The organism is Streptomyces asoensis (genome assembly GCF_016860545.1).
Classification (GTDB): Bacteria; Actinomycetota; Actinomycetes; order Streptomycetales; family Streptomycetaceae; genus Streptomyces; species Streptomyces asoensis.
Window position 1 is genome coordinate 1 of the sequence record NZ_BNEB01000006.1, and the last position, 115,343, is coordinate 115,343.

77 protein-coding genes and 4 pseudogenes (1 of these 81 running past the window's edge) are annotated in these 115,343 nt (G+C 69.0%); 62 read left to right on the top strand and 19 right to left on the bottom strand.

What is annotated here, in order from left to right; all coding sequences use genetic code 11:
• The 8 genes from Saso_RS36450 to Saso_RS36485 all read left to right on the top strand — a co-directional run.
• The coding region (locus Saso_RS36450) for an acyl-CoA dehydrogenase family protein (protein WP_203833584.1) at positions 1-565 on the top strand (565 nt) is incomplete at its 5' end.
• A 233-nt stretch (positions 566-798) separates the two neighbouring features.
• Entirely contained in the window at positions 799-1,464 is a 666-nt protein-coding gene (locus Saso_RS36455; RefSeq protein ID WP_189927985.1) for a hypothetical protein, read from the top strand.
• Positions 1,465-1,745: 281 nt separating this feature from the next.
• On the top strand, positions 1,746-1,922 hold the full coding sequence (locus tag Saso_RS36460; RefSeq protein ID WP_189927986.1) for an FxLD family lanthipeptide: 177 nt from the start codon (positions 1,746-1,748) through the stop codon (positions 1,920-1,922).
• A gap of 252 nt (positions 1,923-2,174) precedes the next feature.
• Positions 2,175-5,114 carry a lantibiotic dehydratase gene (locus tag Saso_RS36465; RefSeq protein ID WP_229901576.1) on the top strand — a complete coding sequence of 980 codons (2,940 nt, stop codon included), beginning with the start codon at positions 2,175-2,177 and terminating at the stop codon, positions 5,112-5,114.
• A complete protein-coding gene (locus Saso_RS36470; RefSeq protein WP_189927987.1) occupies positions 5,111-6,379 on the top strand; it encodes a lanthionine synthetase C family protein in 1,269 nt (422 codons plus the stop codon). The genes Saso_RS36465 and Saso_RS36470 overlap by 4 nt, the downstream gene beginning before the upstream one ends.
• A 16-nt stretch (positions 6,380-6,395) precedes the next feature.
• The gene (gene fxlM, locus Saso_RS36475; protein ID WP_189927988.1) at positions 6,396-8,477 is read left to right on the top strand and encodes a methyltransferase, FxLD system; all 2,082 of its coding nucleotides are present in this window, start codon (positions 6,396-6,398) and stop codon (positions 8,475-8,477) included.
• Positions 8,478-8,555: 78 nt separating this feature from the next.
• Positions 8,556-9,707, top strand: coding sequence for a hypothetical protein (locus Saso_RS36480; RefSeq protein ID WP_189927989.1), 1,152 nt, complete (start codon positions 8,556-8,558; stop codon positions 9,705-9,707).
• A 96-nt stretch (positions 9,708-9,803) separates the two neighbouring features.
• Positions 9,804-10,055: a hypothetical protein gene (locus tag Saso_RS36485; protein ID WP_189927990.1), complete on the top strand. Its 252-nt coding sequence runs from the start codon at positions 9,804-9,806 to the stop codon at positions 10,053-10,055.
• A 22-nt stretch (positions 10,056-10,077) separates the two neighbouring features.
• On the opposite strand, the gene Saso_RS36490 is transcribed toward Saso_RS36485, so the two are convergent.
• Both Saso_RS36490 and Saso_RS36495 read right to left on the bottom strand, forming a co-directional pair.
• The gene (locus Saso_RS36490) at positions 10,078-10,530 is read right to left on the bottom strand and encodes a DUF5959 family protein (RefSeq protein WP_189927991.1); all 453 of its coding nucleotides are present in this window, start codon (positions 10,528-10,530) and stop codon (positions 10,078-10,080) included.
• Between the two features lie 84 nt (positions 10,531-10,614).
• Positions 10,615-11,549, bottom strand: a pseudogene (locus Saso_RS36495) (IS630 family transposase); the annotation flags it as partial.
• 3 nt (positions 11,550-11,552) lie between these two features.
• Between Saso_RS36495 and Saso_RS36505 the strand changes: the two are divergent.
• The 3 genes and pseudogenes from Saso_RS36505 to Saso_RS36515 form a co-directional block, all read left to right on the top strand.
• Positions 11,553-11,768 (top strand): annotated as a pseudogene (locus Saso_RS36505) (transposase); the annotation flags it as partial.
• Between the two features lie 10 nt (positions 11,769-11,778).
• The gene (locus Saso_RS36510) at positions 11,779-12,318 is read left to right on the top strand and encodes a hypothetical protein (RefSeq protein WP_189927994.1); all 540 of its coding nucleotides are present in this window, start codon (positions 11,779-11,781) and stop codon (positions 12,316-12,318) included.
• Positions 12,319-12,370: 52 nt separating this feature from the next.
• Positions 12,371-13,188 (top strand): IS5 family transposase gene (locus Saso_RS36515; protein WP_189927995.1). Its coding sequence is split into 2 segments (ribosomal slippage): positions 12,371-12,719 and positions 12,719-13,188, totalling 819 coding nucleotides; the frame shifts between segments, so codons are not numbered across the junction.
• Between the two features lie 154 nt (positions 13,189-13,342).
• Here Saso_RS36515 and Saso_RS36520 read toward each other — a convergent pair.
• The gene (locus Saso_RS36520; RefSeq protein WP_189927996.1) at positions 13,343-13,957 is read right to left on the bottom strand and encodes an SMI1/KNR4 family protein; all 615 of its coding nucleotides are present in this window, start codon (positions 13,955-13,957) and stop codon (positions 13,343-13,345) included.
• 44 nt (positions 13,958-14,001) lie between these two features.
• Positions 14,002-24,624 carry a LamG-like jellyroll fold domain-containing protein gene (locus tag Saso_RS36525; RefSeq protein WP_189927997.1) on the bottom strand — a complete coding sequence of 3,541 codons (10,623 nt, stop codon included), beginning with the start codon at positions 24,622-24,624 and terminating at the stop codon, positions 14,002-14,004.
• Between the two features lie 340 nt (positions 24,625-24,964).
• On the opposite strand from Saso_RS36525, the pseudogene Saso_RS36530 reads away from it, so the two are divergent.
• Positions 24,965-25,706 (top strand): annotated as a pseudogene (locus tag Saso_RS36530) (transposase); the annotation flags it as partial.
• 15 nt (positions 25,707-25,721) lie between these two features.
• Here the strand turns inward: Saso_RS36530 and Saso_RS36535 are convergent.
• A complete protein-coding gene (locus Saso_RS36535; RefSeq protein ID WP_189927998.1) occupies positions 25,722-26,048 on the bottom strand; it encodes an ankyrin repeat domain-containing protein in 327 nt (108 codons plus the stop codon).
• A gap of 479 nt (positions 26,049-26,527) precedes the next feature.
• Here Saso_RS36535 and Saso_RS36540 point away from each other — a divergent pair, with 479 nt between their 5' ends.
• Positions 26,528-31,579 carry a hypothetical protein gene (locus Saso_RS36540; RefSeq protein ID WP_189927999.1) on the top strand — a complete coding sequence of 1,684 codons (5,052 nt, stop codon included), beginning with the start codon at positions 26,528-26,530 and terminating at the stop codon, positions 31,577-31,579.
• 4 nt (positions 31,580-31,583) lie between these two features.
• Here the strand turns inward: Saso_RS36540 and Saso_RS36545 are convergent, their stop codons facing one another.
• A complete protein-coding gene (locus tag Saso_RS36545; RefSeq protein ID WP_189928000.1) occupies positions 31,584-32,009 on the bottom strand; it encodes a hypothetical protein in 426 nt (141 codons plus the stop codon).
• Positions 32,010-32,256: 247 nt separating this feature from the next.
• Between Saso_RS36545 and Saso_RS36550 the strand changes: the two genes are divergently transcribed.
• From Saso_RS36550 to Saso_RS36575, 6 genes are all read left to right on the top strand, one after another.
• Positions 32,257-33,657, top strand: a complete 1,401-nt coding sequence (locus Saso_RS36550; protein WP_189928001.1) for a VMAP-C domain-containing protein — start codon at positions 32,257-32,259, stop codon at positions 33,655-33,657.
• Positions 33,654-35,066: an SAV_2336 N-terminal domain-related protein gene (locus Saso_RS36555; protein WP_189928002.1), complete on the top strand. Its 1,413-nt coding sequence runs from the start codon at positions 33,654-33,656 to the stop codon at positions 35,064-35,066. The genes Saso_RS36550 and Saso_RS36555 overlap by 4 nt, the downstream gene beginning before the upstream one ends.
• 522 nt (positions 35,067-35,588) lie before the next feature.
• Positions 35,589-37,490, top strand: coding sequence for a CYTH domain-containing protein (locus Saso_RS36560; protein WP_189928003.1), 1,902 nt, complete (start codon positions 35,589-35,591; stop codon positions 37,488-37,490).
• A gap of 362 nt (positions 37,491-37,852) precedes the next feature.
• Positions 37,853-38,059, top strand: coding sequence for a DUF3761 domain-containing protein (locus Saso_RS36565; protein ID WP_229901585.1), 207 nt, complete (start codon positions 37,853-37,855; stop codon positions 38,057-38,059).
• Between the two features lie 630 nt (positions 38,060-38,689).
• On the top strand, positions 38,690-39,259 hold the full coding sequence (locus tag Saso_RS36570) for a hypothetical protein (protein ID WP_189928005.1): 570 nt from the start codon (positions 38,690-38,692) through the stop codon (positions 39,257-39,259).
• Between the two features lies 1 nt (position 39,260).
• The gene (locus tag Saso_RS36575; RefSeq protein ID WP_189928006.1) at positions 39,261-41,456 is read left to right on the top strand and encodes a M48 family metalloprotease; all 2,196 of its coding nucleotides are present in this window, start codon (positions 39,261-39,263) and stop codon (positions 41,454-41,456) included.
• Between the two features lie 33 nt (positions 41,457-41,489).
• Here Saso_RS36575 and Saso_RS36580 read toward each other — a convergent pair whose 3' ends face one another.
• Entirely contained in the window at positions 41,490-42,503 is a 1,014-nt protein-coding gene (locus Saso_RS36580; RefSeq protein ID WP_189928007.1) for a DNA polymerase Y family protein, read from the bottom strand.
• Between the two features lie 86 nt (positions 42,504-42,589).
• On the opposite strand from Saso_RS36580, the gene Saso_RS36585 reads away from it, so the two are divergent.
• Entirely contained in the window at positions 42,590-43,033 is a 444-nt protein-coding gene (locus tag Saso_RS36585; RefSeq protein WP_229901577.1) for a DUF6233 domain-containing protein, read from the top strand.
• The gene (locus tag Saso_RS36590; RefSeq protein WP_189928008.1) at positions 42,982-43,185 is read left to right on the top strand and encodes a hypothetical protein; all 204 of its coding nucleotides are present in this window, start codon (positions 42,982-42,984) and stop codon (positions 43,183-43,185) included. Before Saso_RS36585 ends, Saso_RS36590 begins: the two co-directional genes overlap by 52 nt.
• Before the next feature lie 32 nt (positions 43,186-43,217).
• On the opposite strand, the gene Saso_RS36595 is transcribed toward Saso_RS36590, so the two are convergent.
• Together Saso_RS36595 and Saso_RS36600 are read right to left on the bottom strand one after the other, a co-directional pair.
• Positions 43,218-43,424, bottom strand: a complete 207-nt coding sequence (locus Saso_RS36595) for a DUF6417 family protein (RefSeq protein ID WP_189928009.1) — start codon at positions 43,422-43,424, stop codon at positions 43,218-43,220.
• 728 nt (positions 43,425-44,152) lie between these two features.
• Entirely contained in the window at positions 44,153-44,770 is a 618-nt protein-coding gene (locus Saso_RS36600) for a lamin tail domain-containing protein (RefSeq protein WP_189928010.1), read from the bottom strand.
• Between the two features lie 2,320 nt (positions 44,771-47,090).
• Between Saso_RS36600 and Saso_RS36605 the strand changes: the two genes are divergently transcribed.
• Positions 47,091-49,214, top strand: coding sequence for a tetratricopeptide repeat protein (locus Saso_RS36605; RefSeq protein WP_229901578.1), 2,124 nt, complete (start codon positions 47,091-47,093; stop codon positions 49,212-49,214).
• Here Saso_RS36605 and Saso_RS36610 read toward each other — a convergent pair.
• Positions 49,178-51,052, bottom strand: a complete 1,875-nt coding sequence (locus Saso_RS36610; protein WP_189928012.1) for a helix-turn-helix domain-containing protein — start codon at positions 51,050-51,052, stop codon at positions 49,178-49,180. The two genes, Saso_RS36605 and Saso_RS36610, sit on opposite strands and share 37 nt — an antisense overlap.
• 2,194 nt (positions 51,053-53,246) lie before the next feature.
• Here Saso_RS36610 and Saso_RS36615 point away from each other — a divergent pair.
• Positions 53,247-53,447 carry a DUF397 domain-containing protein gene (locus Saso_RS36615; RefSeq protein WP_189928039.1) on the top strand — a complete coding sequence of 67 codons (201 nt, stop codon included), beginning with the start codon at positions 53,247-53,249 and terminating at the stop codon, positions 53,445-53,447.
• On the opposite strand, the gene Saso_RS36620 is transcribed toward Saso_RS36615, so the two are convergent.
• Entirely contained in the window at positions 53,444-54,322 is an 879-nt protein-coding gene (locus Saso_RS36620; protein ID WP_189928013.1) for a helix-turn-helix domain-containing protein, read from the bottom strand. The genes Saso_RS36615 and Saso_RS36620 overlap by 4 nt on opposite strands.
• Positions 54,323-55,237: 915 nt before the next feature.
• Here Saso_RS36620 and Saso_RS36625 point away from each other — a divergent pair.
• A complete protein-coding gene (locus Saso_RS36625; protein ID WP_189928014.1) occupies positions 55,238-55,942 on the top strand; it encodes an HNH endonuclease family protein in 705 nt (234 codons plus the stop codon).
• Between the two features lie 892 nt (positions 55,943-56,834).
• Here Saso_RS36625 and Saso_RS36630 read toward each other — a convergent pair.
• A complete protein-coding gene (locus Saso_RS36630; protein ID WP_229901579.1) occupies positions 56,835-57,323 on the bottom strand; it encodes a lamin tail domain-containing protein in 489 nt (162 codons plus the stop codon).
• A gap of 609 nt (positions 57,324-57,932) precedes the next feature.
• Between Saso_RS36630 and Saso_RS36635 the strand changes: the two genes are divergently transcribed.
• Complete coding sequence (locus Saso_RS36635; protein WP_229901580.1) at positions 57,933-58,994, top strand: hypothetical protein; 1,062 nt, start codon at positions 57,933-57,935, stop codon at positions 58,992-58,994.
• A 44-nt stretch (positions 58,995-59,038) separates the two neighbouring features.
• Here the strand turns inward: Saso_RS36635 and Saso_RS36640 are convergent, their stop codons facing one another.
• Both Saso_RS36640 and Saso_RS36645 read right to left on the bottom strand, forming a co-directional pair.
• The gene (locus Saso_RS36640; RefSeq protein WP_189928016.1) at positions 59,039-59,614 is read right to left on the bottom strand and encodes a hypothetical protein; all 576 of its coding nucleotides are present in this window, start codon (positions 59,612-59,614) and stop codon (positions 59,039-59,041) included.
• A gap of 289 nt (positions 59,615-59,903) precedes the next feature.
• Complete coding sequence (locus tag Saso_RS36645) at positions 59,904-61,355, bottom strand: hypothetical protein (RefSeq protein WP_189928041.1); 1,452 nt, start codon at positions 61,353-61,355, stop codon at positions 59,904-59,906.
• Positions 61,356-62,057: 702 nt separating this feature from the next.
• Between Saso_RS36645 and Saso_RS36650 the strand changes: the two genes are divergently transcribed.
• From Saso_RS36650 to Saso_RS38600, 20 genes are all read left to right on the top strand, one after another.
• Positions 62,058-62,993 (top strand): conjugal transfer protein, encoded by a 936-nt coding sequence (locus tag Saso_RS36650; RefSeq protein ID WP_189928017.1) that lies wholly within the window; start codon positions 62,058-62,060, stop codon positions 62,991-62,993.
• Positions 62,990-63,331, top strand: coding sequence for a hypothetical protein (locus tag Saso_RS36655; protein ID WP_189928018.1), 342 nt, complete (start codon positions 62,990-62,992; stop codon positions 63,329-63,331). The genes Saso_RS36650 and Saso_RS36655 overlap by 4 nt, the downstream gene beginning before the upstream one ends.
• Positions 63,328-63,903, top strand: a complete 576-nt coding sequence (locus Saso_RS36660; RefSeq protein WP_189928019.1) for a hypothetical protein — start codon at positions 63,328-63,330, stop codon at positions 63,901-63,903. The genes Saso_RS36655 and Saso_RS36660 overlap by 4 nt, the downstream gene beginning before the upstream one ends.
• A complete protein-coding gene (locus Saso_RS36665; RefSeq protein WP_189928020.1) occupies positions 63,900-66,578 on the top strand; it encodes an ATP-binding protein in 2,679 nt (892 codons plus the stop codon). Before Saso_RS36660 ends, Saso_RS36665 begins: the two co-directional genes overlap by 4 nt.
• Positions 66,578-66,928: a hypothetical protein gene (locus Saso_RS36670; RefSeq protein ID WP_189928021.1), complete on the top strand. Its 351-nt coding sequence runs from the start codon at positions 66,578-66,580 to the stop codon at positions 66,926-66,928. The genes Saso_RS36665 and Saso_RS36670 overlap by 1 nt, the downstream gene beginning before the upstream one ends.
• A gap of 1 nt (position 66,929) precedes the next feature.
• On the top strand, positions 66,930-69,608 hold the full coding sequence (locus tag Saso_RS36675; RefSeq protein WP_189928022.1) for a hypothetical protein: 2,679 nt from the start codon (positions 66,930-66,932) through the stop codon (positions 69,606-69,608).
• Positions 69,609-69,646: 38 nt separating this feature from the next.
• Positions 69,647-70,753: a C40 family peptidase gene (locus Saso_RS36680; protein WP_189928042.1), complete on the top strand. Its 1,107-nt coding sequence runs from the start codon at positions 69,647-69,649 to the stop codon at positions 70,751-70,753.
• A gap of 606 nt (positions 70,754-71,359) precedes the next feature.
• On the top strand, positions 71,360-73,975 hold the full coding sequence (locus Saso_RS36685) for an ATP/GTP-binding protein (protein ID WP_189928023.1): 2,616 nt from the start codon (positions 71,360-71,362) through the stop codon (positions 73,973-73,975).
• The gene (locus Saso_RS36690; protein WP_229901581.1) at positions 73,972-74,883 is read left to right on the top strand and encodes a replication-relaxation family protein; all 912 of its coding nucleotides are present in this window, start codon (positions 73,972-73,974) and stop codon (positions 74,881-74,883) included. The genes Saso_RS36685 and Saso_RS36690 overlap by 4 nt, the downstream gene beginning before the upstream one ends.
• A 1,081-nt stretch (positions 74,884-75,964) precedes the next feature.
• Positions 75,965-76,582: an SAF domain-containing protein gene (locus Saso_RS36695; RefSeq protein ID WP_229901582.1), complete on the top strand. Its 618-nt coding sequence runs from the start codon at positions 75,965-75,967 to the stop codon at positions 76,580-76,582.
• On the top strand, positions 76,582-77,409 hold the full coding sequence (locus Saso_RS36700) for a hypothetical protein (protein ID WP_189928025.1): 828 nt from the start codon (positions 76,582-76,584) through the stop codon (positions 77,407-77,409). Before Saso_RS36695 ends, Saso_RS36700 begins: the two co-directional genes overlap by 1 nt.
• Positions 77,399-78,907: a CpaF family protein gene (locus Saso_RS36705; protein ID WP_372442550.1), complete on the top strand. Its 1,509-nt coding sequence runs from the start codon at positions 77,399-77,401 to the stop codon at positions 78,905-78,907. The genes Saso_RS36700 and Saso_RS36705 overlap by 11 nt, the downstream gene beginning before the upstream one ends.
• Positions 78,904-79,854, top strand: coding sequence for a type II secretion system F family protein (locus tag Saso_RS36710; protein ID WP_189928026.1), 951 nt, complete (start codon positions 78,904-78,906; stop codon positions 79,852-79,854). The genes Saso_RS36705 and Saso_RS36710 overlap by 4 nt, the downstream gene beginning before the upstream one ends.
• Positions 79,851-80,738, top strand: coding sequence for a type II secretion system F family protein (locus Saso_RS36715; protein WP_189928027.1), 888 nt, complete (start codon positions 79,851-79,853; stop codon positions 80,736-80,738). Before Saso_RS36710 ends, Saso_RS36715 begins: the two co-directional genes overlap by 4 nt.
• A gap of 46 nt (positions 80,739-80,784) precedes the next feature.
• Positions 80,785-81,012, top strand: a complete 228-nt coding sequence (locus Saso_RS36720; RefSeq protein WP_189928028.1) for a hypothetical protein — start codon at positions 80,785-80,787, stop codon at positions 81,010-81,012.
• The gene (locus Saso_RS36725) at positions 81,012-81,425 is read left to right on the top strand and encodes a TadE/TadG family type IV pilus assembly protein (RefSeq protein ID WP_268253266.1); all 414 of its coding nucleotides are present in this window, start codon (positions 81,012-81,014) and stop codon (positions 81,423-81,425) included. Before Saso_RS36720 ends, Saso_RS36725 begins: the two co-directional genes overlap by 1 nt.
• A complete protein-coding gene (locus tag Saso_RS36730; protein ID WP_189928029.1) occupies positions 81,422-81,883 on the top strand; it encodes a TadE/TadG family type IV pilus assembly protein in 462 nt (153 codons plus the stop codon). The genes Saso_RS36725 and Saso_RS36730 overlap by 4 nt, the downstream gene beginning before the upstream one ends.
• Complete coding sequence (locus Saso_RS36735) at positions 81,883-82,338, top strand: pilus assembly protein TadG-related protein (protein WP_189928030.1); 456 nt, start codon at positions 81,883-81,885, stop codon at positions 82,336-82,338. The genes Saso_RS36730 and Saso_RS36735 overlap by 1 nt, the downstream gene beginning before the upstream one ends.
• The gene (locus tag Saso_RS36740; protein WP_189928031.1) at positions 82,338-85,649 is read left to right on the top strand and encodes a LysM peptidoglycan-binding domain-containing protein; all 3,312 of its coding nucleotides are present in this window, start codon (positions 82,338-82,340) and stop codon (positions 85,647-85,649) included. The genes Saso_RS36735 and Saso_RS36740 overlap by 1 nt, the downstream gene beginning before the upstream one ends.
• A 170-nt stretch (positions 85,650-85,819) precedes the next feature.
• Complete coding sequence (locus Saso_RS38600; RefSeq protein ID WP_372442554.1) at positions 85,820-87,346, top strand: DUF2637 domain-containing protein; 1,527 nt, start codon at positions 85,820-85,822, stop codon at positions 87,344-87,346.
• A 63-nt stretch (positions 87,347-87,409) separates the two neighbouring features.
• Here the strand turns inward: Saso_RS38600 and Saso_RS38605 are convergent, their stop codons facing one another.
• Positions 87,410-88,183 carry a DUF6417 family protein gene (locus Saso_RS38605; RefSeq protein WP_307822368.1) on the bottom strand — a complete coding sequence of 258 codons (774 nt, stop codon included), beginning with the start codon at positions 88,181-88,183 and terminating at the stop codon, positions 87,410-87,412.
• A 335-nt stretch (positions 88,184-88,518) separates the two neighbouring features.
• Between Saso_RS38605 and Saso_RS36750 the strand changes: the two genes are divergently transcribed.
• Entirely contained in the window at positions 88,519-89,136 is a 618-nt protein-coding gene (locus Saso_RS36750; RefSeq protein ID WP_189927120.1) for a hypothetical protein, read from the top strand.
• A 273-nt stretch (positions 89,137-89,409) separates the two neighbouring features.
• On the top strand, positions 89,410-91,785 hold the full coding sequence (locus Saso_RS36755; RefSeq protein WP_189927121.1) for a DEAD/DEAH box helicase: 2,376 nt from the start codon (positions 89,410-89,412) through the stop codon (positions 91,783-91,785).
• A gap of 11 nt (positions 91,786-91,796) precedes the next feature.
• On the opposite strand, the gene Saso_RS36760 is transcribed toward Saso_RS36755, so the two are convergent.
• Positions 91,797-92,045, bottom strand: a complete 249-nt coding sequence (locus Saso_RS36760) for a hypothetical protein (RefSeq protein WP_189927122.1) — start codon at positions 92,043-92,045, stop codon at positions 91,797-91,799.
• A 177-nt stretch (positions 92,046-92,222) separates the two neighbouring features.
• Positions 92,223-92,463, bottom strand: a pseudogene (locus tag Saso_RS36765) (hypothetical protein); the annotation flags it as partial.
• A gap of 366 nt (positions 92,464-92,829) precedes the next feature.
• Here Saso_RS36765 and Saso_RS36770 point away from each other — a divergent pair.
• The 5 genes from Saso_RS36770 to Saso_RS36790 all read left to right on the top strand — a co-directional run bounded on the left by Saso_RS36770 (position 92,830) and on the right by Saso_RS36790 (position 98,024).
• Entirely contained in the window at positions 92,830-93,834 is a 1,005-nt protein-coding gene (locus Saso_RS36770; protein ID WP_189927123.1) for a sugar ABC transporter substrate-binding protein, read from the top strand.
• On the top strand, positions 93,834-94,913 hold the full coding sequence (locus Saso_RS36775; protein WP_189927124.1) for an ABC transporter permease: 1,080 nt from the start codon (positions 93,834-93,836) through the stop codon (positions 94,911-94,913). The genes Saso_RS36770 and Saso_RS36775 overlap by 1 nt, the downstream gene beginning before the upstream one ends.
• A 29-nt stretch (positions 94,914-94,942) precedes the next feature.
• A complete protein-coding gene (locus Saso_RS36780) occupies positions 94,943-95,833 on the top strand; it encodes an ATP-binding cassette domain-containing protein (protein ID WP_189927307.1) in 891 nt (296 codons plus the stop codon).
• Positions 95,834-95,985: 152 nt separating this feature from the next.
• Positions 95,986-96,984, top strand: a complete 999-nt coding sequence (locus tag Saso_RS36785) for a Gfo/Idh/MocA family oxidoreductase (protein WP_189927125.1) — start codon at positions 95,986-95,988, stop codon at positions 96,982-96,984.
• A 2-nt stretch (positions 96,985-96,986) separates the two neighbouring features.
• Positions 96,987-98,024, top strand: a complete 1,038-nt coding sequence (locus tag Saso_RS36790; RefSeq protein WP_189927126.1) for a Gfo/Idh/MocA family protein — start codon at positions 96,987-96,989, stop codon at positions 98,022-98,024.
• Positions 98,025-98,052: 28 nt separating this feature from the next.
• Here Saso_RS36790 and Saso_RS36795 read toward each other — a convergent pair whose 3' ends face one another.
• Positions 98,053-99,045, bottom strand: a complete 993-nt coding sequence (locus Saso_RS36795) for a LacI family DNA-binding transcriptional regulator (RefSeq protein WP_189927127.1) — start codon at positions 99,043-99,045, stop codon at positions 98,053-98,055.
• 212 nt (positions 99,046-99,257) lie between these two features.
• On the opposite strand from Saso_RS36795, the gene iolC reads away from it, so the two are divergent.
• Genes iolC through Saso_RS36840 form a run of 9 tightly spaced genes read left to right on the top strand, consistent with a single transcriptional unit; the run spans position 99,258 to position 109,684 of the window.
• A complete protein-coding gene (iolC, locus tag Saso_RS36800; RefSeq protein ID WP_189927308.1) occupies positions 99,258-100,247 on the top strand; it encodes a 5-dehydro-2-deoxygluconokinase in 990 nt (329 codons plus the stop codon).
• 7 nt (positions 100,248-100,254) lie between these two features.
• On the top strand, positions 100,255-101,124 hold the full coding sequence (locus Saso_RS36805; RefSeq protein ID WP_189927128.1) for a Cgl0159 family (beta/alpha)8-fold protein: 870 nt from the start codon (positions 100,255-100,257) through the stop codon (positions 101,122-101,124).
• The gene (gene iolB, locus Saso_RS36810; protein ID WP_189927129.1) at positions 101,121-101,996 is read left to right on the top strand and encodes a 5-deoxy-glucuronate isomerase; all 876 of its coding nucleotides are present in this window, start codon (positions 101,121-101,123) and stop codon (positions 101,994-101,996) included. Before Saso_RS36805 ends, iolB begins: the two co-directional genes overlap by 4 nt.
• Positions 101,993-103,876 carry a 3D-(3,5/4)-trihydroxycyclohexane-1,2-dione acylhydrolase (decyclizing) gene (gene iolD, locus Saso_RS36815; protein ID WP_189927130.1) on the top strand — a complete coding sequence of 628 codons (1,884 nt, stop codon included), beginning with the start codon at positions 101,993-101,995 and terminating at the stop codon, positions 103,874-103,876. Before iolB ends, iolD begins: the two co-directional genes overlap by 4 nt.
• A gap of 13 nt (positions 103,877-103,889) precedes the next feature.
• A complete protein-coding gene (locus Saso_RS36820) occupies positions 103,890-105,386 on the top strand; it encodes a CoA-acylating methylmalonate-semialdehyde dehydrogenase (protein WP_189927131.1) in 1,497 nt (498 codons plus the stop codon).
• Between the two features lie 24 nt (positions 105,387-105,410).
• Positions 105,411-106,358, top strand: coding sequence for a TIM barrel protein (locus tag Saso_RS36825; protein ID WP_189927132.1), 948 nt, complete (start codon positions 105,411-105,413; stop codon positions 106,356-106,358).
• A gap of 8 nt (positions 106,359-106,366) precedes the next feature.
• Positions 106,367-107,782 carry a sugar porter family MFS transporter gene (locus Saso_RS36830; RefSeq protein ID WP_189927133.1) on the top strand — a complete coding sequence of 472 codons (1,416 nt, stop codon included), beginning with the start codon at positions 106,367-106,369 and terminating at the stop codon, positions 107,780-107,782.
• Positions 107,783-107,804: 22 nt separating this feature from the next.
• Positions 107,805-108,821 carry a Gfo/Idh/MocA family protein gene (locus Saso_RS36835; RefSeq protein WP_189927134.1) on the top strand — a complete coding sequence of 339 codons (1,017 nt, stop codon included), beginning with the start codon at positions 107,805-107,807 and terminating at the stop codon, positions 108,819-108,821.
• Complete coding sequence (locus Saso_RS36840; RefSeq protein WP_189927135.1) at positions 108,818-109,684, top strand: sugar phosphate isomerase/epimerase family protein; 867 nt, start codon at positions 108,818-108,820, stop codon at positions 109,682-109,684. The genes Saso_RS36835 and Saso_RS36840 overlap by 4 nt, the downstream gene beginning before the upstream one ends.
• 624 nt (positions 109,685-110,308) lie before the next feature.
• On the opposite strand, the gene Saso_RS36845 is transcribed toward Saso_RS36840, so the two are convergent.
• Positions 110,309-113,980: a family 78 glycoside hydrolase catalytic domain gene (locus Saso_RS36845; RefSeq protein WP_229901504.1), complete on the bottom strand. Its 3,672-nt coding sequence runs from the start codon at positions 113,978-113,980 to the stop codon at positions 110,309-110,311.
• A 403-nt stretch (positions 113,981-114,383) separates the two neighbouring features.
• Here Saso_RS36845 and Saso_RS36850 point away from each other — a divergent pair, with 403 nt between their 5' ends.
• Positions 114,384-115,343 carry the 5' portion of an MFS transporter gene (locus Saso_RS36850; RefSeq protein WP_229901505.1) on the top strand. 27 nt of this gene lie beyond the right edge of the window, so 960 of the gene's 987 nt are visible here — the first part of the coding sequence; it begins with the start codon at positions 114,384-114,386; its stop codon lies off the right edge, out of view.

A 115,343-nucleotide genomic window follows, 5' to 3' on the forward strand; every position in this document is an offset into this window, starting at 1 on the left:
CATCCTCGGCGAGGTGGGACAAGGCTTCGACGTCGCCCAGTCCAGCAGCATCCTCTACGGCAGACCCAACCTCGCCGCCGTCAGCCTCGGCCTGCACGAAGCAGCCCTCACCCTCACCACCCAGTACGTCAGCAGCCGCCCCCGCCACGGCAAAACCGTCGCCGACCTCGCAGTGATCCGTAACCGGCTCGGACAGATGAACGCCCGCCTGCTCATGGCCCAGATCCTCGCCTACCACGCCGCCGACATGCTCGACCACGGCCTGCCCTGCGACGCCGAACTCTGCGCAGCCAAAGGCCTCGGCCACGAACTCGCCGCCGAAACCGGCCGCGACGCCATGGAACTGCACGGCGCAAACGCCCTCACCGAAGGCCGCCCTCTCGAGCGGGTCTGGCGCGACATGCAGACCACCTACGCCCCCGCCGGCACCGGCGAAGTCCAACGCATCCGCCTCGCCCAAGCCCTCCTCCACGAACACGGACACCCCGACCACCACACCCCACACACGCAGTGGTCCGCCCGCCACGCCCACCACCCCCGAGCAGACCCCGCAACCACCCCATAGACCCCCGCGCACGGCACCCCCCGTGCATCCGCAGTGCCGTGCGCGGGCCCCCACCCCGCTGCCGGGCCCACACCCCACCCGTCCCGGCCCGGCAGCGGGGCCCCCGGACCACGACACGGCCCGCGGCGCCGGCTGCGAGGACGTCCCGACCGAACAGCACCACGAGGCGCCGCACGCCCCACCGCCAGCACAACGCCACCCAACCCGCCCCGACACCGAGGAAGCAGCGCACCATGACCACGTCAGCCGACCCCGGCGGCCTCGTGCCGTTCATCACCCACCGGGAAGGCGAAGACGCAGCCCCCGACAACCTGATCCTCCTCCCCCACTCAGACGGCCGCCTCCACCTGCACTACCTCGACGAAGACCCCCGCGACCGCGACATCCACGGCGTGCTGTGGGCACGCTGCTCCTTCAACCCCATCGACCCGCACGGCCAGCCCACCGGCCGCCCCCTGTTCAAACTCATGCACCCCTACCGGCAGCTGATGACCATGCAGATGCTGCACTGCCAGGTCTGCACCGCACCCGCCCGCACCCCACTCGGCCTGATCTTCCTCGCCGGCCCCCACGACCACACCGGCGCCCCACAGGTCCTGACCAACCAGCCGCCCGTGTGCGCCCGGCACGTACGCACCGCCGCACGCCTGTGCCCCCACCTCGACGGCACGCCGACCGTCTACCTCGCGCAGAGCGCACCGCTGTACGGAGCCACCGGCACCCTCTACGGACTCGGCACCCACGGCACTCAGCCCATCGCGCAGCCAGGCCCACCCCTGCCCTACAGCCACCCCGACATGTCCTGCTTCCTCGCCTCTCAGCAGATCCGCCGCCTCGCCTCCTTCCGCTCCGTCGGCCTCGAGGAACTCTTGGAAGCACTCAGACCAGAATCCGCATAGCCCTCTGTCCGACTACAGGGCCGCCTCGAGCGCGCACGAGGGGCCCGACCCTGCCCGCCCGGTCCCCATGACGCCCCTGCGTCTGGGCGCCCAGGCAACGGCGAGCTCTCAACGTCCCCACAGGCAGCCCGCTTGCACCCCACAGCTTCCCGGAGCGCTCCTCGCGCCGGGTTGGCCAGAACCTGCGCGACGCGATCGCCGGCCTGCCGGATCCGCGTCGTTCGCCAGGTCACTGGCAGCGCCATCACATCCGCGACATTGACCGATCACCGGGAGTTGTTATGACGCGCAACGTCACCCACGGCACCACCCAGATCCAGGAGCCGGCCGTACCTGAGCCGGACGGGTTCGACCTGAACGTCAGCTTGCTGGAGGTCGCCGACGCCGCCGGGCTGACCAACCTGACCGACGACGGTTGCGGCAGCACCTGCGGCGCCTGCACCACCAACGTCGCCTGACCTGCACCATCTTGCCCTGGCTGGGCTCGGGGTGCCGTAACGCTGACGGCGGGCGGCACCCCGGGCTCACGCACCCCCAACCGGCTCAAGGAGGTATCCGTGGCTGACCCATCAGCGTTCCGGGCTGGTGCGACCGCCCTCGTACGCGCCGTCGCCCGGCCGAGCCTGGCCCAACTCCCTTTTCCTGATTTCGACGACCGCTCCTTCGCTGCCGGGGATCTTGCGGAAGTCACCGCCGGGCGCCTTGCCTGGGTGCGCTCCGTCTGGGGCGACGCTGCTCTCACTGAAGCCGTAAGGCACGCCAGTCCGGTCCTCGCAGCCCAGTGTGAAGCGCTGTGCAGGTCCGCTGCTCCCGACGGCCGCGACGTGCGCCGGGTCGGACTCTCGCTGGCTCGCTATCTCCTGCGCGCGGGACACCGGCCCACGCCTTTCGGCCTCTTCGCAGGTGTCGTCACCGCGGCTTTCGGCACCGCGACCACAGCTGTCTGGGGCGAGGCTCATGTGCCCGTTGCACGGGCCAGCGCAGAGTGGCTGTCCCTGCTGGTGGAGCAGTTAGAGAAGAGCGGGGAACTGCTCCCGCTGCTGTCCGTCGTGGTCAGCAACACGTCCTTCGAGCGTGATGGACACCTGATCGTCCCGTACCAGGAGGACGGCCTGGCTGGCCAGCTTCGCGCCGTCGAGGCGTCCATCGAACTGACGGCACCCGTGCGGATCGTTCTCAGCGCGGCGGGCTCGCCGATCCGGGTCGAGGAACTGGCCGGAAAGCTGACGGCGGAGTTCCCTTCCGTCGTGCCCGAGCGGGCATGCGGGCTGCTGGCGGGACTGATCCGGCGGCGTGTACTTGTCACGAATCTCCACGCGCCGGCCACCGAAGCGGACGCTCTCGGCCATGTCCTCGCGCAGCTCGATGCTGTGGAGGCCGGCTCGCTCGGGCTGTTGGAGGGGACGGTTCAGGAACTGCGGGCGATCCAGACCGGATTGCAGACGTGCGACGGTGCGAATGCCCGGGAATCAGTGACCATCCGGATGCGGAAGCTGGTGCCAGGCCTTCGCCGTCATCCTCTCGCGCTCGATCTGCGCCTGGATGCCCACCTGACGCTCCCCGACCAGGTGGCGCGCGAGGCGGAGCGCGCCGCAACGGTGCTGACCCAGCTCAGCGCCCGCCCCTACGGCTCCCGCGCGTGGGCCGACTACCACCAGCGGTTCTACGAGCGCTACGGCATCGGAACGATGGTGCCCCTGCAAGAGGTCCTCGCCGACAGCGGTATCGGCTACCCCGACGGATACCCCGGCGCCCCGGCGAGCGGCCGCCGACGGGTGTCTGCCCGTGATGACGTTTTGGTGCGGCTCGCACAAGCGGCCGCACTCGACGGGCACGACGAGGTGGTACTCACCGACGAGTTGGTCGACGCCTTGGACAGGGGAAGCGGTCAGCAGCGCGTCCCGCCGCACCTGGAAATCGGCATACGGCTGCACGCGGCCAGCATGAAGGAGGCGCAGCGCGGCCAATTCACCCTCGAGGTCACAAGCGTGTCCCGTGGTGCCGGGGTAACCACCGGACGTTTCGCCAGCGTTCTCGGCCGCGGCCCGCGCGAAGCGCTGTGCGCAGAGCTCGCTGAACTGCCCACGGCCGACACCGGTACTGACCCCGCCCAGCTCTCCTTCCCACCCTTGCTGTCCGATACCGCGCATGTCGCCCGGGCCCCTCGTGTGCTGCCGCTGCTCATCAGCCTGGACGAACACCGGGAAGCTTGTGCGGATGTGCTCACCCCGGCGGACCTGGCGGTGGCATGCGACGGCCGCCGGATGTACCTGGCCGCCCCCGCCCTCGGCCGCCGTATCGAGGCCGCGGGAATGCACGCCCTGAACCTCACCGAGCACACCCCGCCGATGGCCCGGTTCCTCATCGAGATCGCCCGCGCCCAGTGCGCCCAGGTGACGGTCTTCGACTGGGGCGCCGCCGCGGCCATGCCCTACCTCCCCAGACTGCGCTACGGCCGCATCGTGCTCGCACCGGCCCGGTGGCGGATGGACGCCTGCGACCTACCCGGGCGGGACCACCCCGGCGCCGAATGGGACATCGCACTGGCCGCGTGGCGTGAGCGGCGCAGGCTGCCCCGGCATGTCCGGCTCACCGAGAACGACCGGCTGCTCCCGCTGGATCTCGACCAGGCCTCCTGCCGGAGCCTTCTGCGCCAGCATCTCGACCGCGCCCCCTCCGCGGTGCTCACCGAGGCCGCCCCTGCGCAGGCCTACGGCTGGAGCGCAGGCCGTGCCCACGACATCGTGGTGCCCCTCAAAACGACCCGCCCGCCTGTCTGGCCTGCATTGCCCCGGCCGTCCACGGCCCGCACCCTCTCGCACACCCAGATACAGCCGCCCGCCTCCTCGTCGGTGCTGCTGGCCGCCCTGTACGCAGACCTGCGCTGCCAGGACGCTGTGCTGACCCGGCACATACCCCGCCTCATCCGCCGGCTCGGCTCCCCGCCGTGGTGGTTCATCCGCTTCCGCGACCCTCACCAGCACCTGCGCCTGCGCATCGCCCTTGCCCACCCGGACGACTTCGCCGACACCGCGCACACGGTCAGCGTGTGGGCCGACGAACTGCGCGGCGCCGGGCTGCTGGCAGACCTGCGCTATCCCACCTCCTACCGCGAAATGGGCCGCTGGGGCTCCGGGCCGGCGTGGGACGCCGCCGAGGACGTGTTCCAGGCCGACTCCCGCGCTGTCGTCGCAGAACTCGCCCAGCCCCGGCGCCCACCTCAGCGAACCCTCGTGGCCGCACACACGTTCGCGATCTGCTCCGCGTTCCTCGGCAGTCCCGAGGCAGGCGCACGCTGGCTGATCGACCACGTTCCGCACCGCCTGACCGGGCCCGTGCCGCGGCAGCAGTTCACCCAGGCCGTACACATGTCTAACCCGCGCAATGACTGGGCAGCGCTGCGCGCCACTGCTGCAGGCGAGGCGATCGTGACGGCGTGGGCTGATCGCGACACTGCGCTCGCCGCGTACCGGCTGCACCTCCCGGGAGCACACACCGAGGGCATCGCCCTGGACGACGTACTGACCTCTCTGCTGCACACGCACTTCGTGCGGCACGTCGCTGTGAACTTCCCCGAAGAGGAGATCTGCCTCCACCTGGCCCGCGCCGCCGCACTCGCCTTCACCGCCAGCGCCGGGAGCCAGCCGTGAACGAACCTCCGGCGATCACCCTGGCCGCAGCCATCGCCGACCGCCTCAGTCATCCCGACACCGCGCCCTGCGCAGCAACTACCGACGAAGCCCGCCAGCACCTGGCGCACGGACCGATCGGCATCGCCCTGCTCCACATCGAGCTGGCCGCAGCCGGGCTTGGCCCGTGGCAGCGCGCGCACAACTGGCTGGCCGCCGCCACTCGCCGACCGTTCACCACCGGAGCCGACAGCCACCCCTTCTACGGCGCCCCTGCACTAGCTCACGTCCTGGCCTGCGCCGCCGAACACCTCCCCGGCGCCTACCGGCGTGACCTCGACCGGCTGGACCGGCACGTGGCAGGCGACGTGAAGCGGCGCCTGGATGCCGCGCACCGCAGGATCGACGCCGGCCGACTCCCGGTGCTTGCCGAGTTCGACGCGATCCGGGGACTGACCGGCTACGGCAGATACCTCCTGCACCGAGATGCAGACGCACCCGCCTTGCGGGCGCTCCTCGAATACTGCGTGCGCCTGGTCGAGCCGATCCCCCACCACGACGAGGCGCTTGCGGGATGGTGGACGCTCACCGGCCCTTCCGGGCGGATCGATATCTCCTTCCCGGGCGGACACGGCAACAACGGCATGGCCCACGGAGTCGGCTCCGTCTTGGCGTTGCTCGCCCTCGGCGCACGCCGCGCGGTCACCGTCGCCGGCCACCACGAAGCCATGCGCACCATCCTGGCCTGGCTCGACCACTGGAAGACGATCACCGCATCCGGCCCGGTGTGGCCATATTGGATCACTCGCGCCGACCAGCGCGCGGGCCTGCTCAAGCCCTCCACACCGCAGCGACCTTCCTGGTGCTACGGCACCGCAGGTCTGGCGCGCGCCCAGCAACTCGCCGCGCACGCCCTCAGCGACACCGCACGCCGCGCACAGGCAGAAGCGGCCCTCCTGGACGCGCTCACCGATCCCGCGCAGCTGCGCGCCACGGTGGATGCCGGGCTCTGCCACGGTGTCGCCGGCCTCGCCCATCTCGCCTCCCGCACTGCCGCCGACGCCTGCCCCGACATCGCCGCCGAACTGCGCGCCGTCCTCCCCGGCCTACTCGCCACGCTCATCCCCCCCGGCGCAGCACCCCACGAGGCGACGGCCGCGCTCGTGAACGGCCGTGCGGGGCCCGGCCTCCTCGATGGCGCCGCGGGCATAGCGCTGGCAGTTCTTTCCGCCGCCGGTGCCCAGCCGCCCCGCACCGGCTGGGACGCCTGCCTGCTCATCGCGTAACCCCGAGAGGAACTGGATGCCCCCCGACCGCTGGCAGCAGCACAACATCACCTTCACCGACCGGCAGACCGCGCGGCAAGCCGCCGCCGACCGCATCGCACCAGTGCTCCTCGAGGCAGAAGGCCAGCAGCTCACCGGCTGGTGGTTCATGAACAAGCAGCCCTGGCCGCTGCGGTATCTCGCCGACCGCCCGGCCCCGGACGTGACGGAGGTGCTGGACAGCCTGGTCCGCGACAACATCGCTCAGTCCTGGACGAGCAGCATCTACGAACCGGAGACCGAAGCGTTCGGCGGTGCCGCCGCGATGACGGCCGCGCACGCTCTCTTCCACGAGGACAGCCGCCACCTGCTCCACTACCAACCAGGGCCACGGACGTTGGGCCGCCGAGAGACGGCCGTGCTCCTGATGAGCAGCCTGATGCGCGCCGCGAACCTCGACTGGTTCGAGCAAGGAGACGCCTGGGCCAAGGCCGCTGCTCTACGCCCGCACCCCGGCAGGCCCGTCTCCGAGCGGTCCGTCGCTTGGCCGGCAGCCATGCAGAGATTGATGTCCGCCGAAGCCCGCAGCCTGTGCCGACAAGGCGGCCCGCTCAACGGCCACGCCGAGTGGATCGCCGCCTTCGAGCGCACCGGTACGACGCTGGCCTACCTGGCCGTCCAAGGGGAGCTGACCCGCGGTGTGCGCGCCGTCATCGCCCACCACGTGATCTTCCACGCCAACCGTGCAGGTCTGCCCACCGCGGATCAGCACACCCTGTTCCACATCGCACGAGAGGCAGTCATGAGATCAAGTGACAACATCGCGTCCACGGCAGCGACCGGTTCCCAGGCCGATAGCGTCGGGGCAGTGAACACCGTCACGCTCACCACGTCCGAGGCCGACGAGGCCACCCGGCTCCGCCACGCCCTGGTAGACAAGATCCAGGCCGACGGCCACGCCCGCACCCCGGCGGTCGAAACCGCCCTGCGCACCGTGCCCCGGCACCTGTTCGTCCCGCAAGCACCGCTCAGCGAGGCCTACGCCAACGCGCCGGTCAACATCAAGTACGACACCGACGGCACGTCGATCTCCTGCGCCTCCCAGCCCGACGTCGTCGCCCTCATGCTGGACCAACTCCAGGCCCAGCCCGGTGAGCGCATCCTCGAACTCGGCGCCGGCACCGGATACAACGCCGCCCTGATCGGCCACATCGTCGGCCCCGACGGACACGTCACGACCCTCGACGTCGATGACGACCTGGTCGAAGGCGCCCGCGCTCACCTCGCCGCGACCGGCTTCACCCACGTCGAGGCACTGGCCCGCGACGGAGCCCTCGGCCACACCGAGGGAGCACCGTACGACCGGATCATCGCCACCGTGGGCGCACACGGCATCCCGCACGCCTGGCTCGAACAACTCGCCCCCGGGGGCCGGCTCGTCACCCCTCAGCGGCTCAAGGGCAGCGTCTCGCGCTCCATCGTCTACGAGGAGCGCGACGGACGGTGGGTGTCGTCCGGCTCTCAGATGAACACCTTCATGCCGCTCAGGCGCGGCATCGCCGACGACGACCGGCGCGTCGTCCCGCTCACCGCGGACGGCACCGTACGGCTCCAGGCCCCCGCCGGGCAACAGATCGACGCCGACGCCCTCACCGGCATCCTTCACCAGCCGCGCACCGAGGAGTGGACCGGCATGACGGTCCGCGCCATGGAGAGCCCGGAATGGATGGAGCTGTTCGTCTCCTGCTCCCTGCCCTCCGGGCTGATCCGCATGCTGTTCCCGGCCACCGCCAAGGGCACCGTCCTCACCCAGGACCCGTACCCCTCCTCCACGGCGGCCGTAGACAAGGACGCGGTCACCTACCTCGCCCGGCGCCAGTCCGAGAAGAAGACCCCCGAGGGCGGCAAACTCTGGGAGTTCGGCGTCATCGGCCACGGACCCGGCAGCGAGGAACTGGCCGCGAAGGTCGCTGACGCCATCCGCACCTGGGACCGCGCGTACCGCGGCCGTGAAGCAACGTTCGAGATCCTGCCCCTCGACGGCCCTGTGATCGAGCAGCAGCCCGGTGTCTTCCTCCTGGACACACCGCTGAACCGCGTCCTCGTCACCTGGCAGTAGCCCATCAGCGTGGGGTGCCCGCCGCGTCGGCGGGCACCCCACGCCGTCCTTCTCACCGTTCGCTCCCGGGGAGAATTCATGGACCCACGCGGCCCCATAGCTCAGCGCTTCCCTCTCATTTCCCGCTTCCGCCCCGCCTGCCTGCCCCTCCCACGACGCGTCCACGCCCTGGTCGAACTCTCCGACACAGCGGTGGCCAAAGCAGACCCGGGCCTGGCGTCCTCGGTCTACAACCAGGCCGCTCTCCTCGCCTCCGACATCGGGCTTCCTCATCTCGCACGCACGTGGTGCCACCAACACGCCGCCGCCTACCTGCATGCCGCACCGCTCCCGGCAATGAGCGCGATCCGGGCGCTCGAACCGGTGGTCAACCTGGCCCGCCTCCAAATCCGTGCAGGTAACACCGAGGACGGCAGGCACCGCCTGCTCACGCTCTACAAGGCCATCAGCGACGGCACAGACGCCCAGTTCGAGGACATCCACATCCCCGCCGAGCTGACCACCAGCGACACAGACCGCCACGAGGTGCGGGCATGGCTGTGGCGGGTGGTCCTGGCCGACGGCACCCGCACCCTGACCACCGCAGGCCGCTTCGACGAGGCTTTGACCCACATCGAAACGCACCACGGCATCGGACAGCGCATGCTCGACGGCCGTCAGGTCGCCGTCATCGCGGCCCTCGGCCATGACCCTGCTGGCGCAGCCGACATCGTGGCACAGACGGCCCCCGGCGAGCCCTGGGAAAACGCCGTCACCTCCTGCCTGGCGGTGATGTGCAACCAGCTCGCCCTTCACCCCGCCGGCCCGCCGCTCTCCGAACTCGTGAACACCTACATCCAACGCCAGCCCCACCCCGGCACGACCGTCTTCGACACCCGACTCGGCCTGACCATCCTCGATCTCCACGACCAACCCAACAGTTCGGCGGCACATCGCATCGCCAAGGAACTGCACCGGCGAAGCATCATCGCGACCGACGGCTACGCCGCGCGCGAGTGCCTGGCGAACTCTCGTTTCACCGAACTGGTATCCACCCAGGAAACTCGAGCAAGCCGCGAGCTAACCCGCTCATGCGCGCTCGGCAGCGGCCACCTGCCCGCCCCGCATCCCACCCAACTGCTCCGAGCCCTCCGGTTCAGTGATGAGGTGATCCGCGCGGCCGCGGCGGAGCTGCGGGCGGCGAGACCATCCTCGCGGGCGCGGGGTGCAGGACGCCGGTCGTACCCCTGACATCGACGTGGCGAGACCATCCCCGCGCCCACGGGGATGGTTCCAACTCGACGACGTCCCGGTCGACTTCCTGATGGACGTCAACCGTCACGCCGCATGCCAGACCTGGCCGTGATCCTCACAGCCGAGCCCGACCGAATCGCCGAACGCGGTATTACCCACCGGTGGCGTCTCAACCCCACCGACCCACCCCGGGAAGTCGATCTCTACCGGGAAACGGCGGCCTACCTCACGAGCAAAGGGGTCCGCGTACTACTGCTCGACAACAGCGCCTACACCCCATCGGACGTAGCTCGGAGAATCGCCGACCTCATACCTCCTCTACCGCTACTGAACTTAAAAGCGTGATGTCGGTTGCTAGGTCAGGTGGTCACCGCTTGCGATTGGGGCTCCACTCGTAAGCTCCTGGTGCCGTCTCGATGACTTCGCGGGGCCAGGTCAGTCGGACCTGTTGCAGGCGCCCGCGGTGCTCGTCGATCCAGTCTTCCTGGGGTCGGGTTCCCAGGGCTGTCGTAAGGCGGTCCGGGTCGCTGACCTGGATCGACAGCCAGCCGTCTTCGTGCACGTGGATGTCGAGGATCAGACCGCGGTCTCCGCCGATGCTGACCGTCTGGCCTGGTCCCAGGTTGGACAGCTCCTGCTCCCAGGAGTCCAGGTCATGCTGGAAGAGGTAAAGGTCGAGCCGGGCATCGACGAAACTCGCGGAGACGAGCACGTCCGCGTGCAGAATGTCGTGGCCGGTCAGCACGCCCGGCTGGAACCGTCCTGTGACGCGCACGATACAGCGGTTCCCATCCGGATCGGCGAGGTGGATCAGATCCATCGGAGCAGGTTCCGTCATTGAGTTACTCGCTTTCGTGCGCTGGCGTGGGCTGCATCGTCTCCTATCGCCGGACGAGCGAAACAGTCAGGCCCGGCCCTGGAGAGTCACGTGCCCAGGGGCCCAACCGGTGCCGGCAAGATAGCCGTCGATCACGTCTGGCCGGTACTGGAGCTTCTTGAGCCGACGCTTGACCGCGCGGATGACTTGACCAAGGCTGGCGGCGGCAAGGTTTCCGATGTCGCGCTTGACCAGGGACCACACGCCCTCGGTTGGGTTGAGGTCGGGCGCATAGGTGGGCAGCTGAACGACGGTAAGCCACTCGGCGTTCGCGTCGATGAACTCGCGCAGCGGCTTCGGCAGATGCAGTCGGACGTTGTCCCAGATCAGCACGATCGGGCTACCCAGCTGGATGTGGCCACGGACGATCAAATCACGGAAATCGCACCAGCCGAAGCCCTTCGGCTGGCCCTTGCGCCCGCCGTATTCCCGGACCGCATAGAACAGCCGGGACCACTCACCAGGCTTGTAGCAGGTCATGCCCACCATCGACACTCGACCGGAACCGCGGCCGCGCACCCACACCACCGGCGTGCAGCCACGGCGGCCCCAGGTCCTGGCACGCGGCGCAGTCATCGACTGCCCGGCCTCATCCTCGAAGACGATCCAGGCCCCCCGCTCCGCCGCGATGCTCTTACCCGCGGCCATGTCTCCTTCTTCCAGACTTCGACCGAGGTGTCGTCACGCTCGATGGCCCTCCGGGCAGGCTGCTGCCACGACCAGCCATGCCGCTTGAGCAGTAGCCATGTGCCCTCGACCGTGTACGAGACGTGGAACAGGCAACCGATCAGTGTCTTAATCCGATCCAGGGTCCACCACTGGTCCGCCCAGCCGTGGATCAGCGGTCCGCGCTCCAACTCCCTTTCCAGCCGGACGATCTGCGTATCACTGAGCCTCGGCCAGCCCGGAGATCCCTCCGACAGGACGCCAGCCTTCTCACGCTCGCGCCACTGACGACGCAAGAACGCGGCCTCGTCCCGCGAATCGCGCGCCGCGGAGTCGAGAGCCCAGCCCGCCTCGGCCGTCATCGTTGGGTGATCGAACGGACCATGTCGTGGCTGAGCGGGTGCCGTCGGCTCCATCGGCGCTACGAGCGGAAGCACGAGCACTTCATTGGCTTCACTGAGATCGCGGTCATGCTCATCTGCCTCCGACGCCTGGGTGTCAGCGCCGGCCGGTAGCGTCTGCCAGGTGACCGACGACGCCGTCATCTGGAACCGGCTCGCCGCCTTGCTGCCGGAGGCTGAAGCCCAGGACGTCAAAGACTGCTGGGACATCGGAGAGCAGGAGGCTGGACTTGGCCTGCTCGTCTCCGGCATCCTCGGCCACCAGATGCCGATCAGCGAGACAGACAGGGCTCAGATCTCCGTGCTCGCGGAGACCTGGGGCGAGCGGGAGGCCCTGACACCCCAGATCCTTCAGTTCCGTGATGAAGACGAACCCGGCCCACTGAAGTTGATCGAAGGCGACGGAAGCACCGTCCCGGAGGCAATAGGTGGGGCCGCACAGGACCTGGCCGGTCTCGTCCTGGTCCCCTGGATCGCCTGCACGAGATGCGGCCAGGTCCTGATGCGGGCCCATTCCCGAGAAAGCTGGGGAGACCTCTCCTACCTGGCACGGCACTACGTCATCACTACGCCGAACCGGGCCACCGTCTCGCTGCTCTTCTCTGCCGACTCCGCTGGCGAGGCCTTCGTTTCCCTCCAGCGTCAGTGTTCAGACGCACCATAAGAAACGGCGTGTTAGACCGTGTCCTATGTGGTGAGGCGTCGTTGGTCTGTTCATGGGGCGGGGTACGTGGAGTTGGATTGTTCCGGACGGCCTGTGGGAGATCGCGAAGCCGCTGATCCCACCTTCGAAGGTGCGGCCGCAGGGCGGCGGAACGCAGGACACGCCTGATGAAACGCTGTTCGCGGCGATCGTCTACGTCCTGGTCAGCGGGTGCGCCTGGCGGGCCCTCCCGCCCTGCTTCGGCATATCGAAGTCGACCGCACATCGAAGGTTCCTGATCTGGTCGAGAGCCGGTGTGTGGGGCCGGCTGCACGAAGCGGTCCTGCACCGGCTCGACGACGCCGACCTGGTCGACGTCACCCGCGTCGTCCTCGGCACCGCCCACGTCCGCGCTAAAAAAGGGGCGAACACACAGGTCCGAGCCCCGTGGACCGGGGCAAGCCGGGTTCCAAGATGCACGTCCTGTCGGACGCGAACGGACTGCCACTGGCGGTCAGCCTCTCCGCCGCCAACGTCCACGACAGCGAAGGCCTGAAGCCCATGGTCGCGGGCCACCAAACGAAACACGACCCGTTTCGCGGACGGCACTTCAAGCCCCAGCGACTCCATGCGGACAAGGCCTACGACATACCCCACCTGCGGAAATGGCTTCGGGGAAAGCGCATCGGCGTCCGCATCGCCCGCAAGGGGATCGAGTCCGGCGAACGACTCGGCCGCCGCCGATGGGTCATCGAGCGAACCATGTCCTGGCTGTCCGGCTACCGACGGCTGAGCCCCCGCTACGAACGCAACCCCCGCAACTACCTGGCATTCCTCGGCCTCGCCGCCGCCCTCTGCTGCTACAAGCGACTCGTCCGCCTCACCACATAGGACACGGCCTTAGGACGGCAGGAACCGCCGGCACACGCATCCCATGACCGCAAGTTCCCCCGGTAGCTCCGGTCGGGGCAGGGAACAAGAGCTCGACCCGTGTGGTCACTCATGGCATTGTCTCAATCTGACCTGATGCAGCCGCTGGCCCATCTCAGTCGAACCTGTTCACCGTCCTGCCAGTCCACGGATCTATTCCAGTGTCAATTATTCGCTCCTCATCTCTAAAATTCAAGAATCGGGCACTTTGAATCCCCCACAGGGTCTCATCACTTACAGGACATTCAGAAAATTCGCCACTCAGTAGCTTCAACAAAAATTCCACCATCCCACATTTGTGGATTTTCCAGCCCCCGCCATGTCGTTCCCATACCGCAAGAGGCCATTGGTCGGGGTCAGCTCCTGAGGTAACCCAGCACAGCATGTCTGCGCTGTTCGTCTGTCCCCAGACGAGCATGTCCTCCAATCTATTTCTCAGACCCTCATCGACTTCCTGCCACGTGTTCATGGATGCTGACCGACGGGCATGGCCCGGCAAGCGCGTAAGTGACAGCGGTTCACCAGTAGTCCCAGGGCGCGGGATTGAGATAAAGAGGCTCTCTTCGATCGTCCCAGCACCGAATGCAGAGACAAACTCCATATAGTCTTCCGGGAAGGATTCCACCTGCAGTTCAGCCGCAGCGGCCCGCCAGTCGACTACATCACCCCTCTCTCCTTCCTCGTGAAGCAGTGCAAGGGATCCACGCAATCGCCTCAGAAGATCGTGCATAACACCCTCCCTGAAAATCCTCTACCGATCAACGGTCACGCGACCTACGGGGTGGTACCTGTCGGAACAGGCCCTCCTTCAACGTTGACCAAGCCAATATTGTACGTTCCCTTGAACTTGTTGCTGTACATCATGTTCGGTATTGGCACGGCCAGCGACAGTCCTGGTTTTCCACCCAAAGTACCGTACGCAGTCAGATCATATGAAACTGGTACAGTTCTTGAGCCTTTGTAGACCGGGACCACCTTGTAGTGGACGATCTCTCCCCTGCCAATCGCTCGGACTACCTGATCTTCATAGACAGCCATGTTCTCGGCAACGCCGGGGTCGGTCGCCGCAATGGAGTGGGCATTGGCGGCGCGAGCACACGTGGACAGATTCTTCAAATTTCGACCGTCACCGCTCAGGCTCTTAGCGAGCAAGTGACAGGCATTAACCCATTCTCCGGGAGGCCTGTTTCCCAAGTATCCGGCGTAGTCCCGAGCCCACTCATACCCAGGTGGTGCCACTTCCTTCCATTTGGTCGCGGATCCCTTATGGGTAGCCAGATATGCACTGTCCAGACAGGCTTCCACACCGGTAGCCCGATCACCGTGCGCACTGTCTACGTCGCCATATTCGACCCAGCCCGCACCGCCACGCCGACAGTCTCCACCCGAATTGCGATCTGTCCCGGTCTCCGCATTGTCGGGCAGAAGCGCATTCGCAGCCATATTTCCAAGCGGGATAAATACGGCGACGTCGACCATGTCCGCTACCGCTTGAGAAGTAACCGTTCTACTTACGCCTTGATCAATTGTGTATGTAGCGTCCACCTTCGCTCTCGGTATAGAACGCTTGGGTGCCGGCTTGGGGCGCGGACCCTTGTTGGGGTTCTGCGGCGGACGTGGCGTTCGGGGAGCCGTAGTGCCCTTGCTTTGCTTGGGCGTCGGAGTCGAACGCTTAGGAGCGGTATTCCTTCCGTTCACCGGCCGTCCAATGGGTCTCCCCTTGCCGGGGCTGCTGGACGGTCGGCCGCTGACCGGACGCGTGGGGCCGCGGTAAGAGCCGAGGTTCATCTCTCTTTGTATTCTGCGGGCTTGTGCGCGGCTGGCAGTTCCTCTTCCCGTACTACCGCCGCTGTTGGCGCGGCTTCGCGAGGATGAGGAGCGGCGGGTGGTGAAGCGGCTGCTGCCGCGGAAGCCCAAGGTTCCCGTTGAGCTTGCTCCGCTTCCGATATCGCGTTGCCGTATGTGTCCTGTGGGGTCGGTCCCGTTCAACGGTCCGCCGTTGATGTAGCCGTACCGGTTGGCTTCTGCGGAGGGTTCCGGGTCCAGCTGCCATGTGTCCCGAGATCCGAAGGATCCCGTCTCCGGCTGGTACCAGCGGGCGGCCATGTTGACGTCGCCGCTCGCCGGGTCGGTCCAGCCTGACTGGTAGCCGACGGCCGGTGTGGTGCCGTTGGTTGCCGTCTCCTTGCCGAAGGGGTCGTAGGACGTGGAGCCGCTGACCGAGTTGCCGTCCGCGGTCAGGCCGGCGACCAGGTCGGTGTGCTGGTCGGTCAGTGCCCACTGCTTCGTGGGGCCGGTTGACAGAGAGAGGAGGGTGCCCTCCGGTGTGCGGTTGTAGTCGGTCGTGCCATCGCCCGCGAGGTTGTTGGAGCCTCCGTCGTAGGTGAAGGCTGTCGAGCCTCGAGTCTGGACACGGTCGAGGGAGTCGTAGGCGTATGTTGTGCCGCCGTCGGTGATCTTGCGTTCGAAGGCGTCGAAGGTCAGTGCACGGGCCGCTCCGCTGCCGGTGCTGGTCGAGGACAAAGTGCCGCGTGCGGTGTACGTGTAGGCCGTCGTGCCGTCCGTCAGCTGGCGGTTGCGGGCGTCGAAGGTCGCTGCCGTCGAGCCGGCCTTGGTGCGGTTGCCCGCTGCGTCCCACTCGTACGACGTGGTTAGCGTGGCGTCCTTCGTCCAGGAGGTCATGCGGTTCGCGTAGTCGTAGGTATAGGTGTTGGTGCCTGCGCCTGCCGTGCCCGTGGTCTTCTTCGACGTCAGGTTGTCGTCCAGGTCGTAGCCGTACGTCGTGGAGGCCACGCTCGTCGCGCCGTCTGCCGACGTGACGGCGTCGGTGTTCAGGCGGCCCAGCTCGTCGTAGCCGTAGGTGCGCTTGGCGGTGACCGTGTAGGGCGCTGTGCCTGTCGGGCTGGTGGCGTACTGCTCCAGGCTGGGGCGGCCTGCCGGGTCGAAGTCGTACAGGACGTTGTTGCCGGTGATGGAGTCGCGGACGGTGTCGATGCGGCCGGCGGCGTCGTAGGTGTAGTCGGTGGTGCCTGCTGTGGTGGTGCGGTGCGTCATGCTGCCGTCGGCGTTGTAGGCGTACGTGGAGGTGCCGCCCGGACCTGTGGCGGTCAGCAGCGCGCCTTGGTCGTTGTAGGTGTAGGTGTTGCGGGTCAGGCCGTCCGCGGTGCCGATCGAGGTCAGGCGGCCGGTCAGGTCGTAACCGAGGGTGCGGGTCGCCGTCGTTGCCTCTGCGCCCGTGCCCGTCTCTGTCGTCAGGCGGCCGAGGCCGTCGTAGGTGCGCTCACGTTTCACTCCGCCCGGCAGGAGCTCGGTCACCGGCTGGCCGGCCGTGTCGTAGACGGTCGTCCAGGTGCGGTCGGCAGTGTTCGGGTGTGCGGTCGTGGACGGTTCGATCGTCGATTCGGGCAGGCCCAGGCTGTTGAAGGTGTAGAGGGTCTTGTTGCCGCGGCCGTCCGTCAGCCGGGTGAGGTTGCCCGCGGCGTCGTAGCCGAGTGTCGTCGTGATCGATGTCGTGGCGGTGACCGGTTCGGTCTGGGTCGTGGTGCGGCCCAGTGCGTCGTACGCGTACGTCGATCGGGCTTTGCTGCCGGCAGGGGTTGACGCCGTGCGGTTGCCTTCGGCGTCGTATTCGGCGGTGTCGGTGCGCAGGGCGGTGGTGCCGGTGCCGTAGTCGGTGCTGGCCGTGATGTTGCCGAGGGCGTCGTAGGCCGTGGTCGCGCGGCGGTTGGTCGCGTCCGTGGTCTCCGTCTGGCGGCCCAGGCCGTCGTAGTCGAACTTGGTGATGCCGGCCGGGTCGGTCAGTGTTTTCGGTTCGGCGGCCGCGTTGTAGGTGCTCGTCGTGGTGATGCCCGCCGGTGTGGTCGACGCGGTCTGGTTGCCTGCGTCGTTCCAGGTGTAGCGGGTGACCAGGTTGGCGGTGGTCGGGTAGCGCTCGATGCTGGTGGCCGTCAGCTGTCGGCCCAGTTCGTCGTAGGTGGCTTCGGTGCGTGCGCCCATCGGGTCGGTGACCGAGAGCTGGAGGCCGGTGGGGGTCCAGGTGGTGCGGGTGACTCCGCCGCCGTCCGCGCTCTCGGGGTTGAGCAGGTCCGAGTCGGTTTCCGCCGCGACAGCTGTGGCGGCGTCGGCGGCCGGGTCTGTCTGGGCGGTCAGCTGCCCGAGCTGGTCGTAGGCGTAGCGCGTGACGCGGCCCAGGGGGTCTGTCGCGGTCTGCGGCTGGCCGAGCGCTGTGTAGGTGGTGCGGGCGGTCGCCGTCAGGGCGGTGGTGGCGCCGGGAGGGGTGTAGTCGGGCAGGGTGATGGCGGTGGTGCGGCCGAGGCGGTCGACTTCGGTGCGGGTCACCTTGCCGCGGGCGTCTCGTACGGCGGTGGCTTCGCCGAAGGTGTTGTATCCGGTGAGCGTGGTCGGCTTTGTGGTGGTGGCCGGCGCGCCGTTCTCCTCGGTCTGGACGGCGGGGGCGGTCTGCTGCACCGGGCGGCCCAGCGCGTCGTGGCGGTAGGTGGTGGTGTAGGCGGTCGGGTCGGCGCCGTTGGCGTTGCCGCGCGGGCTGACCGAGGTCAGCGGCAGGCCGCGGTTGTCGTAGGTGCCGGTGGTGATGTGGGTGGTGGTGGCGTCGGTGACGGTCTGCTTGGTGACGTTGCCGGCCGGGTCGTACTCGGAGGTGGTGGTGAGCTTCTTGGTGGCGGAGATCGTCTGGGTCTGTTCCTTGACGCGGTCGTCGCCGTCGTAGGTGTAGGTGGCGGTGCGGTTCAGGCCGGAGGGGTCGAGCACGCTCGTCTGGGTGCGTCCCAGGGCGTCGACGGTGAAGGTCTGGGTGGTCGTGCCGCCGCCGGTGACCTGTTTGGTGAGGTTGCCCGCCGGGTCGTAGGTGTCGGACTCCAGCACGATGTCGTGGCGGCTGCCGTCTGCCTGGGTGACCTGCTTGGCGGTGGTCGTCGCCGCGAGGCCGTCGTCGTAGTAGGTGTAGGCGGTGGTGGCGCCCATCGCGTCCGTGGTGGACGCAAGGCGGCCGGCCGGGTCGTAGGCGTTGGAGACCAGCGTCAGGTCTTTGGTGGTACCGGACGGGTCGCCTGTCCAGTCGTCCAGGATCGTGGTGGCGTGCTGGTCGCCGGGAGTGTAGGTGTAGGTGACGTGGGTGCCCGCCGGGTCGGTCGTGCCGACGGTGCGGCCCAAGGTGTCGTGTTCGTACTGGGTGGTGTGCTGCTCGGCGTCGGTGGCGCTGTCGTTGAGGCCGTGGGCGTCGTAGTGGTAGCTGACGGCGCGTTCGGGGTCGCCGCCGGTGGTGTCCTTCGTGGACTCCGACAGCAGGTTGCCGTCTTCGTCAAAGGTGCGGCTGATCACGGCCGTGTGGGTGACCTGGGTGAGCTCGTTCTGTACGGCTGCGCCGGTCTCGGTGACGATGTGTGAGGCCGCGTCGTAGGCGTAGGTGGTGCTCACGCCGGCGGGGAAGGTGTCGGAGACCTGCTTCTCGCTGGTCTTTCTGCCGAGTCCGTCGTAGGTGTACGACGTCACCAGCCCCAACGGCGAGGTGACGTCGGCCAGGTCGCCGCCCGCGTAGTAGCGGTAGGAGGTCTTCGCGCCGCCCGGTGTCGTCTGGGTCAGCACCAGGCCGGCCGGGGCCGTGCCGCCGCCGACCGCCGTCTCGGTGCCGACGGTGTAGGTCGTCGTCGCGGCCGAGGCGTCGGGGCGGGTCACGGTCGTGGGCAGGCCGAGCGGGTTGTAGGCGTACTGGGTGCGGTAGCGGGTGTCCTTGTAGTCGGTCGAGCGCTGGTCGCTGAGGGTGAGCGGTTTGTCGTTGCGCGGATCGAGCGGGTCACCGGCATTGAGGTAGTAGGAGGAGAAACTCGTCCAGCACGAGTCGGCGTCCCGGCAGGTCGTGCTGGAGACGGCGTTGCCGCGCGCGTCGTGGCCGGTGACGGTGGCGTGGCCGTTGGGGTCGGTGACGGTGTGGAGGTTGCCGGCCGTGTCGTAGGCGTAGGAGGTGAGCGCGCCGGTGGCGTCCTTCGCCGCGACGATGCGCTGGCCGCGCAGGGCGTCGTAGCTGGTGGTGCTGGTGTGCTGCTGCGGGTCGGTGACCTTGATGGTGGAGGTCAGGCCGGAGTCGGCGGCCTCGGCCTGGGCGCGGTAGTGGGCGGAGATCTGGTCTTCCGTCAGGGTGCCCCGGTAGAGGGCGGCTTCGTCGAGCTGGCCGTTGAAGTAGTAGGTGGCGGCGGGCAGATCCATCCAGCCGCCGTTGGCGTAGCCGCCGCCGAGGTAGGCGTAGGTGCGGCTCTGGTCGGCGACGGCGCCGTCGATCGAGCCGAGTTTGACGCCGTCCAGGTACAGGCTCTGGGTGGTACTGGCCGCGGTCAGCACGACGTGGTGCCATGCGCCGTCGGTGACCGGGCCGGGCGAGGTGATGGGCGCGGCTGCTGCTCCACCGGAGAGGTAGAACCGTCCGCGCAGCTTGCCCGCACCGTCGACGTTGAGGACCGGGAGGGCGGAGGTGGGTGTCTGGCCGATGGTGGCGTTTTGGAAGGCGAGCAGGACGCCCGAGGCGGTCGTGGTGCGGAACCACAGCTCCGCGGACATGTCCGCGGTACCGGCCAGGGTCGATGCGGGCAGTTGGACGGTGCCGCCGCCGCTGACCTTCACGGCGCGGTCGTCGCCGGCGCCGAACACGCCGCTCTGGTCGAGCTGCGAGGTGGCGCCGGTGTCCGGGCGGAAGGTGGCGTTCATGCCGGGGCCGCCGATCTCGCTGCCGAGCGCGGTGCCTTCGTCCTCGCCGAGGCGCCAGTAGGCGGCCGGGGCATCGGCGAGTACGACGCCGTCGTACTGGTCGCCGCGCCCGGCGACCAGGCTGCGGCGGGCCTGGATGTGCTGGTTGGGGGCGTCCGTCTGACCGGCGGCCGCGGGGATGTACTTCCACACACCTGCGGTCTGGGTGAAGGTCACCAGCGGCTTGTCGTAAAAGGCGACCTCGTCGATCTGGCCGGTGAAGTTGCGGTAGCCCGAGGCCTGGCCGTCCCAGCCGCTCGAGGAGTAGCCGCCGCCGACGAACACGTGGGCGTAGCGGTCCGCAGGAACGCCGGTGGCCGCGGTGGTCTGGAGGCTGCCGTCGACGAACAGGGCCTGCATACCGGCGTTGCCGGTGAGCAGGACGTGGTGCCAGGTGTCGTCGGTGAGGATCTCCTTGGACAGCAGGCTGCTTCCGGTGCCCGCGAGGCGGCCGCGCAGCTTGCCGGCGGAGTCGATCAGCAGCATGGGCCGCCAGCCGGCGGGGGTGTCGCCGAGGTCGGCGTCCTGGTTGGTGACCAGGACACCGGGGCCGGTGGTCTTGAACCACAGCTCGAGCGACATGGCCGTGCTGGTGCCCAGTGACTCCGCCGGCATCTCGATGGCGCCGTCGCCGGTGAAGGTCGCCGCGGTGTCGTCGCCGTCGGCGAAGATACCCGCGCTGCCCAGCCGTGTTCCGTCCAGGTAGCTGCCGGCCAGGTCCTCGCCCAGGGGGCTGGCGGCTTCGGCGCCGCCGCGCTCGCCCAGCCGCCAGTAGCCGGTGGGGCCACTGCGCTGGATGGTGTCCGCGTAGGTGGAGGAGGAGGTCGAGTAGGCGGGCGCCGATACCTTCCAGGTGCCGCCGTTGTCGTCGGTGTGTTCGGTGAGCCGTCCGCTGACGGTGTCGTAGGTCGCGGTGGCGTGCTGTCGGCCCGAGGGCAGCGTGACCTTGGTCAGCTGGCCGACGGCGGCCCGTGCGGCGTAGTGCTCGGCGATGGTCGCGGGGTCCAGGGTGTGGTCGTAGAAGGCGACTTCGTCCATCTGGCCCGTGAAGGGGTACCAGGCGGGGGCCATGTCCATCCAGCCGCCGTTGGCGTAGCCGGCGCCGACGAAGGCGTACTCACGGGACTGTTCGGCGATGACGCCGCTGATCGAGCCGAGCTTGACCCCGTCCAGGTAGAGGCTCTGGGTGTTGGCGGCGGCGGTCAGCACCGCGTGGTGCCATGCGCCGTCGGTGACCGTCTGCGGTGAGGTGATGGGTACGGCGGAGGCTCCACCGGAGAGGTAGAAGCGTCCGCGCAGCTTGCCCGCACCGTCGACGTTCAGCACGGGGAGCGCTGTGGTGGGCTTCTCCCCCACGTCGGCGTTTTGGAAGCTGACCAGGACGCCGGCCGCGGTGGTGGTCTTGAACCACACCTCGATGGTCGGGAACGCGGACGTCTTCAGGGTGTCCGCCGGCAGTTCGACGACCGAGTCGGCGCCGTCGAAACCTGCGGAGGTGTCGGTCGTGCCCGCGATGGCCGAGGCGGCGCCAAGCAGGGTGTCGCGGTGCACCGCGTCGTTCAGGCCGGTGCGTGAGACGGCCTGGCTGGCCGCCACGGAACCCTCGGCCTCGCCGAGCCGCCAGTAGGACGTCGGCGACGCGTCCAGCACGCCGCTGCGGTAGAGCGAGCCGGTGGCGTACTCGTACAGCGTGCACTTGGTCGTCGACGTCGGCGGGCACACCTTGGTGAGCTGGTCGCCGGTGTAGGTGTACGACCAGGCAAGTCCCGGGGTGCTGGCGTCGATGGCGCTGGTGGTGACGGTGGTGACGTGCTGGCCGCTCCAGCCGAACGACAGGGAGCGGCCCGACAGGTCGTCGGTCACCTTTTTCACCGGGCCGCCGCTGGCGCTCTCGTGCGTGATGCTCTGGCTGCGGCCGGCGACGTCGCTGATCTTGGTGAGGACACCATTGGCCAGGAAGCGGTAGGTGGTGCCGGAGCGTTCCCGAAGGACCCAGTCCGTCAGCTGGCGGGCCAGGGTGAGCGAGCCGCCGGACGGGCCGGTGTAGGTGCCGTCGGCGTTCTTGCCGAACCTGGCCTGCGAGCCGTCGGACAGGGTGATCAGGACCGATGCGGTGGCCGGTTCCTCGCGCAGCTGCATGTCCCAGCGGGTGGACCAGCCGGTGCCGAACGCTCCGCCGGTGCGCGGGTCGAGGGAGTTGTAGGTGCGCGTCAGGGACAGCTCGGGTCCCACGGTGCTCAGCGCGGCGTCGGTCGCCGCCGTGACGTAGTTGCCCTCCCGGGTGCCGATCTCCTTGCCTTCATCGGCGCCGCCGAGATGGCTGGTCACGGCGGGCTGCGGGACCTGCGTGGTCAGCAGCGCGGCGCCGGGGCGGGTGGAGGTGGCCGATCCGTCGTAGGCGTACCCGTACCAGGCGTAGGTCTTGTCCCAGGACAGCCAGCCGGACGGCACCGCCCACTGCTGGCCGTCGCCGCGCGGGCCGGTCTTGCAGTTTTTGCGCAGGTTGCTGCCCTCGACCTCGCAGACCTCGAAGGAGTACTGCAGGGCGGCCTTCGGGTAACGGTCCGCGTCGGTGCCCTTGGCCCACAGCGTGGGGGTGAGAGTGTTGACGCTGATGCCGCTGCCGGGCGATTCCGCTGTGAGCTGCGGCGGGATGTTCACCGCGGACAGCCTGACCGCGGCCCCTGGCACGCCGGCGGCGGTGAAGCGGCTGACGCCGACTTCCTCCATCGTCCACTGCACGGTGTAGGTGGCGGGGGTCAGCGGGGCGACCTTCGCGTCCAGGGTGATGGACTCACCGGGCGAGATCGCCTGCGGCATCGCCGTCCAGCGGATCTTGGTGCTGTCGGTGATCTCCTTGCCTGCCGCGTCGAACAGGTTGTAGCGCAGTTTGTAGTTGCCGTTCGCGGGCCAGGTCGCCTGTCCCTGGTTGGTGACGGTGACCTTCTCGACGCCCTCGGTGGTGGCCGTGACCGGCGCGGTGAAGTCGCCGAGCGAGTAGGCGGCGCCGTACTTGGTCCAGGTGACGTCCAGGCTCGGCTTGCCGCCCGGGTAGTCGTCGGAGCCGAACTGCTTCCAGCTCTTGGAGTCGGTGGCCGACGCCTTCACGGCCAGGCCGTAGTTCTTCTTGCGGGCGTGCGTCCAGTCGTCGACCAGCTTGCGGCCGGCAGCGCCGAGCTTGATGGTCTCCCACGCAGCCCCGCAGGACCATGTCTCGGCGCCCGAGGGCCGCCAGCCGTGCGCGAAGCTCTTCGACGCCAGCGAGGCGCCCGTCGAGGGCCCCGGCCACTTCGATGTCGTGGACTCCGCCCAGTTCGAGGTGATCGGGTGCACGGTCACCGGCCGGGCGGTGCACGACTGCGACCAGGTGTTGTACAACGCAAGGTTGGCGCTGACCACCCACGCGTTCTTCAGCGTGGTCTCAAGGCCTGCGAAGCGCAGGAACGCCGACGCCTTGTGGCTGCCGCCGTCATACGTGCCGACCTTCAGCACCGTGTCCGAGGCGAAGTTGGTGGTGTACGGGTACTCCACGTACGTACCCGAGGTGGCCGCCACGGTCTGCACCGACGGGTCGACGCGCACGGGAAAGACCCGCTCGGGCGCGGACAGCCAGCCCTTGTCGAGCGTGACAACCAGCACCTGCCGGCCGTCCTCCACTGCCAGGCTGTAGGTGACACCGGAGGAGATCACACCCTCGTTGGCATCGGGAGCCAGGTTCGAGTCCTGCATCCATCCGACCGGCGTCCAGGCACGAACGGCACCCGCGGCATCGACGAACACCACATTGCCCTGCTCATCGAGCCGCGCGGTGAGACCTTGCAGTTCCAGCGGAAAGCGCCACACGGTGGGCGCGCCGGCGTCCTTGAGGACCAGGGTCTCCTTGAGCGAGTCGCTGCCGGCGATGAACTCCATGTCCGAGTTGGGGCGCGCGTTCTCGTAGGTGAGCGTGCTGTCTTCGGCCTGGCCTGCGACTGGGTGCGCGCCGTCGACGCCATAGCCGACGGAGACTCCCTCGTCGACCTGCATCCGCACCACGGGGTCGGAGTCAGCTGTCCCGGCGAACTCGATCTGCGCCGCAGTCGAACCGGTCTCCCAGCCCTCCTCGCTTGCGCTCATCGCGCTGGGTCCCGATGAGTCCTGGGGCACGAGCCTGGTGTCGATCGGCTTCCAGCTGCCGTCCTGGGCCCGGAAGTTGACCGGCTCCGTGTAGAAGCGGGTGGTGTAGGTGCCGTCCGGGTTGAGGTAGGTGCGCTCGCGTTCCGAGCGCTCGCCCGCCATCTCCTTGCTGCGCGTGGCGTCGAAGCCCTGCGGAGCAACGACGCCGCCGGGCGCCTCGACCTCGACGGCCTGCCCGGGCTCGGGCGTCCGGGCAGTACTGGCCAGGCGCGTGACACCGTCGCCCTGCTCGGCCGGCAGCTCGCCGCGCCCAGTGAGCGCCCCGTTATGCCCGCCCTTCGCGGCGGCATCCGTGGCCTGCGCGGACGCAGTGTGCCCGCGCCCTGCGGCAGAACCCCAGTGCTGATCGGGGGCTTCCTCGGAACCGACGCCTGCGGACTGCCCCACAGCGAGGGCTACTTGGTCGGTCCCGGCCAGCACGGCCAGGACGAAGACAACAGCGAGAACCAGCGGACGTGCCGGACGCACGGAATCCCCCCACCCAAAAGATCACGAGTGGGCAATTCCTAAAGGATCTCCAAAGAAATCACAAGACATCCACAAGATTTCGCAAGGTCAAGTGAACATGATCACGCCGCATTACACGCAAAACGCGCTGGTCACAGGCCTGTGATGCGACTATCCAGCCCGGTTCCTCCTGCGGGGGCAGCGCCCAAGACGGCGGAGAAGATCCTCGCAAGAATCTCCGGCCAGCAGGCGCCTGCACCGCGGCTCCGCACCCCTGATGTGGGAGCGACTGCGCAGGCAACGGCTTCCCTTAATTCAGGTGCGAACTGGCAGCGCGAGGAGGCGGATCGGAAATCCGCCAGCCAACCGGCTGCACGGCCTGCTGACCCAGATCCACCCGTCGTTGGAACGGGTGCTGGGGCCGTGGTTGCAGCACCCGGCCGTCCTCACCCTGCTGGAACGGTTCGGGTCTCCGGCCCAGATCCGCAAGGCCGGCTGTCGGCGGCTGGTCACCCTGCTGCGGCCGAAGGCGCCGAGAATAGCCGAGCGACTGGTCGACGAGATCTTCACCGCGTTGGACGAGCAGAGCGTCACCATTCCGGGGACCGAGGCGGCCGCGCTGGTTGTCCCGGGTCTGGCCGCCTCCCTAATGGCCGTGCTTGACCAACGCAAGCTGCTGGCCGGGCGGATAGAGGAACTCGTGGAAGTCCACTCTCTTGCGAAGGTCTTCACGTCGATGCCGGGAGTCGGCGTAGGACCGGAGCCAGGATCCTCATCGAGGTCGGCGACGGCAGCACCTTTCCGACCGCCGGCTACCTCGCCGTCTACGCAGACCTCGCCCCGATGACCCGGAGCTCGGGCTCCTCGATCCGCGGCGAACAGCCCTCCAGACGAGGAAACAAGCAGTTCAAAAGGCCTCCTTCCTTTCGGTGTTCGCCGCCCTGGGCGACTCTGCGTCCCGGGCCCACCACGACAAGAAGATCAGCCACAGCAAGCACCACACACAGGCCCTGCTCCGCCTCGCCCGCCGCCGAGCCGATGTCCCCTTCGCCGTCCCCCGTGACGGAACCTTCTATGAGCCGCAGCCCGCCAAAGTCGCGTGACCTGCGGAAACTGCACTACGAGACAGGACGATCCCCGAGATGCACCGCGACGTCTGAACCTATACGCCAGCCGGCAAGGCGCCGCGGGCTCACGCCATGAAGGTTGTCCATGTCCGGATCGGCGCCGGCATTGACCAGCAGCGACAGCACCGCGCCATCACTTCGATGTGTGAACACCGCCTGCCACAACGGCGTATTGCCCTGCTCGTCGGGGGCATCCACTTCCGCACCCGCAGCAAGGAGAGAGCCGACAGCCGCGGCATCCTGCTCGTCCGCCGCGAAGTGCAGCGGCGTCCACCCCTCGCGGCTTTCACGACCCAAGCCCTGAACCTCATCCGTCATGCCAGCCATCATCACGGCATCTTGACGAAGGACATAGGGCCCCCGCGACCGGCACCGCTACGGCTCCGTCCCGCCCGCGGGGACGGAGGTCACGACGACGTCGCCGTGGGGCAGGGCCGGTCGCGGGATCTCCTGCCTCTGCGAACGGAAGACGCCCCAGCAGCGCGCTTCGGCCAACACCCCTTCACGCCGATCACATACCTCGCACCGGAGCAGGATTCCATTCGGCGCACCGATCCAGCCAGGTTGCGCCATCATCCACCCACGTCAACTCGCCTGCGAGTGATACCCCTTCAGATGACATAAAACAGACTGCGCCTGCTCTCCTGCAATGACAACCGATCAAGGGCATACGTCAGGGTGGGGAGAATTCGGCATTTGAGCCACCTGGCATGGGAACCTCGTTACACTACCGCCCGTAGTCACTATTGCACGCTGAGGAGCATGTCCTTGCCGTGCGCCTGTGTGCGGGGGGACGCGTGGGGCAGCCGAAGGTCACATTCGATCCCGTCTGCGGCTTCGATGACAATACAGAGGGCGATGTCAAAGACGCGCTGCTGAGCGTCGCCGTCAGCAGCGATGCACATGCCTCCGAGCAGCACTGCCGGGATCAGGGTGTGTGGCCGGCCGATGTCCAGTCGGTGAAGGTGCACGGCCGCTTGTCCGGCGGTCGTGGCGGAGCAGACGTGCTGAAGATCCTCGTGACACGCAAAAATAAAGCGAGTTCGCTTCAGGCGGCGAAGCTGATGCCCTATGACGAGGCCCTCAAGGAATGGAAGGCCTACCAGACCCTCAAAAAGACCTTCGACTCCACCCTGTATGTCCCGATCGTCGCCGTCAGCAAGGGCGTACACGCCAACCGCGGCCAGGAGGCGCCCTGCAGCGTGGTCGTGTACCGCCATGTCAGCGCCTGGAATCACGCGCCTGGGGAGCTCGAGGCGCTGGAAGATCTCGTCACTGCTGCTGTGACTTCGCCGGCGCCGGCTGACCTCGAGAGCTGCCTGACGACACTCTCCACCGTGCTGGACTCGCTGTCGGCCAATCTGTACCACACCGCCCAGTGCGAGCTCACCGACCTCGAAGCAGAAAACCGTGAGCTGGGTGACGACCTGAAGGTCACCGTCGACAAGATCGAGGGCACGGGCGCCCGGCTGCGCCTGGTGTACGGCAATCCCCAGCCCGGCGAGACTTTTCCGCGGCCGACGTCCTCGGATGTCTTGCGCAGTTCTACGTCCCCGCCGGGTTCCGGCAGAACCCTACGGGTGGACGAGCGTGCGGACTTCACGCTGGAAGGCGTCGTCCGCAAGGACGGCACGGTACTGGGGACATTCCATGGAACGCAGGTACAGGTGGAGCTGTCCCACAGCGCCATGCTGCCTGAGCAGCTGAAGAAAGTGCGCGCCGGCCAGACGGTGGAGGTCCAGGGCAAGTTGACCTCCGTGCGTGCTGAGCGGTGGTCGGCTTTCCTCCGCAAGCACTTCGGTGACGGCAATGGGTTCACCGAGGATGGCAGCTCCCGGACGCTTCAGTTCGAGGGGGTGACGATCGATCACCCTTTGGGGGCTCTGCATTCTCTTCTGGTCGCGGATGCGGAACCGCGCATGCGTACGGCGGTGCACGGGGACCTCAACCCCAGAAATGTGATCTTGTCCGGTCGCGTCCCTTATCTGATCGACAGCGCCACCTTCAGCCCGGAGGGTTTCACGCTCGCCGACGTCACGTGGCTGGAGACGTGCATCCTGCGCGATGCGATGGCCGCTCACCTGTCTTTTGCGGACATGGTCCGTCTGCAGCGCTATCTTGGCCTGCTGACGCTGCTGCGGCCCAGCTGGAGCGAGTCGGCTCTCACGTCAGCCGTTGAGATGCTCGAGCAGGCGACGGCCGAGGACAATCCGACCCTGGCTCGCTGTCTGCTGATTCTTTGGCGGCTGCGGTCCGGCATCTGGTCGGTGGTGCCCTCGGAGTGCCAAACGCCGTGGTCGCGCCACTACTTCCAGCATGTGGTCCTCTCCGCATGCCGCACGTTCAAGTGGGATTCACTCGAGGAACCCGAACGTGTACGGGTCACCGCGGCAGCCGCGGGTGTGGCCTGCGGGTTCCTCAGCACGGAAGGCGCCCTTTCCCACTGGCCGCGGCAGGACCTGGACCTGGCGGCCCAAGTCCTGCTCTGTGGCGATCAAAGTGATCCGGTGACCGAAGGCCTGCTGGTTCAGGCTGCTGCGGCAGGGGATCCCGCTCTGCACAACAGAGTGATCAAGCGATTATCGACGGGGTCTCTGCGGGAGGCCCGGCGCATTCTGCATGAACGCTTCTCGGCTGCCGGGCAGTCGGAGACCGCCGACTGGGGTGACGACGCCTACATCGACATGGAAGGGCGTCAGCTCGCTCCGGGAGAACCCCATGTACGCCAGGGCAACGGCGCGCTGACCGTACAGGCACGGGACTGTCTGACCCTGCTCACGCAGAGCCCGGTCATGATGCTGATCGCGGAACCCGGGGGCGGCAAGTCACGCATCGCCCGTGAGTTCCGGCTGCGCGCAACGGCGACGCACGACACCGACTGCCCCGAGGCGTTGCTGCCGCTGCACGCGACCGCCGAGCAGATCATGAGTTTCCTGCAGCAGCGCCAGGGCCGGGAGCGCACGGTCATGAAGTTCTTGCTGCAACTGGCTGATGTGGCCCAGGCACTGACGGAGCGGCGCCTAGAGCAGCTGCTGTCCCTGGGTGTCGTCCACCTGACGGTCGATGAACTGCACGACGTGGCGGAGCAGGACCAGCGCAAGATTCTTGCCTGGATCAGACGGCTTTCGTCGAACCAGCCCCGGCTGCGGCTGCTGGTGTGCCAGCGGGCGGGCGACTTCCACCCGGCCGTGCTGAAGTGGCCGACTGTCGTGGTTCACAAGGTGCGTGAGAGTGCCGCGCGCGCCTATGCGACCGAGGTGCTGCGCCGGCGGCTGCCGGAGTGCTGGCAGGACCCGCTCAGGGAGTTGGACAACCGTTTGTTCGCCGACCCTGCTGCGGGTGCGCTGAGGGACTGGGCGGGTAAGCCCCATCCTTTGCGGCTGCTGGTGCACCACTTAGCCGAGTCGGGGCAGGTTCCCGCGAATGTCGGCGGGTTGCTGCGCACCTATCTGGAACACCTGCTGCACACGGCTGCAGCCTCGGCCCCTTTGTCCAGTCTGCTGACGGTGCTGGGCAAACTGGCCGAAGAGCTCGGCTCGGCCGGCTCGCTGAGCCGGGAGCAGGCAACTGCCGTTCTGCACAGGGCTATGGCGGGGCTGGACGCATCGTCCCTAAACCTGGAGCAGATGCTGCAGATGCTGGTGCATTCCAGCGTCATCATGGAGTCCGGTGAGCGGATCCGCTTCCGTGACCCGCTGCTGCAGGCCTACTGCGCGGCCATTGCCCTGCAGCAGTACCCGGCCGATCAGGTGCCGCTGGTGAGGGAGCGCATCCTGCGGCATGGATGGCGGGACACGGCCGTGTTCCTGGTCGCCGACGAGAATACGGATCCTGGCTGTGTGCTTGCGGTCGTGACGGCGGGTGTCGAAGCCAGCCCATGGTACGGAGCGCTGCTGTTGCAGGCGGCACCGCAACGCTGTACGCAAGAAGTCCACCACGCCTTCCTTCACCAGCAGCAGGAGGTGTTGCGCTCTCCCTACAGCGGCGCCCCGGCATGGAAGCGGTCCGCCTACGCTCTGGCCAAGTACGGTGTGCCCTCCGCCCAGGACGTCCTCGTCAAGATCGCCTGCTTGCCGCAGAGCCCGGGCGAGGCGGCGCAGGCCGCTCTGGACGGGCTGGTGATGATGCACCAGTGGTCCGTTCCCGGGGCGACGCCACGTCTGACGGACGTCGTCAGCACCCTCCTGGACCCCGGCAAGGGGGCGCGAGCTGAGGTCGGGGTCACGGTGCGGGCCCTGCGCAGCATTCAGGTGGCGCGGCTGGCAGAGCTGGCCGGCTTCGCGTGGGCGCAGGTCACCCCGGGCCGGCCCTGGGAGGTTGTGTCGCAGGCCTGGCAGGCTCTGAGACAGCTGGGTCTGCGCCCCGACCGGATTCGTCGGCGTGCATACACCGCAGGGTGCACCTCGCGGCTCGGCGCCATCGATGAGGCGCTTCGTACCGCGGCTGACACCGGGACCGCGGATGCTTTGAACGCCGAACGGCTGCAGGTGCTGGAGGAGCTGGCGGCAGCGGGCGACGTGGAGACCCTGCTGAAGTACCGGTTCCGGGCCGGGCTCGCCGAATGCCCCGCCTGGGCAGAGATGCTGCAGCAGGCCGTGACCACGCGCCGAACAGGCGAGGGCGCGACGTCAGCGGTGGCCGCGCTCCTCGATCAGAGCACGCTGCATGCGGTGGGCATGGATTCCGCGCGGTGGAAGCGGCTCCTGGTTTTCGGCGATGAGGGTGTATGTGCGATGGCCGCGCATTACATTCTGGCGGCCCGGGACGTGGTGAGTGTGGAACTGCTTTCCGAGGTTGCCGCGCAGAGATCGGCGCGTTCCCTTTCCGTGGTGGCCGCCTTCGTGCACTGTCTGCCCCCCGAGGGACACAAAGCGCTGGAACAGCTGCTGGAGCCGTTCCTGACCGGAATGGATGCGGCGATGGTCGAAGCGGTGTCCAGCTTCGTGAGCGCAGCGGAAACCCTCAACCAGGACACGGGCCGGCGTCTGGCGCTGCGCGTGCAGCACGCGCTGGCGCAACAGGGTCTGGCTCAGGAGGCTCTGCACTGGCCGTGGTGCACGACCTGGCGGCGGGCGCTGCCGCCCCGGGCGGAGATTCCGCTGTTCCTCGGTGAGCAGAGCCGGTTGCGTTCCTGGCGTTCCGAGGGGCCCGATGCTGCGCTGCTGTCCCTGGTGGGCAGCGCGGATGTGCTGCTCGACGCGCCCTATGTGAAGCCCATGTCGCTGGCGCCGGACCTGCGCAGACGTTTGGGGGATCTGAAGCCGTCGACCGCGGACGGGCCCGCGGCCCATCAGTTCGTCCTGCTGGCGGCCAGCGCCGGACTTCCCGAGGAGCTGCCGTTCATCAGGCAGGTCGCGGGCGACGAATACAACCAGCAGACCGTCATCCGGCATGCGCACGGCATCCACGGTCTGGTCGAGGTGACGCTGGCAGCCCACGCTGTCACGGCGATCGGCTACCTGGGCATGCTGGCCGCGCTGGATGACCCGGACCTGGACGCGGCCGCGATCACCGGTCCGCTTGAGGAGATGGGACGGGACACCGGTGACATGCACCCCAGCATGGAACGGGCCCGTCTCGTAGCCCTGGGCTACTGGGGGCAGTTGGCGCCCTTGCTGGGGGCGTTGTGTGCGCGGGAGGACCCGATTCTCGCGTCGTCCGTGCGCAATATCGTCAATCACTGGCTCCCAGGTCCTCGAACATCCACGGGCCCGGATCCGTATTTCACGAAGGTAGCGGAATCACTCAGTGTGGAAATGAGTGTGAAGCAGCTGCCTTCTCAGACACGAGCCTTGCTGACGGAGCTTCGTATCGGTATCGAGGACAGACTGGGGCGCTATGTCATCTGACGCATCACAGACCCATCTCCTTCTTGGCGGCATCGACCACCGAGCGCCGCAGAGCAGAAGCGTCGGTCATAGCAGCCGTCCGCTCGGGCCCGGGCGGGGCGTCGTGGACACGGCGCTGGCAGCGCAGCAGTTCTTCCCCCGTGCGCAGTACCTCCTCGGAGGTCAGCAGCCGCAGCCGCGTCAGCTGCGAACGCATCTCCTGGTAGAGGGCCAGCGCCGGTGCCGACTCCGTGCCGGCCTGTGTCGGCAGCGAGCGCACCACGTCACAGTGCGCCCAACTGGCTTCCAGGAACGCCACGAACGCATCCGCCAGCGCCTCGCGGGCCCATCGGTGCTGCTCCCGGCGGCCTCCCACGACGGTGGTGACGATCAGTGTGGCAAGGCTCGTTGCCGCGGCGGCCCAGGCGGCCCAGACACTCGTATCCCCCATGCGTTGATTTTCGCCGATGGCCACACCACGGTGACCGGCAATTGCAGCGAACCGTCAAAATCAGCTGATTTGTGTCTTGGTCGCAACCACACGCAAGCCGGACAGTCATACAGGGCAGCCAGACTGCACAGCAGACACGAGCACGGCGGTCTGCTCATGGGGGGTGGCAGGCATGGGGGTCTCTAGGGCAGTCCATCACTGGCGTGCCGTACTGGGTGTGGCGCCGCCCAAGGCGCTGGAGAGGGCCATGGTCGACGTGCTGTGTACGTCACCGTCCTTGTCCGATGCCCCCACCCGCAGAGCGCTGGCGAGAATGCTGGCCCATGCACTCAACCGCACGTTCTCCGACGACGAATCCACCACACAGCTGGCACAGGAGCATCTGTCGTGGATCGTGGCACGGTGCATGGAACACGGGGAAGCAACAGAGTCCGCCGACGCCCTCGCACGGGTCGCAGGCACCGTGACCGGCGATGCCAAAGTCGCCGCGCAGCTGAGAGTGCTGTCGGACTGGCGCGTGGCCAGTGCCCGGCTCAGCGACGAAGACCTCGACGTGCTCGTCCAGCTCCTGGAAGGCAAGGCGCTTACCAGCGCGCGGACGATCGCGCGGACCTGCTTGCAGCCGTTCCCCGTGCACCTGCCCGCCCACTGCACCGACGCGTGGAGCGTGGTGCTGTATCTGCTGCGGCGCAACGCACTGCCCAGCGGCCTGCCCGTCTTCCTGGTCTTCCTCGAGCACCTGGCTCCCACACTGGACGCCGCCGACAAGGACGAACTGCGCGCCTGGACCGATGCCTACGCCCGGTCCCAAGGTCTGCAGGAGCAGCTGGCCGGATGCCGCGCCCGCGTCAAGGCCACACCCGGGGCACCGCGCACGGAAAATGCAGGCCGCGTCATGTTCGTCCTTTTGGCCGACGGACTGGACGAGGACTACTGCGTCCTCCAGGTCTGGCATCAGGACGGCCCAAGCGGACAATCACCTCCCATGCGCGAAGGCGACGAACGCGTACACCGTCACGACCTGGGCCAGTACGTCCACCAGCGCCTGCAGCAGTCCCTGGCGGGCATCGGCCGTCCGGCCGCGCTCACCGTCGAGTTCTGGCTGCCTTTGATGCTGGCCAACCTGCCGGTCGCCCGGTGGTGCCGTCCCGCCCGCAACGCCGAGGGAAAGTCGAGCTACCGGGTCGTGGTGCGCAGCCTGGACCGAGACAGCCTGGAGACCACGCACTCCGCATGGAAACAGCAGTGGGATCAACTGATCGCAGGACACGACGTCGGCACCCAGGATCGCGTCCACGACGCTGAGGCCCCGCCCGGCCCGTCGGCGCAGGGGCAACTGCTGGTGCTGAACACGCCACCGGACAGAGAGGAAGGCCGGCGCCAGCTCCTCGACGGCATCCGCTCCGGAGCACCGGCAATCCTGTGGCACCGCAGCGACTGCACCTCACGCTCCTTCCGCCAGCACGTGCGCGACCTCACCAAAGGCTCCCTGGCCGACCTGCCCACCCGCCTGGGCGAACTGCAGCACCAGTCGGACAGCCTGGGCACCGGACCCCTGAGCGACCTGACGCTGCTGTGGGACGACCCCAACCAGCCGCGCCCCATGCTCAAAGCACTCACGTCACCGGACGCGGTGGTACCCCTGTGACCTTGTTCGACGCGCAGCCGTGGCTCATCACCGCGGCACCGGTCCCCGCCGTGGACCACCGATGGCGCAGCCCCCTGCCCTTCGATCCCGTCTTCCTCGAAGCCCCTGACCACTGGCCGACGGCCGCACCCGTGGAAAACGCAGCCTCAGCGCTGAGTCCGCTGGGCCTGATGGGAGAAACACCCACCCGGCCCGCTGCAAGCATCTACGACCCTCCCGAGGGCCCCGACGACGCCCCTGCGTCACCCGGCCTGGACCTGGTCCTGGTCATCGACACCAGCCCCTCCATGACGGCCTGGTACCCGGCAGCCAACGCGATCACTGCATGCCTGCGCGACCTGCCGCACTTTCACAGCGTGCAAGTCATCGAAATGCGCAACCGCCGGCCAGCCAGCAGCGACGACCTGTTCCACCCCACGGACCGCCAAACGTTGCAAGCCGAGCGCTTCTCACCCGACCGCTCGAAGATCACTCTGGTGCTGACCGACGGTGTCGGAGCCGCCTGGAAACGCTGTCTGCTCTGGCCGGACCTGTACCAATGGGCCACATCGCACACCGTCGCCATCCTGCACGTCCTGCCGCACCACCACTGGTCCCTGTCCGGCATCCCCGCACAGCCCATGCAGCTGCGCGCCGTGCACGAGTGGTGCCCCAACGGGCAGCTGGAAACGGCTCCCACCGAGCACGACAGCACCGCCCAGGCAGGCGCAGCAGACGCTCAAGACCAAAGCGTGGTGATCCCCGTACTCGAGATCCGCAAACGCTGGCTCGACCAGTGGACCCGCCTGCTCCTGACCGACTTCCTCGTCCACCAGCAAGCCCTGACCGTCACGGCGTTGGCGCCCCCGACCGCCGTCGTCCCCGCCCCCGCCCGCGCCCAGGACGACGCACCTAACGCCAGCCAGCTCATCGCCGAATTCCACACCACCGCCCCCGAGCATGCCTTCAGCCTGGCCATCCTGCTCGCCGTGGCCCCCCTGAACCGCTTCGTCATGCAGCTCATCGCAACAGAGTTGGCCCCCGCAGCCACCACCCGCGACCTGTCCGCCGTCCTGACCAGCGGACTCCTCGTGAGCCTGGAGCCCTCCATCGGAGTCGCCAACGACTACGGGAAGATCACCTTCGACTTCCTGCCCGAGGTTCGCCAGAACCTCCTCGCCATCGGCGAGTCCAGTCAAACCCGTCGAGCCATCGCACTGCTCGACACCTACCTCGGAGCCTACGCACCAGCTCTTCAAGGCATCAGCGAACGCATGCGCCAGCCCACCGTGCAAGCACTCCCCGCCATCAACGAACACACCGCTCCCTACCTCGAGATCGAGCACTCCCTGCTGACCGCTCTGTCCGGTGAAACCACAGCCCACCGGTCCGTGGCCGCCACCCTGCGCGCACGGCTCGACAGCACCTAGGCAGCGCCTCCCCGCAGCGCTCCTGCGTCCGGCCGGCGGCGGCTCAACGCAATGGACCACGTGGGCTTTCCCGACAGGCGTCCCTGTACGCCGTCCGCCGGCGACGAACCACGTCGACCCGGAGGCTCGCTTTTCGTCTGCGTGTTCGCACCGATCAAACGTCAGGCGACAGTTCGACTATTACTGTCACAGCCCCAGATCACGCAGCGCCAAGACATCCAGCTGAGACGGTTGTTGGCATTGGGTAGTGAGATAGCGAGTGTTCCGGCGAGTTGGGTGGCTCGGACGTCGCTCAAGCGGCGCGCCTGGGGTATAGGTGTGAGCGAGAACGGCGGCATCGCACAGGGGTTCGTGGGCATCGCCGTCGATGGCGGTCTGTTTGCGCCGTTCAGGGCAACAAGCGCACCAACTCCGCTGCTCACCCACGGACTTCGTGAGAAACATAGCTATTCCCGGCCGCGCCAGGCAGCGGCTACATTGGTGCGCTTCAGGGCTTGCTCCTCACACTCACAGGGGGTGTGCATGGCTGTCGAGGTTGAGGTCCGGTTCGAAGTCTCGCCAGGCGAGTTCGAACGAATCCGCGAGGATCTTTCGCAGCGGTCCCACTTCGGTGCGTATGAGATCCGCCGCGATCAGAGAAAAGTCCAACTGGACACGTACTTCGATTCACTGGGTCAGCTCGCTGCCCGTCACTGGTCACTGCGTATACGTGAGAAGGCAGACACGCTCCGTGTGACCTTCAAGCGTCCGCATCTCAGTGGCGGTCCGACCCAGCGCGAGGAGATCGAGAATCCCGGCGACGGTTCCTTGGTGGAAGTGATGAACCAGGTAGCCACAATCCTCGCGGCCCAGAACATCGGTGCAACGGTCGGAACAAACATCGAGTACGCGGTCCACAGCGTCGGCGCTGCTGCCACCCTGCAGGCCATGGGGTTGGATCATCAGTACATGGTGGAAACCACCCGCGAACTCTGGATCTTGGGCAGCAACGGAGTCGACATCGTTGAACTCTGTTTGGACGAGAGCAAATACCGCGGCAAGGAAGCCCCTTCCACCCCCGAGTACCGGATCGAACTCGAGCTGCTTGACCAGACCAGGAGCGCCGATCTCGCCGAAATGAAGCGCATGGTCGCGGTCAATTACGGTGCACGTGAGGTGTTTCAGTCGAAATTCGAGCGGGCGATCATCCATGCCGACATGAACGGGTCGGTGGAGAAGGCGGAGTTGAAGCTCCAGTTCGGCAACGACGACCAGTACGACTCCCTGCTGGGCGAGTTGGAGCACAACGAACAGTTCATCGATGGGTATCGGTTCCAGCGCGCCGCGAACCGGACGATCAAAGACATGTACTACGACACCAAGGGGCGCAACCTCTTCTTGCGGGGTGCATACATCAGGATCCGGTTGGAAGGGGGGCGCCGTCAGTTGACCTTTCGCCGCCTGAAGGAGAGAGGGGCCCCGACGACCTTCATGTCCAAGCAGGAGGAGTCCTCCATCCGTGAAAGCGACGACATCCGGGCCAAGTGGGAGGACATCTGCAGCTTGCTGACTAAGTATCAGCATGTCTCAGAAGCGCCAGCCCCGGCCTCGTTCGATGATCTCCACGACACGCTGGAAAGAATGGGGCTTCGACCGAGCCTCGAAGTGCAGGTGAGCCGGAAGGCGTGGCTGGTACGCCGGTTCTCGGATTCGCACTCGCCGCACCTCACGGGGGAAGACCGACCCATCGTCAAACTCAAGTTCGACGAGATCACCTACCGTCCTCCTGGGCGTAGCCGCACCGCTATGCGCCGGGAGTGTGAGGTCACCGGGGTGGAGGACGAGGCTGACTCACCACAGAGGTACCAGACCGATCAGTACCTGGCATTCCTGCTTCTCTTCTCATCGAAGTGCAGCGAGTTCACCGGTGGCGAGGTAAGGAAGCTCACGAGCGCAAAGTACTTCGAAGGAGTCGTGGACCTTGGGCTCCGGAAGCAGCCCCCTTGGTACAAGACGCGTACAAGCACAGTGCTAGACGAGCCCACCGGGGGCACCCACCGTATACCGGCCCAAGTGCCCTCCGGGGGCATCTCCTGGGAGTATTTCCGGTTCACGGGCTCCCTGGCCATGTTGATCGGTGGACTCCTGGCCATGAGCATGGGTGGTGACGACGGTCTTCTGGCCGGGGGGTCCTCCCAAATCCCAGCAGTACTCCTTCAGACTCTCGGCTTCATCAGCCTCTGCGCGGGCTGGCTTGCCTTGACGAGGCACGCCGAACGGGGCAGTTCCCGGCGCAACAGGGGAATCGCCGTAGCGCTCTCCGCGATCGCCGCGATCGCCGTCACGCTGCCTTGGACCGGACGCGACTTCACAGCGAACATGACCGGGTACATCGGGTTGATCGCCCTCGCGTGGTCTTACCTGAGGACCACCCGGCAGGACTGACGAGAGCGGGTGGACCCTCAGGAGGCCAGCTCGGGGCCATGGGGCGGCCCGCCGTCGAGTCGGCGTATGGGGACGAGCAGAGTGAAGGCGGCGGGCTGGCGGCCGGCAAGGGAGAGTCTGCCGCCCAGAGACACGGCCAGGTCCCGGGCGAGGGACAGGCCGATGCCGGAGCCCTCTCCCTCGCCTGTACGTTCGCGCCGATCGAACGTCAGGCGTCAGTTCGACTACGACTGTCACAGCCCCGTGACCACAGGCTGATCTCCCCTGACGGCAGGTGCCCGACGGCGCATGATCGCAACTCCCGAACACTTGAGGAGAGCTTCATGCTGACTACCTTGCGCAGCGCCGTGACCGCGACGCTCATGGCAGGTGCCCTTCTGGCTCCGGTGGCCCTCGCCACTGATGCCGCGGCGGCATCATGTGCCCGGCACACCACTGGCGTGTGCAAGGCGAATTCACCTCACCCCCGCGGCGCAACGGCCAAATGCAAGGACGGCACCTACTCCTACAGCGCCTCGTTCCGCGGCACTTGCTCCCACCACCGTGGCGTGAAGTACTGGTACCGCTGACAGACGCATACCGTTGCCTGCGACCGCTCGGGCGGGTGCAGGCATTGCCGTGGCTGGCTGCCGGGTCCGGCCGCGCCAACTCACGCCCGGTCAGCCAGCCCTGCGGGCATCAGTGATCGGTGTGGGGCCGGCCGTGAAGGCCCGAAGTGCACGTCAGTGGTGCGCATTTTCCAATCCTGTGGAGCGCTGTGTCATCTCCCCTACCGCCTATTCGTGTCAGCCACCCGTCGTCACAGCCAAGTCGGCATGCGCCGCCCTGCAGGGTGTTGCATAGGGCTTTGAGCTGGTCGATCTCTTGTGTATGGCCGGTGTCTTACGTCTGAGCGGGTGCGGGTGTAGACGTTTACGGTGTTGCGGATGACGCAGTTATCGCGGCTGTTGAAGGTGGTGCGAGCTGGCTGGCAAGGGAACGCTGCGGCCTGATTTGCACCATCGCCGGACAGGGCAAGGAGCACGGATCCATACTTGCGACACGTGGAGACACATACGTAGATGTCATAATTCGTATAGTCGCAGCACGGATTGACGACGCAGCTGGGGGGCTGACGCACACTCATGAGGACTCCGACATCATCCGGTACCGCCCGGTCCACAAGTCCGTGGCGGCCCAACGCCGAACTCCGTCTGCTCGTGAGAGCGCTGGCCGAGCCGGTGGTGGCCGACGTCGCCCCTGAGGAGCTCGCGCTCTTCGAGCGGCGCGCCCGCAACCACTTCCGCACCCGGCTGTGGCGCAGCAGGCCCTTGTCCCTGGATGTCGTGGGGCTGGCGACCGACGTGGTCACGCCAGCGGCGCTATCGGCGGCTGCCGGAGTGTTCGGGGTGATGTCGGCCGAGTGGGTGAGCCGGCTGGCCTCGCGCCTCGGCCGGGTGGCGCGGCGTCGGCGGCGGGCCGAGGCGGAGCCGTCCGAGTCCGCCGCATCCAGCACACCGCCGGTGGCAGCAGCGCCCACACCGACCGCGGCGGAACTGGCCTGCTGGCGTACGGCGGCGCTGTCGGGCGCTCTGCGGCATGTGTCTGAGCAACGAGCGGAACAAGTTGCCGACTCCGTACTCGCGGAACTCGTCCGCATGCTGGCCGCGGGCACCTCTGGCACCTCAGTCATCGGTCCCGGCGAGCCCGATTCCATCGGAAACAGGAGGCCGGCCGGAGATGAACCCGGGGACGTGAACGGAGAAGGTTCGGCGGCGACCAGGCGCTGACATGTTCGTACGGGCCCTCCTCTTCTGTGTCGCCCTGGCGGCCGCCGCAGTGACGATCGCCTTTCCGGCCACCACCAGTCAGGAGGACGACGCCTCCAACGCGTACAGCATGTGCTGGCCGGGCGCGGTCCGGCAGTTCCAGTTGACCCTGCCGATGTCCCCCGTGGAGCGCGAGATCTTGCTCCAGGCACCGGTCTGGCCCCCGCAGCCGGTGGGGGACAAGGACGGACCGGCCCTGAAGCGGTACTTGGAGGAGCACTGCCCAGCGCCCCCGGTGCCCCGAGGCGAGTTCCGGGTGGGCCTCGCGCTGGGAATCTTGGGAGTGGGGGGCTTCGTCCTGTACTGGCTGAGCCCGTACTGGCAGATCCTTCGCCACGGTCTGCTGAGACTGCGCCCAGGGTCCGGCTACCGGCCAGACCTCGCCGACGCGGTGTTCCGGCTGGCGGACGATGCCGGCGTTGCCGTCCAGGGGGTGTGGCTGAACCCGGACGACTACACCTCGAATGCCGTGGCCTTCGGGCACTGGCGGCGTCGGCACATCGAGCTCGCCAGTGGCATGGCGAAGCGCTTCGACGAGGATCCGGACACCTTCGAGGTGGTCGTCCGCCATGAACTCGGCCACATCCGCCACCGCGACCTCGACACCACCCAGGGCGTCACGGCCCTGTGGAAAGCGTTCATCGTGCTGCTTGGCGCCGCCTTTTGCTTCGCCGTGTCCGGTGATGCCGGGGACGGTACGTACCTGCTGCGGCTCTCCTTCCATCTGGCCCTGCTGGTCTGTTTGTTGTACGCGGCCCGCAACGCCTTCCTCCAGTCCAGGGAACTGCATGCTGACGCGTTCGCCGTACAGGGCGGCGCCACCCGAACGGGTCGAGGGGAAGATCGACGACGGAGCCTGGACACCTTCTTCGTCGATCTGGCCGCCGGACGCGGCGGCAACGGTCTGCCGTTCGGTACCCACCCCGCCCTCCAGCGTCGCCGGGCGGCCCTACGCCACCCTGCCCTCGCCGGCGAACTCAGCATTTGGGAAGCCGCGTTGACCGGCTGTGTCGCCCTGCTGGCCGTGAACCTGCTGCTGGGTGACAGCTACGACATCATGCTGACCGGGCTGCGCCTGGGCCTCCTGGACATCGACACGCTGCGCCCGGTCTACACCTGGCTGGCGCTGCCCCTGCTCCTGCCGGCCGGCGCCGTCCTCGGGGCCGGCATCCGGCACACGGTCACCGCGTGGGGCGGTGCGCGCGGTGGACGCGCCGTGATGGGACGGCTGGCACTGCTCGCTCTGGGACTGTACGCGGGGCTGTGCGCCGGGTGCGCGCTCCATCCGAGCCAGACGTACGGGGACCGGTCCGTGCAGTTGCGCAGCATGTGGTGGAGCCCGGTCACCGACTCCCTCGGTCTCGGCCTCGCGCTGACAGCGGCGCTGTCGGTCCTGGCGCTCGCCCTGTTCGCCCTCGCCTGCGACGCCGTGCGCGGACCTCGGGTCGCGTCCTGGTGGGCGGGCGCGTACGGCGTGCTCGTCACAGCCACCTGGTTCCCGACGGCCCTTCCGGACGGGAGCACACCGTACGTCCGCGGCGTGGTGATCGGGATAGCCCTCCTCGGCGGCGCGCTCCTGGCGTTCCCGCGCCGTCAGCCGGGAAGTACGCCCGCTCCTGTGCGGCTGGTCCCACAGGAGCCGGTGACACGGACCGAGGCGCCGTCCGTGACGGGGCTGCGACTGCTGCTGGCGCATGCCGTCACCGCCGCCGCAGCAGCCGGCGCCGTCGTCGTGGCGGCTCGCCTCCTGGTAGAGACTCCCGACGCGCCGCTCGCCTTGGTAGCCGCTTCGGGCCTGGTCTGCTACGCCGGCGTCCTGGCCGGTGCGGCAGCCGCCCCGCACGACGCCGAGTTCCGGCGTCGCATCCGGTACGCCGTGATCTGCCTGGCCCTGAGTGTGGGCGCCGCCTTTTTGAAGGCTTTGGGGGGCGTCTCGCCAGGCGTCGAACTGGGTCTGCTTCTCAGCGCGGCCGCGGCCGGCGTCGCGGTGACCGGCCGTATCTCAGCGTCCGCCGTCTACGCCTTCCGCCACCGCCACGGTGCGGCGACGGCCCCGCCGGCAGCCGGCCCGTCCGACGTCACCGCCCAGCCGCGCCCGGCCGGTCCGCGAAACAAGCCCGGACATCGGCGCCAGCGCACCCCGGGACAGCACCGCTGACCTGAGAGCCCGCCCCGCACGGTGGGCGAGTGCTCACGAGGCGCGTCGAAAGACGGTGGCCGGCCCGATGACGCGGAGTCCGTATTTGTCGCGGACGCGGTCAACGGCTGCTTCGGCCACCAGCCGGGTTTCGCGGGTGTCGTCAAGGCTGATCTGCCGGGAAACCTGGTCGATGTCGACCAGGTCCTCGCCCTTGAGTGCCAGTGCGGTGAGGCGGCCGCGTTGCAGGCCGGCGGCATCCATCAGCCGGTAGGCGAGGGTGCGCAGGTCGTCGTCGTGCGCGGACGGCTCGGGAAGACGGCGGGTCTTCTCCCACGCCGTGCCGCCGGCGAACTTCAGCACCAGCGTCAGGCCGCGAGCAGCCTGACCGCGCCAACGCAGCAGATGGCCGAGCTGTACGACGAGGTCGAGGAGGGTGCTGCGGACCTCGGCGCCGTCCAAGACGTGGCGGGGGAAGGAGCAGCGGACGGTCGCCGCGGCGGGCAGCATGCGGGGGGTGACGGGGCGGGGGTCGATGCCGCGGGCGCGGTCGCTGGCGGTGCGGCCGGCGCGCCCGCCCAGCAGGCGCTGGACCGTGTCGGTGGGGATGGCGGCGAGCAGGCCGATGGTGTGGATGCCGTAGTCGTGCAGCGCTGCTGCCTGACGGGGTCCGATGCCGTGCAGGGCGTCGACGGGCAGCGGTCCGAGCCAGCCGGTGACCTGGTCGGGGGCAACGGCCAGGACTCCGCCGGGCTGGCTGATCCGGGCGGAGGCCGTGGCGGCGACGGTGATGGACGGGCCCACGCCGATGCGGAGGTCGACGCCGAGGCGGGACAGGGCGCGGACGCGCAGCATCTCCCCCAGCTGTGCGGCGTCGGCGCGGTGGTAGCGCAGTGCGCCCTTCAGTTCCATCAGCGCCGCGGTCGGCGGTAGTGCCTGCACGACGGGGGACAGCTCCGCCATCTGTTCCAGGACCTGCCGGTAGGTCTCCTCCGGCAGGCGGTCCGGGCAGCGCACATGCATCACCGTGCTCCGGCCCTCCGGGCCCGCCGGCAGTTCTGCTGTCATGACGTCCACCTCCACACCCCACATTATCGAACAGAAAATCGAACACGCGAGGCCGCGAAGCCGATCATGGGCATAGAATCAAAAATGTGTTCGATGACCTGCCGCCCGATCTGGAGCGCCTGCACACCCTGCGGGTGTGGCACGCCATGTGGCTGGCCCGCATCGACGCGAAGATCGCAGAGGTGCGCAAGCGGCAGACAGAGACCGAGCGGGGCCGGGCACGCCGGCCGCGGCCGCCGGAGTGGACGGTCGAGCTCGGCATCGGCGCAGGCCGCCCGCCGGTGCAGGTCCATGCCGGCGACTGCTACGCCGCGGGCAGACGCCGCCGCGCCGTCGACCGCGACGAAGCCCGCCGCCTCCTGGCCGACGGCCTGCGCGCCTGCATCCACTGCCGGCCCGACACCCGCCTGAACGTCATCGACTTATCCGACGGCCCCACCCTCGCCCCAGCCCTCATGGCGCCGGAAGGACACCGCCGATGCACCCCGCTCCCCCACCGCCGATCACCGAACCCGACCCGTCCGCTCTGACCTGCCTGGGCAGCCAGGCCGGCCCCTGCGCCGCCTGCCAGCGCACCACCCACAAGTACGGGCACGGCGGCATGCCGCTGTGCCCGTGGTGCGCGGCACCGGTCCTGGAGCAGTGGGGCCCGCACGTGCGCCACCTCAACACCCGCCCCTGACCCGTATCCGACGGCCGGCCGCAGCGGCGGGATCAGTCAGCGGAGGGGATGCGGGCGCCGATCTCGCGAGCCAGGCGGTTCGCCTCCCCCGCGGCGCTCCCGCCTTCCTGAGCCACGCTGCGCAACACATTGAGCAGGTCGTACGCCTCGTCCAGGGTCAGCAGGCGCAGCCGCTCGACGTCGTGTTCCACGGGCGCAAAGTCGATCTCGTCGAGGTCAAGGTGGTCATAGCCGTCCATGAGCTGGGCAACGTCCTCGGAGCTCTACAAGTCACGACGGAAACGGCCCGCGGCCCCGCGCGGCATTGTCGCCGACCCTGGGGGCCGCAGGGAAGCAAAGTGAGGTTGTGGAGGGCGGCCACCTACGCGGCGAATGGCTCTGCGAGGGCTTCAGTCGGACGACCGTCCTCACAGGAACATAGGCGAGGCCCGGGAGCACTGCCCCTCTACAACCACGCCTGGCACAAACAGCGGGGCATACTCGCACCCCCGCCCCGGTGGCCGGGCGGGGCTCCCATCCCGGCTCGGGGAAACACAGAACGGGAGCCCCGCCTCCATCTTCTCAACGGCCAAGCGGATATCACGCGCGTGGACGCCAGCGGCATCGTCGGTCTCACCGTGGGAGGTCTGCGCTCAGCCGACTCCTGCGGCGCGGCCAAGGGGTCCAGGACCTGTCCTTGCTCCTTCGGTTCCGGCACTTCGGGCAGCTGCTGTACGCCGCCTTCAACTCGATGATCTTGGCGACGGCCTCGGTGTAGAAGTTGTGGGACTCCTCCCCCCTCGGGATCCTCGCGGACCCATGGCCTCCATCAGCGCCAGCGCGCCCTTGATTTCGCTCTCGGAGACCTCCACCGTCGGCGGCAGCAGATCGTGAAGCGGCGCGCGACCGCACCACCGTGTCGCGCGCCGCCGGCATGTCACGCCGGGGCGATCCCCACATCGCTCACCGGCTCAAGGGGCTGGTTGGGTCAGCGCCGGAAGTCGCCGTGACCGTGGTGGCCCCGGGACTCCTGGTCGGTGGAACGGCCGTCATGACGGTGGTGACCCCAGGACCCCTCATCGGCGGAGCGGCCGTCATGACGGTGGTGACCCCAGGACCCCTCATCGGCGGGGCGGCCGTGGTGGCGGCGGTGGCCCCAGGACTCCTCGTCGACGAGACGGCCGCGGTCGTTGCGCAGGGTGGCGGTGTCACGGTCGTTGTTCCACACGTAGGCGCGGCGGTCCTGGTAGAGGTCGGTGCGGGTGTCACGCCCGACGCCGGTGTGGATACGGACGGTGGCGCGGCCGGCCAGACGGTAGTCGTCGAAGGTGTAGGTCTTGCCGGACTCGTCCTCGAGGGTCCAGCCATCGAGGTTGACCGTGTTGCGGGTGGTGTTGGTCAGCTCCACCCACTCCCGGTTCAGCGAGCGGTTGGAGCGGTCGTCGGGTCCGGGCGAGTCGGCCTGTACCGCCGAGATCTCCACCCTCTCCCGGGACGGACGGTGGTCGGCCGCGGAAGCCGGCAGCGCCGCCAGCGAGACCAGCGTGCCCGCTGCGAGCGCGGCGGCGGCCAGACGGCGGGCGGTGACAGATGCAGAAGTGGACAAGAAGTTCCCCAGATGGTGCGGGCACCCTCCCTCGCCGGCCTTCGCGGCTCGGGGGGAAGTCGGTGCGGTGTGCGGCGGCGGCCGGACTGGCCGCGCACACACACTCTGTCGATCACGGGCCGCAGATCTGGTGAAAACCGGGCTTGCGTTACAGATTGCCCGCTTTTCTGTGACTGTCGACTGTAACGACCATGAATTGGTTGAATGCATAAAGTTGACGGATTAGGGCGGCAAAAACCCTTAGAAGGGTTGGAGTCTCGCACCTGTCCGTCAGAGCAGGCCGCCCCACCATGCGCCGAGGCATCACTCGAAAGTGAGTAACAGCCGCTGCTCCAACCGGCGCATCGGAAGCCCAGCTGCGCTGCCCGACCAGGCAGGAGGCCCGGCGGCCGAAGCAGGCTGGCGGGTAATGCCGTAGCCGCGGGCGGACCGGTGGGCCTCGAGCGTGGACCGGACATCTTGTGCAGCCAGAACCCAAGACGACCGACTCCGTCTGCTCCTGCGACAGGTACAGCACGTGCCGATTGGTGCCCGCCTCCCACCGGCTCGCGCACCCGCCCCGCCAGCCCTCGGCACGCGGCACCCGCAGCCAGCGCGTCAGGGAGACGAACAAGCACACCGCGCTCGTCTGGGACGGGATCAGCTCCAACCGCCGCAACCCCGGCCAGGGCTGCAGTCGGCCTGGACCGCCGGGCTGAAGTGGGAGGTTGACGACACTCTCACCAACGGTATGGGCGAGATGCTCCCAGTCGGGATGCCCCCTACCTGAGCGCCTGCCCCTGATCCGCAGCTGACGTCGGCCCAAAAGCCTGATCAGTTCTCCGAGGGGAACGGGCGCCGATCTCGCGTATCAGAGGGTCCGCCTCTGCCGCGGCCGTCCCGTATTCCTGCCCCACTATGCGCAGCACGCGATCAGGTCATAGGCCTCGTCCTGTGTCAGCAAGCGCAGCCGTCGGCGTCGTGCTCCAACGGCGCGAAGTCGATCTCGTCGAGGTCGAGGTGGTCGTATCCGTCCACGAGCTGGGCAACGTCAGCGCACCTGTGCAGCTCGCGAAGAGCCTTCTGTGGCTTTCGGGCCGACGGGAACGCCGGCCCGAAAGCCACAGAGGAAAGAGCGTGGTGGTGGAGGGCGGTCGCCTACGCGGCGGAAGGCTCTGCGGGGCTTCAGCCGGACGATCGTCCCCGCAGGCAATAGGTGAGGCCCGGGGACACTGTCCCCTCCACAACCACACTGCTCTCAACAGGGCGGGCCGGGCCGGCATTCCCGCCCGGGGCGGGGACCGGGCAGGCTCCCGTCCCGGCTCGGGGGAAAACGGGACGGGAGCCCTACCGACATCTTCTCCGCCGGGCGCTCGCGCGGATGCGCGGCACGCGCTGCATGGCCAGCGCGCCGACGCCTCCTTCGCGGCTCTCTTGGCCTTCGTCGTCTTCGGGTCGGATGTCGCCGCCGTAATCTTCTTGGTTGGCGTCTTGCTTGTGCTCTTCTTGGCGGCCGCCCTTTCGCCGGCTGCCCGAGTTCGTAGACATCTGTGCCGGTGACGTGCGACCAGCTATGAGGCCAGAGGTTCGCAGAAACCAGATGTCTGGGCGTCTGCGCCGGTTGTGTGCGCCCTGGCTGCCTCGTTCGCTTCCTGCTGCGGGATTGGAAGTTGGGGGCGGCGGAATGCTTACCCGACAGGCCTTTCGTGCGGCGCGCGGCTGGCGGAGCCGTGCGAGGAAGCAGTGCTGAGATATCGGGGGCGGACGTGCTGGCTGAGTCGATTGCCGCGTTAGCGGCTATGGGCGGTGCTGCGGTGGTGCAGGCGGCGGGGACGGATGCCTGGGCTGCGGTGAGTGTGCGGATGAGGCGGCTGTTGGGCGGTTCGCAGAGCGAGGGCGGGCCGGGTGTGGTGTTGCTGGAGAGGACGACGCAGGAGGTGTCGCGGGCTGCGCCGGCTGAGGAGAGGGAGCGGGTGCGGGCACAGTGGGAGGGCATGTGGTGCCGGTATCTCGAGGCGTGGCTGGAAGGGCTGGACGAGGGCGAGCGAGCCAGTGCGGCTGGAGTGCTGCGGGAGGTGGGTGCTCTGGTGGGGGCGGCGTCGGCACAGGGAGCGGCGGTGCAGGCGGGGCGGGATGTGGTGGTGCGGGCTGAGAGCGGGTCGGTGGCTGGTGCGGCCGTGCGAGTGGAGGGAGGCATCCACCTCTCGGGCCCTTTTCCCGAGGCGTCGGGAGCGGGGAGGTAGCACTTGCAGCAGGGCAGGCGGCGGCGCCGGGCGTGGGGGGTGCGGGGTGGGAGCCAGGGGGCGTGTGGGCGCATTTCGGGTCTGTGGCGACGGAGCGGATGAATATTGCGCAGGTGGTGGTGGGTGACACGGGTGGTGTTGACGAGGGTTTGGTGACCTTGGCGGCGCCGGTGGGTGAGCGGGACTGGCGGGTGCCGTTGCGGGGGCGCGAGGCTCTGGTTGGGAAGTTGGTGGGGGTTTGGGACCAGGGGGCGGATGGTCTGGTGCATGTGCTGCACGGGATGAGCGGGTGCGGGAAGACGGCGGTGGCGTTGGAGTTGCTGGTGCGGGTGCAGGGGGGTGGGCAGGCGGCGGAGCGGGTGTGGTGGGTGGATGCGCGGCACGCGGCCGGGTTCGTGGCGAGAATGCGGGCGGTGGCGCGGCAGGTGGGGGTGCAGGAGGTTCGTGCGGGGGGTGTGGCGGATGCGTTATGGGAGCGGTTGGGAGGTGCGGGGTATCGGTGGTTGCTGGTGGTGGACGGGGTGGATGATGTCTCGTTGCTGGACGGGCCGGGAGGGATGGCGGCGGGAACGGGATGGATCAGGCCGCACCGGTGCGGTTTGGGGATGGTGGTGGTGACATCCGGTTGCGGGATGGGGCGTTTGTGGGGTGGTGGTGCTGTTCTGCATGCGGTGGGCCCGTTGAGCGCGGAGGATGCGGCGGGCGTGCTGCTCGATCACGCAGGCGGTGGAGGAACGCGTGTGCAGGCGCGGGCGCTGGCGCGGCGGCTGGGAGGGCTGCCCCTGGCGCTGAGGATCGCGGCGTCGTACGTGTCCGAAGTAGCGGGGATGCCCGAAGCATTACGTAATGGTGGCGTTCCAACGGATTTTGCTGCATTTCAGGCAGCGTTGGACGAGTATGGGGCAGGTGTCAATCCTGCGGGTGCGGTGGCGGAGACGTGGCGGATGTCGGTGGAGTTGCTGCACCGACAGGGGCTGGTCCATGCCCAGTATGTGGTGGCTGTGCTGGCGGCTTTCGCCCCGGCGCCCATTCCGTACACGGTGCTGTTGCAGCCGGCTGTGCTGGCGGTGCTGCCGGGCGGGGAGGGGTTGGACGGCACGACAGTGTGGCGCACGCTGCGGGAGTTGGCGGCGTTGCAGCTCGTCGATCTTGATGTCTCAGCGCCTGCCGACGAGGGGCCTCTCTGCGTGAGTCTTCATCCGTTGATCCGTGACATCGCCCGGGCCGGCACGCAGTCGGGCGCGGTGGTGGCGTTGATGGAACAGGCGCTGCGGCTGCCGGAGGTACGCCGTTCGCCGCAGGATCCGGAGTCGTGGCCGCTGTGGCGCGCGCTGGTCCCACACTGCCTGGATCTGCTGCGGTGGGCACGCAGCGAGGCCGTCGGGTTCAGCCGTGCCGAGCGGACGGTATGCGCGGAAGCGGCGGAACGGGCCGCATTGTTCTTGCAGGTGCAGGGGATGTACCGGCAGGCGCACGAGAGCCTGGAGGATGTGCTGGCGCTGCGCGCTGCGCTGGGGGCGGACGAGGTGGCGACGGCATCGACACGGCACACGTTGGCCGTGACACTGCACAGCCTGGGCAAGTGGGATGCGGCTCAGGAGCTTTATGAGCAGGTGTGGCATGCAGTAGCCGCACGTGAGGGATCGACTCATCCCCGTGCGCTGGCGGCCCGCCATGAGCTGGGCCGGCTGCTGGTGGATCGTGGCCAACTGGCGGAGGCCCAGGGACATCTGCAGGTGGTACGTGAGGCCCGCGAGGCAACGGGCGGAGCCGAGCACCCGGATGCGCTCAATGCGCGCCATGAGCTGGCCCGGGTCCTGCATTTGCTGGAACAGTGGCCGCAGGCGTGCAGTGAGTACGAGGCACTGCTGGCGGCGCAGCGGCGGGTGTTGGGTGCCGGTCATCCCCGGACGGTGACGGCATGGCACAACTATGCGTGTCTGTTGCAGGACATGGGCCAGCCGCAAGAGGCCCGTACGCAGTGTGCAGGTGTGCTGAAAGCACGTCAGACACTTCATGGGGATGATCATCTGTCGACGCTGAACACGAAGTTTCTGATGGCTGTGATCCTGTGGGCACTTGACCGGCAGCAGCAGGCACGGCAGGCGCTGGCAGAAGTGGAGGCACGCAGCAGGAGACAGCTGGGCGACGCTCACCCGTTGACGCTGCTGTGTGAGGAACGGCTTCAGCGGTGGGTGGCGGTGTCGGCTTCAGACTGCTGAAACCGCGGGCGGGCTGGCGGCTCCGCTGGTGTCGGCAGGGTGGTGGGGTCCGTGGATGCGGTGAGGGGTCTGGGGGGTACGGGCCGCAGCCGGCGTGTGGGTTCGGCGAGGGCTTGGACGACCGTGCGCCAGGACGGCACTACGTAGGCAACGCCTGCTTCACGCAGCGCCTTGGGCCGGGTAGTGACGCCGATGAACGGGACCCGGGCGCTCTGGGCGGCCAGGGCATCCAGTGAGGAACCGCCGATGAGAAGCGTGGTTTCGGGTGAGGCGCCCAGGTGGGACAGCGCCTGGTGAAGGATGTAGGGGTGGGGTTTCATCCGGGGAGAGTGTCCGCTGCGGCCGATCACGGTGATGCGGGCGCGGGTCGCAGCGGGCAGGGGCAGACGGGCAAGAAAGGTCTCCACAGCGGCGCCCGAGTGGTCGGTGACGATGGCCAGCCTCCAGGGGCCGCCGGTCAGGCCAGGGAGCAGGCGGGCGATGCCGGTGGAGGCCGGGGCCTGGCTGGCGGCTCTTATCTCGGCGGATTCCAGCAGGCGGTCGAGAGGCTTGGCCTGTGCCGGTGAGGCCTGGCGCAGCAGAGCACGAAAGACTCCCACCGGGTCGGGCGGGCGGTGGGCGGGGATGGCAAGGCCGAGATCGCGGGCGGCGTGCAGGAGCTGGTCGGAGACGGTCCCCAGGTCGTCTGCGAACAGGCGGCACAGCAGGGCGTCGAAGCTGAGCAGCAGGGTGTCGCACGACTGGAGCATGCCGGCCAGGGTGGTGGGGGGCAGGTGGCCGGTCAGCGGGGCCAGGCCGGCGGCGGCGCAGGCGGCGACATTCGGGTAGCAGGCGTCGTACCAGTCGCCGTACTGGGTGCAGTGCCGCCGCCCTTCGGCTGTGATGCGGTAGCGCGGGGCGTGACCTGCGAGGGCCGACTGCTGCTCGGCAAAGCCGGTGGGCAGGCCGTTGAGGCCTGCGTCGGTCAGGGGCAGTTCTCTGCGTGAGCGCCACAGGCGGGGCTTGGGGACCTGGTGAAGCAGCAGGAGGGTGTACCAGGCGTCCTGGTTGAGCATCTGCCGGAAGAAGGCATCCAGGCGGCTGGGCAGGCTGGCGCGACGCTGGGCGATACGTCGGCTTTCGGCGGTGAACTGGGCGAGGGCGTGGTCTTGTTCGTGGCGTGCGGGAGCGAAGTCGGCGCTGGCGCGCGCCAGGGCACGCCGGCGATGCATCTGTCGTAAAACAGTGATTTCGTGGGTGAGGATGCTCGTCATGGCCGATGTAGAGCAGTGGTAGAGAGAGGCCAGGACGGTGATCTCATCTGCGTTGTCGGCGGGTTCTTCCAGGCAGCCAGGTTGCAGATGCCGGTTGATCAGCTGGGCCAGGAGCGGACGGGCCGTGCTGTGACGCCGGCGGGTCCCGGGCGAGCGGTCGAGATGGTGGTGCAGTTCGGTGGCGGTGATGTTCAGCAGAGCAGGCAGCCGGTACAGCATGTGCCGCAGTCGGGCCGGTGGCAGCCCGTCATGTTCCAGGCGCAGGTAGGAGCGTTCGGACACCTTCAGGTCGTGAGCGAGTAAGCGGGCGGTCCAGCCGCTGGCGCGGCGTAGTTCGGCAAGGGTCCATCCGTCGCGGGAGCCTGCTGACAGGTCGATGGGTCTGACGCCCAGCGCGTCGGCAAGGGCCTTGATGCGCGCCGGGTCGGGAACGCGGTCTCCTTGTTCATAGAGGAGGATCTCCGACCGCTTCGCCTTGGCGAGACGGGCCAGTTGGGTGTCGGTAATACCGCGGCCCCCCTCGGCACGCGCTCGCGCCCTCCGGAACTTGTGGGGGGAGAAGGTGCCTGTCATGCCCCGTGCCATGTATTTCCTCCTCACTGCGGACGTCATTTTAGAGGCAGTTGATGTGGCGTCAGGGACGCGTGTGATGTCGTGTGCACGATGGGGCGCTCGCGGGTAGGACGATTTTCACCGACACGTGGTGAACACCACTCGGGCGATGAAGCCAGCCGCTACTGTTACAGGCACGACAAATCGTCCAACAGTGTGCAAGTAGCAATTTTTCGCCGTCCGTTAACAGGCATGCCGATGTGACGGCGGAGCTGCTCATGAGGTGCCCTGGCACCTTCCCGAAGACGCCGCTGCGGCGGTACCCGTCCGGCATCGGACGGGTACCGCCGCAGCGGATAGAGGTCCTCGGACCCTCATGGTTGGTAGCCGGGGTCCGAGGATGAGGAGTGGTAACTGAAGGGTCTTACTTCGAGGACGATGACGTTTCCTGGCCGGCGGCAACCGACTTGGGAAGGTTATCTCCTACGATCGTCGTGGGGTCTTTCGCTGCCACTGGTACGGGGCTTCCTTCTCTCGTTCCTGTTGAACGACGGAACGAGAGAAGGAGGTTCACCTGCCGGAACAGCCGGGACGGCTATCCCGTGAAAACTTCCCCAGGAAAATATCGACCGCGAGGGAAGTGGATTTCTCATAGACCTCACCTTCCTTTCCGGAGCAGCGCATGCACCTACCGGCTCTCGTAACGCCTTCAGTTGATTGCGGGACACTCTACGCCCGTCCCCCAGGCCGCTTCCTGGGTGTCCGACACCCACCCAAACTAAAGCACGCCCCCCATGCGCCCCCAGCATGTACGGCTGGGTGACCCCTTCCACCCTATCCAGCCGGAGCCAGGAGATGAGCATGCCACGCCGCACAGGTCGCGCCTTACCCGGCGACCCGTTCACGGCACCCCATGACGAATGACGACAATGGGGCTTCAGGTATTGGGCGTTGCAGGCACTCGACACCCCCTGGGGCGCCTCCGAGGACCGTGCCCTTGCCAGGGGAAACCTTGCCGCCGGGAGAGGCACGGAGACTGCACCAGGGACCGCGGTAGAGGGGGAAGGACTTCCGTCACGCATATAACTCATACTGCCGCGCCGCTTGCTGACCTTTACTCACCCAGGCAGGCAGAAAGGGCGATTCTCCGCGCTCAGCGGCGTCCGCCGGGGCCGACGAGGGGGCACCCTCTCCCAGGGGGCGCGCTCCCGGCCTGCTCGCCGCTGCGGCCCTACCGGGCCCGCCCCGCCTTCCCCGCTCGGCCAGGAGCGGGAATCCGCCAGTGGGAGCACCTGCTGGCCAGTGCCGTGAGAGACCGGAATGCGGCAACCGGTACAGCAGTCAACGGCTGTCACAGCGAGCGTCGTCCCCGGTTGGGCCTGACACCAGGCCCGCAACCCTCAGGTGCGCGGTAGCCGACCGGGGTGCGCATCGCACGGGGCAGGGACACAGAGCCCGGCTTCGCGGGCGCGCATCGGATCGCCCAGCGGGTCCTGGCGGAGGGGCCGCCGACCACGTGCCCCGCATGGTCCTGGCACGGCGCGCGCTCGGTTCACAGGTGACAGCAGCCTGCGGTGCCATGCTCGCACGCACCCCTCCAGGGTCGAGCTGTCCCGGGGCGGGCTTCCGTGCGCTCCCGGCGTGCTGATGCGCGCTCTTCGCCTTGCTCAGCGGGCAGGCGATGATGAGGCGTGTGCAGGTGGAGCGGCGCGCCCTGGGGTGATTCCTGCCGGGTACGACAGTCCGGCGGGAGGGCGGGCGCGCAACAGGAAGGGCGGGTTCGGCTCTAGCCGCGCTGGGCCCACCAGACTATGAAGGAGACAAGCGCGGCGCCGGCCGCGGTGCCGGCACCTTGCAGAATGTGGCCTGCGGTGGTGCGGCCCCATGAGCGCCAGTGCCGGTGTGCGACGGCACGGATGACGTGCGGGGAAGAATCGGTAGACTTCATTGCGTAGAGTGTCCTTATCGCTACGAGCAGGATGCTCTGCCTAGAGGGAGCCCACGGCCGGATGCTTGCCGGCTAGGCCATGGGCTCCCTTTTATGCACCCCTGAGAGAAACGCATTTCCCATTGTGGGCGCATAGTGTTCTTTGAGCTGATTTATTCCATTTTATGTTGTTTTTCGGCTTTTCTGGCCAGGCGGACAACTTGCCTGGATTTCCGCCTTGCCAGGCGTGCGGCATTCACTCATACTTCCCGTGCCGTTTACGGGGAGCCTGGAGGTGCAGTGGTTCGTCCGGGAGATCACTGGAAGAAAAGCTCTTACAGTGAAAGTGGCGCCTGCGTGGAGGTCGCTTTCCGTGATGCTTTGCTGATTCGTGATTCAAAGCATCCTCCGCAGCCTGGTATTCGATTCACGGCTGCGGCATGGTGCAGTTTCGTCGGGGCGGTCCAGGCGGGTTTCTCCTCTCCGTCGTCGGATCTCTAGGAAGCTGCGGCCTCGGCGGAGCCGAACAACACCTCGCGAGTGATCGGCTTCGCCCTGGTCTTCTCAACGTCCCAGAAAGCGTCCAGGTAGTCGGCAGGCTCTTTCCGGTTGCCCGAGACAGCAGCCCGCTCATTCAGTAGAGCCTCACCGCCGGGCCCTTCGAGATAGGCGACCAGGTCGTCATTTTCCGTCGCGAACTCGAAAATCTGGTACGGGGTACGGAACAGCGGATAGACACCCTCCGCGAACGGAACATAGAGCACGGTGACGTTGGGCTGCTCATTCACCCTGAGCAAGGTCTCGTACTGCTGGCGCATGACCGCATCGCTTCCCACCACGCGCCGCAGCACCGACTCATCGAGGATGAAGAAGAACTCCGCCTCGTTGACCGCCAGCGCTTTCTGCCTCTGCATGCGCAGCTCCACCCGTAGCTCTAGCTGGCGCGTGGCGGCATCGTCCAGCTCGTCCTGCAAAGCGCGCAGGAGCGCCCGGGCGTACTCCTCCGTCTGGAGCAGACCGGGCATCACGTTGCGCTCGTAGTTGCGCACGATGGAGGCTGATTCCTCATAGGCGATGTACGCCTCGAGCTCGGGGCTCATCACCTCTTTGTAGGGCGCGTACCAGGACGGCTGGCGGGCTTTGCGCGCCAGTTCGATGAGGTCGCTTCCGTCCGAGGCCTCGATGCCGTAGCGGGATACCAGCGCCATCGCGTCGGTGACGCTCACCCCGATCTTCCCGTTCTCGATCCGGATGACCTTTGAAGGGGACCAGCCGAACGCGTCAGCGACCTGCTGCTGCGTCAGCCCCGCAGCCTCACGCCCCTTCTTCAGGCGGTCACGCAACCGCTGTCGCAGGAACATCGGGTTTTCAGACACGCTCACAGCATCCCTTTCCGGTCCAGACACCGACATAGCCGCAGCACAGCACCAGGCTGTGACCGCGGCTGCGCGTCAGGTTACCGGGACGCCACGCAATCTGCCTCCCAGCCGAGCCGACCATGCCATCTGGATGCGCGGCAGATTGAAGCCGAGCAGCATACATACCGCCACAACCCGCTGTGGCGGATTCCCATGGAGCAGTGTGCTGACTGCCGGAGAGCACTATGACCTTCAACCATAAGTCGAGTTGCTATGTAGCAGAATTCTCCATGACAGCCAGCATCCCGGCAAGAGGCAACCCGGCATGCCACACCCAGGTGCTGCCCCGGCATCCTCTCTGGCGTCGGCAAGCACCACCCGCCACATCACCACGCTCGACCTTGGGTGGGCTACGGAGCGAGCCATCGCGATGCCTACCGCCTGCAGCAGCCGGACGCGGCGGCTGTCATGCAGTCCCCGCATTGATCGCTCCGGATCGGCCCACGTCCGGCGGCGGGTAACGCAAGTCGCAGCGGCGCGGGCCGGCGAAACACACAACGGCACCTCGCGCGAGTGGTCGGGGGCGGCCAGCGACGCCTGCGATCTCGCTGATGCCGATGTCGTCATCGGCAAGCGCTCCCTTCGGCCACACAGCCCTCATAGGTGTCGGCTCCCGCGCGAACTCCCGGCTACCAATGCTCGACGGCATCAACAGATGGAGTCGACAGCGAAGTGAGCGATGCCGCAGCAACCCTCAGCGCCAGAAGCGACCACCGACCCCCCGGCTCGCTTCCCAGTCCGCCCTATGCCTTCGAGGCGCGCGGCCGCGCGTTTGTGCTGTGGCGTTTCTGCTGATGAATTACTGCACCCGCCCGGGTGACAGGGCCTTCCACGCCCTCCCTGCTCCCGGGGGTGAGCCGCTACAACCCAGCTGTGATCAAGAAACTGCCTCGGCTTGCCCTCGTGCTCGCCCTCTCAGCGTTGGCCGCTGCGACCCCAGCCTCCGCTGCCCCGCTTTCACTTCCAGCCGGCTCGGCCACTCTGGCCCCGCCCGCGGCCGCTCAGGAGGTGCCGCTGTTCCAGGCCCTGGAGTGGATCGGCGAGGCCGCCGAGAGCCGGGACGGCTACAGCCGGGATCTGTTCAAGCACTGGAACAAGGGTCTCAACCCGACTGACGGGTGCGACACCCGCAAAGAGGTCATCCTGTCGGAGGCCAAACTCGCTCCGGAAGCCGGGGCGCGATGCGCGCTGTCAGGCGGGCGCTGGTTCTCCGAGTACGACCAAGTATGGGTGACCGCGGCATCCTCGCTCGACGTCGACCACATGGTTCCGCTCGCCGAAGCCTGGGACTCCGGCGCCTCCGCTTGGACGGCAGCCCGACGCGAGGCCTACGCGAACGACCAGGGAGCACCGACCTCGCTGATCGCGGTCTCGGGCAGCTCCAACCGCTCCAAGAGCGACAAAGACCCCGCCGACTGGCTCCCCGTAGAAGCCTTCCGCTGCGAGTACGCCAGCGCTTGGGTGGCCACCAAACTGCGCTGGCAGCTGCCCGCTGATCCGGCCGAACGTGACGCCCTGACCCGCCTCGCGGAAACCTGCCCGGATACCACCGTCACCTACGAACAAGTCCCCCTATAACCCAGGGGAACGAGCGGCGCAGCGTAGACAGGCCACCGGCGGCCTCACCGGTGAATGGCCGGCATATCCCCAGGTGTAGGTGGGCGATGGCTGCCACGGTAGCGGTGACACTTCTTGGTGTGACCTTTCGGCTCACCTGTCGTTGGGCACCACAACGCGGACCTCCCCTGGACGCGTGCTGCAGATGAGGGGCCCGAAGCCTGCCCGGCCCGGGCCCTTCAGATCTCCGCGTCTGTCGGGCTCTCTCCTCTGCGCGCGGTGTACGCCGCGGGCTTTCCTCCTCGATGCGCCGGCCCCCAGGGCGAGATCTCCCCTTCTGGGCTACGTCCCCAGCGCGCCGACAGCTTTCCCGCCATCGTCAAGGCCGTCGCCAGCGGTGCTTTCGCCCCGCACTGCACCAGCCCCTCGGCTTCAGCCTCGACGGGTTCCTCGACAAAGCCGAAGCACTCACAGTGGCGCAGGGAGTGACACCGCGGCGCTGGTTCGCCACATGAACCGCCTCCTCTGTCCAGTGGGGCCGCCCCTGAAGCCGCTGATACGGGTGGTCGGCATCAGATTGCCACCGCGCTGCCGGTTCTGCGGACGATCGCGAGACATTTCGAGGCCCCGCTGGTACCGCCAGGGAGCGCTCACCTTCCCGGGAATGTGAAACGCTATCGGCGGTTGGGCTGCGGTTTACCGCCGCTCGGCGGGAGGGCCGGCGTCGGCCATGAAGCCGGGTCCGGCCGGGCATTGCAGCCTTCGTTGCCGTAGCGGCAGAGGCGGGAAGCCGGCCTGGGGTCATCTCCGCAAAACGAAGCGGCGCACGAGCCCGTCATCGGGTCGCGCGCCGCCGTCATGTCACGCCAGGAGCGCTCACGCTCTGGCTGGCCCCCAGTTTGGGGCTGGTGGATCAGCGACGGAAGTCGCCGTGGTGCCCGCCGCGACGGTGGCCCCAGGACTCGTCGTCGATGAAACGGCCCCGGTCGTTGCGCAGGGTGGCGGTGTCGCGGTCGTTGTTCCACACGTAGGCGCGGCGGTCCTGGTAGAGGTCGGTGCGGGTGTCACGGCCGACGCCGGTGTGGATGCGGACGGTGGCACGGCCGGCCAGGCGGTAGTCGCCGAAGGTGTAGGTCTTGCCGGACTCGTCCTCGAGGGTCCAGCCGTCGAGGTTGACCGCGTTGCGGGTGGTGTTGGTCAGCTCCACCCACTCCTTGTTGAGGGAGCGGTTGGAGCGGTCGTCGCGTCCCGGGGAGTCGTACTGGACGGCCGAGATCTCCACCTTCGCCCGGGCCGGGCGGGCGTGGTCGGCCGCGGTCGCGGGCAGCGCCGCTACGGAGACGAGGGCGCCGGCGGCAAGTGCGGCGGCGGCCAGGCGGCGGGCGGTGACAGAAGACGTCAAGGAGTCCCCCTGATAGAGCAGGCACCACTCCCCCGTATGCCGTCATGGCTGCGGAACGGGGGCGGTGCGGTGTGCGGAGGGCGGCCGGGCCGGCCGCGCACCCACACTCTGACTGCCGCGCCCGAGGATTGGGAGGGAAAAATAGTCTGTGTTACTTGTTGTCCATATTTCTGTGACTCATGAATGTATCGTTCATTTATGCCGTTGATGCACGGAGTTGACGCCTTGTCGGAGTCTGCGTGCTTGCCACTGCTGGCCGAGGGCCCCTCCCCGTCCCCGCCACCGCGCTGCGGGCCAGGCCGGCCGTCACCCGAAAGTGAGTAACACCGCGGAGTCGATCAGCGCTGAGCTGGTGTGGTCCGGCCAGGCAAGTCCACCGGATCCAAGACCGGGCTCATGCCGTCCGCTCGGGGGAATCAACCGATCTCCCCGTTCTGCAGTTGGGTGGAAGCAGGGTCAGCTCTGTGGTCGGGGCATGGCCTTGGCCTGGCTCTGTTCACGAGAACCGACAGCGAATGTTCGCCAGTCTCGGCAGCACGGAATGGTCCGGAATCTTCGAAGGATGGTGGCCTGATGACACCTGTCAGACCTCGGGCCTAAGGTGTGCCGGTGATCTTCAGAAGGAAGCAGAAGGCCGCGGACCTGGCCGCCGTCATATCAGAGCTGGAGCAGGCCGTGGCCGCTCGCGACGGTGGCCGCACCGAGCGTGCGTTCAAAGCGGCGATGAGTGGCCTGCAGTCGGCAACGGGCACCGAATGCGTGCCGGTGGGACCCCGGTTGGCCGCGCTACTGCCTGCCTTCCCGCCCACCGGTCCGCGCCCGATGCTGGCGATGATGGCCGGCTTCTGTGTGGAACGCGGTGCCGATCCGGCGGCGTGTGCGGAGCCGGTCCTCGACGGCACCCATCGGGACCTGCTAGATGCCCTGGAGTTCGCCCGCCGCTGGGCCGACGCCGGCGGTGCCGAGGACGAACTGCCAGAGGCCGACGAGAAGATCATCGACGACGCGCTGCTGGCCCGGCTGGGTGGCGAGGCGCACGAGGCGTTGCGGCTGGCACTGGCCTGGTGCTCGGTCGAGGAGTGGCAGCCCCCCGCGCTGGCCGTGCTGTGCCGCAGCACCGAGGTGCGCCGACGGCACGCATCCGCGCTCCTCCCCGCCTGCCGCGACCTGGCGGCCCTGGAGCGGCACGACCTCAAGTGCCTGGCCTACGCGCTGGCGATCCTGGACGACGAGCCCCTGGTGGTGTTGCACCGGCCCACCGGGACCGGGTTCGAGGTGCGCATCGGAGGCATCGGGGACAACTTTCAGTTGCACACGTTGCTCGCCCACCTGCTCGTCGGTGGCGGCCACGTGCCCGGCACCGCACCGTCGGCGGAGAGCGTCCGCCTGGCCACGGACCCCGAGCCCGCTCAAGGGCGCACCGGGGCCGTCGCGACCGGAGCCTTCGAACTCCTTGCCCCGGACGGGGAGCGGATCTGGAACGAGGGACTGCCCGACGACATCCCCGTTGTGGAGGGACGCCGCCTGCTCGTGCTGGACGAGCCGATGTATGCGCGCAGTTGGAACGCCGACCGGTTTTTCCCGATGCTCCCAGGGACAGCCGAGCTGACGCGTGTGCTGTCCGCCGACGAGGTCCAGACCTGGTTCACCTACACCTGCTGGACGTCCTGACCCGCTCACCCGGCGCCACCGATCGGCGTCGGCTGCTGCCGCAGTCAGAAGTCGGATTCGGGCCTGGCTTCTATCGGACAAGAAGCGCGCCAGGGTGCTGTCGAAATTGCTGAGCATCTGCTGTCGATTTTCGTGAGCGGAACCAGCTTGGCCAGTTGTCTGCCGACGTCGATGAGGACCTCGTTGCGTTCGATGGCCCCGTATGTCTGCTGCCGTCCGGTCACCGGTTCGTGGACACGAACCTCGCTGTGCGGGCCGGAGCACATCAGGGCACGGGCGATGTGCGGCAGGTCCAGGCTGAGGGCGTCGCATTCGCGGTCCCGGATGAGCTGGAGCAGATCTGTGGTGACCGCCTCCCAGTTGCCGACCTTCGGCCAAAGGCGCCCTTCGTCCAGTTCGTGGGTGAGCGTGGCGAGCGGCACAATCTCGCCTGGTCGGCGGCCGCGGGTGAGGCGGTCGTAGATGCGGGCGCCGTCGGGTTGCCGGACACGTGGGTGCAGCAGGCAGGCTGCGGCGACGAGCGAGGTGTTGATCTCCTGGCCGACGGCTGGATGGTAGGCCTCGTGGGCGAAGAGCAGGTACACCTCGCTGATGGGCTGCTCGAAGCCGTCCTGGGGCATGTCAGCTTCCTCCTTCAGGGGCAAGGCGGGGGCTCGGTTGTGGGCTTGAGGGTCGGCGGGCCTGAATGGCTGTCCCCGGCCGAGCAGTTCGTGCTGGGCCGCGGCTGCGTCGTGTTGCGGGATTGTGTGGCAGGCCTGAAAGGCGAGTTGGGGTGCCATGCGCTCGCGCGCGATGAGCGAGTTCTCGGATCGGGGGCGGGCCTGTGGCCGGTCGCGCACGGCATGCGAGCGTGTCCCCCTGTGAGCGCTCGCGGCTGGTGGGCAACGTCTGCCGCCGGTGCGGGGGCCGTCACAGGGTGCCTTCCTCCAGCAGCCGTCTCGATGCGGTGGCGCAGGTGGTGCAGCGGCCAGCGCTCCCGGGACGGGCCCGCCGGGGCGTCGGGCCCGGGCAAGTTCGGCACAGGGGCCAGCCCAGGCAGGCCGGGCAGAGGTCTTCTCCGGGTGCGTTTGAGGGAACGCCGCAGCCGGCGCATTCGGCGAGCGGCCGGTGGGTCAGGGCCTCGGTCACCGTGCGTGTGGCAGACGCCGCGGGCTGCTCGGCTGGCTGCCACTGCCGCGGTTCGGCTTTGCTGATGTCGCCATGGTGGTGACGGCTCTCCAGCATGGCGGGCGGTGGGTAGGCCTGAGCCGCCCGCAGGCGGGCGGCAATGATCGCACCGACGGTGGTGCGCACCGGCTGCGGCAGGGGCCGGTAGGTGATGAGATGCCACAGCTGCTCGCGGCTCCAGCCTGCCTCCAGCATCACCGTGGCCATGCGGCCCTGATCGATCAGGGCTTTCCCGGTCAGCAGGAGTGCGGGATGGGTTGCTGCGATCTCAAGCAGCAGCTGGATCCCGGGATGCATCTCATCGGCCGGGAGCGCGGCTGGTGCGTCCGGCCGTTGAGATGCTCGGGGGGTTCGCGTGGCGTCGGTGTGGTCGCACGGAGGGAGGGCTCTGGTCTTCTGCTTGGTGGTGTTCTTTCGGTTGGTGTTCTTGGTGGGGCGGTCAACCGGCGTCGGGTTGTCCACCGGTGGGTAATCCGACACCGGTTGTGACCTGCTGTGTTGCAGGCTGGGCAGGTCGGTGATGAAGTACGCGGCCGCGCCGAGGGTGCCGTCGGGGTTGCGCTGGCGTTCCCGGAGCAGGAAGCCGTGTTTTTCCAGTTCCCTCAGGCCGCTCGTGATGGCTGCCTCACCGTCGCGGCTGCAGCGCGCCAGATGGGTGACGCTCATCCGCCAGCCGTCGCGGTGTGTGCTGATGAACCCGAAGATTCCTTTCGCCTTGAAGGAAAGCCTCGGGTCGCGGAACAGGGCGTTGGCGATCTGGGTGAACCGGTCCGCCGCCATCACGCCGCGGCGGAGCCCCGCCTCGAAGCAGGAAGGCGCCCCACCCGCTCGTGCGGCGGTGGGCACCGGCCTGGTCGGCGCGGCGTAGCCGGTGCCGGCGGGGGCGGGGCGGTCCGTGATCGAGTACACGCTCTCGCCGAGCGTCCCGTCGTCATGCCTGAACTGTTGGCGAAGGAAGTAGCCGTGCTGTTGCAGTTGGTTCAGGCCGTCGCGTACGGCGTCACGTCCGTCGGGTCCGGCGCGCACGAGGCCGGCGACCGTCACGTGCCAGCCGGCGCGGTGGGTGCTGATGCAGCCGAAAATCCCTTTCGCCTTGAAAGACAGCTCCGGGTCGCGGAACAGGCTGTTGGCGATCTGGGTGAACTGGCCCGCTGCCATCACCCCACGGCGGATCCCCGCCCCGAGGCGGCTCATCGTCCCTGGCTCGGGCTCCGTGGGCGCGCGGCTGACGTCGCGCAGCGCGGGCGCGTGGCGGCCGGTGCCGCTGTGGGAGGTGACGTGAGCGAGGTCCATGCCGTCAGCTCACCCGGCGCCCCCGACCGGGCTGACGGCCACAGCACCCGACCACCGGTCACGATCGGGCAACGTGCGCAGGGTGCTGGCGTGGTCGGGCTCATGGTCGGGCTGACCACGGCTCCCTCCCGCGGCCGCTCGCAGGGTGCGCCCTCGCGGTGCTGAACGGCACGGTCGCCCTGTGCGCAGTCGGCTCCGATGCGCTTGCCGGGTGCTGCGCATGCGGCCGGCTGTGCACAGCCTTTCGGGCGCTGTCGAGGGTGCTTTGCGCACGTGGCAACCTCGTGCGCGCCGGGCCTTGGACAGCCTCCGTACGGGAGCGGCGCGGCAGCGGGCCTTCGGCGGCCTCCTCCTCTGCATCCCGGGGCCCGCCCTGGGCTGTTTTCGTCTCTCCACTTTTGTGCCAGCGGTGAAGGGCTCAGGCAGGCGGAAGTCGCGCCCGGGGGCCATGGTCGGGGCTGTGGTCGGGGCGACCATGGCCTCGACCACAGGCGTTGTGGCCGCATCGTGACCGCGGTCGGGGGCGCACGGTCGATGGTCAGGTCAGGGTCGGCGGGTTTCCTCAAGGTCAGCAAGTACACGTTCTGACCTGGGAGTTTGGCCATGTCCCCTGGCAAGCAGGCCTTGGAGAGCGCGTCGGCTGTCCCGATGGCCGCAGGCGCGCGGTTGGAGAAGATGAGGCGGCGCGTGCGCCTTTCACGCCTGGCTCTGTTCACCGCGATCGCGGCCGGCCCCCTCGCTTTGGGCATCGCGCTCGTGTCCGGTCCCCCTACCGTCACTGCAGCCACCTCGCACAAGCCGGCCGCCGTGCGCAGCGCGGTCACCGCGGCCGACCCGGCGGGCTATGCGCAGATGTTCCTCGAGGCGTGGTTGCGCAGCAGCGCCGACGATGCGAACAGTGCGCAGGCGCGGCTTGCTCGCTTGCTCGCGCCGGACGTCGATCTGCCGGACCCTGGCTCTGGTGCGCAGCCGAAGGCGGCAACGGTGACCGCGGTGCGCAGCGTGCAGCAAGGAGCCGACGGGTGGACGGTGACCGTGGCTGCGCAGTACGCCGACGGACGTCTGCACTACTTCGCCGTTCCCGTGGCTGCCGACGCACGGGGGGCCTCGTTCACCGTGACCGGCGCCCCCGGTGTGGTGGCCGGACCGGCGCGCGCCGCGGTGAGCAGGTCACCGTTCAAGGTGAGCGTGCCGCTGGACGGTGATCTGTCTTTGGCCCTGGGGGAGTTCTTCGGCGCGTACCTGACGGGGGCCGGCGGGGTGGACCGCTACCTCGCACCGGGGATGAAGGTGCCGACGCTCTCGCCCGCGCCGTACACCGCGGTCACCGTCCAGCAGGTGTCCGCCGACGACGAGGCCGCGGTCGCTGGAAGGTTGCCGACCGGCGGCGCGGCAGTGCGTGTCCTGGTCCGGCTGGAGGCCCGCGATATTGAGGGCCGTTGGCCGCTGGCGTACCGGCTTGCGCTGAAGGCCCGTTCGGGCCGGTGGGAAGTCGCAGGCCTGGAGGCGGGGGCCGCTCAGGACGGTGGCGTGCGGTGAACACGGTGCACAGCCTGGTCCTCGCGGGGCAGCTGGACGACCTGGGCAACTCCTGGATCACCATGTTCAAGGGCTGGGCGGCCAAGGGTCTGCAGGCCGGTCTGCTGGTCCTCGTCGTCGTCACCATGATCCAGAAGTTCTCGTTGAAGGCGGGCATCGGCGCCCTGCTGCTGATGGTGATCGCGCTGGGGCTGTACAACGCGCGCGACAGCCTCGCGGGCATGTTCGAGGACGAGGTGAAGAACCCCTCTCAGGGCGCACCCGCCGTTCCGGGCCCGGTTCGCTCTGAGCTGGCGGCCTCCGCTGGCTCTTCGCCCCGTACCGGGGGCGGGCTGTGACGGCGCCCACTGGGCGGGTGAGCCGCTTCTATACCGGCGCGCGCCGTCATCCCTGGGTCCTGGGGAAGGTCGCCGACTGGAAGATCCCGCTGGGCCCGTACACCCCCGCGCAGATCGGGGTCGCCGTCGGCGGCGGCTTCCTTCTCCTCAAGAGCGTCGGCTGGTGGTCGTGGATGGGGCCGGTCCCGATCGTCGCCTGGCTGCTGACGATCTGGGTGGTGCGCCGGCCGAAGATCGCAGGGCGTGCCCCGGTGCAGGCGGCTGTGGGGTGGGCGATGCTGGGCTGGCAGCCTCGCGCGGGGCGGATCGGCGGGCGGGCCGCCCGCGATCGCGCTGCCCGCCTGCTGCTCGGCGGTTTCACGATCGAGGAAGCGCCCTCGCCCGCTGCGGCGGCAGCCTCCCGGGCGGCTGTGCAGGGTGCGCCCCGGGTATCGCGGCCGGCCGCGGCCGCGATCTTCTCGTCCCCCCACCGGCGCACCAAGGAGCCGCATGCTCACGCAGCGCCGGTGCGGGCGCTCTCGGGTGTGCAGCAGCTGCTCGCCCTCGCCGGGCAGGGCGGGGGTGTGCGGTGAGGGTTGCGATCCGTCACATCGCCGGGAACCTGGTGTGGTCGACGCAGGGCAGCGTGTGGGCCCTCTACCGCCTCCACCCGGGCGCCGACGCGCAGGGGCAGCACGAGGAGAGCGTCCAGGGCACCTACGTACCGGCTGCCGTCCATGACGAACAGCTCGCCAAGATCACGCATTTGGTGCGGTCACTGTCCGGGACACCTCGGTTGTTCGGTCTGTGCGCGCAGGTCGATCCGGGCGAGATCGCCCTGCGCATGATCGAGGGCATCGAAGCGGACCCGGCCTACGATGCGGGCCGGCACCCATGGGTGGAGCACGTCGAGGCCGCTCTGGAACTGCTGGACGGCCAGGAAATGCACCGCCGCACGCTGTGGCTGGCCGTGCCGTTGCAGACCGGCAGCGCCCGCCTGCAGGTATCGGCGTTCCTCGGCGCAGCGTGGGCGGGGCTGTCCGCGGTGCTGGGCCTGCGGCCGGCGCCGGTGGCACGGCATGAAGTGATGTCCTGCCGGGAGGAGGCCGGCCGGGTGGAGGCCGCGCTCGCCGGCGGCATCACCGTGCGTCCCGCCCGGCCGGCGGAGATCGTGTGGATGGTGCAGCACGCCCTGCACCGCGGGCTGGCGGAGCCGCTGCTGGCCCAGGCCGAGGCGAGTGAACAGTACGGGGGGCATGTCCGCGGCGGTGTCCTGCGCTCCCCCAGCTACGCCGACCTCGGCCAGGTGCGCCTGCAGGAAGGCGGCATCGACGGCGGCTTCGACGACACCGGCCTGCACAGCGCCGGTCGTATCGCGCGGCCGGGGCGCACGCCCTGGTGGCGGCTGAACACCGGCTCGCCGCTCGGGCGGCGGTGGCTGCAGGTCGAGACGGACGCCGGGGTGGGCTACCAGGCGCAGCTGGCGCTGGCCGAGTGCCCGCCCGCCGTCAGCCAGGATGCCGCTGATCTGTTCGCCCAGCTGGAGCTGCTCGACTTCCCCGTCGACTACACGATCGATCTCACCCTCGTGCCTGCGGAGAAGGCCCGCGAGCAGGTCCGGCGCAAGAAGAACGAACTCATCGACCAGGCAGAGCAGTACGACGCCCGCCCCACCGGCATGCCCGCTTCCCTGACCGAGGCCGCCCGCGACCTGGGCGAGCTGGATGCCCGCCTGTCGCGCACCAGTGTGGAGGTCGAGGTGCAGTCCGTCACCGCCTTGACGGTGTGGGGGCCGACCGCGGCTGTCTGCGACGCCCGGGCCCGGGCCCTTGCCGCGCTGCTCGGCGGCGCCGACTACCGGGCCGTGCGCCCGGCCGGCTGGCAGGAAACCCTGTTCACCTTGGGCCTGCCCGGCACGGTGCGGCCCGCCATGGTGCGGGAGTTCACCCAGCACCAGGTTTCCGAAGACTGGGCGCTGGGCGGGGCTTTCACCACGGCGCAGGTCGGCGACCCGGACGGCATGTTCCTCGGCATTGACCTGGACAGCGGCACCACCCGACCGGTGATGATCAATGTGGCGGATGCGCCCAAGGTGGATGCGTCGGCGTCGATGGGCATCATCGGGGATCTCGGCGCGGGCAAGAGCGTGCTGCAAAAGCTGATCGCCGAGGCCGTGTGGGCGCGCGGCGGCAGTGTGATCTGTATCGACCGCACCCCTGTGCGCGAGTGGGCCGCCTTCGCCCGCACCGCCGCGAAGGGCCGCACCCAGATCATCGACGCCGCCCGGGCCGAGATGTCCATCGACCCGCTGCGCATGTTCGACGGCCCTCAGGCCCGCCACTACGCCCTGTCCTACCTGACCCTGCAGCTCGGGATCGGCCCGATGAGCACCAGCGGTGAGGTCCTGCACCACGCCGTGGAACAGGCCGCCGCCGGCCCCCGGCCGTCCATGCACCGCGTGGTCGAGGTCCTCGAGGAGATGGCCGCGCGCGGGGAGGGCAAGCGGCAGGACACCGCTGCCACGCTCGCCGCTCTGGTGCGGGTCGTGGCAACCCATCATCTGGCCCGGATGGTCTTCGACCCGCATCTGCCGCCCGTACGGCTGGACGCCTCCGCCGGCACCGACATGATCGTGATCACCACGGCCGGGCTGAGGCTGCCGCCGAAGGCAGCGTTCGACAAGGCGGAGGTCTTGCACCAGCAGCCGCTGGAGGCGCTGATCGGCCGCGCGGTGCTCTATCTGATCGCCGCACTCGCCCGGCAGAGCGCGTTCGAGGACCCGGCGCGGTTCACCGCCGTGGTCCTGGACGAGCTGTACTGGCTGACCTCATCCGCCGAGGGCACCGCACTGGTCCACGAGATCCTCCACGACGGCCGCAAACACGGCGCGGGACTCCTGGCGGGCTCGCACGACGCCGAGGAACTGGGCCCCGACCGCGGCCTGATGGCCTACCGCGCCCTCGCGCGCACCACGGATCGTGAACGCGCCTGCCGCGGACTGGAGTTCGTCGGACTCGACCCGGGCGACCCGCATCTGCTGCGGCTGGTGACCACCGGCCTGTCCCCGGTCGGTCACCCGGGCCGCGAGGGCGAATTCCTGCTGACCTGCCCGCGGCAGAACACCGGCCGTATCAAGGTCGCCATCCCCCGCATCGCACGCATCACCACCTCCATCACCACCACGCCGGGACGCCGCACGAACGCGGCCCCGCCGCCCGGACCCGCCGTCGGCGAGGCCGCGGATGCCCCCGCGAAGGAGCACGCCTGATGACCTGGTCTTCGCAGGAGCGCTCCCGGCGCATCGCCGCGGCCGCGAGCGCCCTCATCGTGATCACCATCGTGGCGCTGGTCATCCTCGCCCTCGAGGCAGGCCTGCCGCACGCCTGGTGGCCGCACACCGGTCAGGCCTTCACCACCGGCGCCCGCCCCGCAGGCGATGAGCGGTGCGCCCGGATCGTGGGCCCGGCCAAGGCCTACTGCGAGCGCGGCGCCACACACACCACCGCCAGCCGCCCCGACGTGGCCGGCGCCGCCTGGAAGGTGGCATCCGGCGCAGCCGGCGGCGCGGCCCTGCTGGTGTGGCGGCTGCGGTGCACCACAGGGCAAAGGCGGCCCTGACGTGGCGCGCCCGGACCGTGCAAGGCTGCGCTCGGCCGGCTTCGTCGTGCTGCTCACCGGCCTGTTCGTGCTGGTGAACAGCCAGGTCGTGTACGCGGCCGGCAGCAGTGAGAGCGCAGACCTGCTGGCTCCGCTGAACATCTACTCCTCCGAGGGCGTCCCCATCGACGGGTACGACCTGAACGCCCAGGGCGGCTCCATCGTCGCTTTCAAGACGCAGGCCCTCGCCTTCGCCCTGTCGGGGCTGTTCACCCTGATCCGGCTGCTGGTCGGGCTGGCGGGGTGGGCGATCGAGGTCGCCTTCCGCTTCCCGCTGCTGAAGATCCTCACCCGCCCGGCGCAAAAGGCCGCCGACACCTACGACCACGTGGTCGTCGACGCCCTGGGGCTGAAAGGCCTGCTGCTGGCATGGGCGTTCGTCTTCGCCGGGTTCATGATCGTGCGCGGGCGGGTCGGGCGCGGGCTGGGCGAAATCTTCCTCACCCTGCTCATCGGGGCGCTCGCCGCCTCGGCTCTCATCCGCCCCGACACCCTGCTCTCCCAGGACGGACCGCTGGGACAGGCCCAGCAGGTGGCCGCCGAGGTCGCCCAGCAGAGCGTCGGCTCCTACGACTGGGGCGGCAAGCTCGCCAGCAGCGACCCCTGCGCCGGCATGGCCGCAAAACCCGAAACCACCTGCGAGGAACGTCAGGGCCAAGGGCCCCTGTCGTCAGCTGAAGTGGCCCGCCCGATCCAGGACTCCATCACCAACGCCCTGATCGTCAAGCCGTACATGCTCCTTCAGTACGGGCGCATCCTCGACCCGGCCAGACCTGCCGAGCGCAAGGCCTACGCCGTCCACCTGAAATGGATCACCGGCGGCTACACGGTGGGCAACGCCAAGGTCACCGACGAGGGAAAGCAGACGTGCCGCAAGATTCACGGCCCGGCCAAGAAGTACTGCCAGCGGGGCTACACCGAGGGCGTCACGAACGCCGACGGCAGCGGCCAGGGCATCCCCTCGATGACTCCCGGCAGTGAGCTGCTGGATGCCCCGGCTGCGCTCGTCACCGATGACGACCGTGCTTTCGACGCCTTTTTGACGGACATGAAACGGGCCGGCGACGTCGGCGCGTCCTGCGCCGCCTATGCGCAAAAACCGACCTGGTGGCGGGTCGGCGGCGCTGGGCTGCTGCTCATTGCCGCCCTGTTCATCTGCGGCATGCTGCTGTCCTCGGCGATCGTGCTGCTGGGCGCGCAGGGCATCTGCGCCGCCGCGGCAGCCGTCGGCGGTGTCACCTTCATCGCCGGCATGCTGCCCGGTCCCGCACGCCAGTCGGTGTGGAAGTGGCTGTCGATCTGGGGCATCTGCGGCCTGACCGTGGTCGGGATCTGCGCGTTCGTGCCGTTCTTCGGCATCGCCGTGGACGCCACCCTCACCGACGGCCCCGACCTGATGGTCGAGCGGATCCTGCTGATCGACGTCCTGGCCATCGCGGGCGCGGCCGGACACCGCCGGCTCCTGAGCGGCATCGTCTCCTTCGGCCACCGCATGGCCCTGCGGATGCGCTACGCCAAGGTCGGCGGCACCCACCTGCCCGGCGACACCTCCGAGCTCGGCGCCGCGCTCGCCATGAACTCGCCTGCCGCGCTCGGCGGATACGGCGGGGGCTTGCGCGCCTTCACCGCAGGCGGGGGCGGCCGGTTCGGGCTGCTGGGCACCCGCCAGCGGCTGATGGGTGCGCTGACATCGCTGGCCGACGGAGCAGGCATGGCGGTGGACACCGGCCGCATCCTCGCCGATGCACGCGCCGAAGCCGGGCGCGGGCTCGCGCCCGTCACCGCCGCGGCCGCCGTCGGCGCGATGGGGGCGCGGCTCGCAGGCAAGGGCGGCCACTGGCTGCTGATCGGCCGCAGACCGGACGAGGAGCGGCTGGCCAAGTGGCGCAAGCCCACAGCCGACGACGGCGGCAGCGGAGGCGGGGGCGGCCCTTCCGGCGGCCCCGGCAGGGGACCCCACCGTCCCGGCGGTCCGCCCGACCGCTACCGCAACGAGGACGGCCAGATCATCGACCGCCGTACGGGGCAGGTGCTGCACGACGACCATGGCGACCGCACCCTGCTGTCGACGCGCGCCCACAACCGTCTGGTGCGCTTGCGCGGATACCGCATTCTCCGCCGGGGCGGCCGCGCCGCGTACGGGGTGAGCGTCGGGCTCCCGGCCACGGTGCGCGGGGCCCGCGTCGGCGGATCGCAGTATGCGCACGATGCCCGCCAGCAGGTGCGGGTGTGGGCCAACAGTGTCCGCGAGGACGGCCGGGCCTGGGCCGACGTGGGCCGTCAGGCCGCCTCCCGCCCGGTGCGAAGCCGCCGGTCAGCACCGACAGCTCCGTCGTCCCCGCTTTCGGGCCCGGCGCAGCCCACCCCACGGCCGCGCAGCAGCACCCCCACCAGCGCCCCGCCCGCCGGTCGGCCGGCCTCCGCAGGCCGGTTCACCGAAGGCAGCGGCCCCCCTCCCGAAGACCCTGCATCCCGCAGGCCGGGCCCGGCCCTTCCCGGTGGAGGCAGCGCCCGCGACAGCACACGCGACGAGGCCCGCCGGCGGATGCAGGACCTGCTGCGCCGCACCGCGCCGCACGCCGAACAGCTGCGCCGCGATCAAAGCCGGCCGCAGCCGCCCCAGGACGGTGATCCCCGGTGAAGCGGGCCTCTCGTCTGGCGCGGTGGGCAGGCGTGATCATGCTGCTGCTGTTCGGCGCCGTGTGCTGCGCGGCTCCCCTCTCCCAGGCGCTCAGCGCCTACGCCGCGATGGAGGCCGGCCTGCGAGACAGCGGCGCGATCACCGGCGGTGGCACGACGGCCGGCATCCCGGCGCGGATGCTGGCCGCCTACAAGAAGGCCGCCACGCAGGCCGGCCGGCACGTGCCGGCGTGCAAGGGCATGCGCTGGCCGATCCTGGCCGGAATCGCCAAGGTCGAGTCCAACCACGCCATCGGCCGGAGCATCGCCGCCAACGGAGACATCCGCCCGAAGATCTACGGAGTGCTCCTCAACGGCTCTGGGGCCGGCGGCAACACCACGGCCCTCCCTGACACCGACGGCGGCACCTGGGACGGCACCGCCACCGGGGAGCGCGCGGTGGGGCCCTTTCAGTTCCTGCCCTCCACCTGGCAGGACATCGGCAAGGACGCCAACGGGGACACCAGCGCCGATCCGCACAACGCCGACGACGCCGCGCTCGGTGCCGCCGTCTACCTGTGCGGCAACGGCCGTGACCTGACCAAGCGCCCCCAGCTGAGGGCCGCGATCTTGCAGTACAACCACTCCACCGCATACCTGGAGGACGTGCTGGGCTTCATCGACCAGTACACGGCCGCCCCCAACGGCCCCCGCCTGAACAACACTTCCGCAAAGGTCCGCACCGTCATCGAGACCGCCCTCGCCCAGCGGGGCGTGCCCTACTCGTGGGGCGGCGGCAACGCCCAGGGCGCGTCCTACGGCCTGTGCTGCTCACCCGGCGGCAAGAGCGGCACCGCCATCAAGGGCTTCGACTGCTCGGGGCTGACCCTGTATGCCTACGCCCAGGCCGGCGTCCGGCTTGCGCGCACCGCGGCCGCCCAGGCCGAAGCAGGCAGGCGGATCCCCGCCCGGCTCGGCGTCGGCGCGCTCGCGCCCGGTGACCTTGTCTTCTTCGCTGACGCCCCCGGCCGCGACGCGACGATCTATCACGTTGGGATCTACCTCGGCGGCGGCCAGATGATCAACGCCCCCAGGCCGGGCGCCGTGGTCCGCCTGGACGCGGTCAGCGCCATGCCGGGATACGCGGGAGGGGCCCGGCTGCTATGACCACACCCTCGGCGCGCTCGCCGCGCCTGCTGCTGCTCGCCACCGCGGCCCTGGCCGTGGCAGGAACGGCCCTGCTGACGGTTCCTGATAGGCCGAGTACACCCGCCATCTCGGCTCCACCGCGCTCTGCCGTGCCCACGGCGCCGTTCTCCGGCGGGCGCCCGCCGGAGAACGTTGCCACCTCCTCTGCCACGGTCTCCCCCGCACCGGCGCAGGCGGCCGGTGTGCCCGCGCCGGCGCCGCCCGGCGAGGGTGTGGCCGGTGATGCAGCCATCCAGACGTCACTGCAGGAGGCCTGGCCCGCCGACCTTCCTGACGGCGACGAGCGCAGCCTCCTTCGGGCGGGGCGGGACCTGCTGCGGGCCGACGCCACCGGCGTCGGCCGCGCCCGGTGGCCCGCGCTCTTCGGCGGCCCGCACCAGAGCACCGCGCCGGCGTTCGCCACCGCCGGTTTCCGGATCCAGGCTGCCATCGCCCGCAGCGACAACAGCCCCGACAGGGCCGTGGTGCATCTGGTGTGGGCGGGCACGGACCGCGCCGGCACCTTCACGACCGCCGCCTCACCGACTGGTACTTCACCCGCACATCGGCGAAAGGAGCATCCACGTGGACTGTGCTGCCTCCTGCCTGACCGCCCAAGCCATCGCATCCGCGTCCGGCCCGCTCTTCGCTCTGTTCACCGCCCTGCTCCACACGGCCGCCTGGGTGATCGCCCACTGGTATGCGCTGGCGGCGGCAGCCGCCGCTGCCTGGGCCGTGAGCGAGGCGGTGGTGCGCCACCTGGCACGCAAGGCCTCGGCCGAGCGGATGGCGCTGGAGCTCGTAGCGGAGCGGCACTTCGACCCCGGCCTGGAGGAGATCTTCCGCCGTGGGGTCCAGCTCGCCCGGGCCTCGACGAGCATGCCGTGGTGGGCGCCGCGCCGCTCCAAAGCCGTACAGATCCGGCTGCGTGCCGACGGCTCCCGTGCGCTGCGCTACCGGATCGAGGGACCCGCCGGCGGCGAACGCCTGCTGTCGATCACTCCCTTCGGGCCGGCCGTCACCGTGCAGCGGGCCCGTCCCCTCGCCGACAAGCCGCGTGAGCATGTGGTGCGGGCGGAGTTCATCCTGCGCGGCAAGCCGACGGCGCCGCTGCGCGAGGTGCCGCTGGACCCGGACCCGTTGCAGCCGCTGATCGATGCCGTGTGCGACCTGCGTACGGAACTGGGTGACCTGGCCGAGGTGCGGCTCGACATCCAGCGCTCTCCCAAGTGGGTGCTGCGTGCGCGCCGTGGGCAGCTGATGGCGGACGCCCGCCGCAAAGAGCGCCGTGAGGCACAGCGCTCCGCCAAGTGGGTGCGCCATGACGCAGGCGAGGACTCCTTCGCCTGGCAGCTGCAGCATCTCATCAGCGGCAAGCCAAGCGGGGGCGGCCGCCGTCTGGTCGTGCCACCGGTTGCGCGCCGAGTGGGTCCCCAGGAGGCGCTGGGCAAGCTCGCTGACGACGACCACCTGGTACGTGTGCAGCTGCTCGTGATGTGCGCGTCGAACACCCAAGGGCGGGCCCAGGCACGGCTCGCGCAGCTGCAGGCCGCCTTCGACGTGTTCGGCGGCGGCTCGCGGTGGGCGATGCGCGGCTGGAGTGTGGGCCCCTGGCGGTTCGGGGCGGACCGCTGGCCCAGCCGGCGCGGTTTCGAGCGCCGTTGGCAGCTGGGGCACTGCCAGCCGCCCCGACCGAACTGGGTACGCCTGGAGGAACTGACCGGCCTGCTCAAGCCCCCCACCGTGCACTGCCGGCTGCCGCTGCTCGCCGCGGACCTGCCCACCTTCGAGTTCGACAACCCCCAGTTGCTGCTGCAGGGCATCTACCGCGCCCCCGACGGCCGCCGGCGCCTGGTCGCCAGCCACGCCGACGAGACGCTGTTCGAAGTCGGCGTGGGCAAGGCGGGCGGCGGAAAGACCGAACGCGCCCTCGCTCAGGCGATCGGCTGGGCGCACGCCGGCGGCGGGCTGATGTTCGTCGACCCGCACCGCGACTCCTGGCCCCGCGCCCTGCCGTTCCTGGCCCACGACACGCTGATGCAGCGCATCGCTCTCATCGACCTCAACGCCCACGGACCCACTCCGCAGGTCAGTTGCTGGAACCCGCTCGGCATGCACCAGGGCCAGCGCGCGCACGAGGTCGTCGAGGCCACCGCCGACACCTTCGCCTCCGCGCTCGGCTGGGACGACGCCAGCGCACCACGCGCGCTGACCATCCTCACCGCCGCCCTGGCCGTGCTGGTCGCCCTCAACGAAACCGCCTGCCAAGCCGGCCAGTGCGAAGCCCAGAGCACCATCTTCCACGTGCGGGCCCTGCTCACCGATCCGCTCTTTCGCAGCGCGGCGCTCGCCGGGGTCCAGGGGCGCCTCGATGAGGAGACCTGCTCCTGGTGGCAGACGGTGTTCCCCACCCTGCCCGCCGACTCCTTCGCCGTGGTCCTCAACCCGATCGCCCGCCTCGCCGCCAACCCCGTCACCCGCGCGTTCCTCGGCCAGCCGGCCGGCGTCTACAACATCCGCGCCGCGATGGACTCGGAAATGATCGTGTGGGTGTGCCCGGGCGGCAACGGGCCCACCGACCGCCTGATCACCGCGCTCCTGGCCCGGGATCTGCTGCGCGCCGTACGCTCGCGCCGCGACAGCCCCGTAAGCCGGCGCGTCCCCTTCCGCGCCTACTTCGACGAGCTCATCACTCTCACCGGGGCAGCCCCGGAAACGATCGCCGCAATGTTCGAGGACTTCCGCAAATACCGCGTCCACGTCCACGGTATGACCCAGCTCCTGGCCCGCCTGCCCACCCCGGTGCGCCTGTCTTTGGTGCAGAACGCCTCCACCCTCGCCTCCACCGCCGGCTCGCAGTCCGCCATCGCCGCCGTCACCGCCGAGTGGGGCGAGCATCCCAGCCCTGCCCATGTCGCCGCCCTGGACCGTTACGAGCACTACATGTCGCTGACCGTTCACGGCCGGCGCGTCGGCCCCGTCCAGATCACCGGCGTGCACCTCGACACCGTCTTCGCCGCGTACGCCCGCCCCCGCCAGAGCACGGCCCTGCTGCGCTCAGCCCAGGCCACGGCCGGCACGGCCCCGCTCGATCAGCTCACGGCCCGAGCCGCCGACCAGCTCGCCCGCGTCAGCCGCTTCCTCACCCAGCACACCCCCGCCCTGCCCACAACGCCCCCCGAACAGAAGGGATACCAGTGACCACTCCCGCGCCCCCTGTACAGGCCAGGCACACTCCCAGCCCTCTCGAACCGCTTCCCCACCAGCTCCTGACCGCACTCGCCCAGCACCGCATGGCGACCACCAGCCAGCTCCATACCCTGTTGCGCCCCCACGCCAGCCGGCAGGCCATCTCCCACCCCCTCAACACACTGCGCCGCCGCCAGCTGGTCGGATACACCGTGCTGGCCCGATCGAACGGAGCCCGCGCCTGGTACCTCACCGGCGAAGGCGCCCGTCTCACCCGTGACTTGCCCGCCCTGCGCGGCCGCCCCCCGTACCCGATCACCACCGCCACGGCTGCCTCGCTGAAAACCCCCCACACGCTGACCGTCGTCCGCACCCACCTGGCCTTCGTCACCGATGCCCGCCGTCACGGCGACGAACACGGCCCCCTCGACTGGACCCCCGAGGTCTCCCACCCGCTCGGCGACGGCGAGCGCCTCATCGCCGACGCGGTCCTGCGCTACACACTCAACCGCGGCGAACAGCGCACCAAGCTGCGGGCGTTCGCCGAGATCGACCGGAGCACCATGGGCAGCGAACGCCTCGCCTCCAAGCTCATCGAGTACGCACGCCTGTGGTCCTGCCAGTCGCAGCCCGCCGGCCGCCGGCACCGCGCGCAAACCCTCGCCGGGCCCGCATGGCTGCGCTGGTACCCCGTCTTTCCCCGGGTGCTGTTCGTACTGACCGGCGCCTCCCGCACCGTCCTGAGCCACCGCATCAGCGACCTGCAGGCCATGACCGCCCAGCATCCGCTCGTCAATGCCCTCGCCCGGCAGGTACCGCTGGGCGCGGCAGTCCTGGACGACCTCGAACTGCGCGGGCCCTCCAGCAGGGTGTGGACGCCCCTCCTGGGCGGCACGCCACGGCCGTGGACCGAGCTGTGACACCAGCAGAGGGTGAAGGAATGTCGCAGCCCTGCAACAGCCCCACAACCCACTCGACTTCACATTAGCGAACAGATAGTTTACGGCTGCACACCGCAAGGGCGGCGGACAACCGTCCCGCCCGAAGAGATATGGGAGAAGCCAGATGAAGCCGGTGAGCAACGCGATTCGCCAGGGCGAAGACAGCTGGAGCCAGACGCCGTCCACCCCGACCCGGTCCGTCAGCCAGGTCGGGGACGCATGGGTACTGCAGGGGGCCGGAGACTACGACCTGACCGACCTCAACGAGTTACGCCGCCGGTTCCCCGACCGGCGAGTCACCCTCGACGCAGACATGATCATCGTCTGGCCGCCCTTCACCCCCGCCGAACCGAACCCGGCACATCACCGCCCGGTCCCCCACTCCGGCACGGAACAGGGGCAGCCGGTCCGTTTCCCCCACCCCATTCCGGCCACTTCACCTCACTCACCCCAGCAGCACCAAGGGCCCCAGCCCCGGCCCGTCACGCACCCCGCACAGGGAGCCGACGCCGCTGAAGCACCGGAACACCCCACAGAAATCCCCTCAATCCGGCCCGCAGCACACCAGCCCACACGCCACGACACCCCGCCGCAGCACCATCACGCACACCTGACCTGCACAGCCAAAAGCCAACACCGGCAGCCGGGTTGACAAACAAACCCTCGAGGCCGCCCGCAGGCATATGCATAGCTTGTCGTTGCGCAAAGGCACTCACCACACAACCGGCCTGCAGCACCACGAGTCCAGCCCACACCCCCCCAGGAAGCAGACGCCCGTCAGGGTGTGCACGCGAGGAGACAGCCGTGACACGCCGGGCACATCGCCCGCCCGTCGCATCCCTCGCACCGCACAGCACCGGCTCCAAGAGCTGCAGCCCCTGCAGCACACGCCAGCCAAGTCACCGCCTGCTTCCCCGCCGCAGACCGCACCGGCCGATCCAGATCACAGCAGCCACTGTCTCGAAAGGATGAGGAATTGAGCAGGCCCCGCGCACGCGCCGACGCCGCACCAAGCAACGTTCACCAGCATCGCGTTGCCCGCCCTGTGGCCCCGCCGCGGGTGTCGGCTCGCAGGCGCCGGCCGGGTGTCATCGCACTGTCGCTCGCACTGATCGGTGCCGGCGGGGCCGGTGCCGCGGTACTGCTGCTCCAGGTCGGCGACCGCACCGAAGTGGTGACCGTGGTGCGCGACGTCCAGGTCGGCCAGGTCCTCACGGAAGGCGACCTGGGCACCGCCTCGATCGCCCTGGACCCCGCGGTCAAAACGGTGCGCAGTGACGACCTGGACCTGGTGGTGGGCCAACGCGCTGCCGTGGAACTCAGACCCGGCTCTCTCCTGGCACCGTCGCAGGTGACGAAAGACTCGCTGGTCAAGACGGGTGAGCAGTTGGTACCGATCGGGCTGGAGCCCAAGCAGATCCCTGCCACCGCGCTGGTACCGGGGCAGAAGGTCCAACTGGTACAGGTGCCGGCCCAGTCGGCGGCGGACACCGGCCAGACACCCCCCGCCGCGCCCCGCACCATCGCCGGGCGGGTCGTGAAGGCCTCGGGAGCCGCGCCCGGCACCGGGATCATGGTGGTTGACGTCGCCACGTCCGCTGCCGACGGCCCCACGGCAGCCGCCTGGGTGGCCGCCGGCACCTTACGTCTGGTCCTCGCCGCTGCGGACGGCAGCTGATGGCTGTCATCGCCCTGGCGGGCTGCAGTGGTGCGCCGGGAGTGACCACGAGCGCACTCGCCCTGCTGCTGTCCTGGCCCCTGGCACCGGGCCGGCGGCTGGTCCTGGCCGAGTGCGATCCGGACGGCGGGGCCGTGCTGCACGGCCTGCTACAAGGCACCCTCGGCGACCGCTACGGACTGCGCAACCTCTCCGTCGCCGCCCGCCAGGGCGACCTCGGCGACGCCTTCTGGCGTCAGCTGATCGATTTGAGCGGCGAGGACGGCGCGCAGGATGCGCCGCGTGACCGGCTGCTGCTTCCGGGCCTCAGCGATCCTTCTCAGGCGGCGAGCCTGGAGCCGGTATGGAAGGCACTGGGGGTCATCTTCCGCGGCATCGACGCCGAGCACGGACACGACGTCCTGATCGACCTGGGCCGAACCGGGGCTTTCGGAGCGTGCGGCGTGCTGGCCGAGCAGGCCGACGCGGTGCTGGTGGTGGTGCGCAATACGCTGCGCTGCCTGCAGGCGGCGCAGGGCCGGGTGCGCGCCCTGCTGGAGCGGGTCGGGGACGTCGGGCTGGTGGTCATCGGTGAAGGGCCGTATCCGGCGGGCGAGGTGCAGCGCGTGCTGCAGGTGCCGGTAGTGGCGAGCCTGCCGTACACGCCGAAGGACGCCCGGGTGCTGTCCGACGGAGCCGAGCAGCCGCGTCACTTCACCAGGTCACCGCTGATGAAGGCCGCCAGGACCAGCGGCACGCTGCTGATGCAGCACGCTGCACTGCGGCGGGCGCGCCTGGATCCGGCCGGCCGGCACGGCGCAGGTCACGGGGTGAACCGTGCGCGGTAAGCCCCTGCACACCGATCCCATCGTCGCCGCGGTTCCCGGCCCGCCCCCGCTGCGGCGGCCGCGGCCGCCGCAGGCGAACGGCAGCCCGCCGGCCGCGCCTGGTGCTGCCTCAAGCAGGCAGCTGCTCGGTGCCGCGGCGCCTCGGGCCAGCGTCGATTACGAGGTCGCCCGGCAGATCGCGGGCCAGGTCGCCAAGCAGCGCGAGGAGTTGCTGAAGACGACGCCCGCGATGGACCGGGCGAGCGAAGAGCAGCGTTGCCTGGACTGGATCAATGAGGCCGTCGCCTTGTGGTCGGACGCTCACGCGATGGGGCCGCAGGCCGATGAGGCATTGCGGCGTGCGGTCTACGACCTGCTCTTCCGGGCTGGCCGGCTCCAGCCGTACTTGGACGACGAGCGGGTCGAGGACATCATCATCCAGGGTCCGGGTGAGGTGTGGCTCGACTACGGCAACGGTGAACGCCGCATGGTCGGCGCGATCGCAGAGTCGGAAGAAGAACTGCTCGAGCTGCTGCGGGAGTTGGCAAGGAGTTCGGGACACAGCGAGCGCACCATCTCCACAGCTCATCCCACCCTGGCGCTGTCCTTGCAGGACGGCTCGCGCCTTCAGGCCATCACCGGACTGGGGCCCATGACATACGCGGTCATCCGCCGTCACCGGGTTTCCCAGGCCGATCTCGACGACCTGGTGCGGCTGGGCACGATCGATCCCATCCTGCGCGAGTTCCTCGGCGCGTGTGTGCGCGCAGAGAAGAACATCATGATCGCGGGAAAGCAGAAGGCCGGGAAGACCACGCTGCTCAGGGCGATGCTCAAGGAGTTCCCTGCCCAGACACGGTTCGCCACCCTGCAGACCGAGGACGAGCTGTTCGCCCACACAAGCGGCCACCACCGCCAGGTCGTCTCCCTGATCGGGCGGGAGTCCAACGGGGAGAAGGACCTCACCGGCCGCGGCGCCGGGGAGGTCACCCTGCTGGATCTGATGCATCCGGCGCTGCGGATGTCGCTGGAGCGGATCGTGGTCGGCGAGGTCCGCGGCCCGGAAGTCGTCGCCATGATGCAGGCGCTCACCAACGGCTCGGGCGGCAACCTGTGCACCATCCACGCGCGTCGCCCGGACATCATCTTTGACCGGATCGCCGAGCTGTATGCGCTCGCCCAGGGCAACCTGTCGGAGCAGCTCGCCTACCGGCAGACAGCAAACGGCCTGGACTTCATCGTGTACGTCGACATGACGGACGAGACGCAGATCGGCGGACGCCGCCACCGTTACGTCTCCCACGTGCTGGAGCTGACCGGGATCGGCGAGTCCGGCCGCCCCGCCACGAACGAGGTCTTCTCCCCCGGGCTGGACTTCGGTGAGCTGCGTGCCGTGCCGCGGATGGACCCCGGCTGCGTCGACGACCTGCGCCGTGTCGGCTTCGACTCGGCGCTGCTGCAGCAGTGCTACGGAGCCTGGCAGGCTCCTTTGCCGCTGAAGGTGAGGGCTGGCCGATGACCTTGCTGTGGGGGCTGTGGTGCGGCATGGCCGTGATGGGCGGGCTGATCGGCGTCGTCGCGGGCCTGGTGGGTACGACGGCGCCGCGCCGGGCTCCGCTGCGGCAGCGGTGGCAGGCCTTGCGCGCCGGAAAGGAAAGGGGTGCTCAGGCCCGGCTGCGGCAGCGGACCCTGACAGGTGCGTCCGTGCTCGTGTTCGCGCTCGTGTGGCTGGTCTCGGGAAACTTTGTGGGCGGTGCGCTGCTGGGCACGGCGGTGATCGGTGTGCCCTGGCTGATCGCCCCCGCTTACAGGGCGCAGGAACGCATCGGCCAGCTGGAGGCCTTGAGTGAGTGGACTCAGCGTCTGGCCGGCCTGCTCCGGCTCGGCATGGGGGTGGAACAGGCGATGATGACCAGCCGCAAGGGCGCGCCGGACGAGCTCGCCACGCAGATCACCAATCTGTCCGACCGGCTGCGTCTGGGCTGGCGGCCGGAGCCGGCGCTGCGTGCCTTCGGTGACGAGCTGGACGACGTCACCGCGGACAAGGTGGTCGCAGCCCTGTTGCTGTCGGTCAACGACCGCGGCCCCGGTCTGGCCCAGGCCTTGGAGGATCTGGCGGGCACCGTCCGCGAGGAGGTCGCAGGCAAGCGGAAAGTCGAGGCGGACAGGGCCAAGTCCAGGACGACGGTGCGGTGGATGACCTTCATCACCGCGGGCATCGTGGTGGCCGGGTTCTTCGTGCCGTCCTACACCGCGCCGTACGCCACGCTGCTCGGTCAGCTCGTCCTCGCCCTCGCGACAGCCGGCTTCATCGGTGTGCTCGCCCTGATGCGGCAGCTGGGCCTCTTCCGCCGCATTCCCCGCTTTTTGATCACCGACGCTGCGAGCACGGTCCGGCTGCCCGCACCGACACCAAAGGCGTCCGCCGACGCCGCCGGCCGCGCGCAGGAAGGACTCCCGTCGTGAACCTGTTTCCCGCCGTGGCGGCCGGCACTGCCGCCGGCGCAGGTCTCGCCTTGCTGATGCGTGAACTCCTTGCCTTCCAGCCCGCGTTGGGGCCCGCTCTCACCCGCAGCGCACCGGCCACGCTCGCCGCCGCCGTGCAAGCGGAGCCGGAGCGCGAGGAGCGGTGGGGACGGTGGCTGCTGGAGCGCCTGGGCCGTGTGCCCGGTGTGAGGATCCCGGCGACGGACTTGGCGCTGCTGGGGCAGGGCCCGGGCCAGTTCATGCTGAAGAAGACGGCGCTGGCCGGGCTCGGGCTGCTCTGCCCGGTGATCGCCGCCATTCCGTGGATCATTGCAGGGGTCTCCCTGCCGTTCTATGTGCCGGCCGCCGTCGGACTCCTGCTGGCGGGAGTGCTGTTCCTCACTCCCGATCTGGCGGTACGCGACCAGGCCAAGCGGGCCCGGCAGGAGTTCCTGCACGCGCTGTCCGCCTACCTGGACCTGGTCGCGCTCAAGCGGGCCGCCGACGCCGGTCCCGCACAAGCTCTGGAAAAGGCCGCCGATGTCGGCCGCGGCTGGCCCTTCCTGTACCTGCAAGGGGCACTGCGTCGGGCCCGGCTGGAGAAGATTCCCCCGTACCAGGCGCTCAGCGAACTGGCCGCCGCGTACGACCTGCCCGTCCTGGACGACGTCGCCGACATCATGCGGGGCTCGGCCACCGACGGTGCTGCCGTCTACAAAGCTCTGCGGGCCCGCAGCGCAGCGCTCAGCAGCGAGCTGCTGGCCGATCAAGCCGCAGAAGCCAATGCCGCCAGCGAGAAGATGACCGCTCCGGGAGCCCTGCTCGCCGTGCTGGTCATGCTCTTGATGGCCTTCCCTGCGGTGATCCGCATGCTCACCGTGTGACCTCACCCCTCGGTCCAAGCCGTTGACCCTCATGTGGAGGAGCCCCATGAAACACACCGCAATGCGTTTACACAGGGCGCTGGCCGGCGCGGCGCAATGGGCGGCTGCGCGGCTGGAAGAAGGCCGGCAGGAACGGGCCCGCCGCCCCGACAGCGGTGACATCAGCATCACCACCGTCATCATCTGGGTGGCCGCCGTCGCCGGCGCCGTGCTGATCGCCGGGACCATCGCCATCGTGGTCGGCAAGTACAACGGCAAGCTCTCCGGGCTGTGATGCAGCCGCTGAAGTACTGGTGGCAGCGGCGCAGCGGTGACGACCGCGGTGACGCCTCCCTCCAGATGGCGATCGTCTTCCCCTTCGTGCTGCTGACCACGGTGGCCGTCATCCAGGCTTCGATGTGGTACTACGCACGCCAGATCGCCCTGACAGCTGCTCGCGAGGGCCTCACTGCGGCCCGCTCCTACCAGTTGGGCCCGGCCGAGGGCGCGGCTAGGGCACGGCAGGTGCTCGGGCGCACGGCAGGCGACAGCCTGCTCGGCTACAGCGTTTCGGTCAGCAGCGACGGCCAGCGGGTGCGGGTGCACGTATCGGGCACGGCCATGTCGATGATCCCCGGCGTCTCGGGCCTGCAGGTGACCCAGTCGGCTTCCGGCCCTGTGGAGCGCTGGACGGAGCCGGCCGAATGAACGCCTTGCACCGCGCGCCCCGACGGGTTCGCAGGCTCGGTGGTGACGAGGGCAGCGCCGCCGTCGAAGCAGCCGTCATCGTCCCCTCGCTGATCATGTTTGTGTGTCTGGCCATCGCCGGAGGACGCCTGGTCACGTCAGGGGCGAAGATCGACGCCGCAGCGCAGGACGCCGCACGGCAGGCGTCCTTGCACCGCACGGCGGCGGCCGCCCACCGCGGTGCGCACGCGGCGGCCGAGGAATCCCTCCACGACCAGGGCATCGCCTGCGCCTCGACATCCGTCAGCGTCAACGCCAGCGCCCTGAGCGTGCCGGTCGGCCAGGTAGGCACCGTCACCGTGACCGTGACGTGCACCGTCAACCTGTCGGATCTGCTGCTGCCCGGCATGCCGGGGACCCGCACGCTCACCTCGACCGCCACCTCGGTGGTGGACCAGTACCGGCAGCGAGGTGGGTGATGTCCGTGCGGCAGCCCGGAGCGAACCGCACTGCTCGAGGTGACCGGGGAGGTGTCACCGTGTTCGTCGCCGTGTGCGTGCTTGCACTGATCGCCGTCATCGGTGTCTCCGTCGACGGCGGCAGCAAAATGCGCGCCCTCGATCGCGCCGACTACATCGCCGGCGAGGCAGCCCGGGCCGGCGGACAGGCCATCGCCCCCGCCGAGGCCATCACCGGCCGCGCGATCGTCGTGGACGCGCAGGCCGCCCAGGCTGCCGCCCTGGCCTACCTGCGCTCCGCAGGCACCGCCGGGACGGTCAGCGTGTCCGACGACGGCACAACCCTCACCGTCACCGTCACCGGCTCCTGCAGCACGACGTTCCTGTCGGCGGTCGGCATCGGCTCGCTGCCGGTGACGGGCCAGGGCAAGGCCACCCTCCTGCACGGCGTCACCGCACCCGACGAAGGAAACTGATGCGCCCCACCCACTCCCCCGCCGCAGCAGCCGGCCGCACCCTGGGCCGGGTCATCACAGCCACTCTGAGTCTGCTGGTCCTGGCCGCCGCGCTCGCCGGGCTGCCCCTGCTGCTGATGTGGGCCACCCCCGTCATCTGGGCCTCCACCCACGACGACCTCACCCACCTGCTCGACCGGCAGGACACCGCCGCAGCCTTCCTGCTGCTGCTCGTCGCGGCCGGCTGGGCGGGCTGGGCCCAGTTCGCGTTCTGCACGGCAGGCGAACTGATCGCCCAGCTGCGGGGTCGGACCTGGCACGCCCCGCGGGGCCTGGGCACCTCGCAGCGCACTGCGGCCCTGCTGATCGGCAGCATCCTGGTGCTGCTGCCCGCGAGTTCGGCGCTGGCTTTCGATGCCCAGGCCGCACCGGCCCCCACCGCAGCCCGCCTGCCCGGCACAGACGAGGCCCACCAGGTGGCCGAAGCCGCTCAGGTCTCAGCGTCCGATCCCGGCGCGCCAGCGCAACGCACCTCGTACACGGTGCGTGAGAGGCGGCCGGCCGAAAGCCTGTGGGGCATCGCGCAACAGCAGCTGGGGGACGGCGAGCGGTGGCGGGAGATCGCCGCCCTGAACGAGGGCCGCATCATGGCGGACGGCCAGGTGTTCAAGGCCAACGGTTTCCTGCGGCCGGGATGGCAACTCGACATGCCCGCCACCCCAGCAGCCGGCTCCGTCCGTGCGCAGCTGGGTGAAGGCGCTGCCTCGTCTGCTGCCGACGCGGATGTGGTCGTCACCGTCCACTCGGGCCAGTACCTGTCGACGATCGCGCAGGAGGAGCTCGGCGATGCCAACGCATGGCCGCAGCTGTTCGAGGCCAGCCGGGGCGAGCCCCAGCCGCACGGTCTGCCCGTGATTGCCGACCCCGACGTGATCTATGCGGGGCAGCAGGTCACGGTGCCCGGCGGCCAGCACGGCCGACTGCCGGACGACGGCCCGGCCGGCAGCCAGGAGCGCACTCCGCCAGCCGCCCCCAAACCGGGCACCGGCACGGGGGACGAGCACACACCCCTGCCCAGCCAGGAGACGCAACCCGCGCCGCATCCCCCGTCCCCCAGCACGTCGGGCAGCCTGCCGCCCCGGCAGCCAGGCAAGCAGCAGAGTTCCCCCTCCGCAGCGGCCCCCGCCACGCCCCGGCCCGGCGCCGGCGCTCCTTCGCCCGCCGCTTCCGCCCCTGAGCCGTCCGGCGCCGCTGCTTCCCCGGCCTCCCCAGCGCCCGCGCCCTCCGCTGCGGATCCGTCGGACACTGCGCTGAGCCTGCGCCGTGTTCTTGGCGCCGGGGCCCTGCTGGCCGCCGCCGTCACCAGCGCGCTCGCCCTGCGCAGGACACTGCAGCGCCGCCGCCGCAAACCCGGCGAGACGATCACCATCACCCCACAGACCTCTGCTGCAGAGGCCCAGCTGGCGGCGGCCTGCGAACCCGACGCAACAGCCCGGCTCGACAGGGCACTGCGGACCTTGGCCCACACGCTGGAACAGCAGAGCAACCCGGCCGGCCTGCCCCGCCTGCGGGCCGCGCAGATCGGCTCGCGCACGGTGCAGGTGCTGCCCGAAGACCTCACGCAAGAGCCGCAGCCACCCTTCACGGCAGGGCAGGACGGCTGGTGGACCCTGGCAGCAGACGCCGCCCTTCTGGAGGAGGACACCGCCCGCCAGATACCGGCGCCCTACCCGGCCCTGGTCACCATCGGCCACACCACCGCAGGCGACCTCCTGCTGCTCAACCTTGCCCAGATGCCCGCCGTACTGCTGGACGGCAACCCCGTCCACATCACCGAGATGTGCACCTCACTCGCCCTCGAGCTGGCCATGAGCCCCTGGGCCAGCAACGTCGAGATCGTCACGATCGGTTTCGGCGAAGACCTGCCGCAACTGCTGCCCACCGCACGGATCGCCCACATGCGCCAGGCCACACACGCGCTGCGCGATCTGAGCGAACGGCTGCTGGAAGCCCACCAGATGCCCGACGCCCGCCACCAGCCCTACCTGCTGCTGTGCGCATCCGCACTCGACGCCGACACAGCCTGGGAGTTCGCCGAGGTCATCGACAAAGCGGCAGCCGTACCCGTCACCCTCATCGCACCCGCGGCCACGGCGGCCGCACACTTCCCCCACGCGGACATCGTCAACGCCTCGCTCGACGAACCGCAGCATCTCGACCACCTCGGCACCGAGATCACGGTGCAACGCCTGGCTCACGCCGCGTACCTTCAGATCACCACCGCGCTGAAGGTGTCCGCACAACCGGCTCATCCCGCCCAAGGCCCCTGGCAGGACGTTCCCGACGAACCCGAGAACAGGCCCCCGCACAGGCACCACGGGCCGCAGGAACCCGCCGTTCCCGCTGCCGACACCACCCCCAGCCCCGCGCCGGCCCAAGAACTGAGCACCGTCTTCCCGGCGCTGATCGGCGCCACCACCGACCCGGCCGGGCTGCGTCTTTCGACCGCCGGCCACGCCCCGGCCGAGGCAACACCCACGGCAGGCACCGCCCCGGCTGCACCCCCGGACACGGAGGTGGGTGAGGTCCCCGACCTGCACGCACCCGAGATCCGCGTTCTGGGCCCGGTCCAGGTCACCGACGTCGCCAGCACCGGCCACGGCCCCCGAATGGCACAACTGGCCGCCCTGCTCTACTTCAGACCCGGACGCAGCGCGGATGTCCTGTGCTGCGACATGGACCCCTTAAGCCCCTGGTCACCGAGCACCCTCAACGCCCGGATGCACGACCTGCGCCGCTCCCTGGGCAACGACCCCACAGGCCACCCCTACGTGCCCCGCCGCAAATCCGCTCAGGATCCCTACCGCCTCGCCCCCGGCGTGCGCTGCGACTGGAGCCGCTTCCTGCACCTCGTCGAACACGCACTCCCCCAGGGCCCAGCCGGCCTGCCCCAACTGGAAGAGGCACTCGAGCTGGTACGCGGCAAGCCCTTCGGAGGCAGACCCCTGCCCTGGGCCGAACCCAGCCAACAGGAAATGATCACGCGCATCATCGACACAGCCCACACCGTGGCCAACTACCGCACCGCTACGGGCCCCCACCACGACCTCAGCGCCGCACGCCAGGCCATCACGACCGGACTCGACGTCGACGACACGGCAGAACTGCTGTACCGCGACTGGCTCCGGATCGAACACGCAGCAGGCAACCGGCAAGGCCTGCACACCGCCATCACTCGCCTCCAACACATCAACCGGAGGCTGGACTGCTCCCTCGAACCGGAAACCGAAGACCTCATCAACACCCTCCTGAACCCCGGCAATCAGCCATGACCCCACCCGCCATGCACACCGTTCGCCGCCCTGCACCCCTCACCCGGACGCCCCGCATCCCGGCCGTCTTACCCACTGACAGCCACCCGACCCGGCTCCACCGCACAACGGCACACCACCAGCAGCGGGCCTCCCGGCCCTCCCACGCCCCCCTCCCACCCAGCACACCCATCCGCGTTCTTATCGGCGTGGTCGTGACCGGCGCCGTGATCATCGCCGGCATCGGCTTCGCCGGTTCGTACGCGGCCGTCCGGGAGCTGGCCATCGAGAAGGGCTTCGGGAACTTCTCGTACGTGTTCCCGATCGGCATCGACGCGGGTATCTGCGTCCTGCTGGCCCTGGACCTGCTGCTGACCTGGATCCGCATCCCGTTCCCGCTGCTGCGGCAGACGGCCTGGCTGCTGACGGCGGCGACGATCGCCTTCAACGGCGCGGCGGCCTGGCCGGACCCGCTGGGCACGGGCATGCACGCGGTGATCCCGATCCTGTTCGTGGTGGCCGTCGAGGCGGCCCGGCACGCGATCGGCCGGATCGCCGACATCACGGCGGACAAGCACATGGAGGGCGTGCGCATCACGCGCTGGCTGCTCTCCCCGCTCCCCACCTTCCTGCTGTGGCGCCGGATGAAGCTGTGGGAGCTGCGCTCCTACGACCAGGTGATCAAGCTGGAGCAGGAACGTCTCGTCTACCAGGCGAGGCTGCGCTCGCGCTTCGGCCGTGCCTGGCGCCGCAAGGCCCCGGTGGAGTCGCTGATGCCGCTGCGGCTGGCCCGCTACGGCGTCCCGCTCGCGGAGACGGCCCCGGCGGGGCTGGCGGCGGCGGGCATAGAGCCGCCCGTGCTCCCCGCGGCCCAGGTGACGGCGGCCGTGCCCCAGCAGCAGCTGGCGGCGGCCGACCCCGGTATCCGGGCCGTCGAGGCGGCTCCCGCGGCGCAGCAGCCAACCTCGGCCCTGCCTAAATCAGGCGTGCAGACTGCCGGCCCAACCTCGCAGTCCCCTCAACCTCCACCGCCTACGGTGAATCCCCGTCTCGCTACAGCCAGCACAACCGCCTCCCACCCGGGGCGACAGGCGACAACCAAGGAACCCCGTTCATCAAGAGGCTCGGACAACATAACTCCCGGCCGTCATGACGCTCACCCGCATCCTTGCCCCACCACAAGCCCCAACCACAACCCAAAGAGCGCACCTGCCCAGCCCGCGCCACGAGCCCAGCAGCGGTCCGTCAGAGCCACCCTCACCGAGGCTGCACTGTCGGACGGGCAACCCGCAAAGCCCACATGCCCAGCCGCCGCAACGGCCCACGACTCTCGTCCCAGTACCGCCGCCGCCAGGCCACGGCTCACCACCGTCGACCGCTACTACCGCGTCTGGGTCGACTTCTACCACCAGCACCACCGCTACCCCGATGCCGCTGAACTCTCCGCCCATCTCGCCGACCAAGGTGTCCTGGACCGCAGCCAGCAACCCATCAAACCGAAGTCCCTCTCGCGCTACCTTCTCCAGTTCCGCCTCTACACCACATGGGCCAAGCACCGCGCCACCACCCATACGCCTGACCTGGGCCGCATCGCTCAGGAACTCGCCAGCCAAGGCATCACCGCCCAGTACAACAAGCCTCTCCGCCCCCATCACTTCAACCTCCACCTGCGCACCTTCGAACAACGCTGGCGAGCCCTCAATCTCGACGACACCTGATCCGGTAAAGGCCCTGTGGCTGGTGGTCTGGCTGCGGAATCGCCCTCGAGGTCTTCAGGACGCTCAACCGTCCAGCGGCTCACGGCGAAGTCGAGCCGATGGAGGATTCCGCAAAGACGGGGCCTCTGCGTGCGAAGGATGTGTATAGGTTGTAGCGGGCTCCATGCTCGGGCGGTACAGGACGTCGTAGTCGCGGTGAAAGCGGTTGGCCTCCGCTGCGGATCCGCTCAGCCGATGCAGCCAGAACCCGTAGGCCACCGACATCATCTGATTTTGCGTCAGGTGAAGCTGCCATCGCCTGCCACCTCGATCGTATGCGGCCGTACGCACCTGCTCGGCAAGGCCCTGCGCTGGCGGCATTCTCAACTGGCCGGCCAGGGCAACGAACACTCGCAGCGCTGCCATCTGCGACGGCGCCAGCTCTACCAACCGCTGTCCCGACTCAAGCTCTGGCTTGCACGCTGCCGGGCTCGGTCTGACACCGGCATACGCGAGAAGATCGTGTCCGGTAGCCGACAAACACACCGCCCAGCGCACCGGACGCCCTTCCCATGCCGACAATTCCGCGCGGGTCTCCCGGTCAGCCGTCTCGACCAGGCCCTCCCTCGCCAGGGAACGCGCACTCCGCTGCAACGACGGTGCCGCCACATCCAGCACCCACCCGTGCTCAGCCTTCTCCTCATGCGCCCACACGCTCCTGAGGATCTCGAGCGTCCTGTCTCCGTGCACCGCCAGCCACCCCATAGCGTCATCGCGACCCGCCCGGGCCGGCCTTCCGTTCCCATATGAGGGTGGCCCACCACCTGAGGGACGCAAGACGTTCACTGCCGCTCTCATGCGATCGTGTGACTTGCGCTCCGTGCGGGCCAGCGAACCCAAATGCGGGCACCCGCACACAATGCTCCGCCGACAACGGCGCCGGCTCGTCGAGCATGCCCTCCAGAAGACCGAAGCTGCGCCCACATTGCCCCAACGGGCCCGTGCAGGCCATTCTCAGCCACACGACAGGGAACTGTGCGACCCTCTTCCGTACTATCGCTACAACAAAGATGTGCGCCAGTAACTGCCTCCACCTCCGCGACAGCAGGCAGAAAAGCAAGAACCTTCGACTTAGCGCACGCCACGGACTTGTTGCACCCGCGGCTGCGCCACCCGGGAAGAGTGTGAGCATCATGTCCGAAACCACTGCCCAGACAACCGAGTTGACTTCCCACTACAGCGCTCAAGTAGCCGGCGACCTGGAACGCAACGTCAAGGAACAGGACCGCCTCAGCGCAGAGATCGAGGCGCTGCAGGCTCAGCTCGCCGCCCTGCGGCACGACCAGAGTGTGCTGGTGAACCTGCAGCAGGCCCTCGGCGTGACGGCACCCAGTGCATCTGCAGCCAAGCCGGTCAAGGCGGTGCCCGCCCCTCGCAAGAAGGCTGCCGCAGCCTCCGCGACAGCCAAGCAGGCAAAGTCCGACAAGCCTGCTCCCGCGAAGAAGCGCACCGGCAAGAAGACCGCCACCGCGGCGCCCGCCCCGCAGCGTGCCCTGCCCAAGCTGGTGGACCTTGTGCGGGAACACCTCTCCAGCCAGGACGGCCCTCGCTCGGCCGCCGAAGTCTCCACCCTGCTGAGCCAGCAGCATCCCGAACGCGCTGTGAAGGTCACCGTAGTACGCAACGCGCTGGAAGGGCTCGTGGCCAAGAACCAGGCCCAGCGCACCAAGCAGGGAACATCCGTCTTCTACACCGCCGCCGAGACCTCCGCGCCCACAGCAGGCGAGCAGACACCGCAGAGCAACGCGTAAGGCCTGAAGCGCTCGGCTGACTGTTCCACGTGAGCGCCACGGGGGCAGCTCACACATCCTGCCCGCGGCTGCGGGGACCGCGAGCAGGGTTGCGCGTGACAGGCTTTGAGCAGCGGGAACGCGAGCCTCAGTCAGCTACGGCCGCCGTTCGTGCAGAGGACTCACTGCCCAAAGCCGATATCGCGAGTTGCAGACTATGTACGTTCGCGAGCCGGCACAGCGTTTACTCGAGCGGTTGTCTGTCGTCCGGGACGCAGGCCGAGAGAGGTTGTCGTGAAACTGCGTGCCCACCAGGTCGAGGCCGTCGATGCCATCGTGCGGGGCTTGGACTCTCCTGCAGGCGGGGTTCCGGTGAACGGCCTGCGGGGGCAGGTTCATGCTGCGTGCGGGACCGGAAAGACCCTCATGGCTGCTGCTGCAGCGCGACGGATCGTGCCCCGTGGGCGGGTACTGGTTCTGGTGCCGACCCTGGATCTCCTGGTGCAGACGGTGAAGGCATGGCACGAAGCCGGGCACAAAGGAGCGGCTGTTGCCGTGTGCTCGCTCCAGGACGAACCGGAACTGTGGAACCTCGGAGTGCGGTGCACCACGAATCCAGTGCAGCTGGCACTGTGGCATGGCCACGGCCCAGTGACCATCTACGCCACGTACGCGTCACTGGGGGTGCTGGCCGAGGCGTTCGAAGGCGTATACGGACAGCAGTTGGCGCCCGTCGACCTGGCAGTAGTCGATGAGGCACACCGCACGTCCGGCTCGATGGGTAAAGCGTGGGCGGACATCCATGACCAGAGCGTCATCCCAGCCTGGCGGCGGCTCTACATGACGGCGACGCCGCGGATCTGGGAGGAGCAGCTGAGCCGGGAGGTAGCCGAGGGGGTGCGGGATCGACTGCCGCGGGAAATGGCAGCCTCTATGGATGACGAAGCGGTGTTCGGGCCCGTCCTGTACAAGCTCAGTTTGGCGTCTGCCATCTCGCGTGGGCTGCTGGCGCGCTATCAGATCCTTGTGCTGGAACTGCAGGACCCGATCGTCACCCCTGCACTGTTGATGGGTGAAAAGCGGCGCAGTGAAGAGGTGCGCGGCCAGCGGATTGGGTCCTTGCAGGCGGCTCTTCTGCACGCGATGGCGCGGCACAACCTGTCTACGTGCATCACCTTCCACCACCGGACGATGGAGGCACAGGCCTACGCGGAGGGACTCGAACATGTGGCAGCGAAGCTGCATGCCGAACGGCCGACGGAGTACCCGTCGCGCCTTTGGGCGGGCTGGCTGTGCGGTGAGCACCCCCCTGAGCGCCGGCGCCAAGTAATGGCCGGCTTCGGGTCCACGGCACAGCGGGCTGTGCTGTCTAACTGCCGTGTCCTCGGGGAAGGGGTGGACATCCGGGCCGTAGACTCCGTCGCGCTGCTGGACCCAAAAGGGGCCCCGCATGACATCGTCCAGGCCATCGGACGCGCGCTCCGCCAAAAGCCGGGGCAGGGAAAACTCGCCTCACTGATCGTGCCCGTTTTTCTCCAGCCGGGAGAGACGCCGGAGGACATGTTCACCTCCGGGTCGTACCGCCCCTTGGTGAGGGTGTTGGAAGGTCTGCGCGCTCACGACGAAGAGGCTGTCGAGTTGCTCGCGATTCCCCAGGAGCCGCAGAAGGATGCGGCGGAGCCCTCTGTCTCTATCGGGCCGCCGCCTCAGGATGGCGAGGAGGAATCCCGCCTCCTGCTTCGGTTCGCGGCGCCACGGGACCCGGTGATGGTTGCGGACTGGGTGTCGTTCAACGTGATCGATACCGAGAAGCAGGACTGGGCGCGCGGCTGGGCGAAGCTGAGGACGTTCGCCGAGCGCCAGTGCCACGCGCGGGTCCCGTACGGGCACAAGGAGGGCGCCTACCCGCTCGGACAGTGGGTCGCAGAGCAGCGACGGGCCTACGGAGCCGGGCAGATGAGCGGTCAGCGGGCCCGCCGGCTCGAGCAGCTGGGGATGGTGTGGTCGCCGGCGGATGAGCGGTTCCAGGAGAACCTCGAGGCCGCCAGGGCGTACTACGAGCAGCACTGGACGCTGTGCGCGCCTAGGCCGGCCACAGTGCTGGACCGGCCGGTGGGGCAATGGCTCAGCAATTTGCGGCGCCCCGGTGCGCTGGATGGCCACCCCGATTGGAAGGCCGCGCTCGAGGCCGTGGACGAGGACTGGAACCCGGCATGGCCGGCGGAGTGGCAGCGGCACTACGCCGCACTGCGGGAGCTGGTGCGCGATGAGGAGGGCCGGGCGGAGGTGCTGCCCGGGTTCACGGTCCACGGCATGGACATCGGGAAGTGGCTGGCCCGGCAACGTAAGCCCGAGGTCTGGCAGGCCCTTCACAACGGGCAGCGCGAGCGCCTGGAGCGGCTCGGCATCACGCCGCTCGTCGAGGAGCCGGAGACGCCCGTGAAGCCGTCCACGGCGCTCGTGAGTGCCTTCGAGCGGGGCGTTGCAGCCCTGGCGCAGTACAAGACCCGGGAAGGGCACCTGACAGTGCCCAGGGCTCACGTAGAGCGGCTGGAGGACGGCACGGAGGTCAAGCTCGGAGTGTGGATCATGAACCAGAAGGGCCGCCGCGCGAAGCTGACGGCCGATAAGCTTCACCAGCTCGCCGACCTCGGACTGGAGTGGGCGTAGTCGTGTGAGATTCAGCGGGTGGTGTTTTCGGCGCGCATCATGCGGCGCAGTCCGGTGCGGGCGGCGGCGAGGTCTTCCTCTAGTGAGGCGGTGTGGCCACGGAGGACGGCGTTTTCTTCGGTGGCGTGCTGGAGCTGGTCGGCAAGCTGATGGTTGTGGTGGGTCAGTTCCTCAATGCGGGTGGTCAGGTCGGGGGCGTGGAGGGTGTCGAGCTGCTTTCCTTCGTGACGCGTTGCAATCTTGATGGTGCGCCCTTTCAACGTGTGAGCAACGCGGTCACACTTCCGGCACCCAGTCAAGAAACCCAGAAGCAGTGAACTCGCCGAGCGTGGAAAGGCGTTCAATGCCCTGACCCGAGGCGTCCACGCCGTCACCGAACACGCCGACGCTCTGCTGAAGGTCACCTTCAGGCCCTACGCCGGGTCAGCCTCGGCGTTCTAGCGCTCACACGCCGGCAGGACCCTCGGCTCCACGCGCCAGGAAGCGGACAGGTCCAGCACGATGCCGTGATCATGTTCTCCTGACCGCCGGCCATGCATCGCCGGCGCCGGCCTCGGCGAGGATGCTGCGGGTGTCCGGGCTGTAGCGCGCGGCGGCGGTCTCGGCGTGGCGCAGGTAGCCGGAGTACACGCCCGTGTAGCCGAGGCTGAACGTCTCGCGGTCCGTCCGTACCTCGCGACCCGGCGGCACCTTTCGCGGCCGTCGGCCCAGCAGGTGGACAGATACCGACGCCGGTCGATCAGCGTCCGCGCCGCCTGAACGAGACCGAACGGCGGGCGGTGTTCGCCTGCGTGAGGGCCAAGCCCTTCGGAAACCTTGTCGATACGTCCTGACAAAGCTATTGACATCACCCCGGTACCATTTCATAGTACCTGCACTAGCGCGCGCTAGTAACGCGCTCTAGACGGTCAGCAAGGCGGCATCACCCACAGCTGCCCCAGACAAACCTTCTCTTCTGCCGCACAGGTCACCCCGAAACCGACCGCCAGACCAGCAAGGCAGCGACCCAGATTCCCACCATGCGCACAGTGAGGTGCAAGGGACATGCACAGATACCACCGAGCCGCCGCTCTCACCGCCGCCGTACTGGCCGGCACCCTGTTCGCCGCAGGCTGTTCCAGCAGCTCCGGCGGCAAAAAGTCCGAGGAGAGCGCCGCCGGCGTCTCGGCGGGCAAGGCGAGCACTCCCCGGATGACCGTCGCCATGGTCACCCATGCCTCTCCCGGCGACACGTTCTGGGACCTCATCCGCAAGGGCGCCCAGGCCGCCGCCGCCAAGGACAACATCAAGCTCGTCTACTCCAGCGACCCCAGCGCCGGGAACCAGGCCAACCTGGTCCAGAACGCCATCGACCAGAAGGTCGACGGCATCGCCCTGACCGCCGCCAAGCCCGACGCCATGAAGGACGTCATCGCCAAGGCCAACGCGGCCGGCATCCCCGTCGTCGGCTTCAACTCCGGTGTCAACGACTGGAAGAAGCTCGGCATGCTCGAGTACTTCGGCCAGGACGAGAACATCGCCGGCCAGGCCTTCGGCGCACGCCTCAACACCCTCGGCGCCAAGCACGCCCTCTGCGTCATCCAGGAACAGGGCCAGGTCGCCCTGGAGGCCCGCTGCGCCGGTCTGAAGAAGGGCTTCAGCGGCAAGACCGACATCCTGTACGTCAACGGCACCGACATGCCGTCGGTGAAGTCGACCATCACCGCCAAGCTCAGGGCCGATTCCTCCATCGACCAGGTCGTCACGCTCGGCGCCCCGATCGCGCTGACCGCCGTCCAGTCGCTCTCCGACGCGGGCAGCAAGGCGAAGATCGCCACCTTCGACCTCAACAAGGACCTGGTCAAGGCCGTCCAGGATGGCACCATCGAGTTCGCCGTCGACCAGCAGCCCTACCTCCAGGGCTACCTCGCCGTCGACGCCCTCTGGCTGTACAGGACCAACGGCAACTTCAGCGGCGGCAGCACCGCCCCGGTCCTGACCGGCCCCGCCTTCATCACCAAGGACAACGCCGACTCCGTCGCCGCCTTCGCCGCCAAGGGAACCCGGTGATGAGCACGGCCCAGCACGCCGAGCCGGCGGTGACCACACCGCCGGCCCCCGGCCCCGCGAAGGAAACCGACGGGCGGACCCGACAGCGCCCCCTGGCCGTACGCCTCCTCGCCCGCCCCGAGGTGGGAGTCTTCCTCGGCGCCGTCGCCGTGTTCGTCTTCTTCCTGATCACCGCGCCCCCGGTGCGGGACGGCAGCTCGATGGCGAACGTCCTGTACCAGTCCTCGACCATCGGGATCATGGCGCTGCCGGTCGCGCTGCTGATGATCGGCGGCGAGTTCGACCTGTCGTCCGGTGTCGCGGTGATCACCTCGGCGCTGACCGCGTCGATGCTCGCCTACCAGTTGAGCATGAACATCTGGGTCGGTGCGATCGCGGCCCTGATCGTGTCCCTCGCGATCGGCTTCCTCAACGGCTGGCTGGTGGTCAGGACCGGACTGCCCAGCTTCCTGATCACGCTCGGCACCTTCCTGATCCTGCAGGGCGTCAACCTCGCGATCACCAAGCTGGTCACCGGGAACGTCGCCACCGACGACATCAGCGACATGGACGGCTTCGACCAGGCCAAGAAGGTCTTCTCGTCATCCTTCGACGTCGGCGGCGTCGACGTGAAGGTCACCGTGGTGTGGTGGCTCGGCTTCGCCGTGCTCGCCACCTGGGTGCTGCTCCGTACCAGGTACGGCAACTGGATCTTCGCCGTCGGCGGCAACAAAGACAGCGCCCGGGCCGTCGGTGTCCCGGTGACCTTCACGAAAATCTCACTGTTCATGCTGGTCGGCTTCGGCGCCTGGTTCGTCGGCATGCACCAGCTGTTCACCTTCAACACCGTCCAGTCCGGCGAGGGCGTGGGCCAGGAGCTGATCTACATCTCGGCCGCGGTAATCGGCGGCTGTCTGCTGACCGGCGGCGCCGGATCCGCGATCGGCCCGGTCTTCGGGGCGTTCATGTTCGGCATGGTCCAGCAGGGCATCGTCTACGCCGGCTGGAACCCGGACTGGTTCAAGGCCTTCCTCGGCGTGATGCTCCTCGGCGCCGTCCTCATCAATCTGTGGATCCAGCGCTCGGCAACCCGGAGGTGACCGACCCGATGACAACCACCAACGAGGCCATGCGCAACAAGACCGCACCGGAGGGCCCGGCGCCTCAGGACGCCAAGTCGGTCGTCGAGCTGAAGGGCACTGGAAAGTCCTACGGCAACATCCGGGCGCTGCACGGCGTCGACCTTAAGGTCTCCCCCGGCCGGGTCAGCTGTGTGCTCGGCGACAACGGCGCAGGCAAGTCGACACTGATCAAAATCATCTCGGGGCTGCACCAGCACACCGAGGGCGAGTTCCTCGTCGACGGCCGCCCCGTGCGTTTCTCCACCCCCCGCGAGGCGCTCGACGCCGGTATCGCCACCGTCTACCAGGACCTGGCGACGGTTCCGCTGATGCCGGTGTGGCGCAACTTCTTCCTCGGCTCCGAGATGACCAAGGGCTCCTGGCCCCTGCGCCGTCTCGACATCGAGCAGATGAAGAAGACCGCCGACCACGAACTGCGCGAGATGGGCATCGTCCTCGACAACCTGGAACAACCCATCGGCACCTTGTCGGGGGGCCAGCGCCAGTGCGTGGCCATCGCCCGCGCCGTGTACTTCGGCGCACGGGTGCTCATCCTGGACGAGCCCACCGCCGCCCTCGGCGTCAAGCAGTCCGGCGTCGTCCTCAAGTACGTGGCCGCCGCCCGCGACCGCGGACTCGGCGTCATCTTCATCACCCACAACCCCCACCACGCCTACATGGTCGGCGACCACTTCAGCGTCCTGCGCCTCGGGACCATGGAACTCAGGGCCTCCCGCGACAAGGTCAGCCTGGAGGAGCTGACCAACCACATGGCCGGCGGCGCGGAACTCGCCTCGCTCAAGCACGAGCTGGCGCAGGTGCGCGGAGTGAACGTGGAAGAGCTCCCGGAGGAGGACCTGACCGCACCGAAGACGAGCACGGGCGACGCTGCGGACTGACGACAGCAGGCACATCAGGCCCGCCCCCGAAGGTGCCCCGGCCTGGGTGGTCCACGGCGATCAGAGCGTCATCGAGGTGAACAGAGCCTCGCGGTCGCTCGCCACGCCGTGGCCTGTCCGGCCCTTCACACAACAAGAAAGGCGGGTCCGGCTTGAGCCCGGTACGAATCGGAGTGATCGGCGCGGGCAACATGGGCGCCGACCATGTGCGGAACGTGCACCGCCATGTCCCCGACGCGGTGGTCACCATGGTCGCCGACATCGACACCGACCGGGCGGCCGCCGTAGCGGGCGAGGTCCCCGGTGCGCGCGCCGCCGGCGATCCGTACGCATTGATCGACGATCCGGAGATCGACGCCGTGGTCATCGCCTCGCACGACAGCACTCACGCCGATCTGTGCGTCGCAGCAATACGGGCCGGCAAGCCCGTCCTGTGCGAGAAGCCTCTCGCCCCGACCTTGGGCGAGTGCGTCCGCGTCGCACAGGAGGAGCTGCGGGCAGGCCGCCGGCTGATCTCGCTGGGCTTCATGCGCCGCTTCGACCCCGCCTACCTGGAGCTGAAGGAGGCTCTGAGCGACGGTGTCTACGGGGCGCCACTGCTGCTCCACTGTGTCAGCCGCGGGGTCTGCTCCGCTCCTGGGGCTACCGACGAGTCGAGCGTCACCGGGTCGGCCGTTCACGAGTTCGACACGGTCGCCTGGCTGCTCAACTCCCGGATCAGCGAGGTCGCCTGGCACGCGCCGCGCGCCACGGGGGCGGTGACCGACCTGCGCGACCCGCAGCTGATGCTGCTGCGCACCGCGGACGGGGCACTGACCACCGTCGAGGTGTTCCTCAACGCCCGCTACGGCTACGACATCCGCTGCGAGGTGGCCTGCGAGCACGGCACGCTGGCCCTCGCCCACCCCGCCCGCCTGGTCACCGACTCGGCCCGAACCCGCTCCGTCGGCTACCCGGCCGACTGGCGCCCCCGGTTCGCCGACGCCTACCGCCTCGAACTGCGCGCCTGGACCGAGGCCGTAGCGACCGCCAGTCCTCCGCCGCTGGCCGGCGCCCAGGAGGGACTGATCGCGAGCGCCGTGGCCGAGGCCGTCATCACGTCCATGCGGAGCAGGGGCGAGACCGTCGCCGTGCAGATTCCGGAGGTGTGAGCATGCCCGTCTTCCCCACAGCTCTGCCCGCCCCGCGCACGCCGGACCCGATGGAGGCTCCCGCGCTGCGCTGGGGTGTCCTGGGCACCGGCTGGATAGCTGAGTGCTTCGTGCGTTCCGTGCGCCGCCACACCCGCCAGCGCTTCACCGCCGTCGCCTCCCGCGATGCCTACCGCGCCAAGGACTTCGCAGACCGGCACGGCATCCCGCACGCATACGGTTCCTATCGGGAGCTGGCCGCGGCCAGGGACGTAGACGTCGTCTACATCGCCACCGAGCACACCGCCCACCTCGGATGTGCCCGGATCGCCCTCGACGCCGGCAAGCACACACTGGTGGAGAAACCGCTCGCACCCAACGCTCCCCAGGCGGCCGAGATCGCCCGGCTCGCCGCGGAACGCAGCCTGTTCTGCGCCGAGGCCCTTTGGACCTTCTTCCTTCCCAGGTTCGATGTCGTCCGGCAGATCCTCGACTCCGGCGTCCTCGGCAACATACGTACGGTTCTGGCCGAATACGGTGAGTACTTCAGCGGTGACCATCGCATCCTCCGCCCCGCGCAGGCCGGCGGCCCGCTCCTCGACCTCGGCACCTACCCCTTGTCCCTAGCCGTGCGGGTCCTCGGCACCCCTACGCAGGTGCTGGCCTGCGCCGAGCCGCATCCCGCGGGCGTCGCGGGCCAGGTGTCCGCCCTTCTGCGGGCCGCCGACGGTGGGCAGGGCGTCGTCCACACCACCCTGCTCAGCGACACCCCCACCACGGCCACGATCGCCGGCAGCCGGGCCACGCTGAGCCTGCCCGGCCCCTTCTACCAGCCGGGCGAGGTGGTGCTCACACCGACGGGTGGCGGCACCCCGCTGACCCGCACCGAGCCGCACACCGCGCATGAGGCGCTGCACTACGAAGCCGCGGAGGTGGCCCGCTGTGTCAGCGCGGGGCTTGTCCAGTCACCGCTGCGCCCGTTGGCAGACTCCGTGGCCACGCTGGGCGCGATGGATGAGATCCGTCGGCAGTGCGGCATCACCTTTCCCTCAGACCCCTGACGACCTCATGTCACCGCCGGAGCGCCTCTCATTCCTTCGGCGGGCCACTGGTCCCCCGCACCACCAGCTCGGGCTCCAGCACCGCCTCCTGCGGCTCCCGTTCGGGGTCCTCCAACCGCTCCACCGCGAAGCGCACCGCGTGCTGGGCCATGAGCACCGCGTCCTGGCGCACGGTGGTCAGGCCGATCGGCATCAAATGGGAGAGGTGGCTGTCGTCGTACCCGACCACCGACAGATCACGGGGGACTTCGACGCCGGCCCGGGTCAGCGACATCATCAGGCCCATCGCACTGCGGTCGTTGCCGGCCAGGACCGCGGTCGGCAGCGGCCGGCCCTCGTCGTGCTCCGCCACCAAGAGACGGCCGGTCTCGATGCCGGATGCTTCCGTGTGCTCGCCGGGGATGACCCGCTCCTCGGTCATGAGTCCGTGCCGGCGCATCGCCGCCCGGTACGCGCGCCGCCGGTCCGCCGAACCCGGCCCTCGGCCGCCGTCGATGTGGACGATCCTGCGGTGCCCCAGCCCGACCAGGTGGTCCATCGCCTGGTGGATTCCCTTGGCCTCGGCGGAGTGCACGAAGTCCACGTGGGCGTGCGGGACCCGGCGGCTCACGGAGACGGCGACCGTGCGGCGTCCCAGCTCACCGAGGAAGGACGGCTTCGCAAAGGACCCGAGCACGATCACCGACTCGCAACGGTGGCTGAGCAGCGCCTCGACGGCCTTCTCCTCGCTGCGGCTCTGTGCGGCGCCGGACAGCAGGACCTCGTAGCCGAGGCGTTCGGCCTCCGGGTAGATGGCCTCGATGAGGTTGGTGTGAAACGTCTGCTGGAGGGTGAACATGACGCCGAGGGTGCGGCTGCGACCGCGCGCCAGGAGCCGGGCGGCGCTGTCGGGCCGGTAGCCGATCTCGTCGGCGACCCGTAGCACCCGCCGTCGTGTCTCTTCGCCGGCGCCGACCTCCCCGCGGAACACGATCGAGACCAGTGCCCGGGAGACACCCGCCTTCTCGGCGACGTCCGCCATCGTGGGCCGCTGCTTGCCCGATGCACCCACTGAAGCCGCCCTCCCAGAGCGCCCGCCACGGCGGCGAGCTCGAAATCTTCCAGCAACGAGGTATTGACAGGACATTTGGACTGGGGCCATCGTACTCGAACTAGAGCGCGCTAGTAGAGCGCGGCAGGGAGTCGTTCACACGGGCTCCCACCCATCCTCCGGAGCGAAGGGGCACCAGCGTGATGCCGTTCGACGTGCTGACCATCGGCCGTGTGGGAGTGGACGTGTATCCGCTCCAAACCGGCGTGGCGCTGGCGGAGGTCACCTCGTTCGGCAAGTACCTCGGCGGCAGCCCGACGAACGTCGCGGTGGCAGCGGCGCGGTATGGCCGCTCGACGGCCGTGATCACCAAGACGGGGCGCGATCCGTTCGGCGCGTTCGTGCGCACCGCACTTGAGGGCTACGGCGTCGACAGCCGGTACGTGGGCACCTCGGACATCGCGCCGACGCCGGTGACGTTCTGCGAGATCTTCCCGCCGGACGACTTCCCGCTCTACTTCTACCGGCTGCCGAAGGCCCCCGACCTGGACATCCGGCCCGCCGAACTGGACCTGGACGCGGTGCGGGACACGGCGATCTTCTGGTTCACGGGCACAGGGCTGAGCGAGGAGCCGAGCCGTTCAGCAACGCTGGCCGCGCTGGCACACCGGGCGAAGTCCGGCCCGACGGTCTTCGACCTCGACTGGCGGCCCATGTTCTGGAGCGGCACGGCCGACCCGTCCGCGGCGCGCGGCGCCTACGCCGAAGCGCTCCGGCACGCCACGGTCGCGGTCGGCAACCTCGCCGAGTGCGAGATCGCCACCGGGGAGCGGGAGCCGTACGCGGCCGCGAAGGCACTGCTGGCGGCAGGTGTGGAGCTGGCGGTGGTGAAGCAGGGCCCCAGGGGCGTCCTGGCCATGGACCGGGACGGCTCGACCGCCGAGATCCCGCCGGTCCCGGTGGAGGTGGTCAACGGCCTGGGTGCCGGTGACGCCTTCGGCGGGGCACTCTGCCACGGGCTGCTGTCCGGCTGGGACACCCACCGCACGGTCGCCTTCGCCAACGCCGCCGGCGCCATCGTCGCGTCCCGGCTCTCCTGCTCCGACGCCATGCCCACCCAGGCCGAGGTCGACGCCAAGCTCCGCGGCGCAGCCGCCGGCTCCGCCGACGCCCGCCCGCAACGAAAGGCCTGACGACCAGATGTCCGACCACCTCAGCCGGATCGTGGCCGCCCGGGTCAGCGACCCCGGCGCCATCGCGGCCGCCGCCGCGCGACGCCTCAAGGCCGCCTCACCCCTGGGCGAGCACGGCAAGGCCATGATCGTCGCCGCCGACCACCCGGCACGCGGCGCCAACCGCGTCGGCACCGACCCCTCGGCCATGGCCGACCGCTCCCGCCTGCTCGACCGCCTGTGCATCGCCCTGGACCGCCCCGGCGTGACCGGCGTCCTCGCCACCGCCGACATCCTCGAAGACCTGCTCCTGCTGGGCGTGCTCGACGGCAAGAGCGTCTTCGGCTCCATGAACCGCGCCGGCCTCGCGGGCTCCGTCTTCGAGATCGACGACCGTTTCACCGGCTACGACGCCGCCACCATCGCCGCGATGGGCTTCGACGGCGGCAAGATGCTCACCCGCATCGCCCTGCAGGACCCCGTCACCCCGTCCGTGCTGGAGAACACCGCCCGCGCCGTCGACGAACTCAACGACCGCCAGCTCATCGCGATGGTCGAGCCGTTCATCTCGGTCTGGGAGGACGGCAGGATCCGCAACGACCTGTCCACCGACGCCGTCGTCACGTCGGTCACCATCACGTCGGGACTCGGCCGCCGCACCGCCTACACCTGGCTGAAGCTGCCGGTCGTGGACGACATGGAGCGGGTCCTCGCCTCCTCCAGTCTCCCGGCGCTGCTGCTCGGCGGTGAGGTCAAGGACGCCGACGCGGCCTTCGCCTCCTGGGGCAAGGCACTGAAGCAGCCCACCGCGCAGGGCCTGGTCGTCGGCCGTTCCCTGCTCTACCCGTCGAACGGCGATGTCGCCGGTGCCGTGGACCGGGCGGTGAGCCTGCTGTGAGCGACACCGACAAGTACCACCTGCCGAAGGGCACGTCGGCCGACGGCGCCTATGACCTCCTGGTCACGCCGGAGTCGGCGGGCTGGGGATACTCCGGCCTCAGGATCCTGACCCTGGAGCCGGGCGGCGAGCACGTCCTGTCCACCGGGGAGAGCGAGTTCCTGGTCCTGCCGCTGACGGGCTCCTGCACCGTCACCGCGGGCGGCAGTTCCTTCGAACTCGTCGGTCGGGCGGACGTGTTCGCCTCGGTCACCGACTTCGCCTATGTTCCCCGCGCGTCGGAGGCCCTGATCAGCAGCGCGACGGGAGGATCGTTCGCGCTGCCCTCCGCCCGTACCGAGCTGGGAGGTCCCTCGGCTCGGTACGGGCGCAAGGAGGACGTCCCCGTCGAACTGCGGGGAGCCGGCGCCTGCTCCCGGCAGGTCAACAACTACTGCCTGCCGGGGACCTTCGACGCTGAGCGGCTGCTGGTGTGCGAGGTGCTCACTCCCGGCGGCAACTGGTCCTCCTATCCGCCGCACAAGCACGACGAGGCCCGGCCCGGTGAGGAGTCGCAGCTGGAGGAGATCTACTACTTCGAGATCTCCGGCGGCGAGAACGGCTTCGGCTATCAGCGGGTCTACGGCACGCCCGAACGGCCCGTCGACGTGCTCGCCGAGATCCGCTCCGGGGACACCGTGCTGATCCCGCACGGCTGGCACGGCCCCTCGATCGCCGCGCCCGGCTACGACCTCTACTACCTCAACGTCATGGCGGGGCCCGGCCAGGACCGGGCCTGGCTGATCTGCGACGACCCCGCCCACGGCTGGGTGCGCGCCACCTGGGACACGCAGGACGTCGACGACCGCCTGCCCTTCGGAGAGAACCGATGAACACCGTACGACTGACCACCGCGCAGGCCCTGGTGCGCTTCCTCGCCCAGCAGTACAGCGAGCGGGACGGCCAGGAACAACGTCTGGTCCCCGGGGTGTGGGGCATCTTCGGGCACGGCAACGTCGCCGGAATCGGCCAGGCCCTCCTTCAGGCCGCCGTCACCCGAGAGGCGGATCTGCCGTACTACCTCGCCCGCAACGAGCAGGGCATGGTGCACGCCTCCGTCGCCTACGCGAAGATGCGTGACCGGCTGGCGACCTTCGCCTGCACGGCCTCGACCGGCCCGGGCTCCACGAACATGATCACGGGTGCGGCACTGGCCACCACCAACCGCATCCCGGTGCTGCTGCTGCCCTCGGACATGTTCGCCACCCGGGCCGCCGACCCGGTGCTCCAGCAGCTGGAGGACACCCGGGGCGGCGATGTCACGGTCAACGACGCCTTCCGCGCCGTATCGAAGTACTTCGACCGGATCCAGCGGCCCGAGCAGCTGATCCCGGCCGCGCTGGCGGCGATGCGGGTGCTGACGGATCCGGTGGAGACCGGGGCCGTCACCCTGGCACTGCCGCAGGACGTGCAGGCCGAAGCGCACGACTGGCCCCTCTCTTTCTTCCGGCGCCGGGTGTGGCATGTGGGCCGCCCGGTGCCGGAGGCAGCCGCCGTCGCACGGTCTGCGGCCCTCCTCAAGAACGCCAGGAAGCCGCTGATCGTGGCCGGTGGCGGCACCGTGTACGCGGAGGCGGAGACCGCGCTGCGCGCGTTCGCCGACGCCACCGGCATCCCGGTCGCCGACACGCACGCGGGCAAGGGCGCGGTGCCCTGGGACCACCCGTGCGCGGTGGGCGGCATCGGCTCCACCGGCTCCTACGCGGCCAACGAACTGGCTCGTGAAGCCGACGTCGTCCTCGGAATCGGCACCCGGTACTCCGACTTCACCACCGCCAGTCACACCGTCTTCGGCAACCCCGACGTCACCTTTGTCAACCTCAACGTCGCCCGCCTCGACGCCGTCAAGCACTCCGCGGAGCCACTGGTGGCCGACGCCCGGCTCGGCATCGACGCCCTCGCGGCCGCGCTGGAGGGCTGGGAGGTGACACCGGCGTACCGGGCACGCACGCGTGAACTCATCGCCCGCACCCGCCAGATCGAGGAGACCTGCTTCGCCCCGGACCACCACACCGCTGCGCTACCCGCCCAGACGCAGATCCTGGGAGCGCTCAACGACGTCCTGGACGACCGCACGGTCGTCATCAACGCGGCCGGCTCCCTGCCGGGCGATCTGCAACAGCTGTGGCGGGCACGGGATCCGAAGGCCTACCACGTCGAGTACGCCTACTCCTGCATGGGGTACGAGGTCTCGGCCGGCGTCGGCGCGAAGATGGCCGACCCCTCCCGTGAAGTCGTCGTGCTCGTCGGTGACGGCTCGTACCTGATGATGGCCCAGGAGATCGTGACCATGGTCTCCGAGGGGCTGAAGGTCATCGTCGTCATCGTCCAGAACCACGGCTTCGCCTCCATCGGCTCACTGTCGGAATCTCTGGGCTCACAGCGGTTCGGCACCAAATACCGCTTCCGCAACGGCGATTCGGGCCTTCTCGACGGCGAGGTCCTCCCCGTCAACCTCGCCGCCAACGCCTCAAGCCTCGGCGCGGACGTGCTGCACGCCACCAGTGTCGAGGAGTTCCGCTCGGCCATGGAGAAGGCGAAGACGGCCACCCGCACCACCGTCGTCCACGTCGAGACCGACCTGTACGGGCCCAACCCGCCCGGCCACGGCTGGTGGGACGTCCCGGTCAGCGAGGTCTCGGCACTCGACAGCACGCAGGCCGCCTACGACATCTACGCCGCCCACAAGCAGACCCAGCGCCACTACCTCTAAGGACCCCGCTCCCGTGAACACCATTCCCCACTGGATCAACGGCTCCCCCACCCAGGGCTCCGCCCCCACGACCCAGCCGGTCTTCAACCCCGCCACCGGCGCCGAGCAGGCCCGGGTCGTGCTCGGTGGCGCCGCCGACGTGGACACGGCCGTCACCGCGGCGGCCGCCGCCTTCGAGACGTGGTCGGAATCCTCCCTGTCCCAGCGCACCCAGGTGATGTTCGCCTTCCGCCAGCTGCTCGTCGAGCACGAGGAGGAGCTGGCCTGGATCATCTCGGCCGAGCACGGCAAGACCGTCGACGACGCCCGCGGCGAGATCACCCGCGGCCGCGAGGTCGTCGAGTTCGCCTGCGGCCTCGGCGACGTACTGAAGGGCTCCTTCTCCGACCAGGTCTCCCGCGGCGTGGACGTGCACGACTTCCGTCAGCCCCTCGGTGTCGTAGCCGGCATCACCCCGTTCAACTTCCCGGCCATGGTGCCCCTGTGGATGCACCCCGTCGCCATCGCGACCGGCAACACCTTCATCCTCAAGCCCAGTGAGCGGGACCCCTCGGCCGCCAACTTCGTCGCCGAGCTGTACCGGAAGGCGGGTCTGCCGGACGGCGTCTTCAACGTCGTGCACGGCGGCAAGCCGGCCGTCGACGCCCTCCTCACCCACCCCGGCATCGAGGCCGTCTCCTTCGTCGGCTCCACCCCGATCGCCAAGTACGTCCACGAGCAGGCCAGTTCGCACGGCAAGCGGGTCCAGGCCCTCGGCGGCGCCAAGAACCACGCCGTCGTCCTGCCCGACGCCGACCTGGAGTTCGCCGCCAACCACATCACCGCCGGGGCCTACGGATCGGCCGGCGAGCGCTGCATGGCCGTCTCCGTGGCGGTCGCCGTGGGCGACGCGGCGGACGAGCTGGTGGACATCCTCAGGCGCAAGGCGAACGAGGTGAAGGTCGGCCCCGGTGACGCCCCGGGCACCGACATGGGACCGCTGGTCACCAAGGCCGCCCAGGAACGCGTCGAGAACGCCGTCGGCACCGCGCAGGCCCAGGGCGCCACCGTCGTCGTCGACGGCCGCGGTCTGAAGATCGACGGCCACGAGGACGGCTACTTCACCGGCCCCTCCCTCCTGGACCACGTCACCACCGAGATGGACGCGTACCAGGAGGAGCTGTTCGGCCCGGTCCTCGCCGTCGTCCGCGCCGACTCCCTCGACCAGGCCATAGACCTGGTCAACGCCAACCCGTACGGCAACGGCACCGCCCTGTTCACCGCCTCCGGCGAAGCCGCCCGCATCTTCCAGCGGCGGATCAAGGTCGGCATGATCGGCATCAACGTGCCGGTGCCCGTCCCGATGTCCTACTACTCCTTCGGCGGCTGGAAGGACTCCCTCATCGGCGACTCCCCCATCCACGGCCGCGAGGGCATCCGCTTCTACACCCGCCCCAAGGTCGTCACCACCCGCTGGCCCGCACAGGCCCAGCAGGTGACCGCCGGCTTTACCTTCCCCACCTCCAACTGAGTCCCCCTTCCCGAAGGACACACCATGGCAACGGCGCCAACCCCCCTGCGCACCACCGTCGGCAATCTCTGCCTGGGCTCCGCGCCCGACTCCTGGGGCGTGTGGTTCCCCGAGGACGAGCACCAGGTGTCCCACACCCGCTTCCTCGACGAGCTGGTCCGGGCCGGCTACGAGTGGCTGGAACTCGGCCCGTACGGCTATCTGCCCACCGACCCGCAGCGGCTGAAGGAGGAGCTGGACGCCAGGGGTCTGAAGGTCTCCGGGGGCACCGCGTTCGGCGCTCTGCACCGGCCCGAGGCCTGGGACGAGATGCTGGCCCATGTCCGCCAGGTGGCAGCCCTGACCGCCGCGGCCGGCGCGCACCACCTGGTCCTAATACCGCCCATGTACCGGGACGAGAAGACCGGCGCCTTCACCGAGTCCCCGGAGCTGACCGCCGAGCAGTGGGGGGGCTTCGGCAAGAATGCCGACCGGCTCGGCAGGCTCCTGCTGGACGAGTACGACGTACGCCTGGTCGTCCATCCGCACGCCGACAGCCACATCCAGACCCAGCCGCAGATCGAGCGGCTGCTGAACGAGTCCGACGCCCGCTACACCAACCTGTGCCTGGACACCGGGCACGTGGCCTACGGCGGCGGCGACAACCTCGATCTGATCCGCCGGTTCGGCGAGCGCGTCGGCTATGTCCACATCAAGCAGATGGACCCCGAGATCCTCGCCCAGGTGGCCGCCGAGAACCTGGGCTTCGGGGAGGCCGTCAAGCGCGGGGTGTGTGTCTCACCGCCCGCGGGGGTCCCGAACCCTGCCGACGTGGTGGCCGAACTGGCCAGGCTGGATTCCGAGTTGTTCGTGATCGTCGAGCAGGACCTGTATCCGTGTGCGCCCGAGGTACCGCTGCCCATCGCGATCAGCACCCGCGAGCACCTGGCGAGTTGCGGGCTGACGGGTACGCGTCGCCCCAAGCTCGGTTAGGAGGCGCCATGGACGTCAAGCTCGGCACCGGTCCCCGCACGGACCACGCATCCCCCGCGACGGTGTCCCGTCGGCTGCGGCTCATCACGGTCGTCGCCACCTTCGGCGGGCTCCTCTTCGGCTACGACACCGGCGTCATCAACGGCGCCCTGCCCTACATGACCGACGACCTCGGCCTCACCCCCTTCACCGAGGGCATGGTCACCAGCTCCCTCCTGCTGGGCGCAGCCCTCGGCGCGGTGGTCGGAGGACGGCTCTCGGACGCACGCGGCCGACGGCGCAGCATCCTCACGCTGGCGGTGCTGTTCTTCGTCGGCGCGCTGGCCGCCACGCTCGCCCCGAACACCGAGGTCATGGTCGTGGCCAGGTTCGTGCTCGGTCTCGCGGTCGGCGGTGCGTCGGTCACTGTTCCCGTGTACCTCGCGGAGATCTCCCCCGCGGAGCGGCGGGGCGCACTGGTCACCCGTAACGAACTCATGATCGTCACCGGTCAGCTGACCGCGTTCACCTGCAACGCGGTCATCGCACGGGTGGGTGACGAGTCCGGGGGCGTGTGGCGCTGGATGCTCGTCGTGGCGACACTGCCGGCCGTGGCTCTGTGGTTCGGCGTCCTGGTGATGCCGGAGAGTCCCCGGTGGCTGGCCTCCAAGAGCCGCTTCAACGAGGCCCTGGACGTCCTCAAGCAGGTCCGGACCCGCCAGCGGGCCGAGGCCGAGCTCAAGGAGGTGGCCGCGCTCGCCGTCAAGGACGCCGAGCAGCAGCTCGGAGGCTGGGCGGACATCAAGGCCACCCCCTGGATCCGCAGGCTCATGTTCGTGGGCTTCGGCATCGCGATCGTGCAGCAGGTCACCGGTGTCAACACGATCATGTACTACGGCACCCAGATCCTCACCGACGCCGGTTTCACCTCCGACAGCGCGCTGACCGCCAACATCGCCAACGGCGTCATCTCCGTACTCGCCACGTTCGCCGGGATCTGGCTGCTCGGCCGCGTGCCCCGCCGCCCGATGCTGATGACGGGACAGCTCGGCACCATCGCCGCGCTGGTGCTGATCGGCGTCTTCTCGCTGATCCTGCCGACCGGCGACGCCCGGGCCTACCTCGTGCTCGCGATGACCGTCACCTTCCTCGCCTTCCAGCAGGGCGCAATCTCACCGGTGACCTGGCTGATGCTCTCGGAAATCTTCCCTATGCGGATGCGGGCGTTCGGGATGGGCATGGCCGCCGTCGTGCTCTGGCTGACCAACTTCGCCATCGGACTCGCCTTCCCCTCCCTGGTCGATGGAGTGGGCGTGTCCAACACCTTCTTCCTCTTCGCGGTGCTGGGTGTCCTCGCCATCGCCTTCGTGAAGCTCTGCGTCCCCGAGACCAAGGGGCGCTCCCTGGAAACCCTCGAAGCCGAACTCCGCACGCGCTTCTCCTAGTTCAGAAACAGGTTGGAATCACATGACCGTACGCGTAGGCGTCATCGGCGCCGGCTGGATCGGCCAGGAGCACATCCGCCGCCTCACCCACACCGTCACCGGCGCCCGGGTCACCGCCGTCACCGACATCGATGCCGCCCGGGCCCAGGACGCGGCAGCCCCGGTCGACGCCCGGGTACTGCCTGACGGCGCCGCTCTGATCGCCTCCGCGGAGGTCGACGCCGTCCTCGTGACCTCGTGGGGCCCCACCCACGCCGAGCACGTGCTGAACGCGATCGCCGCCGGCAAGCCGGTGTTCTGCGAGAAGCCCCTCGCCACCACCGCCGAGGACTGCCTCAGGATCGTCGAGGCCGAGACCGCGCACGGCAGGCGGCTGGTCCAGGTCGGTTTCATGCGCCGCTACGACACCGGCTACCGGCAGATGAAGAAGGTCATCGACTCCGGCCGGATCGGTGAGCCACTGATCGTGCACTGCGCCCACCGCAACCCGGCCGTCCCCGAGTCGTACACCTCCGCCATGGCTGCCCTGGACACCGCCGTGCACGAGGTGGACGTGCTGCGCTGGCTCCTCGACGACGAGATCGTCTCCGCCCAGGTGCTCACCCCGCGCGCCACGAGCAGGCGCTTCGCCCATCTCAAGGACCCGCAGATCATGCTCTTCGAGACCGCCAGGGGCGTCCGCATCGACCTGGAGGTCTTCGTCAACTGCCAGTACGGCTACGACATCCAGTGCGAGACGGTCGGTGAAGAGGGCCTCGTACGGCTGCCCGACCCGGCCGCCGTGGGGGTGCGGACCGCCGCCTCGCACAGCACCGAGGTGCTCACCGACTGGGTCGGCCGCTTCCGGGACGCCTTCGACACCGAGTTCCGGGAGTGGATCGCGGGCGTCGCTGCCGGGGACGCGCCCACGGGGCCGTCCGCCTGGGACGGATACGCCGCCACCGTCATCACCGCCGCGACCGCCGAGGCCCTGGAGTGCGGGCACGTCGTCGCAACCGACCTCAAGCCCCGTCCCGCCTTCTACGGAGGTACCGCGTGAAGATCGCCCTCGACCCGTACATGTTCCGCGCCCTGCCGATCGACGACATGATGCGCACGGTGGCCGAACTCGGCTACGAGTACATCGAGTTGTCGCCGCGCGACGACTTCATGCCGTTCTTCCTGCACCCGCGCGCGGACGATCGGCGGATCGCCGAGTTGAAGAACTCCCTGCGCACGCACGGCGTCAAGCTGTCCTCGGTGCTGCCGCTGTACAAGTGGTCCTCACCCGACGAGAGCGAGCGGCAGGCCGCCGTCCGCTACTGGAAGCGGATGATCGAGATCACCGCGGACCTCGAATGCCCGCTGATGAACTCGGAGTTCAACGGCCGCCCCGAGCGCGCCGCCGAGAGCGAGGCCGCGTTCTGGCGCTCCCTGGAGGAGCTGCTCCCGCTGTTCGAGCGCGAAGGCATCGCTCTGAACCTGGAGGCTCACCCGGACGACTTCTGCGAGGAAAACACCCCCGCCGTGGACCTGGTCCGGGCCATCAACAAACCCTGGGTGAACTACCTGTACTGCGCCCCGCACTCCTTCCACCTGTCCGGGGCGGACCCGACGGCCGACATCGCGGCGATGATGCGCTACGCCGGTGACAAGCTCCGGCACGTGCACATCGCGGACTCCTTCAACCACAAGGGCTCCAGCGGCCTGCGCTACATCCTCAACCCGCCCGGCACCGCGGCCCGCATCCACCAGCACCTCGACATCGGCCAGGGCGAGGTCGACTGGGACGCCTTCTTCGGCACCCTACGGGCTCTGAACTTCGATGGCGTGGCCACGGCGTGCGTCTTCGCCTGGGAGGAACGGGCCCGCGAGTCCTCGGCGTTCATGCTGGACCGCATCACCAAGGAACTGGCCGGATAACCCAACAGGTTCGTGTTCGAGGACGTGACATGGTCCGGGCTCTCGGCGGCGTACAGACAGGACGGTGTCGGAGCTGATGAAGGTGGGGCCGTCCCAGGAGACGTCGAGAAGGACGGACATCCATCCGTCTTCCTTACCAGTCTGCACGACCTTGAACTGGGACTTCGTCACCAGTGTCTCAAGCACTCGGCAGAGAGCGTCAGTGCTTCGTTCCGGGCCAAACCAAACATGCCACTGACAACAGCATGACGCTCGGGCACTGGCAGTCAGACGCAGACCATCACTCCGGCGTCGTGGCGTTCCTCGCCTGCGACGACGCCTCGTTCATCACGGGGCATCGTCGCGGACGGCAACAGCACGCGCCGCTGATACGGACAACTCACGCCCGCATGGTCCCAGTCGGGGCCCTGACACGCTCGGTCCAACCGACCTAAACACATGCCTGGGACGCGGCGTCGAGAAGTTCGGACCGACGCGGTGGAGGGCGTGGGCCGCCCGTGCCACGTGAGCGAGGCACCGGGTCGATGCATGAGATCACCGAGTCCGGCAGAACCGGCTTCTCGCACCGCTACTCCCGGAAGTGCGGCTGCCGTTCTCCGGCAGCCGCACCCCCTGCCGGCCCCGTCAGCCGGCGTTGAACCGGTACGACCCGGCCGAAGCCCGGTAGACCTTGTAGGCGGCCCCACCCGCCGTGGCGTCGCCGACGAAGCCGACACCCCGCGGCGCGTCCACCGGCTTGCCCTGCGTGGGCACCCAGATCTCGGCCTTCGTGTTGTACGGGACCGTGACCTCGAGCTCGATCCTGCCGTCCGGGCGCCGCTCCCACTGCGAGGCCACCTTTCCGCGGACCGTGTCGATCGCCGCGCTCACGCGGTCGAGGGTCTTCGGCGACAGGTCGGTGTCGTGCGTGTCCTTGGGAACGCGGCTGTTGACCGCCGCCGAAGGTACATACGGGCGGATCCTGAGGGATTCGTAGGCGATGTCCGTCGGACGGATGCCGGCCAGGCTCTGGTAGAACCACGTCGCCACGGTGGAGCGGTAGTGGTGGTTGACCGAGAGCCGCTCGCCCCACTGCTCCCACAGGGAGGTTGCGCCGCGGGCGATCTGGTCCACGTAGCCGGGTGCACCGGTCTGCGTGACGGCCTTCAGGGCGATGTCGGTGTACCCGTGGTCGCTGAGGAGGTTGAACTCGTAGCGCGAGCCGTACATGTCGTTCTGGATGTGGTGGTCCGCTGCGACGATGCGGTCGGCGAGCAGCTTGACGAGTGCCTTCTTGTTCTCCGCGACAGTCTTCGTGCCCGCGAGGTAGCGCGGATCGGAGGGCTTCAGGTCCGAGCCGGGTACCAGGTCGAACGCGATGGCCAGGGTGTTCTCGCTGGAGATGCTGCCCTGGGTGAAGTGGCCTTGGTCGGCGTCCCAGTAGTTCTCGATGAACGCCTTGCGCAGGGTGCGCGCCAACTGGGCGTAGTGCGTGGCGCGTTCGGTGCGGCCGATGTGGCGGCCGACCTCGTCCATGTAGTCGCAGAAGTAGATGTAGTAGGCGAGGCTGATGACCGCGTTGCTGCCCGGGTTCTCGGCGCCTGAGTAGGCGCCGAGGGAGGCCTCGAAGATGTAGTGGTTCTCAGCGGTGAAGAGCGTCTCGTAGTACTTCAGGAGCGTGTCCTGATGCTCGTAGAGCTCGGCGAACAGGCTGCTGTTGCCGTAGTACGTGTACAGCTCTCGCGGCATCACGAAGTACGCGGCGTCCCAGGCGGGGACAGCCTTCCATGCCTTGTTCCATCCCGGCGTGTGGTCGTAGCCGTAACCGCCCTTGGGCATGGGGACGACCATGGGCAGCTGGCCACTGGAGACCTGGTTGTCCGGGAAGTGCCGCAGATAGGTGGTGAACACGCCGTTCACGTCCCAGGTCAGCGACTGCGACTCAGAGCTGGCCATGGCGTCGCCGGTCCAGCCGTTCTTCTCACGGGAGGGGGTGTCGGTGGGCTTTTGCACCAGGTTGTTCTGCTCGGCCCATTCGAGGTTCTGCTGCAGGCGGTTGAGCAGAGCGTTGTCCGTGGCAAAGGTGCCGGTGCGGGCGAAGCCGGTGCGAGCGACGGCGACCGTGAGCAGCTCGGCGTCGCGGTCCAGGTCGGGTGCGCGCCCCAGGACGGCTTCGAGGTTGCTCACTTCCAGGTAGCGGAAGCCGAAGTGGCTGAACCGCTGCTCCCAGCGCTGCGTGGCGCGCCGGCCAACGGTGTAGTAGTGCGTCTGCAGGTTCGCGTCGTGCTGGAAGTTCTCCTCCTCGACCGACAGCGGGGAGCCTGATGCCCGGTTGCCGCCGCGCAGGCGCAGGGTGAGCCCCTCCTTGTCCGGGCGGACTCCGGTCAGGGACAGGCGTACCAGCCCGGTCATGATCTGGCCGTAGTCGAGGATCCAGACGCCGGAGCCGGGCACGGTCTCGGTGAGGGCGACCGGGCGCAGCGTGCGGTTGACCAGGACGGGCTCGGCCTCGTGCGCGCGTACGACGGCGGGCGTGAAGCCCTCGGGGATCTTCGTGGCCGGCAGCACGCCGTGGTACTTCGGCGCCGGGCTCGCGCAACTGCCGGGCGAGATCAGGGCGGTGGCCGGTCGCCAGTCACGGCCGGTGCGGTAGTCCACCGAGCGCCAGTCGCCGAGCCGGTCGGCCCGTCGTGCGTCGTACTTCTCGCCCGAGTACACGGAGTCGAAGGTGGTCGGCCCGTCCGTGCTCAGCCAGTCCGCGTCCGTGACGAGAGTGGTGGCGTGGCCGTCGGTGTAAGTGACGACGAGTTTGGCGCGCAGGCGGGGCTGGCCTGCGTACGGGGCCAGCTGCCAGAACCACTCCTGGGGCGTGGTCAGTCCGTACCAGCCCCGCCCGAGCTCGGCGGCGAGCACGTTCTTCTCTCCGGCCCGCAGCCGCGCGGTGACGTCGAAGGTGTCGTAGAGAACGGTGCGGTCGTACGTGCTCTGCTCGGTGAGCAGTCGGGGCACGTTCATGCCCGCGCGGTCCGCCGACTTGCCGTCGACGGTGAGCGGGGCGCCGTTGACGGTGAGCGTGACGTTACCCGCGGCGCTCAGGTGCAGACGGGCCGTGGCGATCTTACGGCCCTTGGGCAGGTCGAAGGCACGGCGCAGCAATGGGGCGGGGTTGGCGATGGGCAGGACGCTGTTCCTGGCCGGGATGTACGGGTTCTTGGGCGGGAAGGTCAGGCCGTCGAGGGTGGCGATTCCGGCCTCGAAGGGGTTGGCACCGGTGGTGAGGTCGACGGCGAAGACAGGTGCTCCGGTGCCGGTCACCTTGACGCTGCGGACGACGGCGGAGGTGCCGCCGGCGAAGCCGAAGCTGCCGTGCCGGCGGATCTGGTCGCCGGTCAGGGTGCGGCTGTCGACCTCGACGTCGTTGACGGTGGTCGTCACGGTCAGACCTCGCACCGCCACGACCACCGTGTGGTCGCGAGTGTTCCAGGTGTCCTTGGTCAGTCCCGTCGTGGCCGGGAGGGGGACCGTGGCGACCGGGACGGTGCGGGTTCCGTCGGTGGTGGGGTTGGTCTCGCTCTGCGGGTCGTAGTGGTTGACGCCCCAGTCGGGCTCGGACGTCCCGTCGTCCACCCAGGTGTTGCCGGCCCAGTGGCGGGTCTGCATGGCCAGCTGCATGTCGTCGCCGGTGCGCTGGATGGTCCAGTTGAGGCCCTCGCTCCAGGTCTTGCCGACGGCCTCGGCGCGCAGCAGCAGCGACAGGCCGCCCGCCGGGTCGGCGCCGCCGCGGAAGACGACGATCGCCTCAAGGTCCTCCCAGTCGTGGTTCTGGGCCACCCGGCCGCCGATCCAGCGTGCGCCGGACCAGTCCTTCTCGCCGTTCAGCAGGCCCGTCTCCCACCGCGCGGGGGCGCTCCACGGGCCGCGCGCGCCGCTCTCGTCCCAGGTGCGCACCTGCCAGAAGTACGCCCGCTCCGAGTGGAGTCCGGGGCCGTTGTACGGGGCTTCGGTGCTCGACGTGCCGGTCACCGTGCCGCTGACCCAGACGTCGGATCCGCCCGGACGTGTGCCCACCCTGATCTCGTACGCGCTCTGCCGCTTCACCGGAGGTATCCAGCTGAACGCCGGTGCCGTCTGGGTTCCGAGGGGCTGGGTCCGGGAGTTGACCTGGAGAGCCGTGGGCGCGAGTCCGCCTGACCGAGGAGCGGGCCCGCCCAGCGCCAAGGCGCTGGACGCGGCGGTGAGCGGGAGAGCGGCGCCGGCCGCCGTCATGACAGCGAGCACGCGCCGACGGCTCGGCGCGCTTCTGTTGTCCTCGGCCACAGGATCAGGTCCTTTCGCTCACGCCGGCCGTCCCGACCGCGCTTGAAACGTTTCAATACTTTCCAATCGGTAAGCTTATGGAGCGGGTGGCGCGAAGGCAACGGTCATGAGCGCGAAAGGCCCGCATGACGTACCAGCGATTTCGTCCGCGTGATGACGCCACCCCGCTCCTGGCGCTGACCAACGCCGTCGGCCGGAACATCACGACGGCATGACGAGCCACCACGACGACACCCTGGGGTGCGCGAAACAGCTCCTCCAGCACTACGAGGGCGCGCCGCCGGGGCCGACGGGACCCCGTCGCAGCCGAAGAGCTGCCCGGCGTAGCGGGCCAGGTCCTCGTCCAGCCGGTACCACTTGGGTGAACTCGGTACGGACGGCGACACCATGAACCGCGAACTCGATGGTCGCGGCAACGAGAACGGACCAGGCCGCGACAAAGGAGCTGCGGCCGGCGCGGCGAGCCGACCTCAGGTCACGAGCGCGTCGCGGGCGAGATCCTCCTGCCCATGGCGGCCGGACTCGTCGCACCCGAGCGGCGCGGTCGGGTGATCGGCACGCTGCAGGCCGGGCTGATCGGCGGCATCCTGCTGGCCGCGCCTTCGGCGGTGTCCTCGGCAAGCACCTGGGCTGGCGGGCACCGTACCTGGTCGCCGCCGTACTCACCGCACTGCTCACCGTGGCGCTCGGCGCCACGCTGCCCACCACCGTCCCCGCAGTTCGCGACGGCTATCCGGCGCTCCTGGCCGACACCCTGCACATGCTGCGTACAGAGAAGGAGCTCCGCCGGTCCGTGCTCTTCCAGGTCACCGTCTTCGGAGGGTTCAGCGCCGCCTGGACCGCGGTCGCACTGCTGGTCACCAGACCGCGCTACGACATGGGCACACAGGCCGTGGGCGTGCTCACCCTGGTCGGCGCGGGCAGCACGTTCCTCGCCCCCTCCGCCGGCAAGTGGGTGGACCGCTACGGCGCCGACCGTGTCAACCTGTGGCGCGTCGCAGCCGGACTCGCCACGGCGGGCGTACTGGTGGGCGGCTCGCTCGGCGGTGTCGCCGGGATCGTCGCTCTGGCCGCCGGGCTGCTGCTGATCGACGTGGCGGTACAGTGCGGACAAGTCGCCAACCAGGCCCGGATCTTCGCCCTGCGCCCGGAGATTCACAGTCGGCTCAACACGTGCTACATAACCTGCTCGTTCCTCGGCGCGAGCGCGGGGTCCTTGCTCGGCACCCGTGCCTACACGCTCTTCGGCTGGTGGGCGGTCTGCGCGCTCATCGCAATCGCCGTAGCGGCGGCCGTGGTGACACACCTGGTCGGGGGCGGCAGGCTCCCTATGACCGGGGCCGGTGCAAAGGACGCGATCGAG

Coding starts and splice junctions, on each gene's coding strand:
- Saso_RS36735 (WP_189928030.1), top strand. CDS start 81,883: ATGTCCGTGCGGCAGCCCGGAGCGAACCGCACTGCTCGAGGTGACCGG.
- Saso_RS36595 (WP_189928009.1), bottom strand. CDS start 43,424: ATGGACGGCTATGACCACCTTGACCTCGACGAGATCGACTTTGCGCCC.
- Saso_RS36605 (WP_229901578.1), top strand. CDS start 47,091: ATGAATATTGCGCAGGTGGTGGTGGGTGACACGGGTGGTGTTGACGAG.
- Saso_RS36710 (WP_189928026.1), top strand. CDS start 78,904: ATGACCTTGCTGTGGGGGCTGTGGTGCGGCATGGCCGTGATGGGCGGG.
- fxlM (WP_189927988.1), top strand. CDS start 6,396: ATGCCCCCCGACCGCTGGCAGCAGCACAACATCACCTTCACCGACCGG.
- Saso_RS36775 (WP_189927124.1), top strand. CDS start 93,834: ATGAGCACGGCCCAGCACGCCGAGCCGGCGGTGACCACACCGCCGGCC.
- Saso_RS36700 (WP_189928025.1), top strand. CDS start 76,582: ATGGCTGTCATCGCCCTGGCGGGCTGCAGTGGTGCGCCGGGAGTGACC.
- Saso_RS36545 (WP_189928000.1), bottom strand. CDS start 32,009: ATGGGGGATACGAGTGTCTGGGCCGCCTGGGCCGCCGCGGCAACGAGC.
- Saso_RS36560 (WP_189928003.1), top strand. CDS start 35,589: ATGGCTGTCGAGGTTGAGGTCCGGTTCGAAGTCTCGCCAGGCGAGTTC.
- Saso_RS36650 (WP_189928017.1), top strand. CDS start 62,058: ATGTCCCCTGGCAAGCAGGCCTTGGAGAGCGCGTCGGCTGTCCCGATG.
- Saso_RS36480 (WP_189927989.1), top strand. CDS start 8,556: ATGGACCCACGCGGCCCCATAGCTCAGCGCTTCCCTCTCATTTCCCGC.
- Saso_RS36535 (WP_189927998.1), bottom strand. CDS start 26,048: ATGACGGATGAGGTTCAGGGCTTGGGTCGTGAAAGCCGCGAGGGGTGG.
- Saso_RS36640 (WP_189928016.1), bottom strand. CDS start 59,614: ATGCCCCAGGACGGCTTCGAGCAGCCCATCAGCGAGGTGTACCTGCTC.
- Saso_RS36590 (WP_189928008.1), top strand. CDS start 42,982: ATGCACCCCGCTCCCCCACCGCCGATCACCGAACCCGACCCGTCCGCT.
- Saso_RS36740 (WP_189928031.1), top strand. CDS start 82,338: ATGCGCCCCACCCACTCCCCCGCCGCAGCAGCCGGCCGCACCCTGGGC.
- Saso_RS36550 (WP_189928001.1), top strand. CDS start 32,257: ATGGTCGACGTGCTGTGTACGTCACCGTCCTTGTCCGATGCCCCCACC.
- Saso_RS36565 (WP_229901585.1), top strand. CDS start 37,853: ATGGCAGGTGCCCTTCTGGCTCCGGTGGCCCTCGCCACTGATGCCGCG.
- Saso_RS36670 (WP_189928021.1), top strand. CDS start 66,578: ATGACCTGGTCTTCGCAGGAGCGCTCCCGGCGCATCGCCGCGGCCGCG.
- Saso_RS36725 (WP_268253266.1), top strand. CDS start 81,012: ATGCAGCCGCTGAAGTACTGGTGGCAGCGGCGCAGCGGTGACGACCGC.
- Saso_RS36610 (WP_189928012.1), bottom strand. CDS start 51,052: ATGGCACGGGGCATGACAGGCACCTTCTCCCCCCACAAGTTCCGGAGG.
- Saso_RS36490 (WP_189927991.1), bottom strand. CDS start 10,530: ATGGATCTGATCCACCTCGCCGATCCGGATGGGAACCGCTGTATCGTG.
- Saso_RS36680 (WP_189928042.1), top strand. CDS start 69,647: ATGCTGCTGCTGTTCGGCGCCGTGTGCTGCGCGGCTCCCCTCTCCCAG.
- Saso_RS36730 (WP_189928029.1), top strand. CDS start 81,422: ATGAACGCCTTGCACCGCGCGCCCCGACGGGTTCGCAGGCTCGGTGGT.
- Saso_RS36575 (WP_189928006.1), top strand. CDS start 39,261: ATGTTCGTACGGGCCCTCCTCTTCTGTGTCGCCCTGGCGGCCGCCGCA.
- Saso_RS36520 (WP_189927996.1), bottom strand. CDS start 13,957: ATGCACGATCTTCTGAGGCGATTGCGTGGATCCCTTGCACTGCTTCAC.
- Saso_RS36790 (WP_189927126.1), top strand. CDS start 96,987: ATGCCCGTCTTCCCCACAGCTCTGCCCGCCCCGCGCACGCCGGACCCG.
- Saso_RS36780 (WP_189927307.1), top strand. CDS start 94,943: ATGCGCAACAAGACCGCACCGGAGGGCCCGGCGCCTCAGGACGCCAAG.
- Saso_RS36825 (WP_189927132.1), top strand. CDS start 105,411: ATGGCAACGGCGCCAACCCCCCTGCGCACCACCGTCGGCAATCTCTGC.
- Saso_RS36795 (WP_189927127.1), bottom strand. CDS start 99,045: ATGGCGGACGTCGCCGAGAAGGCGGGTGTCTCCCGGGCACTGGTCTCG.
- iolD (WP_189927130.1), top strand. CDS start 101,993: ATGAACACCGTACGACTGACCACCGCGCAGGCCCTGGTGCGCTTCCTC.
- Saso_RS36455 (WP_189927985.1), top strand. CDS start 799: ATGACCACGTCAGCCGACCCCGGCGGCCTCGTGCCGTTCATCACCCAC.
- iolC (WP_189927308.1), top strand. CDS start 99,258: ATGCCGTTCGACGTGCTGACCATCGGCCGTGTGGGAGTGGACGTGTAT.
- Saso_RS36835 (WP_189927134.1), top strand. CDS start 107,805: ATGACCGTACGCGTAGGCGTCATCGGCGCCGGCTGGATCGGCCAGGAG.
- Saso_RS36720 (WP_189928028.1), top strand. CDS start 80,785: ATGAAACACACCGCAATGCGTTTACACAGGGCGCTGGCCGGCGCGGCG.
- Saso_RS36805 (WP_189927128.1), top strand. CDS start 100,255: ATGTCCGACCACCTCAGCCGGATCGTGGCCGCCCGGGTCAGCGACCCC.
- Saso_RS36750 (WP_189927120.1), top strand. CDS start 88,519: ATGTCCGAAACCACTGCCCAGACAACCGAGTTGACTTCCCACTACAGC.
- Saso_RS36460 (WP_189927986.1), top strand. CDS start 1,746: ATGACGCGCAACGTCACCCACGGCACCACCCAGATCCAGGAGCCGGCC.
- Saso_RS36580 (WP_189928007.1), bottom strand. CDS start 42,503: ATGACAGCAGAACTGCCGGCGGGCCCGGAGGGCCGGAGCACGGTGATG.
- Saso_RS38605 (WP_307822368.1), bottom strand. CDS start 88,183: ATGAGAGCGGCAGTGAACGTCTTGCGTCCCTCAGGTGGTGGGCCACCC.
- Saso_RS36485 (WP_189927990.1), top strand. CDS start 9,804: ATGCCAGACCTGGCCGTGATCCTCACAGCCGAGCCCGACCGAATCGCC.
- Saso_RS36645 (WP_189928041.1), bottom strand. CDS start 61,355: ATGAGCCGCCTCGGGGCGGGGATCCGCCGTGGGGTGATGGCAGCGGGC.
- Saso_RS36830 (WP_189927133.1), top strand. CDS start 106,367: ATGGACGTCAAGCTCGGCACCGGTCCCCGCACGGACCACGCATCCCCC.
- Saso_RS36770 (WP_189927123.1), top strand. CDS start 92,830: ATGCACAGATACCACCGAGCCGCCGCTCTCACCGCCGCCGTACTGGCC.